The following is a 106609-nucleotide window of genomic DNA, read 5'->3' on the forward strand; positions in this document are numbered from 1 at the left end:
TTGTCAAAAAACAGACAAACCTTACCGGTCCGTCACATCGCTGAATGATCAAAGCTTAAAGCCTAAATCACCGCAAAATCTTCCCCACAAGGGCCTCAAGCTGTTCTGCCTAAGACCGCCAAGTCGCTACAAAGTCAAGAAACTTCAGAGCGAGTTCGTTGGTCGCCAGCAGCGCCGCCGCCCTCGTTGGTGTGCGGTTTATAGATCTCTGAACCGCAGTTCGTCAACAGCACCCGTCCGAAAAACTTCATAAAAGTGACAAGTACCTGTAATGTCTATGGAATTCCAAACGGATGCTATTCCAGCCCGTTTCTACAAACGAAAACGACGCCCGCAGCACAGGCTCGGGCGTCGTTCGATAGGCAGTTCGCTTGTTGTGCGAAGATACGGGCGCCCGCCTATTCGGCAGCTTCTGCGGGCTTCGGCACGTAGTTCAGGATCGGCCCGAGCCAGCGCTCGACCTCCAGCACCGACATGCCCTTGCGACGCGCGTAATCCTCCACCTGATCGCGCTCCACCTTGGCCACACCGAAGTAATAGGCCTCGGGATGGCCGATGTAGAGACCGGAGACGGACGAGCCCGGCCACATGGCAAAGCTCTCCGTCAGGCGGACGCCGATCTTAGCTTCGGCATCGAGCAGGTCGAACAGCGTGGTCTTTTCGGTGTGATCGGGCTGGGCCGGATAACCCGGCGCCGGACGGATGCCCGCATAGGGCTCCGCAATCAGCGCTTCCGGCTCGAACGCCTCCTCGGCTGCGTAACCCCAGAGCTCCTTGCGAACGACTTCGTGCATCCGCTCGGCAAAGGCTTCAGCAAAGCGGTCGGCCAGCGCTTTCACCATGATTGCGGCATAATCGTCGTTCGCGCGCTCGAACCGTTCGGCGATTGCGACCTCCTCGATCCCTGCGGTCACAACGAAACCGCCGACATAGTCGCCGATACCGCTCTCGGTCGGCGCCACGAAGTCGGCGAGCGCCATGTTCGCACGACCATCGCGCTTGGCCATCTGCTGGCGCAGCGTGTGCAGGGTCGCAAGCGGCGTCTCTCGGGCTTCGTCCGTGAACAGCTGGATGTCATCGCCCGTGGCGCCGGCCGGCCAGAAGCCGATCACGGCTTTGGGGACGAACCAGTCTTCCGCGATGATCTGGGCCAGCATGGCCTGTGCATCGGCGAAGAGCTGTCGCGCAGCCGCCCCCTGGCGTTCGTCATCGAGAATTTTCGGATAGACGCCCTTCATCTCCCAGGTCTGGAAGAACGGCGTCCAGTCGATATAGCGCGCGAGTTCGCCGAGGTTCCAGCCATCGAAGACCCGCGTTCCCAGGAACGACGGCTTCGTGGGGCGATAGACGGACCAGTCGGCGCGATGCCGGTTCGCCCGGGCACGCTCCAGCGGCAGACGCTGCTTCTCCCGCTCCGAGCGCGCATGCGCTTCCGCCACCTTGCGGTAATCGGCCCGGATCGTCTCGATATAGGGATCGCGCGCCTCCGGCGAGAGCAGGTTCGACACGACGCCGACGGCGCGGCTGGCATCGGTGACATAGACCGTCTGCCCCAGATCGTAGCGCGGGTGGATCTTCACCGCCGTATGGACCCGGCTGGTGGTGGCGCCGCCGATCAGCAGCGGCAGGCTCATCCCCTCACGCTGCATTTCTGCTGCAACATGCACCATTTCGTCGAGCGACGGCGTGATGAGGCCGGAGAGGCCGATGATATCGACCTTCTCGGCCTTGGCGACCTCCAGAATCTTTGCTGCGGGAACCATGACACCAAGATCGATGATCTCGTAATTGTTGCAGGCGAGAACCACGCCAACGATGTTCTTGCCGATATCGTGGACATCGCCCTTGACGGTCGCCATCAGGATCTTGCCGGCGGATTGGCGCGCCTCGCCGCCCTCCGCCAGCTTCTCCGCTTCCATGTAGGGCAGGAGCACGGCAACCGCCTGCTTCATGACGCGGGCGGATTTCACCACCTGCGGCAGGAACATCTTGCCGGCGCCGAACAGGTCGCCGACGACGTTCATGCCCGCCATCAGCGGCCCCTCGATGACGTGCAGGGGACGGGCAGCGACAAGCCGCGCCTCTTCCGTGTCATCAACGATGAATTCGGTGATACCGTTGACCAGCGCGTGTTCGAGCCGTTTGTCCACGGTCCACTCGCGCCAGCGCAGGTCGCGCTCCTTCGCCTCGCGGCCGGCAGCGCCCTTGAACCGTTCGGCAAGCGTCAGCAGCCGGTCGGTCGCGTCCGCCCGACGGTTGAGGACGACGTCCTCGCAGGCCTCGCGCAGTTCCGGCTCGATCGCGTCGTAGACGATCAGCTGCCCGGCATTGACGATGCCCATGTCCATGCCCGCCTGAATGGCGTGGTAGAGGAACACGGCATGCATGGCCTCGCGCACCGGCTCATTGCCGCGGAACGAGAAGGACAGGTTGGAAACGCCGCCCGAGATGTGGACATGCGGCAAGGTCGCCACGATCTCGCGCGTCGCCTCGATGAAATCGACGCCGTAATTGTTGTGCTCCTCGATGCCCGTGGCCACCGCGAAGATATTGGGGTCGAAGATGATGTCCTCAGGCGGGAAGCCGACCTCTTCGGTGAGGATGCGATAGGCGCGGGTACAGATATCGACCTTGCGCTGACGGCTGTCGGCCTGGCCCTGCTCGTCGAAGGCCATGACCACGACGGAGGCGCCATAGGCCCGACACAGCCGCGCCTGATGCAGAAAGCTCTCCTCGCCTTCCTTCAGCGAGATGGAATTGACGATGGACTTGCCCTGCACGCATTTCAAACCCGCCTCGATCACCTCCCACTTGGAGCTGTCGATCATCACGGGAACGCGGGCGATGTCAGGCTCGGCGGCGATCAGGTTCAGAAACTCGATCATCGCCTGCTTCGAATCGATCAGGCCTTCGTCCATGTTGATGTCGATGACCTGGGCGCCGTTCGCCACCTGGTCGCGCGCGACATCCAGCGCTGCGGCATAGTCGCCCGCCGTGATCAGCTTGCGGAATTTCGCCGAACCGGTGACGTTGGTGCGCTCGCCCACGTTGATGAAGGGAATGTCCTTCGTCAGCGTGAAGGGCTCCAGCCCGGAGAGCCGCATCTGCGGTGCGACGGCCGGGATCTGCCGGGGTGGGAAAGCGGCCATATCTTAGAGCCTCGCCTGTGCGTTTGTGTCGAGACCGGAGCGGGGCACGTGCCCGACGACGGCTTCGGCGATGGCCTTAATGTGCGCGGGTGTCGAGCCGCAGCATCCGCCGACGATGTTGACGAGACCGTCTCTGGCAAAGCCGGCGATCTGCGCGGCCATCTCGTCCGGGCTCTCGTCATAGGCGCCGAATTCGTTGGGCAGGCCGGCATTCGGATAGGCGCAGATGAGCGTATCGGCGACGCCGGACAGCTCGGCCAGATGCGGCCGCATGGCGTTGGCGCCCAGTGCGCAATTGAGGCCGATCGAGAACGGCCGGGCGTGGCGCAACGAGTACCAGAAGGCCGTCGGCGTCTGGCCCGAAAGCGTGCGGCCGGAGAGATCGGTGATCGTGCCGGAGATCATGACCGGCAGGGTAATGCCGCGCTCGGCGAACACTTCCAGCGTCGCGAACACGGCCGCCTTGGCGTTCAGCGTATCGAAGATCGTCTCGATCAGCACGATATCCGTGCCGCCGTCGATCAGCCCGCGCAGCTGCTGCCCGTAGGCGAGTCGCAAGTCGTCGAAGCTGACGGCGCGGTAACCGGGATTGTTGACATCCGGCGAGATCGACGCGGTGCGGTTGGTGGGTCCAAGCGCGCCGGCCACGAACCGGCGGCGACCGTCCTTGTCCTGCGCACGCAGGCCCGCGCGCCGGGCGAGGCGTGCACCGTCGCGGTTCAGGTCGTAGACGGCGTCTTCCATGCCGTAATCGGCCTGGGCGATGGTGGTCGAGGAGAAGGTGTTGGTCTCAAGAATATCCGCACCCGCCAGCGCATAGCGATAGTGGATGTCCTCGATCGCCGCCGGCTGGGTCAGGGTCAGCAGATCGTTATTGCCCTGCAGATGGCACTCGCAGCCCTGAAATCGCTCGCCGCGAAAGTGCTCTTCCGTCAGTCCGAGCGTCTGGATCTCCGTGCCCATCGCGCCATCCATGATGAGGATGCGCTCGGAGGCAGCCTGCCGGAGGGCACGTGCGACCTCGGAGCCGTCGGGCGCCGGGGTCGGTTCACCGAAAAGGGCCGTGATGGCGGACATGGGACAACCTTTCGCCTGCTGGACAGGCTTCGGAGTGACATAAAGATATATTTATGTCAATATATGTTACGTTTGGATGCGCGCAAGGCAGTCCTTCAGTTCGTAGATCGCGCAGAGGATGTGATAGAAGGTGCTGGCAGGCGCCGCCTCCTCGATGAAGACGCCGCTTTCCGGCAGCTTGTCGCGCCAAAGCCCCTTTACCGGGACATCCAGAAACAGGTTCAACGCTGCAATCGCCCGTTCGGCCGAGCCGAGATAGCGCACCTGTGCCTCGCCTTCGCTCAGCGCCGCCAGCCGGATCGCGGCCTTTAGCCACTCGGTCTGCGGCCAGAGCCGCGCTAGCGGGTCGCGCACCGAGAAATCGTCGTTGAGCTGCATGATGGCGACCTTGCGCGTCGCGCAGATGCCGTGCGCCTCGCCGATTTCGAACAGGCGCCGCGCCTTGACGATCGCGCCCGCATCGCCCCGGCGCTCGCCCCAGCGCAGCAGCAGCCAGGCCCATTCGAACTGGTGCCCCGGCTCCACCACACGGCCGAGATCGCCGGGCATCGGCGCCCAGTCATGGTCGAAGAACTCGCGAAGCGCGCCGGTCTGCGGATCGATGAAGCGGTCCATGCAGAGCGAGGCGATCTCGTCTGCCAGATTGGTCCAGCCGACCTGATCGAAACCCTCGACCTCTTCGCTGGCAAGGCAGGCCTCGAACAGGTGCATATGCGGATTGGAGCAGAGCGGCAGGCGCGGCGGGTTGTCCTCCTCGAAGCCGGCGACCGGGTGCTTGCACCAGTCTTCCAGCTTTGCCTTCAGTGTCGTGCTGCGCTCCGCCATCTCAGCCCGGCGCTCGGGGAAGGCGCGCGCCATATAGGCGAAGGCCAGCAGCGCGAAGGCCTGATTGTAGATGTCGAAGGACGGGTCGAGCAGCGTGCCGTCGGCATCGGCAAGCGCGCCGTAAAAACCGCTCGGCTGTAGAAACACCCGGTCGAAGAAAGCGAGACCGCCGGTGCTTGCCCCCTGCCAGTCGCCGGCCCAGCCGCGCAGGCCCGCCTCCGCAAAGCAATAGGTCTGGCGCGGCTGCACGCGGGAGCGCAAATTGTCGCGCGTCGGTTGGCCGGTCAGGTCGATCGTCTCGACGAAGCCGCCATCGGGATCGTTGAACCCCTTGTCCCGCCAGAGCGGCAGGGCCTGTTCGGTCAGCCAATGGTCGAGGGAGGCGGAGAGCGCGGAAACGGCCATGGATGGCACCTTTGCATAGAAATCAGAAAGAGAACTCAGACATCGAGACGGAGGCTGGTGAGGTCATGGCCGAGATGCAAAGCCAGCGCCTCGACCACCATCGCATGGTCCTGCCGCTGCGGCAGTCCGGAGACGGTGACCGCGCCGATGCAGCCGGCGCCTGTCACCGTGATGGGAAAGCTGCCGCCATGGGCCGCGAAATCCGCATCCGACAGGCCGAACTTGTCCTGCAGGCTGCGCCCGTCGCGGGCGAGCGAAAGCCCGGTCGCATAGCTGCTTCGGAAGAAGCGGGCGACGCAGTTGCGTTTGCGGCGCACCCAGTTCGCATTGTCGGGAGAGGTGCCTTCCAGCGCTGCGTAGAACAGCGGCATGGAAAACAGGCTGACATCGATGACGACGCCGAGCTTGCCGGCCGCCGCCATGTCGCGCAGCCGCAGGCCGAGCGCCCAGGCGACATCGGCGTCGAAGTGCGCGAAGGTCAGCGTCTTTTCCTGATGGGCGACGCGGGCGATATCGGTTTCGAGAGATGCGGTCATGCGTCTATTCCTTCCAGAGCCATGCGGCGCCGCGCACGCCCGAACTGTCACCATGGACGGCCTTGCGGATCGGCGTCTCGAACGAATCACCAAAGATATACTGCGCGACGAGGCCCGGCAGGTCGTCGTAGATCTCATCGACATTCGACATGCCGCCGCCGAGCACGAACACATCGGGATCGACGACATTGGTCAAAAGCGCGAGGCTGCGGGCCAGACGGTCGGCAAAGCGCTCGTAGACGCCGCGGGCGACCGCGTCGCCGCCGCGCATGTCGGAGATGATGTCGCGCGCCAGACGCTCGCGCCCGGTGGTCAGGCGGTAGTCGAGCTCGACGCCCGTGCCGCAGGCGTATTTTTCCAGGCAACCCGTCTTGCCGCACCAGCAGGTATGGCCGGGATATTCTTCCGGCCGCATCCAGGGCAGCGGATAATGGCCGACTTCGGCGGCAACCCCCTGAAAGCCGGCATGCACCTTGCGCCCGATCGCCAGACCGCCGCCATGGCCGGTACCGATGATGATGCCGAACACCGTCTCGGCCCCCGCCCCCGCCCCATCGACCGCCTCGGAGACGGCAAGGCAGTTGGCATCGTTGGCGATCCGCACGGGGCGACCGAGCAGCGCTTCGAGATCCTGGCCGAGCGGACGACCGTTGAGAATGACGGCATTGGAATTGCGCACGAGGCCCGTGCGCGGGTTGGGACTGCCGGGAATGCCGATGCCGACGCTGCCCGAGGCGCCCGACGCCGCTTCCGCCGAAAGAACCAGCGACCGCACAGCATCGAGGCAGGCATCATAGGACGCCGGCGTCGGCACGCGCTCGCGCGCCCGCAGCGCACCCGCCTCATCCAGCGCCACCACCTCCATCTTGGTGCCGCCCCAGTCGATCCCGATAAACATCAAGCCCCCCTTGTGCCGCCTGCAAAGAGGCGCAGGCGGGCCTGCATATCACCCCGGCAATCCCGTTTGAAGCCCCGCCGAACACACCGAAGCATGCCTCCCGAAACCACCAATCCCCACCACCCCCCTTGGCTTCCCCGACAACCTTTTGTAAGGATGCCGACGATGGTCCCGTAGCTCAGGTGGATAGAGCGACAGATTCCTAATCTGTAGGCCACTGGTTCGAGTCCAGTCGGGATCACCACAAATTCAACAGCTTAGGAATATGCCGTTCCTGACGTTCCTGTAGACGTTCCTCAGAAGTTGTTCTGCGCCTGTTCGACGGCGCCTGATTTGCCGAAAAGCTTGTTGATGTAGGTGCGCAGGCTACCGGCAATAAAGAACCATTCTCCGTGTGAATGATGGTTTTTGAATCGCCAGTGAAGCTGCTTCTCGACGATCTGATCACCTTCGACCGAGCCCAAAAGTAACAGCGGCTCGCCGGATCCAATTTGCAGCTTCCTCAAGCGTTGATCCGCTTTCCCGGCGGTAAACCCGATCTTCACCATTCGTCTCGACTGGATGAAATATATGCTGCCGCTGCGGTTTTCTGTTCTCCGGTTCCTGCGAGGGCTCATGGCGAGCTCGTGCATATCTGCCTGCAAGCGCTGGCACTGACTTCTGATGGATTCAAGATCATCAACGGAAGGTGCATTGCCACTCCACAGTCTCGCTGTCCTTGGCTTGAAGTTCTCATGAAGCTTCCGCCCACTGCAAACCCAATACGCGACACGAGTCCCATCTTTTCGAAATCGCCACTTAAGGCCCATGCTGCTTTCGTCGGTCATCACTTCTCCTTTCTATGCGCCACGCGCAATCGAGCCACGTTCGAGGTTTTTTCTAGCGTTTTGCGATTATAGCGCTGCGTTGTTGCGATATTATCGTGGTTCGCATGATGGCGAAGCATCTCGATATCGGCGCCCGCGTCGCCTCCCTCGGTGATGCCCCCTGCCCGGCTGTCCCGGTTCCAGACGTCTTTCGAGACTCCGCAAGCGTCTGCCAGCGTGCGCCACATCTTGATGAAATACCGCTGCTGGTATGGGAGGCCTGTCGTCTCGGACTTCACGACCGGGCCAAACCGCTGGCCGATCGGCACGAGATCCATGATGGCGCGGAGGAAGGGATACTGCATGGTGTCGTGCTCGGCCACCTTGCCGGTCTTGCTGGTGGTCTTCACGAGCACGCCCTTGTCGTCGATGTCGGACCATAGCAGGCCGTCGCGCCATCTCTGGCCGCGGTAGACGATGCCGCCGGTCCCGATCTCCTCAGCATCTTCCCAACGGCCGATAACATCGATCTGTCGCAGAGTGAGCTCGAACTGCAGCGCCTGGGCGAGCGCGATCGAGAGCCGGCCCTTTGAGATCGCCAGCTCGCAGATCGCTTTCGTCTGCTCGAACGAGATTGCCGCGGTGCGCCCACGCGGAACATGGAAACGCATTTCCTCCATGACCGTCTTAAGCCGGAAGCACTCGGCGATGTTCATGACCACGCCGAAGCCGATCACGATGCGCAGGAGCTGGATCGCCTTGTAGGCACGGCGATGGCGCTCGGTTTTCCCATCGGCGGCCGGCTCCTTAAACTTCGAATGCCAGCGGCGGATATCGATGCCGGTCACCTTTTCGAGCCTACGCGCGCCGACCGAAGTCTCGAGGAGGCGAAGGCTTTCGTCATACATGCTGCGGGTGTTGCTCTTCACCTCGAAGTACGAACTCTCGGCCGTCTGCTGGTAGAGCCGGATCAGCGAGCGCAGAGTGCCGTCATAGGTCGGCCGGGTGCCCTTCCCGCGCTTCGTAAGCCATTCCTTCAGCTCTGCCGTCAGCACGCGGCATCGCGCGGCGACCTCATCGTCGGTACCGTGAACACGCACGGTCTTGAGGGGGTAGCCTTCTGTGTTCTTCGCAACGGCCGAGGCAACCCAATAATGGGCGGTCGTGCCGTCATTTCGAGGCCTTGATTTCAGGCCTGGAGCTTTAGTCATGCGCATTTTCTCCCGTGGTTAGGATGGAAATCGTATTTCAATTCGGCATCTTTCCTTGCTTTTGCGGCGTCTTCCTTTCTCTCAAAGTGTCCGAGCGAAATTTTCCGTCCTCGGCCCGTAATGAAGGCGACCCATTTTCTGGTTTGTTTGCTGAAATAGACGCCGCAAATCCCTGAGGTGTTGCTCTTGGGCATTGCCTGATTTCGCATGTTCTCGCTGTGGCTCACGCTTCTCAATTCGGAGAAGCGGTTGTCGTCGCGACGGCCCTCTTTGTGGTCAATCCTGTCTGGCCACTGCCCAGTCTCGATTGCCCAAATGAGTCTGTGAACCTCGTACTTTCGCCCTTGGTAGGCGACATAGCGATAGCCCGTTGATTTGCTGATGCACCCAGCTTTCTTGCCTGCATACAGCGCGTTCCATCTACGGTAGTCACGAAAGCACTTAAACGCGGGCTCCGGTCGCTCCTTCCAGTAAAGCTCACCGTGTGATGAATCGTAGTGAAACAGGCTCTTGAGTAGATCGAGAGGCAGTTCCTTCATGACCATGTTTCCTGACCATCAAGGCCAATAGCGGCCGGTGCCGACGATGGGGTGAGTCCATATCGCCGATCAAGGAATGCTTCGCAGGCGGGCCAATACCTTCGGCCGCCGAAAAGCGGGTCCGGCTCGGGGAACCCTGATTTCGACAGGGCAGAAAGAGCGTCCTTCAGCAGGTCGGTCTTGACTCCGATGCGTTCGGCGAGCTCGGCCTCTGTGAGGAAAAGAGCGTTGGCTTTCATGTCCCCTCCACGCGAACGTCAACCTGGGCGCCCGCAACATTGGTCGTGGCAAAGCTCAACAGGTCGATGCTGAGAACCGTGAGCTTGGCGCGTTTGAAGACGTGGATAGAAAAACCTGACGCCGTCCGGCTGACAATGCGGAATTGCGTATCGGTGTCGGTACCGACGAGCGCCGGCTGAACGCTCGGGGCTGAGACGAACGGCGTGGGGAATGTCACAGTGTGCAGCCCGGCTGCTGTCGTGAGCCCGTTGTAAGCCTCGATGCGCTGCGGATAGTTCGCCGGCAACTGCGAACGCATGATCTGGCCAGCGAGATCCGCCAGCGCGTGGCCGTGCGTGGCTGTGGCGAAATCGGTGAAGGCACGCAAGGCGGCGCTGCCAAGCCCGAGGTTTGCCCGTGCCTGTGTCAACTGTGCTGCGGTCAGCGTTTGTGCTGCATCCACCCGCAAGCGCATGCTGAGGGCCAGCAGCATCGTCGAGCCGAAATGCGGGTCGTTCTCGATCGCGTCGGCGAATTCCTTCAGGGTGTCGAGGGTGGCGGGAGAGGTTGCAACCAGCGCCTTGAATGCCTGAACCATCTCGTCGGTCGTGACGCGGTTCTCGATCTCCTGGAGCAAGCTCGACAGCGTGCCCTCTGCGGCCACCATGCGCGCCCGCATGCCGTTCACGCCGCCCTCGCATGCATGAACCATGCGAAGTGCGTTTGCGAGCTGATCGGTCATCACCTGCGTTTCGTCGGCGGCCTGCGCCGCTGCGAGTTCCTGCTGCCGAGCCTCACGCCGCACGCGGCGTTTCAGCTCCTCGGCGGTCTCGTGGACTCCCGGCAGTGATTGGCGATAGTAGGCTGTGTCTTTGTGCTTCACTCCCCCACCTCCCTGATCTGGGGATCGGGGTCGATGAAGACGTGATTGATGGCATCTGCAATCTGCTGGTACTGCTCGTCGGTGATCTCGTGAGCGGCGTCGTTGGCGATACCGAAAACGATTTCCCAGAGTTCAGAGCCGTCAAGCTTCACGGCAGGCACGTGGCCAATGCCATTGCAGACTTGGCAAAGCAGCGACGGATAGCCGACCGGGCAGCTTTCGTCCTGGGCAATTCCCGTGCAGGGGCATGGCATTTGCTTCTCGCTCATGCTGCGATCCTCACGGTTGCGCTGCGCGTGAATTTTCCAAACGTCAGGTCACAGAAGCAGTCGGAGATATTGAGCCAGAGGCTGTACTTCGCTTTTGCGGCGGAGACGGCGACAACGGTCGATGTCTGGCCTTCGTAAGTGACGGCATAGACCCGATGCTTGTCGCCGATTTCCTTCAGATGCTGCCTGAGCGCTTTCCGGCCGGCCTCGGTGACAAAGAAGTATGTCATGCGGCTGGGCTCAATGCTGCTCTCGGTCCCCCAGTACGGAGAGGCTGCGAATGCCTTCCCGTGCTCGCTATCGGCGGCCGTCGCAAAGTAGTTGCGGTAGCTCTCGGCCATTGGATCGACAGGCCGGCCTAGGGCGTGGTCGATGTGATCCATCACCTTGTCTTTGAGGCATCGGTTGACTTGTCGGCTCATTCGGCAGAGCCCTCCGTGGCTGCGAGAGCGCGCGTGATCCGGTTCCAAGCGATAGCCTCGAAGTCGATCTCGCTGTCGCTCGGCGTTTTTCCTGCTGCGATCGTCATCTCGTTGAGGTGATGCCAGCGGGCGAATTCCTTGATCGTCGTGAGGAGTTCGCTGCCCACCACATCTGTCGAGGGTGCTGGGCTTCCCGCTTCATGGGGTGGGGTGGAGAGGGCGGAGAGGATGCGACGCTCGTAATCGGCTTGGGCGGCGGATTGTGCTTCGTCTTCGGTCGAGTGCAGTGAAACAAAGCCTCCAGCATGAAGCATATGCCACACTGCACCGTGCGGCTCGACCTCATAGAGGCCGAAAGGGGTTTCGGCTGCGAACCCACGGTTAAGGACCCACTCCAGCGCCTTCACCGTCCCGACGTTGACAGCCGGATCGGGGGCGTTCATCCGGTCACAGATTTCTTTCGCGATGTGCGTCTTCATCGTCGCGATCATATCTTGGCCGCGATAAACCCAAGCGTAGTTTGCCTCGCCTTCTGAGCCGTGCTGAATGCCATAGCGCCAAAGCTTCTCAGTCATGGCTTTTCTCCTGAAGGGCGACGATAACCGATTGAGCGACGACAGAGCAGAAGACCGACGTTTCCGGCCCTTGCAGGAGGTCGCTCTCAAAGCTCGGCATGGGGATATGCTCGTTGATGGCGTTGCGCATCGCGCACATTGCGTCGAATGTGTCACGACTATTCATCCGCCAAACCTCGGCATCCTTTGTCAATCTCTCCACCCGCGAGAGCAGAGCGGCGTTCTCGGCCTTGAGTGCTGAAAGCGCTCGTCGCTTCGTCAGAGGCGCATAGCCGAGCGCCTTCATGGCGGCGATAAGTGTGCGGACGGAGCCTCTTGCAGAGTTTCGATGTTTTGAGGTTTGCTTTGACCATTTCAGTGTAAAATCGTCCGACCTTTCGACATGAACACGATGCGCGATCCGGTCGATTTCGTCAGCTTCCGGCTCGGCTTTCACCTCAACCGCCTTGGCAATCGCAGCCTGCACTTCCTCCCTTGTGAAGTTCTCGGAGGAAACGGAAGGGGAGAGGATGTCGGGGGTGCTCATGGGTTGATCTCCTGAGTGGGGGTGGAGAGGGCAGGAGGGCTTGGGAGAGGCATCCAGTGAGTGGGCATCATGGTATCTTCGGAGAAACCTCCATCCCAAGACAACCAAGCCGGGGGCTCGTTTTCATCAACATCCGGGTCTGGTATCGATGTGTGCGTGGGTGGTATGAACCAAGATCCGGCACTGACGCGAAATGTCTTGCCCGGCGTTCCGTCGCCTTGCGGGCAAAACATAATGATTTCTGTACCGTCCTTTGGTGCGGTCTCGATAGGTTGCCACTCCACCCGCGACAGTAGGCCATCACGTTCGGCGGCGAGGGCTTCCAACGAGATTTCGAAATTGGTCAGCGGAGCGGCGTCGAGCATGTCTTGCCATGTGGTCTCTAGGAGGACGGACCATTCTTCGCCAGCCTTCACCATTTCTCGGGATGGCTTGATAGGTACAAGCATGTAGCCAGCCGGGAATGCCGCCGGCTCGGGCCGCACCTCCCCCTCTACCGCCGTCTCACTCCCTGTGCGGGTGTCGTGGGTGGTCATGCTGCACACCATCCCATTGCGAGGTGATCACGGCGCTCGTCGTATGCTCGGTCGGGGTCGGGCAGACGGGATTCGTTGAGCGCGGTGTGGAAGTGTTCGGCGGCGTGCTCGGACTTCTGGATCTCGTCGGCGATGATCGCGAAGATGCCGTCCTTGACTGCGTGCGGTAGGCCGAGATAGCCGTTCCCGCGCGGGATCAGCCGCACCCCGTCGTCGAACGTGATGCTCGCGACATAGAAGCCGTCGCATTCGTCATCGACGAGCTCGGCGATACCCCGCGCATCAAAGCACTCGGTGATCGGATAGATGCCGTCGAAATCGTAGTCGCAGGAGAACGGCTTGTTGCGCATGGTTATCCCTCGATCAGGCCGGTGACGTAGGTGTTGGTGGCGTCCGCGTCGGCGTGGCCTTTCAGCCGATCGTTGTGGGCGGAGAGGATCTGCTTGCCGATGTCGACGAGGTACTGCTCGGTGAGCTTGACCTTCTCGCGTGCGTGCGTGGCCATGAGACTTTCACGGTCGATCTCGCTCGCAAGCGCCTGATGGTACGCGAGCAGCACGGAATTGTTGGGCGCCGATGCTTGGGAGGTCTGTTCGGCGCCCGCATCAGCCGCGGGCTTTGTCTGCGCCGGCTGAGCTACTGGATTGGTGTTCTCGCCGCGTGCCCAAGCACGGAGACGGCGGCCGGTCTCCATAGAAACCTGCTTGCCGGGCTGGAAGAACTGAGCATACGGAGCATTCAGCTTGCCGTAGAATTCGCCGTTCTGCATCAGCGGCACGCCCTTGGCGTCCGGAGTGACCATGAACGAGATGGTCATATCGTAGAGCATATTTTGCTCGCAGATCGGCTGCCATCCGATGTTCTGGACGGTCATTTTCTTGCGGCCGTTGTGGTCCTCGATCTCGACCGGCTTCGTGACCTCGCGCGCCCGGAAGCAGAAAATGACGTGCGCCCTGACCTGCCGCAGGTTCTTCATCAGGTGCGTCTTGTGCTCGGACTTCGGAACAGCCCATGCCGGGAAATTGAACTTGTGCATCTCCCAATCGGCAAAGGACTCGTATGGCTTCTTCGCCAGCCGGACCATCTCGGCGGTGTGCATGTCGTGGAGCCCGCCGACGCCCTCCCACTCGTCGGAAGCGGAGTCGATAACAACGACGCGAGCGCCAACCTTGTCAACGGCCTCATTGATCGCCAGCCAGATCGCCTTGGGGCTGAACGGCGGCCGCATGTCCATGTACTTCACGCGGAACAGGAATTCCCTGAGGAGTTCGGACTGCGGCCGGGTGTCAAAGGGCGTGGGGAAGTAGTGCCGCGCGCGACCGCCCTCGGTGTCGATGAAAGCGATTGGCTCGTCGCCAGCAAGGCCCAGCGCCAACAGCAGCGCGCTGACGGTCTTGCCCGAGCCGGACGGCCCGGCAACGCCAATGATCAGGGACGTGTCATCTCGCACGCCATCGGTGAAGGTGTTCATCAGCACGGTCCTGCAATGGGGGTAGAGCGGTAGGGCTTGCTCTCGAAGAAGGGGAATGGATCCAGCCCGAGTCCCTGCAAACGCGGATCTTCGATCTCGCGGGCCGACCACGAGGTATCAATATATGCGGGCATTTCGGCGGTCTGGATCTCGGTCGGGTATCCCGGCCAACGGTTCTCGGCCATGCACTTCCGCCATAGCAGAAAGGCGTTCGAGACCATCTTCTCGCCGATGAGCCGGCCGCCATTGTCGACGCGGACGACGGACACCTCGTGCGGGGCTTCCTGCTCCTGCATGATGAAGAGGAAATCGAGCTTCATCTCGTGGCGGTCGATCTGGGGGAACAGGCGACGGATGCCACGGCGATAGAACGCGTCCTGAAAATGATAGGTGTTGTTGTAGAGCGTGCGGGATACTGCCTGGGGCGAGACCTGCATGCCGGTGGTCTTGTAGTCGAGAATGGTCAGGCGATCGAGCGCGACGTCGAGGCGGTCGATGCGCGCCCGGGCCCAATGATCGCCGCACGGGTCGATCCAGGCGGCTGTGACCTCGTTCAGCAGGTTCGACGACGTGCCGGCAGGGTCCGCCAGACCGCGCAATGCCGGGTGCTCGCTGTCGATGAATAGCGCGCGGGCCTTGGCGACCATGGCGAGCGCAGTCTTGTGGTCAGCGACAAGCAGCGGGATCGCACCATCTGCCTGTGCCGCCTTCCGCTCGCCCTGCGCCTTGCCACCCTTGTAATCCTTGGCGTCGATGACGCGGATCTCGGTCGGCTGGTTTAGGAGCAAGGCGTGTGCCGCACTGCCGATCTCGCGGATGTTGCTGTTCGCCTTCTCCTCGGGCTCCTGCGGGTTGAGACGCGGGTGAGCGGTGAAGGCGTGGCGCGGGCTCTCGTCGATGAGCTTGAGGGCGATCGAGCGGGAGAGGCTGGCAACGGGGGCCGGATCGGCGTGATAGGACGCCTCGGACATACGGTATAAGCCCGGCTCGACGATCGTCTCGGAGTGGATGAGGTCGATCATTTCCATCTCCGGACTCATTGGAAGCTCACGGCGCCATCGTCGGCAGCCAGTTCAAACGCCTTCTTCCACTCTTGGTATCGCTGGTAGAACCAAGCGTCCCCGTGCGTCTGAGCGTCCGCATCGAAAGTCCTGAAGTCCTCAGAGAGCTTCTTGCTGACAACAGGGCCTATCGTGCCGTCGCAGTCGGAGAATTTGATGAGCTCCCAGAACAAGCCGCCTTTCGCAGCCCACGCGCCGCGAGAGTGGTTATGGCGTTCGCTGTCGCCGGGCACAGAAGGGTAGCCAGCAAGCTTTGCGAGCTCTTCTCGAAAATCATTGTATCCGCCGTAGGAGCCGGCGCGAAACCCGAAGGATTCTTCGGCCTGATAGACGCCACGATCCTCAAGCCCTTCTTCCCGCCCGGGAAAGTCGCGGCTGACGTAAACGACAAGATCATAGGCCTCTGGGGCAACGACGGTCAGCGTCTTGTCGTAGACATCCCCGTCGAGATACTTCACATCGTCGATCTTGCTGAGCTTGCTGTAAGCGGTGACATCCAGACCCATCACGCGGCCTCCTGCGCTGCAAACGCCTCGATCCACTCGACGGCCGTCTCCACATCCGGCATGTAACCGGGCGCGGTCATGCCCTTGAATCCGGGTACGAAGCCGTTGGTGACGCGGAAGACGGTGCCGGTGCTACGGCCGATTGTGACGTCGAGAACCTCGTGGGCCGACGCGTCCATGTTGGCGGGGTGCTTGGCGAGGGCGATGGTCTTCATGCTGCACCGCCTTTTGCTTTTTCGATGACCGCTCGTGTTTCCTTGAGCATGTCGCCAACGCGGATCAGCAGCTCTTCTTTTGGGTCTCCCTCTGCAATCGCTCGACGAAGCATGACCAGATCGCCTTCGCGAACTTCCAATTCCGTCAGCAATTCAGGAGCGGCGGCGATCAGGCGAGCATTTGCTTCATAAAGCGTGATGCGATGCCGGGCGGCGGTGTGAGACATGCGGCAGACGTGAAACTCGCCATTCGCCATCGCCAGCGGCTTATCGCGCTCGGCATCTGAATGCTCGGGCTGGACAGAGACATAGGTCAGGCCGCTCTCGAAGCTGACAGATGAAACGACCTTCCATGGACCCGGTGTGTGCTTGACGTCAGCCATCACACCCTCCCTGCGATCTCATACGCCCGCTCCTGCCGGCTGAACCCGGTGTGAGCCGCGTAGAGCGCGACAACGCCGATGACCGTGATCAGCACGATCAGCAGCACGTCGTTTGCGCGGGTGGCGAGGGCTTTCAGTGTTCGGGGGTCGATATCTTTGCGGGGGTGCATGACCGTCTCCATGGTGATCCGTTTCGATATCCGCCGGTTGATGGGCGGATGCCGAAGCGGATCAGGCAACGAAGCGAAGCTGCCCAGCTTTGATCTGCCGAGCATAGCGCGCGTTTTGACGATCAGAGCTGTACGGGTAGCGCTTGCCGGTCTTTGGCAGCTTCTTGGTCTTGCTGATGCCCTGCGGCTTGTCTGCGATCAGCACGGGGGCTGCAGCGAGAGGTTCCGAGTGCGCCATCATCGACATTGCGATGAGGGATCCAATTCCGATTGTTCCGCGCATTCCCATTTCTCCATCTCGCTTGGTGCGGTTGATGGAGAAAATGTACCCATTACGTGTACGATCGTCAACCCCAAAATGTGTACAGTTTGGGTAATGGCGCAACGCTATGATCTTGCAGGCGAATGGAGGTTCGGCATGCAGGTGATCATGTTCCTGGCGGCGATGATGGTTTCAGATGCGGAGGTGCAGGAGGCACTTCGGGCGGCAGCCCTCTCGAACAAGATCGGAGAGGTGAAGGCATGCATTACCGAATATGCAGCGAAGATCGCGGTTCGCACGAACGAAAGCGCCTCGGCCACGGGGTCTTTAGCGGTTCGCTTCTGTGCATCGAAGATCGGGGAGGCTTACGAAGGCGCTCACGATCGTGGCCTGCTGATGGATGCCATGCAGAAGTATGGCGAGTTGCAGGCAACGAGATGTCGGATCGGCGAGCTGGACGCCGCTATATGCCCGAAATGATCAGCGCGGCGTGAGCGCTGTGACCTTGGCAGCCCAAACGAGGTCTTGATCCTCCATCGGGCTTTCCGTCTGCGACAACAGATGGAAGAGCCCCTGCTCTGAGCCTTTCATGAGCTTCTTCACGAGAACCTTGCCCTCGATCGTCTCGACGATACACAGATGCCCGATCAGGTCGGCCGTCACCGGATTGCGCACGTCGTCGTAGAACACCAGCCACTGATTGAAGAATGGCCCGATGGAGTCGCCTCGTATTTCTAGGCCGACCGTGTGTTCTGTCCCTCCCGGCGGGGTTGGCACTTCTTCGAACTCCTCGTCTCCGTCGACGTAGAAATGGGCCTCTGAGCCGGCGCCGACCCTTCCCACTATCCTTGAAGTTCGTTGATCAGCGATTACCGACGCCTCATCGACGCCGAAAGCTTTTGCTGCCTGGGCGATATAATCGGATGTCAGCCGGCGCTCGCCGCGCTCAAGCTTCACATACTGACTTCGGGAAACGCCCATCAAATCCGCGGCGTCTTGCAGCTTCAGATTTTTGAGTTTCCGAAGCGATCTCAAATTGTTGGCCATACTGGGTACATCGCCGATTCTGCGCGCGCGTGTCATTCCCCTTTCTGTGTACACTTGCAATTGACAAATGTACCCATAGTGGGGATACTCTGCAGCATCATGAAGCTACACGATTATCTCAACCGACCCGACACCCAAGACGAAGAGACCTTCGCCCGTGAATGCGCGGTGAGCGTTTCGTGCGTCCGGAAGTGGCGGTACGGGGACCGTTTTCCCCGTGCCCACCAGTTTGAAAAGATCAGGGCCGCAACTCGCGGCCGGGTCACTGCGAACGATTTTGCCGTTGCTGCCGAGGCCGTCTGATGTCTGCACAATCCTCCTTTTTCGCGTCGTCTGGATTCAGCAAGCACCGCACCAAGATTCGGTGTGTTGACGCCGTGTGCGACATGGCCCGCAGCCTCTGGCCCTCGAAAACCGCCATCAACCTTTCAAGCCGTGCCGAGATCTCGAAGCGCGCTGCCGAGCTGTGGCTCGAAGGCCGTACCGAGCCGGGCGCGGATGCCCTCGTGAACCTGCTGCGCTCTGACGCCGGGTTCCTGCTCCTTCAGCAGCTCATGCAGGGCTCTGGCACGCGCTGGTGGAAGGACTTTCAGCGCGGCGTGCACATCGCCGATCTGGAACAGAAGCAGGAGGTGCTTCGGCTTCAGCTTGAAGAGATCAAGGGAGGAATGAAGCCATGACATCGTTCGTTGCCGACTGCCTGTTGCGTGTTTCGACCGGGCTGTATCTCGCGTCCGTGCAGGTGAAGGATTGGGCCATAGCGCTGATCGTTCACCGCAATCGGAGGGCGCGCCGATGATCCCTTACTGGCTCCTTATCGCCGCCATGGCCTCGCTGGCTGTCGGCATCGTCGGCATGACGGTTGCCCTCATGACCATCGCCGTGCGCGAGGCCCGCAAGGATCATCTCAGCGGGCGGTTTCCATGGATCTGATCCCGATCCGGGTCTGCCCGGAGTGCGAGCGGCCTATCGGCGCCGGCCTTCACTGCTGGGACTGCGGATACGTCCCTCTCCTTACCGATCTCGATTGCCAACAGGAAATCGAAGAAGTGCCCGGCGCAACGCGCTTCGTGCGTCCGGCTGTTCCCAACCCCTCGAAGCGCTTCAGGAGCGATGAATATGGACAAAGAAACAATCGAGGATGTCGCCTCGGAAACACTGTCGGGCGACCTGCGCGACGTCATGCTGACCCACATCCGCAGCATGGAGACGCCTTGGTCGAAGCTGTCGGAGCGGGCGCAGGAAGACAAGATCTACGCCATCCAGAGCGCGTGCGAGCACATCGTGCGTCAGGCTGTGCAGACCATCGCGGCATCTGGTCACGACGTGATCGCCGTCGAGGTGAGCAAGTTCACCGTCAAGGACACGATCAAGATGGAAGTCGTGGCGAACGTCACGACGCCGAACATCGAGCAGCTTGCCGACAACCGTGGCCGGAACGCTCTGCTCATCTTCGTCTCTGCATCCGACTATCTCGGCGAGCGTGCCCAGGCATCGGCCGACAAGGACGAGCCTGAGCTGCCGATCGAAGACGAGGCGGCTTAATCATGATGGCTGGTCGCACCCAGCACGGCAGCAAGGCGGCCTCTGGTCGCCTTGCTCTTGGCCGTCTCAAGACAGGCGAGCGTAACAAGACCGAGGCAGCGTACGAGCTGATGCTCGAAGACATGCGGCATGCCGGTGATGTCCTCTGGTATCGGTTCGAGGGCGTGAAGCTGCGCCTTGCCGACAACACGTTTTACACCCCCGATTTTGCCGTGATGCTCTCTTCCGGGCAGCTCGAAATGCACGAGGTCAAAGGCTTCTGGCAGGACGACGCACGCGTGAAGATCAAGGTCGCGGCCGATCTCTACCCCTTCCGTTTCATCGCTGCCATGCCGCTTCGCAAGAAGGACGGCGGCGGCTGGAAAATCGAGGTTTTCGAATGAGTGAATGGACAGAAGAACGCATCGACAGCCTTCGCTTCATGTGGTCCGAAGGCTTGAGCGCGTCTGAGATCGCGACACGGCTCGGCGGCCTCACACGCAATGCGGTTATCGGCAAGGTTCATCGCCTCAAGCTGCACAACCGCGTCGGTGTGGCGAAAGAGATCCAGGCGAATACGCCGCAGGTCAAGGTTGCCGAGGTGCCCAAGGTCGCCATGGCTGCGTCCATCGCGAAGGTCGTGGTCAGGCCCGCGCCCCGTATTGCTTCGACCGCTGCTCCCCGCCTCGAGCTGCCGGAGATGATGGGGTCGGTTCTCAAGCCTGTTCCCCTGCTGAAAACGCTCGTCGACCTCAACAAGGACGACTGCCGCTGGCCGGTCAACGGTGAGCGCGCCGAAACACGCTTCTGCTGCCACGCCGTCTCTCAGGGCTCGTCCTACTGCGAATATCACCGGCTGGCAGCAAAGGGCTCTGGCACGGTGTCCGAGCGTCTGGCGGCGCGTGAGCTGCGGAGGGCTGCATGATGGCAGACATCGGCAACGTTGGTGACCAGATACACGGCCTTCCTTACGCGCAGGACGAGACAGATATCCACGACGACATGGCGGCGTTCGACAGTTTTCCGAGAGAAATCCGACAGGCACTTTCAAGCGCTCCTCTCGATATTTGTGCAGAGCCCGTCGCATGGCATTTCCAATCTGGAATGAGCCCTGCGCTGATTTTGCGTGAGATCGAGGCGCTCAATGCCGAGGTGCTCAAGGCTGCATACAGCGAAAAGGGGATCAACTGATGGGCAAGCGCTCCGACTTTCCCCGCCTCGATCGCGACGCCTACCAGACGATCGATCCGCGCGCCGGGCAGAAGCTGATCCCGCACCTGCGCGGCGTCAAGACCTTCGCTGAGCCATGCGCCGGTGAGGGCTATCTCGTTGGCCAGCTTCAGGCCGCCGGTCTCGTCTGCACCTATGAGGGCGATATCACGTCCGGCCTCGATGCTCTCTCTCACCCCTTCGAGCAAGACGCCGGGTTCGACGCCATTATCACCAACCCGCCCTGGCGCCGCGACGTCCTGCACCTGATGATCGAGCGCTTCATGCATATCGCGCCGACGTGGATCCTCCTTGATGCCGGCTGGGCATATACCAAGCAATCCGCGCCCTTCATCGACCAGTGCTCGCACATCGTCGCTGTGGGCCGCCTGCGCTGGATTCCCGACACGAAGATGTCCGGCAAGGATGACTGCGTGTGGTTGCGCTTCCACAGCCAGCACGTCGGCGGCCCGCGCTTCGTCGGGCGGGAGGTGGCGGCATGAAGTGTAATTTCGTCGTCGGCCAGAGGGTCGTGTGCATCAACAGCGATTGGCCCGAGAATGGGGTTATCGAAATTGCACGCAAGGTCGTCCCAACCCCATCACGCGTTCCAATGATAAACGAGGTGCTGACCATCCGAGAGATCCGGGGTGGGCTCATAAATAATGAGGTGGTTTTCCTCCACTTTGAGGAGTTTCCCCATGGATGGGACTCCAGGCATTTCGCGCCGCTCATCACCCGCAAGACCGACATCTCGATCTTCACCGACATGCTGACGCCCGCCGGCAAGGAGAAGGCCGATGCTTGAGCGCGTCACCGCCCATGCCGTTCTCCGCTATCTCGAACGTGTCCTTCACGAGCCGGTGCAGCAATGGCTCGCCGACCAGCCGCCGATGCGCGAGTGCCAGAAGCTTGCGCTCTGCTGCGAGCGCGCTGGCCTGCCGGCTGATGCCGTGCGCCTCTCCATGCTCACACAGCCGGTCATCAACGCGCTCAACACCAAGCGCTCCCAGAAGACCACGCTCGTGACCGAGAACGCCGTCTACGTCATCGACGGGCGCAAGATCATCACGGTGCTCGCGATCGGCATGCGTCCGAAGAAGAAGCAGAAGTTCAAGGCGCACAAGAGCCGCCAGTTGGCTGAGGTGTGACGTGAGCGAGCGCGGATTCATTGCCGTAGATCGTGGCATCTTCGACCATGGCCTCTTTGACGAGAAGCATGAGTTCTCGCGCCGTGAAGCATGGCTGTGGCTCCTCTGTGAGGCAGAGTGGAAGCCGCGGGAGAAGTATGTTGGATCGAAGAAAATCGGCCTGGATCGCGGGCAGTTGGCGCACTCAGTCCGCTTCATTGCAGAGGCCTGGGGATGGCACAAATCGAAGGTAGAGCGGTTTCTCGGCCGCCTGAAAACCGAGACAATGATCGAGACAGCTACCGAGACAGGCGCAACCATCATAACCATCTGTAATTACGACAGATATCAGTCTCGTGAAGAAGGCAAGCGAGACAGCAAGCGAGGTTCCTCCGAGACGACACCGAGACAGCCGCGAGACAAACCTAAAGAAGATAACAAACCAACAAATACCACTTCTAACGAAGTGGAGGTGGTAGTCGCGCGCGAGCAGATCCAGATCGTTGTCGATGCATATTCGGAGATGGCTGCAGCATCCGGACTTCCGAAGATTGCCACGGTCAACGACAAGCGCCGATCCGCCATCAAGGCCAGGATCGAGGAGCACGGTCTCAATGGCGTTCTCAAGGCGATCGAAGCCATAGGCCGCTCGGACTTCTGCCTCGGCAAGATCGGTTCGGGGTGGAAAGCCGATTTCGATTTTCTGCTGCAGCCGTCCAGCATGATCAAGCTCATCGAGAACAAATACGACAACCGCCCGCAGGCCCGTCCGCCGCCTGACGGCCTGGCTCGGGACGCCCAGGGCCGCGTGAGCATGGCCGATTACACCTCGAAGATTTTGCAGGAAATGGAGCAGCGAGAAAATGACGGATGCACGATTGAGACCAGCTACGAGCGTCGAGATGGCAACCGAGCTCAACAAGCTCTTCCGCTCGCTCGAACTGAAGACCGGCAGCCCTGAGGAGAAGATCGAGGGCTACCTGATCGCGATTGCTGGTGCATCGCACTATGCGTTGACCACCGCCATCACGAAGATCATCCGCGGCGAAATCGACAGCATAAGTAAGAAGTTCTGCCCGACAGCTCCTGAGCTCAGCTCGATCATCCGCGACGAGATGGCATTTGTGAAAAAGCAGATCGAGCTCGCGATCGGACGCATGGAGCTCGAGGACCAGCGCCCCATCTCGGTCAAGCCCATGCTGCTCATGGATCGCATCGCCCAAGCCACGCAGCGCATGGTCGACGAGGACCGGGCCCTGCTGTTCACCGTCACCTCGCACCCCGGCTTTCTCGCTCGCAAGGGTGAGCTGCCAACCGGCGGCATCTACTGCGCCATCCTCGGTGCGGCCTACGGTCCACAGGGCTCGGCATCTCGTCCTTTGCCGGCTCAAGAGGTTCCTGACCCGGTCGCCGCAGACCTCGATTGGTAAGGCATCAACTGACACGCATTGGCAGCATTTGGCATAGGGCAAGACGATGAGCAAACTGAACAATCTCGATTATCATCTCGATATGGCCGAGGTCTGCGACCGTTACGGCATCAGCCGGCGCACGCTCGAACGCTGGCTGGTAGACGAGAAGGTGGGCTTCCCCCAGCCCATGCGCATCAATGGGCGACGGTTCTTCAAGGCGACCGACCTGCACCGCTTCGACGCCACAAACGCCGGCCTCGACCCCGACGAGATCGACGAAGTTCATGGCCTCAAAGCGGTCTCCTCGATCATTACCGACTATGCCGGCCTCGTGAAGGCGCTCAAGGCTCGTCGGGCAGATCTCGGCATGAGCAATGCAGAGTTGGAACACCGTGCCGGCATGCAGGAAGGTTACGTCACCAAGCTGGAATGCTGGCCGCGCGAGAACAGCCGCGGAATGGGGCCGGAGATCATGCCATTGTGGTTCGGGGGGCTACGTCTCGGCCTCGTACTGCTCGACATGCCGCGCCGCCCGCGCCGCGGGGCTGATGCGGCAGCGCCTGTGAAGCCCACCAAGCCAAACGGTGATCTGAGCGCGGCCGTGCGCCTCTTGATCGAGACAGGCACCGATGAGCAGCAGGCAGATGTCGCAGTTTCAATCCGCGAAATCCTCGCCTCGAAGACGGTCAATACGTTCGAGGAGATTTCCAGCGTTCTGCACACGGCAGGAGGAGCAATGGCATGAGCAACGAAGGGATCAAGGTTGACGCCGTCACAGATGAAGGGTTGTTCTATCCCACGCCGGGCAGCGTGATCTATAAGATCATGGCTGAGACGCGATCATTCATCTATGAGCCTCAGAAGGATATCACGGCATATGAGCTCGCTCTGCTCATGCCCATGATTGTGAACTGCTCCATTCCATATGGTCAATATGCTGAGGAATATGACCGGCTGCCACCCGAAGCTAAGCGCCATTGGATCGTGACAGAGGCTGGCAAGTGATGCTGGCCACATGGACGAAGGTTCTGCCGTATTTCATCGTGGTCTGGTTCGCCAAGCGCTATTGCGAGCGCTTCGACATCGTGCCGGGCTTCACGTCGGTCATGCCACATCGCGGCATCATCATGCACTGGAAGACGGATACCCCCGGCCGGCCAGAGCAAGGAAATCAGCCTCAACCGCATAAGGGTTTGAGGGGTGCCGGCTGACCGCTTGGAAATCGCTCACAGCCGCGTCATCACCTTGTGCGCCAGATCCCAATATTCCTCGCATTTCTGCGTGGCCTGACGCGCCGTATCAACCCAGCCCGTGTTCGGTGTCGGCGGCCGGCCACCATGTGTCCGCGGGTATCCGCCGGCCCACTGCCATTTGCCCTTGGTCGGCCCGTTCGTCTCTTTCCGGATCCTGCCCACATACCCATCACCGTCGAACCCCTGCCAGTCCAGATCGGTAGGCGGATCGTTCTCGTCTATCTGGGTGCGCTTCCATGCGTATTTCGGTTGGTAGGCATCTGTCATGTCAGCGGGTGAACCCCGTTATAGGCGTGCCATCTCGCGGCCACCAGCAACAGTGCTTCGCTGGCATTCTTGGCATCAGCTATGTGGAAGCGGGGCGAACCCTTCACCTGCACCCGCGCACGATAGAAGGTCTTTCCATCCTCGGTCAGCTCTTCGATCTTGACCTTTGGCAGCACTATTCCCGTCATTTACGTCTCTCCTTCACTCTCAGCCTGCCCCACATGCGCAGCTCGATCGGTTCTGTGATCATCATCGACATCTCGTCCCAATCGAACTCAGCCATCAGACCGACCGTCATGCACAGCAGCCGGTAGCGCTTCATCGTCACCGCATCGACAGGCTTCTTCGTGATCCTGTTCATGCCGGCTTCCATGTCACCGATCGACGACACGGAATAGCCTATGGCCTCTGCCAGCTCTGGCCGTGACATCTTGGCGATATGCTCTCGCCAGTATCGAGCCCTGATATGCTCCGGTGCGTCACGAGGTGGCTGTTCAGGCATGATATCCTCAAAATAGGCCATACGATAATCGCATCATTCTAAGCCAGTTTCAATGTGAATATAGTATGGTGAGTAAGCACTGAAACATACGATAATCGCATCATTTTGGCGCCCTCCATTTCAGACGCGAAATCCCCGATCAGCCAACTTACTGATATCACAACACAATAAACCTGTGCTTTGCGTCCATTTCCGCCCACCTGTACCAAGCTTCGCGCGCGCATCCTTCTTCCCTTACAGGTCAGCGCATTCCGATGGATCAGCAAGGGCACCGAGACAAGCAGCGATGGCTATGCCTCTCAAGACCTCAGCCGCCTACAAGCTCCCCGCACAGAAAGCAGCAGCAGCTCTCCGGAAGGAGAACAAAGAGCCTCTTCTGACCGAGAAGCAGAAGGCCCTCGTCCATGCCATGGTCTTTGAGGGTAACTCTCGCAAGGAAGCAGCCGAAGCCGCTGATCTCACTGACAAAGCGGCCCGTGAAGCACTCATCAAACCGAACGTCCTTGCCTACCTCAATGAGTGTATGGAGGTGTTGCGAACCAGCGCTCGCCCTCGTGCGCTCCACCGCATGGTCGATCTGCTCGACGCCAAGACCGAACGCATTCAGTTCGAAAGCGCGAAATATCTCGATGGTATGGACCGCCCAAGCCATGCAGTCGGGGCCACGCAGATCAACGTCCAGGTCAACACCACCACCAACGTGACACCCGGTTACATGGTCAAGCTGGACCGATCAGGCGGCGCACAGATAGAGCATCTGGCGAAGGGTGAGGGTAAGGCGTTACCACATATGCAGGACGTTCCCGAGGATGATTGAGGAACGCCACCCCGTACCCCCTTCGTTCTCCTTCGGACGCCCGTCAGAGGGGGGTGGGGGCAAAATTGGGCTCGAGTCTTCCAGTTCCACCCTCAGACACAAGTCCTGCACCCAGAGAGTTCGGACCTGATTTTTTTTCACCACCCAGCAAAAGGAAAAGCCGCGATGACGAAACCAGAGAACGCCATTGAGTTTATGCCGGTGCAAATCACGGAGCCCAGCACGATCAGCTTCATGCAGATCGAGGCTCACACGCTGGACGGAGCATCGCTGACGCACGAATTTTTCGATGGGAAGGTCATTCCGGAGGTTGGATCACTTCTGGTTCTAAAGCTCGTTGCGAACGAGGGCGGCAAGATCACGATGCAGCTTCAGCCACTGCCCTGACCTCGACAGGGGATCAGGACTGAGATTTTTTTCACCCACCAGGAGATTGCAGCGATGAGCAAGTTTCGGAAAAAGCCGGTCGTGATTGAAGCGTTTCTTTGGACCGGCGGGCCAGATCAGACGGAAGACCCGGAATGGATCTGCGATGCGATCAGCCGTGGCGATGTCTTCTTTTCGGAGCCGCCGAATGTGACAATGCAGATCCGGACGCTTGAAGGCGTGATGACTGCCAGCATCGGCGATTATGTCATTCAGGGTGTGAAGGGGGAGATCTACCCCTGCAAACCCGACATCTTCGCCGCGACCTATGATGCTGTCGAGGACCCGGCATGACCATGTTCCGAAAGCTCCCCGTCGTCGTCGAGGCGTTCCAGTTTTCCGGGTCGGAGATCGATGGGCCGGCCTGGGCGGTCGAGGCGGTGGATTATGGCGTGATCCGGTTCGACGCCGGGTCGGCTGTGGTGAAGACGCTGAACGGCGACCTCACGGCAGGCCCGGGCGACTGGATTGTTCGGGGTGCTGAGGGCGAGATCTACCCTGTGAAGGGGGATATCTTCGCGGCGACGTACGAGGTGGCGTGATGGCTGACCTGAAGGTTGTTCAGTTCGACCCGGCTCAGGGGCGGAAAACTGAAGTGGTTGAGCGCTTGCAGGAATTGCTTGCGCAAGCTGAGGCCGGGGAAGTCGTGGATCTGTCGTTTGCGGCCGCGCTGGTTGATGGAGCCGTGATCACGGGGTTCACGCACACGGATGATGCGCATCGTCGGCTCTCGGGTGTGTCGAGGCTGCTTCACCGTCTGCATTTGATCATGGACGGCGACCCCAATGCTTGAGATCATCGAGCCGGAGCGGCCGACAGTTCTCCCGAAGATCGAGCTCGCCCCAGATGGTCGCAAGATCTACGCGCCTGACGGCAACGTGCTGTGTGATTTCATCGAGTGCCGCAAGCATGTGAGCATCGTCCGCGGCTCGATCGGCTCGGGCACGTCGACGGCCTGCATCATGAAGATGTGGCTGATCTCGTGCGAGCAGCGGCCGAACGACGATGGGCTGCGAAAGACGCGCTGGGCGGTCTGCCGCAATACGTTCCCGGACCTGAAGAACACGACGGTGAAGTCGTGGCTCGACTGGTTCCCGGAGGAGATGTACGGGCGGTTTTACTGGGACCGGCCCTATCGTCACATGATCCGGCTCGGCGACGTGGAGATGGAAATCATCTTCCTGGCTCTCGATACCGAGGACGATGTGCGCAAGCTGCGGTCGTTCGAGTTCACCGGCATCTGGTTCAACGAGCTCGAATTCATCGACAAGGCGATCGTCGACGAGGCGGAAAGCCGAACAGGGCGATATCCGGCGGTCAAGGACGGTGGGGCGACCTGGGACGGCGTGATCGCCGACATGAACGCGCCGCGCGAGGATCATTTCATCCCGCTGATGATGGGCGAGGTCCCGCTGCCGGACGACTGGACGGAAGAGGAGCGGCTTGCCTACAAGCGTCCGGACAATTGGGGCTATCATGTGCAGCCGCCGGCCATGCTCGAGATCAAGGACGCGGCCGGCACGCTGACGGGCTACCGGATGAACCCGCTGGCTGAGAACACGAAGTGGCTCAAGCCCGGCTATTACGCGGAAAAGATCAAGGGCAAGACGAAGCAGTGGATCGACAGCCGCGTGCTGAACAAGATCACGGTGTTCGTCGACGGCAAGCCGGTCTGGAACCAGTTCAACGCCGACAGCCATGTGTCGAAAACGGCGCTTGAGCCCATTCCGGGCTGGCCGGTCTATGTCGGGCTCGACTTTGGTCGGAATCCGGCTTGCGTGGTCGGGCAGCTCGTCAACAATCGGTGGCGGATCTTCGCCGAGGTCACGGCGCGCGGCGTCGGCGCGTCAATCTTCGCGCCTCTGGTGAAGCAGTTGCTTGATCGGCGGCTCGGCGACTGGCAGCCGACATCGCGGCATGCCGATTTCCAAGGCTTTCAGGTCGAGTTCTTCGGCGATCCGAAGGGTGAGGACGGCACGCAGTCGGACGAGACCACGGCCTATGACGTCTTCCGCTCGTTCGGCATGCCGGTGCGGCCGGCGCCGGTGAAGAACAACCACATCCAGACCCGTATTGAGGCTGTCGAATATGCCATGATCACGATGGTGAACGGCATGCCGCGGCTTCTGGTGTGCGGCGTGAACTGCCGGACGCTGAAAGTGGCGATGGCCGGCGGCTATCACTTCGCGCGCATCAAGGGCACGTCTCGGCATAAGGAAACGCCCGAGAAAGACCGCTATTCCGACATCGCCGACGCGACGCAATACATGGTGCTCGGCGCTGGCGAGGGCCGCGCGGTCGCTGGCGGCACGCACGCCGGCCGGAAATCGGCAGTTGACATCAAGGTTCAGAAGAAATCGAGGCGCCGCGGTGGGTTTTGACGGTTTCGGAGACGGTTTGAAGCTGACGGACTGCGAGCCGACCGACTGGTTCGTCGCGTTCCACCCGGATTCGCCGCATTGGTGGGTGCGCGCATTGGCCTGCGGTCGGTTCAAGCACGTCTCGGTCATGGGATTCGTGGAAAGAGCTCAGGCATGGGTGCTTTTCGACTTCCAGATGGACCGATCGCGGGTCCTGATCGTCGGAAACCATGAGGCCGACCCGGTGCTCGCGCATTTCAGCGCTGGGAACACGGTTTTGCGCATGGCAAGGCCGATCGGGCAGGAATTGAACCTGAATATGTCGGTCGGCCTGTGGTGCGTGCCGGCGGCGGCCCACATCCTGGGTCTCAAGTCCTGTGCTTTGCGGCCGGACGCCCTTTTTCGTCAATGTCTCGCCAACGGTGGCGAAATTATCGGCGAAAGCGGTGGTCATGAAACAGCAGCAGCCAAAGGAAGATCCGGAGCTCGCGCGCCAGAAGGCAGCCGCAGCTCAGGAGAAAATCAACACGATGCGGGACCGGCTGACGACGGAGACTGACCAGTCGCTGCGCATGTTCGGCGCCCGTAGCGCGCTCGCCGGTACCGGCCGCGTCTCGCCGCTCGTCGGCAAGTAAGGGGCGCCCGTGGCAATCTCGCGTCCGAAGTCGACCGCGCCAGCGGCGAACCCGTTCCCGCCTCAGAGCGTGACAGAGGACGCGACCCAGCGCCTGAAAGACGCCCGCGCCCAGAAGACCGAGGCCCGCGCCGATCTGCAGGAGGCCTATTTCTTCACCCGGCCGCGCCTGTCTTGGAACATCGAATCCACCGTCAAGGCGAGCAAGAGGCGAGATGCAGAGCAGGAAGATCTTGCGACCGGCATTGGCGCGGAAGTGTCCGAGGATTTTGCGACGGAGGTGGTTTCCGCGTTTTTCCCTCAAGGCACGGATTGGGTAGCGAATGGGCTCGATGAGTCCGAGCTCGGCGACATTGAGCCGCAAGACCTCGCTGACCTGCAGGCCGAGAGCAAGAAGCGCGACAAGATCATCTTTTCGGCGATCCGCGCATCGAACTTCGAATCCGAGCTGGGCTCGACGCTCGATCCGCATGCTGCCGTTGGCACGGTCGCGTGGTGGATCGAGAAACCGCACAACACCCGGCCGATCTCCTGCAGCTCGGTACCGCCGCGCGAGCTCGAATTCAATGTCGAGGCCGATGGCTCGGTCGGCGACAGGTTCCGCGTCCGGCATGTCCGCGGCACAAAGCTGCGTTCCGTCATCGGCGACATCACGCTGCCGGAGAAGATCGCCAAGAAGGTGCGGGACGAGAAATCGTGCACGATCGAGGTCGTGTGGTGCTACTGGCGCGACTGGTCCCAGCCAGAGGACGAAGTGTGGAAGCACGTTCTCCTCATCGATCGCATGGCTGTGAAGACGGAAGATCTCACCGGTGAAGGTTGCCTGCCGCTGATCATCGCCCGGTTCTCGCCAGACAACGAATATGCCTGGGGTTTTGGCCCCTCGATCAAGGCGCTGCAGGATTATCGCGTGCTAGACGTCATCACGGCCGCCACGCAGGATCGCGTCGACATCGCGATCAACCCGCCGATGGGCTATCCCGACGACGGCGTGATGGATTTCGAGAACGGGCTCGAGAGCGGCAAGGCCTATGCCATGCGGCCCGGCTCCGGCAAAGACGTCGTTCCCCTGTATTTCGAGGGGAATGCCGATCTTGGATTCTACACGGCGACAGACCTTGAGCGCCGGATCCGCCGCAAGCACTTTGCCGATTATCCCGAGCAGAAGGGCGACACGCCGCCCACGGCCACGCAGTGGGCCGACGAGATGGTCAAAGCGCAGCGCCGGATCGGCACGCCCGGCAAGAAGTTCTGGCGCGAGGGCCCCTATGCGATCTACCGCCGGTTCGAGTGGCTGCTCGAAAAAGACGGCAAGATCGACGACATCACGATCAACGGCCGCAAACTGACGCTGGTCCCCAATAATCCGGCCACCCAGGCCGCGGACAATCAGAAAGTTCAGGTCGCCGGCAACCTGCTGACCATGCTCAAGAGCTATTTCCCGGAAACGTCGCAGGCCGCGATCGATGAGCGCAAGACCGCGGAAAACTTTCAGACCCTCCTCAAAGACGAGGTGGTCGTTCTGCGCGGCGAAAAAGAGACCGCCGATCTCGTGCAGTCGGTGCTCGGCGCCGCGCAGCAGTCCGGCATGCTGCCGACGCAGGGGAAGTGAGGACGCGCATGAAACTCTCAGATCCCGACGTCAAGGCCGCGCTCAACTGGTTTTCGCGCCAGCGCGAGGGCGTCGCTTTTTTTGCCCTTCTGCAGTCCGTGGTCGAGGAGATCGGCCCCCCCGAGACCTGTGCTTTGCACGCTCACAACGCTCGCCGCACATTCGCGGCCGATCTGATTGCGATGACAGAGGCGGAAAAGAGCGATGGGCCAGAAGACGGAACGGATGAGCGACGGCATGGATTACCAGGGAGACAGCGAAAAAGCAGGCGGGCCGGCCCCGCTGGTCGGGCGTAGCCCGGGCGCTTTCGCGTTCTCTTCTCCGTTCGGCCCGCGTGCCACGCTTGCTCCGGAAGGCGGCCCGGTCTCCGGCGGCCCAACACCTTCCGCTCCTGCCTCGCCCGCTGCTCCGGCGGCTCCGGCGGCGCCCGCTGCTCCGGCCGGCAAGGAGCCGGCACCTCCCGCCGATCCCGCCGCGCCTCAGGCGCCGGCAGAACCCACGAAGGCCGAGCGCCCCGACTATATCCCCGAGTCCTTCTGGGACGCGGAAAAGGGCTTCAAGGCCGACGATCTCAATTCACTCGTTGCCTTCAAGGCCGAGCACGACGCCAATCTCGCGCAGGTGCCTGATAAGCCGGATGGCTACAAGGTCGCTCTGCCGAAGGACTTCAAGCTGCCCGATGGCGTCAAGCTGCCGGAAGGTCAGGAATCCATCATCGACGACGCCGATCCCCGCGTCGGCGCTCTTCGCGATTACGCCCATGCCAACAAGATGAGTCAGTCGCAGTTCGAGGGCATGATCGCCCTTGGCGCGCAGATGGACATCGCCGAGCAGGGCCGCCTGACCGAAGCGCTCGCCGCTCAGAAGGAAGCCCTCGGGTCAAAGGCCGTCGAGCGCGTCAATGCAGTCACGGCATGGCTCGGTGCCAAGCTCGGCGGCGACGCTGCCCAGGCGCTGGCGCCGATGATGTACACGGCCAAGCAGGTCGAAGCGTTCGAGGCGCTGATGCGCCTCAACAGAGGTACCGTTCAGGGCAATCCCGGTGCGGGTCGCGATGTCGAAAAAACAGAACTGTCGGATGAGGAGTACAACAAGATGTCTCCCTCCGCTCGCATCAACTACGCCCGTCAGCACTCGAAATAGTGACGGCCTGAAGGAGTCTTTCAATGCCCGACGTAATGACGCTTCCCGAATATGCCAAGGGTCTCGAGAAGACCTCGATCGAGCGTCCGCTGATCGAGACCTTTGCTGCAGAGTCGGACATCATCCAGGCTCTGCCCTTCAAGGGTTTCTCCGGCGCCGCTTACGAGGGCTATCGCGAGACCGACATCGGCAGTGCCGCATTCCGCGCGATCAATGAAGGCCCGAGCACGTCTCAGGGCAAGATCACGCCTTTCCAGGAAACCAGCTTTCCGATCGACGTGCTCCTGAAGGTCGACAAGGCCATCATCCTGCGCCACGGTGAAGGTCGCCGTGCGACGGAAGAAGCCATGCAGATGAAACGCCAGTCCCGGCTTTTCACCGACACCTTCATTTCCGGCGACAACTCGACCAATCCGAAGGAATTCAACGGCCTCAAGGCGCGTTGCACGGTCGGCAACGGTCGCCTGATCCGCAATTCGCTCGCCTCCGGCGGCGCCGCCCTTTCGCTTTCTGCGCTCGATGAGGCGATCGACAACACCCGCGACCCCACGCACATCATCATGAGCCGCGGCCAGCGCCGCAAGTTCATCGCGCTGATGCGCAACCAGACCCTGATGGGCAACGTCGAGATGTCGAAGGACGACGCAGGCCGTCCCGTCGTCAGCTACGCCGGCCTGCCGATCCTTTCGGGTTATCCGAAGGACCGCCACACCGCCGTGCTTCCCTACAACGAAGTCGCGGCCGGCGGCGGCGCTGCCGTCACCACATCCCTCTTCGTGGTCAGCTTCACCGAGATGGGCGTGAACGGCATCCAGCTCAAGGAAATGCAGGCTGTCGACCTCGGCCTCTCCAAGGAAGATGGCGTCTTCTACAAGACGAACGTCTCCTGGGATGTCGGCGTCGTGGTGGAAGGCGATTACTCGGCGACGCGGCTGGATTCCATCGCGGACCTTCCGGTCATCGCGTGACGTAACAGTGACCCGCTGAAAGGCGGGTCTTTCCACAACGGGAGTTTGGACCCATGGGTCAGAGAGTTTACAATATCGATATCGAACTGCTGTTGGCCGATGGCGCCGCCGCAGTCACCGCGGACGGCGTTACGCAGGTTGCCAGCGCGAACGCGTCCAAGCAGCTCGGCCCGGGTCGCTTCGAGGGCGTTCTCGTCGTCGACGTATCGGCAATCAAGACGTCGGTGGGCGATGAGCTGTATCACCTCGTTTTGCAGGGTGGCACGGACAACACGTTCGCCACCAAGGAGATCGTCGCGCAGCTGTCCCTCGGCGCTGGTGCGGCTCGTCCTGGCGGGGCGATCACCTCCACGACCGGCCGCTACGAGATCCCGTTCGTCACCGAACAGGACGATGTCTCGTATCCGTGGGAACGTCTCTACGTGGACGTCGCCGGCACCGCCCCGTCCATCACCCTCAAGGCATTCATCGCCGAGCGCTACTAAGCGCCCGGCGGTTGTCACAGGAGACCCGTTCAATGCCTGACAAAATGACGCTTCACTACAAGACCGGCGCGACCGCCGAAATGGATTCGGTCGATGCGCGCCGGGCTCTTGTCGAGCACCCCTCCGAATGGTCCGCGTCGCCGTTCCCGCCTGAATATGTCGAGGCTGCGAAGGCCAAGACGGACGCGGCTGGCGACCAGAACGATGCCCGCCGCTCGACCGAGCTTGCTGCCGCTCGCCGCGCCGCCGACGAGAAGGCCGCCAAGGATCTTGCCGAGCGCGAGATCGAAGCTGCTCGCATCGCCGAAGAGCAGGAAGAGAAGCGCAAGGCCGACGAAGCCGCTCTCGCAGATGGCCTCTCGACCGGTCCCGTCAACACGCCAATCACCAACGACGGTCTGAAGGTCGGTCACATCCCGAGCGAAGTCCCTGCCCTCGAAGCTCCGTCCGCACCGTTCCTCGCCCGCGACAAGGGCCATGGCTGGTGGGGCATCTTCGACGCCAAGGGTCTGCAGATCGGCGGCGCGATCCGCGAGCCGGAAGCAGCCTCGTTCAATGAGCTCTCGGACGAAGACAAGGCGGAATACGTCAAGGCGGAAACCGCCAAGGCCTGACGCCAGCCGCTTTCATCGCGGCCGGCTGGCGACAGAGACCGGGGAGGCACCGCTTCCCCGGTTTTTTCATGCCCTGTGCTTTGCCCGGCTTGCCCCCAAGAGCCATTCTCGCCGTCATGGACAAGCTCACCATCTTGAACAACGCCCTCCGCGCGACCGGCAACAACACGCTGAACGTGCTCAATGATGGCACCGACGAATATCTCGTTGCGAACGGGGCATTCGATCGCGCGGTGCGCTTCCTGACTGCGCGGCACACATGGCCGTTTGCCACCACGAGCGATTTGCTCGAGCGGATACCGGATGGCGAGAACAAGTCCCGGCGGTTCTCTCGCAATGCCTTCCGCCTCGCGCCGAACACGCTGCATGTGAAAGAGGTCTATTGGGGCACCACACCGCTGACCGAATACGAGATCATCGGCAACGTGCTGTCGTGCAACTACGGGTCCGACGTCTATGCCATGGCCGTGAAAGAGGCGCCGGAAGAGCGCTGGCACCCGCTGGCCGAGGAAATCCTGACCATCTACGTTGAGGCCGGCTGCCTGCGCGGGCTGAACGAGGATTTCAGCGAGGCGACGCGCCGGGAACAGCGAGCCGAGGGCTTGCTCGAAGAGGCGCGGCCGCTGAATGACCAACAGAACCCGGCCCGCAACATCTACAAGAGCAAGATCGCTGCCGCCCGCGGGAGACGCCGGGTATGAGCATCCAGGATCTGATCATTCGTCAGCGTGATTTCTCGGCCGGCGAGGTTGAGCCGGATGCCGTTCGACGGGATGACATCGAGATCATGAAATCGGCCGTTCGCCGCGCTCGCAATCTCGTGTCGACGCATACCGGTGCGCTGACCCGCCGCCCCGGCCGCCGTCTGCTGTTTCGCGACACCGGCATCGTGGCCGACTTCAAGCCGTTCAACGACGTCACATACAAGGTGGTGTTCACGGCCGGCGGCGTGCGCGTGCGTTCCGTGGGTGGCACTCTGCTCGCCTCATTGTCGGCACCTTGGGGGGCGGCCGATCTCGACAGCCTCGTGTTCGAGCCGATGGAGAACGAAATGTTCGTCGCCTGGGCCGGGCGCACCAAGGTCTTGAAAGTCACGAAGGGCACCCGGTCGTGGTCGATCGCCGATTACGTCTTTGACCAAGGACTGGACAGCACATATCGCGTTCCGTTCTATCGGTTCGAGGACACGATCGGCATCACGATGCGGCCCAGCGCGCTGACCGGCAACATCGATGTCGTGTTTTCGCAGGCATTCCTCACTGCAGGCCACGCCGGCACCGTCTTCCGGTATTCACAGCGGCAGATCCGCTGCACGACCGTGACGAACGGCACGACGATGCGCGCCCAGGTCTTGGAAGAGCTGCCGAAAACGTATCGCTTCACCGTCACGAGCTCCGCGGGTTTTGCGGTCGGGCAGATCGTGGAGACCGACCAGACCAACGTCAAGGGTGAGGTGGTGAGCGTTGACTTGCTGGCTCCCAACAGCATCGCCGTGGCCATGCTCGGATCGCTGACGGCACCCGTCGAGAACGAGAAGCTTGTCGGGCCGACTGCCGTGACGAAGATCGAGGAGATTGCGAGCTCAAGCGCGATTGGTGCCACCCTGCAATGGGAGGAGCAATTCGTCTCGAACGCTCGCGGCTGGCCGGCATCCGTTTCGAAGGATCGCCAGCGCCTGATCATGACGAACTTCGACCAGAAGAAGAATGCGATTTTCTGGCTGGCGGCCGGCAACAACCGCGATGGCCTGATCGGCGGCGATCCAGACAATGCCATGGTCGAATCCATCAGCGCGGAGTGCCAGGTCTTCCACGTCGTCGGCGGCTATGACGAATTCGCGGTGACCGATCGCGGCATCTTCTACATTCCGGTGTCCGTTGGAACGCCGCTGCAGCCGGGCAGTGTCGAGTTTCGCCCGGTCTTCACGAGCGAAATCTCGCGCATCCGTCCGGTTGAGGTCACCGAGGGACTGATCTTTCTCGATAAATCCACGACGGGTCTCTACGCCATCAGCGCGACAGGCCAGACCGCGCGCCCCTACATCGCGAACGAGATCAACCGGTTCCATCGGCATCTCTTCGGGGGCGTCAAATCGCTGGCCGTCACCTCGGCCACGAGTGAATTTCCGTCACGCCAGATCTTTGCCGTCAATTCCGATGGCTCGGTGGTGGCCGGGCAGTTCAATGCCGATCGCGAGTATGTCGGCTGGTTTCGATGGGAGGGCGACGGCGCAGTGCGCAGCGTGGCCGGAGCCTATGGCACCGTCGTTTTCATGTCCACATATAGCTTCAACGGCGCGGAACTCGGCATCGCTGAAGAGCTCGATTACAGCCTGCTGTGCGACAGCGCCACCACGATGACAGGCACCATCGCGCCCGATGTCTATTACGGCCGCGAGGTCGATGTGTTCGGCGGCGGGTTCTATCTGGGCAAGGCCGTTGTGGGTGCCGGCGGGGAGGTTTCCGGGTTCTCGGACTATCCCACGATCACCATCGGCATCGACTTCCAGCACTCTCTTATTCCGTTGTTCTCGAACTTCGATGGCGGGCAGGCAGCCGGGCAAGGTGAGCAGCGGCGCAAGATCGAGAAGATGATGATCACCGTCCGCGAGACCCAGGAGTTTCAGGTCGGGAACCGGATCTTCGGCAGTTACCGCGGCGGCGAGGACATGAGCAAACCGGTACCGATGCGCGATGACACCTATCGGTACCGCGAGACCGGCCGCTCCTATGATCCTGTCGTCGAGATCTCGTCGACCTTCCCCTGCGCCTTCAAGCTCATCGAGCTCACCACGAGGATCACAGTCTAATGGGTGTTGCAGCAGCAGCAATCAGCGGCATCGGCTCGCTCGTCAGCGTCTACGGCCAATATCAGGCCGGACAGCACGCGGCCGCTCAGTCGAAGCAGGCGGCCGAGGTCGGGAAGATCCAGGCCGATCAGGTGGACGCAAGCTATCGAGATGAGCTCAACAGCACGATCTCGAACATCCGCGCGATCCGGGCGTCTGCCGGCGTCGAGGCGTTCTCACCCACCGGCGTTGCGTACGAGGCCGAGCAGCAGAAGCGAAGCGACCGCGACCGCAAGATTGAGGTCGGCTCGAAGCGAATGCAGGCGACCCAAGATGAGGCCGACGCGCGGTTCCGCAAGTCGGCCGCGCGTACATCGCTGCTCGGCGGCGTCGCTTCTTCCCTTCCTCAGTTCTTCGGAGCCTGACCGTGGCGAAACTTCCCGAGATCCAGCAGCGCGGCGCCGTCACGCGCGGTCCGCAGTCTTCCGTGTCGGCGGCCGAAATTGCCAACCCCTATCAGCAGATCGCGAATGCGCTGTCGACGACAGGTCAGGCGCTGCAGCGCCAGGAAGTCGCCGAGGCCCAGAACGAGGGGCAGAACGCGGTCTATCGCGACGAGGCCGGCAATCTCAAGGTCGACACGCGCTCGAACTTCTCAGCGTCCGGCCGATCCTACAACGCTGCGGCCCAGCAGGGGTATGCTGCGCGGCTGGCCGGCGATATCCGTGCGCGCGGCGCCGCGCTGACAGCGGAATCCAAGGGGAATATTGAGTCCTTCAACTCGAGCTGGAAAGCATTCCGCGATCAGACCCTGACGGCGGTGCCGAAGGACTTCCGCGGCGCCGTCACAACCATGCTCGACACAGAGGGGCCGCGCTTTGCCTTGGGCGTCTCCGAGCAGAAGCGATCGACGGACATCAAGGAATTCGAGGGCAACGTCAAAGCCGAGATCCAGTTGCTCGACGACGACATGTCGGCGCTGGCGCGTGGCGGAGGTACCGGAACTGACGCCTACAAGCAGAAGCAGGCCCAGGCCCGCACGCTCTATGGCCAGCTCGCCGAAAACCCGGATTTCACCGTGGGCAAGCAGGAAGCCGACATCGCGGTAAAGCGCATGGAATCCCGGCATATGTCCGAGGCGATGCTCGGCACCGTCGATCGCGCGCTGCAGACCGGCGGCATCGGCGAAGCGCGCAAGATCGCCGAGCGCATGGCGACGGACACGAGCCTGTCGCTCTCGCCGGCCGAACGCCGGCAGTATGCCGGCCTTGCCGGAGAGCGGATCAATGGGTTCGTCGCCCAGACGAAGGCCAATCTCAAGCCGGTGCAGGACCAGTCAACGGTCATTCAGAAGCGGCTCAAGGAGGGCGTCGGGCTCGACAACGACGATATCGACACGACGGCGCGGCAGCTCGCCGCCGGCGGCGATATGTCGGGCGCCATGGAGCTCTATTCCGCTCGAGCGATGGCGCGCACGCTGCAGGGATTCAAGTCGTCGGACAATCGAGGGCAGACGAACCAAGCTGAGCGCCTGCTCTCCCAGGCCAACGGCGGCGGCGATATTCTTGCTGCGATCCGTCAGACGGAGAGCTCGGGAGACCCTAATGCCGTCTCGGCGCGCGGCGCGGCGGGCAGCATGCAGGTCATGCCCGAAACAGCGGATGAAATCGCGCAGGAACTCGGCGATGCGGGCTATCCTGCTGCCGGAACCCGCGAAGAGAAGCAGGCATACCTCAAGAGCGGGGGCGTCTCCGATCGCTATGGCGAACACTACTTCAACAAGATGATGACGAAATATGGCGGCGACCGTGAGGCTGCCCTCATCGCCTACAATGGCGGCGCGAAGCGTGCGGATGCGTGGATCGCAGCCGGACGTGACGACAGTGTCATTCCGAAGGAGTCCGCGGACTATTACAAGAAGGTGCTCGGCAGCACTGTTTCCGCGTCGCAGTTCTCGGCGGAGGACGTGACGGCAGCGAAGACGTTCCTTCAGACCCGTACCGACAAGGACGCCAGCCACATCGACGGCATGGATGGAGCTTTCTCCGTGAAGGTCGCCCGAATGCTTGAGGCTGCACCGGCTGGCATCCGGGAAAAGCTCGGCATCTATTCCGGCGCCCGTTCTGTCGCGCGTCAGACGGAGCTCTGGGAAGAAGCCGTGATCAAGTATGGCTCCGCTGCGGAAGCTCGGAAATGGGTGGCTCCTCCTGGAAACTCCCAGCACAATCACGGGAAGGCGGCCGATCTGTCCTATGGTGGGCAGTCGCTCAAGAACGCGCCGCCTGAGGTGGTGAGCTGGCTGCACCAGAATGCAGCGCAGTTCGGTCTAAAATTCCCTCTGGCCAACGAGAACTGGCACATCGAGGACGATACCACACGCGGCGGCAAGGGCTCGAACTCGGTCAATCCTGAGTTGGTCAAGGAATACCGCGCGGAGGTGACCTCCGATGCAAAGCAGCTCTTCACCGACATCAAGGCGGGATACGACAAGAACCTTACGCCGGCTGTGGCCGACATCAACCTGCTGTCCCGTCAGCTCGCCGTCGTCGACGATCAGGATCTCCGGCGCGAGGTCGCGGACTATTTCACCAGCCAGTCGGCTATTGCTCAGACCGCCGGCATGGCGCCCGCACAGGTCGAAAGCTTGGTCTCGTCGCTGCGCTCGGATGCTGCCGATGGCGCCACGGCTGCACAAGCCCAGATCATCAGCGGCATCGAGGCTCAGGAAAAGGCTCGCACCCAGGCGCTCAAGGATGACCCGATCGGATTCGCTGCACGTCAGGGCATGATCGCCGCGCCGCCGCCGCTCGATCTCAGCCAGCCTGATACATGGGCCGGCACCTTCACCGCGCTGCAGAACGGCGCTGATGTGCTCAAGGCGCGCGGTCAGGTCGGCACGATCTCTGCTCTTCGCCCGGAGATGCAAGCCCAGGTCTCGCGCGCACTCACCACCTCGACGCCGCAGGACTCCGTGCAGCTTCTCAGCTCGATGGCGACCAACCTCAGCCCCGATACCTATAACGCCACCATGGCCGCGCTCTACTCGTCCGGCCAGTCTCGGGCGGCGGCGGCGGCCGGCGCGCTGGTGCCGAACAATCCCGAGGCCGCCGAGGGCGTGCTGCGCGGGCAGCAGCTCCTCAAGGAAAACCCGCTGCTTGCCCCGAAGCGGAGCGACGACAATACGGTTGCCATCAACGATATCCTGCCACCGGCCGTGTTTGCGCCCACGCTGGAAGGTGCACGACAAGGCCTGCTCGAAGCGGCCACCGCGCGCTATGCTGACCTGTCGGCCCAAGCTGGCGATACGAGCGGCGAGCTGAACGCCGATCGCATGGAGCAGTCCGTCAAGGAGATCACCGGAGGCATACTCGAATTCAACGGCAGCCAGATCGTTGCGCCGCGCTATGGCATGTCGCAGGACGATTTCGACAAGACCGTCGAGGCGATCTCGGATCAGGACATCAGCGCGGCCATGACATCCGGAGGAACTGCCGTGCGTGCCGACGACTTCCGCGATCAAGGACGGCTGCGCGCGGTCGCCGATGGCCGATATCTGTTGGAGTTCGGCAGCGCTGAAAGCCCAAGCTACGCGCTTCGGCGCCCGTCGCCCGGCGGCTACGGGCAGCCATCCGTGTTCGTGCTCGACCTGAGGGTCCGCTGATGCCGATGATCGTTCAAGAGAAGGATATGGCCGGCGCGCTGCAGCTCGCTGCGCGTTCTCCGCTGCAAGGCATTGACCCCGGATTTCTCGGACGCTTCGAATCCGACTATGCGGCCATGCGCGATTTCTCCAACTCCGACGCCATGTCGCGGCACACCAGCGACGTGCAGGGCGAGTTCATCCAGCAGCTCTACGAGAAGGGCGACCTCGAAGCCCGGCAGTGGGTCGGCGGTGGCGGCGCAACGCTGATCCGCCAAGGCGACGAGAAGGCGCAACAGTGGTTCGAGCAGTGGAAGGGCCGGAACCCTGCGGCGGATCTGGCTTTCCCGACGCCGGAGACCATGGAGTCCGAGGCGATCCGGCGCATGGGCGGCGCTCGGCAGGAATCCAACAGCCTGCAGGCGCGGTCCAACAGCATGCGATCCGGCGTCGGCGGGTTCCTCGGCACGGCAGCCGGCGCCATGACCGACCCCATCAACATTGCGGCGACTGCGCTCGGCGCGGTGTCTGGCGGCTTAGCCGGTGGCATCCTGCGCACCGCGATGATCGAGGGCGGCGTCAACCTCGCATCCGAGACGGCCATTCAGGCGCTCACGCTCGGCGACAAGCAGAAGGCCGACCCGACGTTCGGCGCGTCCGATGCACTCTATGAGGTCGGCGCGGCTGGCGTCGGCGGCGCCGTGCTCGGTGGCGGTCTCAAGGGGCTGGCGGCGGCATGGAGCCGTGCGAAAACCGGGCAGTGGCCGTCGCATGTGCGCGACACCGGCGCGGTTCTGACGCGCGAGGCGACAATCCCCGCGTCTCGGTTCGAAAAGACGGTTGCCGGCGACAGCGCACACCGTGCGGCGGTGATGAAGGCGGCCGACGATATCCAGCGCGGACGTCCGGTCGAACTGCCGCCCGAAGCTTTCACGCAGGCCAACACCCGCCCGGGCCGCGTCTACGATGCGGACGGCAATAACATCGGCGTCCGCTATGAGGTGGTCGAGGCCGATGATCTGGTGACCTCGCATCTAGACGATCTCGGCGTGAACCCGGAATTCCCTCCGGAGCTGCAGCCGCGGGACCGCAGTCGAGCGCTTTCGCAGGATCAGATTGCCGGCATCGCCGCGAACCTTCAGCCGGAGCGTCTCGGCTTCTCGGCGCAGGCAGAGTCCGGCGCTCCGATCGTTGGCGCCGATGGTCTTGTCGAATCCGGCAACGGTCGCGTCATGGCTCTGCGCCGCGCCTATCAGCAGAACGACGTCCCGGCCTCGAACTATCGCAGCTTCCTGAAGGCACAGAACTTCGACGTCGACGCCATGCGCAACCCGGTGTTGATCGCCCGGCGCGTGACCGACCTTGACCCTGAGGCTCGCGTCGGCTTCGTCAACGCGGCAAACCGGTCCACGGCCATGCGTCTAGGCGCCTCCGAACAGGCTCTCGCGGACGCCCGGCTGCTCGACGCCGATCTTCTCGGCCGGCTGGATGGTGCTGACGTCAAGGCTTCCGGCAATCAGGCCTTCGCCCGCGGTTTCATGTCGAAGCTCCCGCGCGCTGAGCAGGGTTCGCTCATCGACAAGGATGGATTCCTGTCGCAGGAGGGCGAACGGCGGATCACGTCCGCGCTGATGGGTCGCGCCTATGGCGAGCCGGTGCTCCTCGGTCGAGCGCTCGAAGACACCGACAACAACATCAAGACGATTGCCGGCGCACTGGCCGACAGCTCGGCGCCGTGGTCGATGATGCGCGACGCCGTGGCGCGCGGCGAGATCCCGTCCGGCATGGACATCACCGATGATCTGCTGAACGCGGTCAAGATGGTCATGCGCGCGCGCGACGAGGGGCGTCCGGTCGGCGAGCTCGTGCATCAAGCGGAAATGTTCGGCGGCCCGGACGAGCTGGCGAAGATCGTGGCTCGGTCCCTGTTCAGCGACGCGGACATGAAGCGGCCGATCGGCCGGGCGAAGATGGCGGCTTTCCTGCGCGACTATGCGTCTGAGGCCATGAAGAACGACGCCGGCCCGCGGCTCTTCGGCGACGCCCTGGGCGCGTCCGACATCCTGAAGTCCTCGCTCGATCGCGTCGGCCGGCAGGATCTCATGCAGGTGGCAGAGGAACGCCTGTCATCGACAGCCATCGACAAGCTTGCAGAGGCGCCGGAAACGGTCGAGGCTTCGATCATGGACGGCCTGCGACTCGTTGCCGACAATGAGGAGCAGGTGGTTGCCGGCAAGGCCGAGCCTATCCGGATCGACATCGGCGACGGCCGGGGCGAGCGCACGCTCGACGAAATCTTGAACGAAGCCGATGAAGAGATCGCCGCCGCCGGTGAGATCGAGGCCTGCACCATCGGGAGCGCAGCGGAATGAGCATCGCCAACTGCCTGACGCGCCTTGTGCAGGCGCAACGCATCTCACAGAAGCAGGCCGACGACGCGCTCGCGCTGTACGAAGGCGCGCAGGGCCGGCTTTATCCTACCATGGGTCCGGTCTCGTCCGAGGCTGCCGGCGCGCTCGAAGCAGCCCGCATCATGAAAGAGACGGCCGAGCGCCGCAAGCTGATGGCGGCGAAGCAGGCGATCGCCTACACGACCGCGCTCAATCGCATGCAGCAGCACCCGAACGGGCTGACGGTCGGCCTGCAGAGCATGCTCGTGCGCGACAACCTCGAAGGCGGCGAGGCCATGGGCAACGCCATCCATATCGACGGCCACAGCGAGAACGTGACGAAGCGGCTGCTTGGCATGATGAACGGCGCGATGGAGCCCTATGCGTCGCGGTTCGCTGGTCTCAGCCAGGATACCGAATCCATCTGGAACATCGTGCGGGAGCTGTTCGGCAAAGACACCGGTGATCAGGCGGCCAAGGCTGCGGCGAAGGGGTGGACGGACACCACGGCCTATGCCGTCGAGCGGGTGAAGCGCGCCGGCAAGCCGCTGTCCGTGCTCGACGACTGGCGGCTGCCGCAGAGCTGGGACACAAGCCGCCTGCGCAAGTTCTCGCAGTCCGAGTTCACGAACGACCTGATGACCGAGTTCGAGGCGGGCAACCTGCGCGTGATGGATGCCGAGGGACAGGGCGATGCTCCGCGCGCGGCGGTGGGGGGCATCATCGCGAACGCCTACAACGACATCACTCTCGGCCGCGCGGGCGCCGGTGCGGCTGGCGGCTTCTCGAACCAGCTCCGTGTCTTCCGCTTCCAATCGCCGGACACCTATATCCGACTGATGAAGAAGTACGGGGTCGGCGACGGCGGGCTTTACAACACGATGATGGGGCATTTCGGCGGCATGGGCCGGGAGATCGCCAGTGTCGAGATCCTGGGGCCGAACTATCAGGATAATTTCAAGCGCCTGCTCGACGTCGCAGCCAAGGACGACACCCTGCGCAACAACACGGTCGGCAAGCGGTTCGCCCGATCGATCTCGCTCAACAGCCCGGCGGCGGTGCAGCGCACGTTCGACGCGGCTACCGGCAAGCTCGGCATGGCGCAGAACGAGCTCATCGCAGGCATCGGCGGCGGCATGCGCAACATCCAGACGGCGGCCCGGCTCGGCTCGGCCACCATCGCGGCTCTCCCCGGCGACAGCTTCACGGCCGCGCTCGCCGCCAACGTCAACGGCATACCGGCCACCGCCGTGCTCGGCCGGCTCGTGAAGGATCTCACGACGAACCGGGAGGGCTCGGAAGCCATAGCCCGGCAGATCAACCTCACGGCCGCATCTGTCATGGATCATGCTATCGGCTCGAAGCGGTTCGCCGACGAGGTGGTCGGACAGGGGCTCACCGGCAGGGTGGCCGACACCACGATGCGCATGACCGGCATCAACGTGTGGACCGAAGGTCTCAAGCGTGCATGGGGCATGGAGTTCAACGGCTTCATCGCCCGGCAGGCCGAAACCTCGTTCGACAAGCTCGACCCGGCATTCTCTGGATTCCTCAAGCGGTACGGTTTCACGCCGGAGCAATGGGACAAGCTGCGCGTTACACCGCCGATCGAGGCCGATGGCGCCAAGTTCTTCGACGTGAACGGTGTCGAGGACCAGGCGCTCGCCGACCGGCTGATGTCGGCCATCTTGGATGAACGCCGGTTTGCCATCCTCGAACCGGACGCCCGCGTTCGTGGCGCCATGACAGCGGGGCTGCAGCGCGGTACCTTCATGGGTGAGATCGTCCGCTCGGCGACGCAGTTCAAGAGCTTCCCCATGACCTTCATGATGACGCACATCATGCGCACCGCCGTGCAGGATGGTGCATGGGGCAAGACGGCCGCCGGCCTGAAGCTGGTCACGCTGATGACTGTCGCCGGGGCGGTGACATCGCAGATGCAGTCCATCGTCGCCGGGCGAGATCCGCAGGATATGGCGACGCAAGAGTTCTGGACTCAGGCGTTCATCCGCGGAGGTGGCGGCGGCATGCTAGGTGATCTCGTATACAGCTCGACGACACGCGGCGGGGATGGCTTGACGGAATATGCCATGGGCCCGGGGCCGGGCGCGATCTTCTCCGGCGTCGGCGACTTCATGCAGGCGGTATCCGGCAACAAGGAGATGACCGGCAAGATGCTGGCCCAGCACGTCAAGGCATGGACTCCCGGCTCGTCGCTCTGGTTCTCCAAGATTGCGACCGATCGCCTGCTGTTCGACAACGTGCAGGCCATGGTCGACCCGAACTATCGGCAGACGTTTTCGCGGTATGAGCGGCGGATGAAGAAGGAGTTCGGGCAATCGTTCTGGTGGGGCCCGGGCGACCCGCTGCCGACCCGCGCGCCTGACCTCGGGAACATCGCTGGCAAGTAGCCTGTGCTTTGCGAGCGGTGCTCCGCTTGGGCATCGTCACGCACATGTCCACGATTGAACCCGACAATCGCATCTCGACTTATGCGCCGACGTCACCGACGACGACGTTCTCGATCGGATTCGATCTCTACAATATTCAGGATGTGGCGGTCTATCACAACGGCGCTCGCAGGTACGACTTCGGCGTTCTCGCCGACTTCATCGCCGGCAAATCGACCAACGGCCGCGTCGTCTTTTCCTCCGGGATCACCGGCGCCGTGTCCGTCCTCGGCTATCGCCTTCCTCGGCGTCAATCGCGCTTTCAGGACGGCGCTCCCCTCCCGACTCGCGATCAGAACCTTGCCCTCGATGTGCTCACCGCGCAGATGCAAGAGATGCATCGTGACATTGAGCGGGCGCTGCTCAACAGCCTTGAAGGCTCGCAGCTCAGCATCGAGGAACTGATCGATACGGTGGAGATCGTTGCCACCCTTCGGTCAGCAGCGTTCCGTGATGCCAACACCTTTGCAACCTCCGCCCAGGGCGCGCGCGCTGATACCGCTTTGCAGCCCGGCGCCTCTCTCGCCCCGGTCAAGCCCCAGAGCTTCAGCCTCGCGGTTGGCGAAGACACCGTGACCATTGCCGGTGGCTATGGTGAGGGCGGGATTTTTGAGGTCATCCTGAATGGTTCGGTAATGGAAGAAGGCTCGGATTGGACCGCCACAGACGGCGTGCACGTGTCCCTCACCAGTCCCATCACTGCATTTGACGCGATGTCGACCACGAACACCGCGCGTCTTCTTGTGCGTGTCGCCCAGGTCTACGGCACGGCTTCAGACATTTTCGACGGAGGAACTGTGTGATGGTGACTCCGTCTCGGAAAACATCGTCTGCCGGATCGCTGCGTGATGAGCTCGCGACCGAGCGTGCCAAACTTTCAGGCATTGCCGCGCAGGCCACGAAGAACGCGACCGACGCGCAGCTCCGCGACCGGTCGACGCATACGGGTACCCAGCCGGCCGACACCATTACGGACGGCACGACGAATAAGGCCTATACCGCGACGGAACGGGCAAAGCTTGCCGGCATCGCAACCGGCGCGACCGCAAACGATACCGACGCGAACCTGAAGAACCGCGCCAATCACACCGGCACCCAGCCGGCTGATACCATCGTTGATGGGACCGTGAACAAGGTTTACACGGCAACCGAGAAGACCAAGCTCGGCGCGCTTCCCGACAATGCGACGCTGCAAACGTCGATCGGCAACCGGATCGCGGCCACTGAGAAGGGCGCCATCAATGGCGTTGCGACGCTTGGTGGGGACGGCAAGGTTCCGGCGATCCAGCTTCCGTCCTACGTTGACGACGTTCTGGAATATGCGAACTTCGCAGCATTCCCGGCAACCGGCGAGAGCGGCAAGATCTACGTCGCGCAGGACACGAACAAGACCTATCGCTGGTCGGGCTCGGCCTATCCGGAGATCAGCGCATCGCCGGGCTCGACGGATGCCGTCACGGAAGGCGCGTCGAACCTGTACTTCACGGCGCAGCGGGTTCGCGACACTTTGCTTGCCGGCGTTTCGTTCGCGACCAATGCAGTCATCGCAGCCAGCGACAGTTTTATCGTCATGGCCGGGAAGCTTCAGGCGCAGATCTCGAACCGGCTTCAGTTCGACGCTGTCCAGACGCTGACCACAGGGCAGAAGACGCAGGGTCAGACGAACCTCGGCGTTGACCCGACGACGCTTGATGCTCGCTATAACCGGCTGTCTCAGGTCATCGCGGATAGCCAGCTGCCTGCTCGCCTGAAAGCCGGGCTTGCAGGAATTGTCGCAGACTGCAACCTTTTCCGTGAGACAGGGTGGGCGTTTGCGACCAACACTGCGTTGAACCTGCCGAACGCAAACACGCATGCATGGCTGCGGTATCAAGGCGACGGTGGAAATGGATACCAGTGGGCGAAAGAAGTATTCACTGAGCGTAGTTACCGGCGTAGGTGGTTTGGTGACACATGGGGTGCTTGGGAGCGTGTGTACGAGGGCGAGACCGAGCTTGATGCCCGCTACAAGACAAACCTTGAAGTACAGGGTTTCGTTGGTGCACGGCAAGGCGCACCCGGCGTAAACGGATATGCAAGCCTCGTTGCTGGCGGACCTGACAATACTGGCTTTCTTGAGTTTAACCAGAAGAATGGCAGTCGCACAGGCTACATCGGGTACGCTAACGCAGCCTTCAAGCGCATGGGGTTCACCGCCGAAAATGGCTACGAGTGGGAGTTTACTGGCTCCGTCTACCATAACCAGCGGCCCTACTATAACGGTCAGCCTCTCGCCACACTTGCAGAAGCAACGGCGGGTGACGGGGGTATTGCAGGGGTCTCGTCGTGGGGTGGCCGCACAGGCACCGTGACGCCTCAGAGTGGGGACTATACGTCCGCCCAGATTAGCCACTCTGGCAGCACCCTTGCAGATGCTCTTGCGGCATTGAACGGGAACAAACAACAGGCTCTCTCGCAGCTTCAGAATATTGAGCTTGGTGTAGGGCTATCCGGTGACAGAGACTCTTTCATCGACTTCCACAGCTACGGTGCCCCAAACGCTGCGGACTTCGCGGCCCGTATCGACCGCGAGCCGGGGGTCAACGGGAATTTCACCTTCGCCCAGACCGGCACAGGCAGCATCTCGTTCCTTGGTGGCAACGGCATGTTCTACAACGGCGTGGCTATCGCGACCGTCAACTACGTCACCAGTGCCATCAATGCCGTTATCGCAGCCGCCCCCGGCGCGCTCGACACGCTCGACGAACTCGCCGCCGCTCTTGGCGATGATCCCAATTTCCGCACCACGATCCTGAACGCCATCGCGGCGAAGGAAGCGGCATTCGACACTCTTGACGGAGGGACCGTGTAATGGTCACCAAACCATCGCGATATCAGACGCGGCGCACCAACACTCCCGGCAAGGTGTTCTCGGCGAGCGAACTGCTTGATTACGAGCTCGGCTTGAACGTGCCCGATCGCAAGCTGTTCTCGAAGGATCTGAACGGGAACGTGTTTCAGGTCGCCGGCGCAGCGGGACGAAACCCCGGAGATTATGTCAAATACGAAGATCTTGGTGACGGGCTTCAGGCGCTCGGCATCAAGACCGGCGGTCGCCTCTGGGTGAAGCACGATACTGACACCACAGGCGACTTCACTACGTTCTGGGTGACGCGAAACCCGCCTGCCGGTGGCACTTATGCTCAGGTGAATAGCGCCATTCGCGCGCAGACGAAAGTTGACTTCAAAACGGATGCCTTCGAATGGGGCATCACCAGTACCCTTGAAGTGAATGCCGCAGGCGGCGGCGAGCATTGCGCCGGCTATTTCCGCGCTCAGAAAAACGCCGATGGCACAGCCTGGGCGATCTGCCTTGAAAACCGCGACTTCGTGCCCCAGCCCCAGAGCGGTACGGTGGCTGCTGAGATCGGTCTTTTCGTCAAAGGCAAGGACGATCTTGGCCGACGCATCGGCATCCACCTTTCCCTGAATTCGGCCGATAACGCCGATGGGGAAAACGTAGTCGGTTCCGCGCTCGTCATCGGCGGGCCATCTGCAAAGGTGCAGGTTACTCGGATGATCCGGCTTCAGGGCGCCGGGTTCGTCGGCATCGACTTCACCGAGATGGACACGAACTATTCCAATATCGGCATCAACATGAAGACGGAGCAGGTCATCCAGTGGAAGGATAGCTTGGACGGAACAACCCGCGGCGGACTTCGGTGGACCTCTGCGCTCGGTGGGAACTGGCAGTGGAGTGGCATCGCGACTACCCCGTCTGCTGGTGCCATCGTTGAATACGAAACTGTCATCATCAACGGCAACTTGCGCAAACGCGCGCTCTACGCGGTGTGAAAATGAACGAAGAATTTGAGAAGAAAGCTCAGGAAACCTTGCAACGAAAGATCGGCAAGCTGTTCATGGACCTGTCATTGGTTGAAACCCAGGCGGCATTTCTGAACAGCCAGTTGGAACTGGCAACCAGCGCTGAGCCGAAGCGATCCAAGGCGAAAACGCAGAGAACGCCTTAATCCTCAGTGCTGCTGAGGTGTCTCCTCATCCTGCAAGATCTCGATAATCCCTGGAAGCGCCGGGTCAAGAGCGAGTGAGCCAGTCGGGTCGGTCATGATCGCTGTTATGGCTGTCATGGGTTGCTGGCTCTGCTTGATCGGAAGGCCATCAGCTTTGATATAGCTATGCGGTAAGGCCCATGCGCGGTGACCGCTCTTGTTCTTCATTAGGATCGGCATTTGCTTTGTTCCGTTGCTGGTGGGCTTCGTAGCATGCTAAGCCCGACAGCTCAATGAACCGGCCTTGCACGCCAGAGCCTTGATCTCATGCAATCGCTGTGCTTGTGGTGTCGTTCTGCAAAAGGACGATCAAATGATTGCTGTGACCGATGACCGCATAATGGTGGCTGTAACATTCCATTATCGGCATGACCGCCTCGAACACCTCTACCAGACCATCCGCTCGATCGCGCATTATCCTGTGCAGGAGGTAACCTTTCACATTTACACGAACTCAGCGGACGCATCCCAGCATCAGGCAATCCATGAGCTACTATCAGAACTGACGGAGGTGTTCCCTGGCGCGGGTAACACCTCAAGAACTATCGAGATCCATACTGTCGAGGGGCTGGATAACCCGCAGCATCTGACGTGGGCGCACAAGCCACTCATCCGGGAATTTATCGGAAGCTGCTACACGCACTTTATCTACACCGAAGACGATCATGAAATTACATATGCGAATTTTCTGTATTTCAGGACGTATCGAAACATCCTCGCGCCCCACGGCCTTTACCCTGGGTTCCAGCGCATCGAGCTAAACAAATCCGATATGGTTTTGCACTCGACTGATCAGGTCGGCCCGAGCCGGGTAATACCTCGCGCAAAAATCGATATGGGAGAATTCATATTCATGACGATGGACAACCCCTACTACGGGTTCTTCATCCTTGATCAGCATCTAGCCGGCGAATACGTCACCAATCGCGCATTTGATATGGAAAGCAGCAAGGAGAGCTTTGGTTGGGAGGTCTGCGAGAGATCTGCAATGGCTCTTACGTTCGAAAACGTGCCGGATGGCTTCTGGGTTCGCCCGGTCGTGCCAGTGACTAAGGGCCATCGCATTGCATCGGTAGCCTGCGTGCGCCATCTCCCCAACAACTACGCGAATAATCCCTCAAGCCCTCTTGGCAGCATGAGGATGTCGGACGTCATCAAAGACTGAAGGCTTAAAAGGCCCAGGTGATCCGCTCGCGAACAACGCGGGCGGGCGTACCGGCAATGATGCAATTCGCAGGGAATTCTTTCGAGACGTAGGAACCCTTGCCAACGACACTGTCGTTTCCGACCTTGGCTCCGGGCCATAGCGTAGCGTCTGCAGAGACCCAAACGTGATCACCGACGATGATGTCGTCAGCAGGGTTCAGTCGCTCACCGGTATCCAGATCGAGGATCTTGTGAACGTGGCTGCTGCTGAAAGAGGTGTTGCCTGCTATGAGGCAATCCCGGCCAAGCTGGATGGTGGCGCTCTCGTGCATGTGCAGGTGGCTCGTTCCGTTGAAGGCGCAGCCGTCCCCGAGCGTGATCCTCCCCGGCACAAACAATCGGATGTGCTGGCCGCTTAGTAGGCAGCGCGAGCCGACCTCGACCGTGCCGCCGCCATTCACCTCAATGTAGATGTCGGAGCAAGTGAACGGCCGGCCAAACACCACCCGATTTCCCTTGCCATTGACAACGACGTTCCCGGGGAAGTCGCGCAGGACATCTTCAGCGATCAGTATCTCGTTCTCGCCTGGGAACTGCTCGATGATGTTCATTACGTCGGTCTCCGGTTTCAGCCCGACCTACCACCCACCATTGCGTAACTCAACAGGTTCCCTGTGCTTTGCGCCCTGACCTCCTGACGCCGATTATCCGACCATCGAAACGAGGCGATGGCGATGAACGAATTCGAACGGTCACTGGCGAAGGTGCTGGTTCATGAGGGCGGGTACGTGCATGACCCCCGCGACCCGGGCGGTGAGACGAACCAGGGCGTGACGAAAAAGGTCTATGACGACTATCGCCGCAACCTCGGCGCCAAGACCCAGAGCATCAAGCTCATGACCAACGGTGAGCGCGACTCCATCTATCGCATGCGGTACTGGTCGCTCATCAAGGGCGACAGCCTGCCGGCCGGCGTTGGCTATGTGGTGTTCGACGGGGCGGTGAACTCCGGCGTCAAGCAGTCCGGCATGTGGCTGCAGCGCGCTCTCGGCATGACAGGCGCGGCCGTGGATGGGGTAATCGGCCCCGGCACGCTCGCGGCGCTCCGCGGCATCAACGATCATGACGCCCTGATTGCACGCATCCTCGATCGCCGCATGACCTTCCTCAAGAACCTGAAGATCTGGAAGACTTATCGAAAGGGGTGGACGAGCCGCGTCAATGACGTGCGCGCCATTGGTCAGGCGTGGGCATCCGGTTCGGTCGGTCCTGAGATCACCTTCATCGACAAGGCCAACGTCAAAGCTCGCATCGAGGACGCCAAGACAGCGCCGACCAAGGGCATCGCGGACGCGGCAACAGGTGGCGGCGTCGGCTCCGGTGCCCTGGCGGCCACCCTGCAGCAGGTGCAGGACCAGCTCGCACCCTTCAGCGCCGGCAGCGCGCTTATCGGCCACGTCGTCGCCGGGTTGGTGATCGCCACCGGTGTGCTGACCATCGGCGGCGTCGCGTATCGCTGGTACGCCACCCGCAAGAAGGCCGAGCTGGCCGACGCGCTCGACAAGGTGCCGGTATGATCGCCCCGCTGGATTGGTTCAAGCTTGGCGTCGGCGCGATCGTCGGCGCCGCACTGGTATCCGGCCCGGCCTATCTCTACGGCAAATCGGCCGGCCGGCAGCAGGCCGCCGTCGTCGCGCTTGAAAACTCCGTCGTCATCCTGCGCAAGAGGAACGAAATCGATGCTGAAATCTCTCGCTCTGATGCTTCTGAGCTGTGCCGCTCTCTCTTCGTGCCAGACACAGAAGAGCACCGCGAATGCGTGCGACGGGTGGCAGAAGCTGACACCGACGCTGGAAACGGCAGTCAAGATCGTGGTGGACGATAGGCCGTTCGCCAATCAGGTCGCGGCGCACAACGCGCTCGGCATCCGTCAGAAATGCTGGAAGTGACGGCCGGCCGGATGCACTACTTGGGTTGAACGAACAACCCCTGATGAACGTTAAGGGTTGAGACTTCAATGAGCGATGCGGGAAACACGTCCATGACTTGGGACTGGGTCAAAGGGAATATCCCCACCATCATCGCGATCGGCGGCCTGTTCTGGTACACGGCCCAGGACAACGCCAAAATCAAGGCCCAGCTCGACGAGGGCGAGCGGTACCGCGCGACCCGCAGCACCCAGACCGACAAGAACTTTGCCGACGTCAACTCCGCCTTGAAGAACATGAGCGATCTGCCCTATCGAATGGGCGCGCAGGAGGGGAAGACCCAGGCGCTGAACGATCGCGTGGACCGTCTCGCCGACGCCATCCTCGGTTCGCAGGAGGCGATCAGGAAGGACATCGCCGGCCTCTCCACCAAGGTCGAGGTGCTGGGATCCAAGATCGACACGTTCTCCGAAAAGCCTCAGCCCGGCAGCCTCCGCCCGAAATAAGAACGCGTTCCCAGAGATATCCGGGAACGCACTTTTCGTGAGGAACGCCTGCATATAATCCCAACGCTTAGGCAGAGATTCCTAATCTGTAGGCCACTGGTTCGAGTCCAGTCGGGATCACCACAAATTCAACAGCTTAGGAATATGCCGTTCCTGACGTTCCTGTAGACGTTCCTCAGAAGTTGTTCTGCGCCTGTTCGACGGCGCCTGATTTGCCGAAAAGCTTGTTGATGTAGGTGCGCAGGCTACCGGCAATAAAGAACCATTCTCCGTGTGAATGATGGTTTTTGAATCGCCAGTGAAGCTGCTTCTCGACGATCTGATCACCTTCGACCGAGCCCAAAAGTAACAGCGGCTCGCCGGATCCAATTTGCAGCTTCCTCAAGCGTTGATCCGCTTTCCCGGCGGTAAACCCGATCTTCACCATTCGTCTCGACTGGATGAAATATATGCTGCCGCTGCGGTTTTCTGTTCTCCGGTTCCTGCGAGGGCTCATGGCGAGCTCGTGCATATCTGCCTGCAAGCGCTGGCACTGACTTCTGATGGATTCAAGATCATCAACGGAAGGTGCATTGCCACTCCACAGTCTCGCTGTCCTTGGCTTGAAGTTCTCATGAAGCTTCCGCCCACTGCAAACCCAATACGCGACACGAGTCCCATCTTTTCGAAATCGCCACTTAAGGCCCATGCTGCTTTCGTCGGTCATCACTTCTCCTTTCTATGCGCCACGCGCAATCGAGCCACGTTCGAGGTTTTTTCTAGCGTTTTGCGATTATAGCGCTGCGTTGTTGCGATATTATCGTGGTTCGCATGATGGCGAAGCATCTCGATATCGGCGCCCGCGTCGCCTCCCTCGGTGATGCCCCCTGCCCGGCTGTCCCGGTTCCAGACGTCTTTCGAGACTCCGCAAGCGTCTGCCAGCGTGCGCCACATCTTGATGAAATACCGCTGCTGGTATGGGAGGCCTGTCGTCTCGGACTTCACGACCGGGCCAAACCGCTGGCCGATCGGCACGAGATCCATGATGGCGCGGAGGAAGGGATACTGCATGGAGTCGTGCTCGGCCACCTTGCCGGTCTTGATGGTGGTCTTCACGAGCACGCCCTTGTCGTCGATGTCGGCCCATAGCAGGCCGTCGCGCCATCTCTGGCCGCGGTAGACGATGCCGCCGGTCCCGATCTCCTCAGCATCTTCCCAACGGCCGATAACATCGATCTGTCGCAGAGTGAGCTCGAACTGCAGCGCCTGGGCGAGCGCGATCGAGAGCCGGCCCTTTGAGATCGCCAGCTCGCAGATCGCTTTCGTCTGCTCGAACGAGATTGCCGCGGTGCGCCCACGCGGAACATGGAAACGCATTTCCTCCATGACCGTCTTAAGCCGGAAGCACTCGGCGATGTTCATGACCACGCCGAAGCCGATCACGATGCGCAGGAGCTGGATCGCCTTGTAGGCACGGCGATGGCGCTCGGTTTTCCCATCGGCGGCCGGCTCCTTAAACTTCGAATGCCAGCGGCGGATATCGATGCCGGTCACCTTTTCGAGCCTACGCGCGCCGACCGAAGTCTCGAGGAGGCGAAGGCTTTCGTCATACATGCTGCGGGTGTTGCTCTTCACCTCGAAGTACGAACTCTCGGCCGTCTGCTGGTAGAGCCGGATCAGCGAGCGCAGAGTGCCGTCATAGGTCGGCCGGGTGCCCTTCCCGCGCTTCGTAAGCCATTCCTTCAGCTCTGCCGTCAGCACGCGGCATCGCGCGGCGACCTCATCGTCGGTACCGTGAACACGCACGGTCTTGAGGGGGTAGCCTTCTGTGTTCTTCGCAACGGCCGAGGCAACCCAATAATGGGCGGTCGTGCCGTCATTTCGAGGCCTTGATTTCAGGCCTGGAGCTTTAGTCATGCGCATTTTCTCCCGTGGTTAGGATGGAAATCGTATTTCAATTCGGCATCTTTCCTTGCTTTTGCGGCGTCTTCCTTTCTCTCAAAGTGTCCGAGCGAAATTTTCCGTCCTCGGCCCGTAATGAAGGCGACCCATTTTCTGGTTTGTTTGCTGAAATAGACGCCGCAAATCCCTGAGGTGTTGCTCTTGGGCATTGCCTGATTTCGCATGTTCTCGCTGTGGCTCACGCTTCTCAATTCGGAGAAGCGGTTGTCGTCGCGACGGCCCTCTTTGTGGTCAATCCTGTCTGGCCACTGCCCAGTCTCGATTGCCCAAATGAGTCTGTGAACCTCGTACTTTCGCCCTTGGTAGGCGACATAGCGATAGCCCGTTGATTTGCTGATGCACCCAGCTTTCTTGCCTGCATACAGCGCGTTCCATCTACGGTAGTCACGAAAGCACTTAAACGCGGGCTCCGGTCGCTCCTTCCAGTAAAGCTCACCGTGTGATGAATCGTAGTGAAACAGGCTCTTGAGTAGATCGAGAGGCAGTTCCTTCATGACCATGTTTCCTGACCATCAAGGCCAATAGCGGCCGGTGCCGACGATGGGGTGAGTCCATATCGCCGATCAAGGAATGCTTCGCAGGCGGGCCAATACCTTCGGCCGCCGAAAAGCGGGTCCGGCTCGGGGAACCCTGATTTCGACAGGGCAGAAAGAGCGTCCTTCAGCAGGTCGGTCTTGACTCCGATGCGTTCGGCGAGCTCGGCCTCTGTGAGGAAAAGAGCGTTGGCTTTCATGTCCCCTCCACGCGAACGTCAACCTGGGCGCCCGCAACATTGGTCGTGGCAAAGCTCAACAGGTCGATGCTGAGAACCGTGAGCTTGGCGCGTTTGAAGACGTGGATAGAAAAACCTGACGCCGTCCGGCTGACAATGCGGAATTGCGTATCGGTGTCGGTACCGACGAGCGCCGGCTGAACGCTCGGGGCTGAGACGAACGGCGTGGGGAATGTCACAGTGTGCAGCCCGGCTGCTGTCGTGAGCCCGTTGTAAGCCTCGATGCGCTGCGGATAGTTCGCCGGCAACTGCGAACGCATGATCTGGCCAGCGAGATCCGCCAGCGCGTGGCCGTGCGTGGCTGTGGCGAAATCGGTGAAGGCACGCAAGGCGGCGCTGCCAAGCCCGAGGTTTGCCCGTGCCTGTGTCAACTGTGCTGCGGTCAGCGTTTGTGCTGCATCCACCCGCAAGCGCATGCTGAGGGCCAGCAGCATCGTCGAGCCGAAATGCGGGTCGTTCTCGATCGCGTCGGCGAATTCCTTCAGGGTGTCGAGGGTGGCGGGAGAGGTTGCAACCAGCGCCTTGAATGCCTGAACCATCTCGTCGGTCGTGACGCGGTTCTCGATCTCCTGGAGCAAGCTCGACAGCGTGCCCTCTGCGGCCACCATGCGCGCCCGCATGCCGTTCACGCCGCCCTCGCATGCATGAACCATGCGAAGTGCGTTTGCGAGCTGATCGGTCATCACCTGCGTTTCGTCGGCGGCCTGCGCCGCTGCGAGTTCCTGCTGCCGAGCCTCACGCCGCACGCGGCGTTTCAGCTCCTCGGCGGTCTCGTGGACTCCCGGCAGTGATTGGCGATAGTAGGCTGTGTCTTTGTGCTTCACTCCCCCACCTCCCTGATCTGGGGATCGGGGTCGATGAAGACGTGATTGATGGCATCTGCAATCTGCTGGTACTGCTCGTCGGTGATCTCGTGAGCGGCGTCGTTGGCGATACCGAAAACGATTTCCCAGAGTTCAGAGCCGTCAAGCTTCACGGCAGGCACGTGGCCAATGCCATTGCAGACTTGGCAAAGCAGCGACGGATAGCCGACCGGGCAGCTTTCGTCCTGGGCAATTCCCGTGCAGGGGCATGGCATTTGCTTCTCGCTCATGCTGCGATCCTCACGGTTGCGCTGCGCGTGAATTTTCCAAACGTCAGGTCACAGAAGCAGTCGGAGATATTGAGCCAGAGGCTGTACTTCGCTTTTGCGGCGGAGACGGCGACAACGGTCGATGTCTGGCCTTCGTAAGTGACGGCATAGACCCGATGCTTGTCGCCGATTTCCTTCAGATGCTGCCTGAGCGCTTTCCGGCCGGCCTCGGTGACAAAGAAGTATGTCATGCGGCTGGGCTCAATGCTGCTCTCGGTCCCCCAGTACGGAGAGGCTGCGAATGCCTTCCCGTGCTCGCTATCGGCGGCCGTCGCAAAGTAGTTGCGGTAGCTCTCGGCCATTGGATCGACAGGCCGGCCTAGGGCGTGGTCGATGTGATCCATCACCTTGTCTTTGAGGCATCGGTTGACTTGTCGGCTCATTCGGCAGAGCCCTCCGTGGCTGCGAGAGCGCGCGTGATCCGGTTCCAAGCGATAGCCTCGAAGTCGATCTCGCTGTCGCTCGGCGTTTTTCCTGCTGCGATCGTCATCTCGTTGAGGTGATGCCAGCGGGCGAATTCCTTGATCGTCGTGAGGAGTTCGCTGCCCACCACATCTGTCGAGGGTGCTGGGCTTCCCGCTTCATGGGGTGGGGTGGAGAGGGCGGAGAGGATGCGACGCTCGTAATCGGCTTGGGCGGCGGATTGTGCTTCGTCTTCGGTCGAGTGCAGTGAAACAAAGCCTCCAGCATGAAGCATATGCCACACTGCACCGTGCGGCTCGACCTCATAGAGGCCGAAAGGGGTTTCGGCTGCGAACCCACGGTTAAGGACCCACTCCAGCGCCTTCACCGTCCCGACGTTGACAGCCGGATCGGGGGCGTTCATCCGGTCACAGATTTCTTTCGCGATGTGCGTCTTCATCGTCGCGATCATATCTTGGCCGCGATAAACCCAAGCGTAGTTTGCCTCGCCTTCTGAGCCGTGCTGAATGCCATAGCGCCAAAGCTTCTCAGTCATGGCTTTTCTCCTGAAGGGCGACGATAACCGATTGAGCGACGACAGAGCAGAAGACCGACGTTTCCGGCCCTTGCAGGAGGTCGCTCTCAAAGCTCGGCATGGGGATATGCTCGTTGATGGCGTTGCGCATCGCGCACATTGCGTCGAATGTGTCACGACTATTCATCCGCCAAACCTCGGCATCCTTTGTCAATCTCTCCACCCGCGAGAGCAGAGCGGCGTTCTCGGCCTTGAGTGCTGAAAGCGCTCGTCGCTTCGTCAGAGGCGCATAGCCGAGCGCCTTCATGGCGGCGATAAGTGTGCGGACGGAGCCTCTTGCAGAGTTTCGATGTTTTGAGGTTTGCTTTGACCATTTCAGTGTAAAATCGTCCGACCTTTCGACATGAACACGATGCGCGATCCGGTCGATTTCGTCAGCTTCCGGCTCGGCTTTCACCTCAACCGCCTTGGCAATCGCAGCCTGCACTTCCTCCCTTGTGAAGTTCTCGGAGGAAACGGAAGGGGAGAGGATGTCGGGGGTGCTCATGGGTTGATCTCCTGAGTGGGGGTGGAGAGGGCAGGAGGGCTTGGGAGAGGCATCCAGTGAGTGGGCATCATGGTATCTTCGGAGAAACCTCCATCCCAAGACAACCAAGCCGGGGGCTCGTTTTCATCAACATCCGGGTCTGGTATCGATGTGTGCGTGGGTGGTATGAACCAAGATCCGGCACTGACGCGAAATGTCTTGCCCGGCGTTCCGTCGCCTTGCGGGCAAAACATAATGATTTCTGTACCGTCCTTTGGTGCGGTCTCGATAGGTTGCCACTCCACCCGCGACAGTAGGCCATCACGTTCGGCGGCGAGGGCTTCCAACGAGATTTCGAAATTGGTCAGCGGAGCGGCGTCGAGCATGTCTTGCCATGTGGTCTCTAGGAGGACGGACCATTCTTCGCCAGCCTTCACCATTTCTCGGGATGGCTTGATAGGTACAAGCATGTAGCCAGCCGGGAATGCCGCCGGCTCGGGCCGCACCTCCCCCTCTACCGCCGTCTCACTCCCTGTGCGGGTGTCGTGGGTGGTCATGCTGCACACCATCCCATTGCGAGGTGATCACGGCGCTCGTCGTATGCTCGGTCGGGGTCGGGCAGACGGGATTCGTTGAGCGCGGTGTGGAAGTGTTCGGCGGCGTGCTCGGACTTCTGGATCTCGTCGGCGATGATCGCGAAGATGCCGTCCTTGACTGCGTGCGGTAGGCCGAGATAGCCGTTCCCGCGCGGGATCAGCCGCACCCCGTCGTCGAACGTGATGCTCGCGACATAGAAGCCGTCGCATTCGTCATCGACGAGCTCGGCGATACCCCGCGCATCAAAGCACTCGGTGATCGGATAGATGCCGTCGAAATCGTAGTCGCAGGAGAACGGCTTGTTGCGCATGGTTATCCCTCGATCAGGCCGGTGACGTAGGTGTTGGTGGCGTCCGCGTCGGCGTGGCCTTTCAGCCGATCGTTGTGGGCGGAGAGGATCTGCTTGCCGATGTCGACGAGGTACTGCTCGGTGAGCTTGACCTTCTCGCGTGCGTGCGTGGCCATGAGACTTTCACGGTCGATCTCGCTCGCAAGCGCCTGATGGTACGCGAGCAGCACGGAATTGTTGGGCGCCGATGCTTGGGAGGTCTGTTCGGCGCCCGCATCAGCCGCGGGCTTTGTCTGCGCCGGCTGAGCTACTGGATTGGTGTTCTCGCCGCGTGCCCAAGCACGGAGACGGCGGCCGGTCTCCATAGAAACCTGCTTGCCGGGCTGGAAGAACTGAGCATACGGAGCATTCAGCTTGCCGTAGAATTCGCCGTTCTGCATCAGCGGCACGCCCTTGGCGTCCGGAGTGACCATGAACGAGATGGTCATATCGTAGAGCATATTTTGCTCGCAGATCGGCTGCCATCCGATGTTCTGGACGGTCATTTTCTTGCGGCCGTTGTGGTCCTCGATCTCGACCGGCTTCGTGACCTCGCGCGCCCGGAAGCAGAAAATGACGTGCGCCCTGACCTGCCGCAGGTTCTTCATCAGGTGCGTCTTGTGCTCGGACTTCGGAACAGCCCATGCCGGGAAATTGAACTTGTGCATCTCCCAATCGGCAAAGGACTCGTATGGCTTCTTCGCCAGCCGGACCATCTCGGCGGTGTGCATGTCGTGGAGCCCGCCGACGCCCTCCCACTCGTCGGAAGCGGAGTCGATAACAACGACGCGAGCGCCAACCTTGTCAACGGCCTCATTGATCGCCAGCCAGATCGCCTTGGGGCTGAACGGCGGCCGCATGTCCATGTACTTCACGCGGAACAGGAATTCCCTGAGGAGTTCGGACTGCGGCCGGGTGTCAAAGGGCGTGGGGAAGTAGTGCCGCGCGCGACCGCCCTCGGTGTCGATGAAAGCGATTGGCTCGTCGCCAGCAAGGCCCAGCGCCAACAGCAGCGCGCTGACGGTCTTGCCCGAGCCGGACGGCCCGGCAACGCCAATGATCAGGGACGTGTCATCTCGCACGCCATCGGTGAAGGTGTTCATCAGCACGGTCCTGCAATGGGGGTAGAGCGGTAGGGCTTGCTCTCGAAGAAGGGGAATGGATCCAGCCCGAGTCCCTGCAAACGCGGATCTTCGATCTCGCGGGCCGACCACGAGGTATCAATATATGCGGGCATTTCGGCGGTCTGGATCTCGGTCGGGTATCCCGGCCAACGGTTCTCGGCCATGCACTTCCGCCATAGCAGAAAGGCGTTCGAGACCATCTTCTCGCCGATGAGCCGGCCGCCATTGTCGACGCGGACGACGGACACCTCGTGCGGGGCTTCCTGCTCCTGCATGATGAAGAGGAAATCGAGCTTCATCTCGTGGCGGTCGATCTGGGGGAACAGGCGACGGATGCCACGGCGATAGAACGCGTCCTGAAAATGATAGGTGTTGTTGTAGAGCGTGCGGGATACTGCCTGGGGCGAGACCTGCATGCCGGTGGTCTTGTAGTCGAGAATGGTCAGGCGATCGAGCGCGACGTCGAGGCGGTCGATGCGCGCCCGGGCCCAATGATCGCCGCACGGGTCGATCCAGGCGGCTGTGACCTCGTTCAGCAGGTTCGACGACGTGCCGGCAGGGTCCGCCAGACCGCGCAATGCCGGGTGCTCGCTGTCGATGAATAGCGCGCGGGCCTTGGCGACCATGGCGAGCGCAGTCTTGTGGTCAGCGACAAGCAGCGGGATCGCACCATCTGCCTGTGCCGCCTTCCGCTCGCCCTGCGCCTTGCCACCCTTGTAATCCTTGGCGTCGATGACGCGGATCTCGGTCGGCTGGTTTAGGAGCAAGGCGTGTGCCGCACTGCCGATCTCGCGGATGTTGCTGTTCGCCTTCTCCTCGGGCTCCTGCGGGTTGAGACGCGGGTGAGCGGTGAAGGCGTGGCGCGGGCTCTCGTCGATGAGCTTGAGGGCGATCGAGCGGGAGAGGCTGGCAACGGGGGCCGGATCGGCGTGATAGGACGCCTCGGACATACGGTATAAGCCCGGCTCGACGATCGTCTCGGAGTGGATGAGGTCGATCATTTCCATCTCCGGACTCATTGGAAGCTCACGGCGCCATCGTCGGCAGCCAGTTCAAACGCCTTCTTCCACTCTTGGTATCGCTGGTAGAACCAAGCGTCCCCGTGCGTCTGAGCGTCCGCATCGAAAGTCCTGAAGTCCTCAGAGAGCTTCTTGCTGACAACAGGGCCTATCGTGCCGTCGCAGTCGGAGAATTTGATGAGCTCCCAGAACAAGCCGCCTTTCGCAGCCCACGCGCCGCGAGAGTGGTTATGGCGTTCGCTGTCGCCGGGCACAGAAGGGTAGCCAGCAAGCTTTGCGAGCTCTTCTCGAAAATCATTGTATCCGCCGTAGGAGCCGGCGCGAAACCCGAAGGATTCTTCGGCCTGATAGACGCCACGATCCTCAAGCCCTTCTTCCCGCCCGGGAAAGTCGCGGCTGACGTAAACGACAAGATCATAGGCCTCTGGGGCAACGACGGTCAGCGTCTTGTCGTAGACATCCCCGTCGAGATACTTCACATCGTCGATCTTGCTGAGCTTGCTGTAAGCGGTGACATCCAGACCCATCACGCGGCCTCCTGCGCTGCAAACGCCTCGATCCACTCGACGGCCGTCTCCACATCCGGCATGTAACCGGGCGCGGTCATGCCCTTGAATCCGGGTACGAAGCCGTTGGTGACGCGGAAGACGGTGCCGGTGCTACGGCCGATTGTGACGTCGAGAACCTCGTGGGCCGACGCGTCCATGTTGGCGGGGTGCTTGGCGAGGGCGATGGTCTTCATGCTGCACCGCCTTTTGCTTTTTCGATGACCGCTCGTGTTTCCTTGAGCATGTCGCCAACGCGGATCAGCAGCTCTTCTTTTGGGTCTCCCTCTGCAATCGCTCGACGAAGCATGACCAGATCGCCTTCGCGAACTTCCAATTCCGTCAGCAATTCAGGAGCGGCGGCGATCAGGCGAGCATTTGCTTCATAAAGCGTGATGCGATGCCGGGCGGCGGTGTGAGACATGCGGCAGACGTGAAACTCGCCATTCGCCATCGCCAGCGGCTTATCGCGCTCGGCATCTGAATGCTCGGGCTGGACAGAGACATAGGTCAGGCCGCTCTCGAAGCTGACAGATGAAACGACCTTCCATGGACCCGGTGTGTGCTTGACGTCAGCCATCACACCCTCCCTGCGATCTCATACGCCCGCTCCTGCCGGCTGAACCCGGTGTGAGCCGCGTAGAGCGCGACAACGCCGATGACCGTGATCAGCACGATCAGCAGCACGTCGTTTGCGCGGGTGGCGAGGGCTTTCAGTGTTCGGGGGTCGATATCTTTGCGGGGGTGCATGACCGTCTCCATGGTGATCCGTTTCGATATCCGCCGGTTGATGGGCGGATGCCGAAGCGGATCAGGCAACGAAGCGAAGCTGCCCAGCTTTGATCTGCCGAGCATAGCGCGCGTTTTGACGATCAGAGCTGTACGGGTAGCGCTTGCCGGTCTTTGGCAGCTTCTTGGTCTTGCTGATGCCCTGCGGCTTGTCTGCGATCAGCACGGGGGCTGCAGCGAGAGGTTCCGAGTGCGCCATCATCGACATTGCGATGAGGGATCCAATTCCGATTGTTCCGCGCATTCCCATTTCTCCATCTCGCTTGGTGCGGTTGATGGAGAAAATGTACCCATTACGTGTACGATCGTCAACCCCAAAATGTGTACAGTTTGGGTAATGGCGCAACGCTATGATCTTGCAGGCGAATGGAGGTTCGGCATGCAGGTGATCATGTTCCTGGCGGCGATGATGGTTTCAGATGCGGAGGTGCAGGAGGCACTTCGGGCGGCAGCCCTCTCGAACAAGATCGGAGAGGTGAAGGCATGCATTACCGAATATGCAGCGAAGATCGCGGTTCGCACGAACGAAAGCGCCTCGGCCACGGGGTCTTTAGCGGTTCGCTTCTGTGCATCGAAGATCGGGGAGGCTTACGAAGGCGCTCACGATCGTGGCCTGCTGATGGATGCCATGCAGAAGTATGGCGAGTTGCAGGCAACGAGATGTCGGATCGGCGAGCTGGACGCCGCTATATGCCCGAAATGATCAGCGCGGCGTGAGCGCTGTGACCTTGGCAGCCCAAACGAGGTCTTGATCCTCCATCGGGCTTTCCGTCTGCGACAACAGATGGAAGAGCCCCTGCTCTGAGCCTTTCATGAGCTTCTTCACGAGAACCTTGCCCTCGATCGTCTCGACGATACACAGATGCCCGATCAGGTCGGCCGTCACCGGATTGCGCACGTCGTCGTAGAACACCAGCCACTGATTGAAGAATGGCCCGATGGAGTCGCCTCGTATTTCTAGGCCGACCGTGTGTTCTGTCCCTCCCGGCGGGGTTGGCACTTCTTCGAACTCCTCGTCTCCGTCGACGTAGAAATGGGCCTCTGAGCCGGCGCCGACCCTTCCCACTATCCTTGAAGTTCGTTGATCAGCGATTACCGACGCCTCATCGACGCCGAAAGCTTTTGCTGCCTGGGCGATATAATCGGATGTCAGCCGGCGCTCGCCGCGCTCAAGCTTCACATACTGACTTCGGGAAACGCCCATCAAATCCGCGGCGTCTTGCAGCTTCAGATTTTTGAGTTTCCGAAGCGATCTCAAATTGTTGGCCATACTGGGTACATCGCCGATTCTGCGCGCGCGTGTCATTCCCCTTTCTGTGTACACTTGCAATTGACAAATGTACCCATAGTGGGGATACTCTGCAGCATCATGAAGCTACACGATTATCTCAACCGACCCGACACCCAAGACGAAGAGACCTTCGCCCGTGAATGCGCGGTGAGCGTTTCGTGCGTCCGGAAGTGGCGGTACGGGGACCGTTTTCCCCGTGCCCACCAGTTTGAAAAGATCAGGGCCGCAACTCGCGGCCGGGTCACTGCGAACGATTTTGCCGTTGCTGCCGAGGCCGTCTGATGTCTGCACAATCCTCCTTTTTCGCGTCGTCTGGATTCAGCAAGCACCGCACCAAGATTCGGTGTGTTGACGCCGTGTGCGACATGGCCCGCAGCCTCTGGCCCTCGAAAACCGCCATCAACCTTTCAAGCCGTGCCGAGATCTCGAAGCGCGCTGCCGAGCTGTGGCTCGAAGGCCGTACCGAGCCGGGCGCGGATGCCCTCGTGAACCTGCTGCGCTCTGACGCCGGGTTCCTGCTCCTTCAGCAGCTCATGCAGGGCTCTGGCACGCGCTGGTGGAAGGACTTTCAGCGCGGCGTGCACATCGCCGATCTGGAACAGAAGCAGGAGGTGCTTCGGCTTCAGCTTGAAGAGATCAAGGGAGGAATGAAGCCATGACATCGTTCGTTGCCGACTGCCTGTTGCGTGTTTCGACCGGGCTGTATCTCGCGTCCGTGCAGGTGAAGGATTGGGCCATAGCGCTGATCGTTCACCGCAATCGGAGGGCGCGCCGATGATCCCTTACTGGCTCCTTATCGCCGCCATGGCCTCGCTGGCTGTCGGCATCGTCGGCATGACGGTTGCCCTCATGACCATCGCCGTGCGCGAGGCCCGCAAGGATCATCTCAGCGGGCGGTTTCCATGGATCTGATCCCGATCCGGGTCTGCCCGGAGTGCGAGCGGCCTATCGGCGCCGGCCTTCACTGCTGGGACTGCGGATACGTCCCTCTCCTTACCGATCTCGATTGCCAACAGGAAATCGAAGAAGTGCCCGGCGCAACGCGCTTCGTGCGTCCGGCTGTTCCCAACCCCTCGAAGCGCTTCAGGAGCGATGAATATGGACAAAGAAACAATCGAGGATGTCGCCTCGGAAACACTGTCGGGCGACCTGCGCGACGTCATGCTGACCCACATCCGCAGCATGGAGACGCCTTGGTCGAAGCTGTCGGAGCGGGCGCAGGAAGACAAGATCTACGCCATCCAGAGCGCGTGCGAGCACATCGTGCGTCAGGCTGTGCAGACCATCGCGGCATCTGGTCACGACGTGATCGCCGTCGAGGTGAGCAAGTTCACCGTCAAGGACACGATCAAGATGGAAGTCGTGGCGAACGTCACGACGCCGAACATCGAGCAGCTTGCCGACAACCGTGGCCGGAACGCTCTGCTCATCTTCGTCTCTGCATCCGACTATCTCGGCGAGCGTGCCCAGGCATCGGCCGACAAGGACGAGCCTGAGCTGCCGATCGAAGACGAGGCGGCTTAATCATGATGGCTGGTCGCACCCAGCACGGCAGCAAGGCGGCCTCTGGTCGCCTTGCTCTTGGCCGTCTCAAGACAGGCGAGCGTAACAAGACCGAGGCAGCGTACGAGCTGATGCTCGAAGACATGCGGCATGCCGGTGATGTCCTCTGGTATCGGTTCGAGGGCGTGAAGCTGCGCCTTGCCGACAACACGTTTTACACCCCCGATTTTGCCGTGATGCTCTCTTCCGGGCAGCTCGAAATGCACGAGGTCAAAGGCTTCTGGCAGGACGACGCACGCGTGAAGATCAAGGTCGCGGCCGATCTCTACCCCTTCCGTTTCATCGCTGCCATGCCGCTTCGCAAGAAGGACGGCGGCGGCTGGAAAATCGAGGTTTTCGAATGAGTGAATGGACAGAAGAACGCATCGACAGCCTTCGCTTCATGTGGTCCGAAGGCTTGAGCGCGTCTGAGATCGCGACACGGCTCGGCGGCCTCACACGCAATGCGGTTATCGGCAAGGTTCATCGCCTCAAGCTGCACAACCGCGTCGGTGTGGCGAAAGAGATCCAGGCGAATACGCCGCAGGTCAAGGTTGCCGAGGTGCCCAAGGTCGCCATGGCTGCGTCCATCGCGAAGGTCGTGGTCAGGCCCGCGCCCCGTATTGCTTCGACCGCTGCTCCCCGCCTCGAGCTGCCGGAGATGATGGGGTCGGTTCTCAAGCCTGTTCCCCTGCTGAAAACGCTCGTCGACCTCAACAAGGACGACTGCCGCTGGCCGGTCAACGGTGAGCGCGCCGAAACACGCTTCTGCTGCCACGCCGTCTCTCAGGGCTCGTCCTACTGCGAATATCACCGGCTGGCAGCAAAGGGCTCTGGCACGGTGTCCGAGCGTCTGGCGGCGCGTGAGCTGCGGAGGGCTGCATGATGGCAGACATCGGCAACGTTGGTGACCAGATACACGGCCTTCCTTACGCGCAGGACGAGACAGATATCCACGACGACATGGCGGCGTTCGACAGTTTTCCGAGAGAAATCCGACAGGCACTTTCAAGCGCTCCTCTCGATATTTGTGCAGAGCCCGTCGCATGGCATTTCCAATCTGGAATGAGCCCTGCGCTGATTTTGCGTGAGATCGAGGCGCTCAATGCCGAGGTGCTCAAGGCTGCATACAGCGAAAAGGGGATCAACTGATGGGCAAGCGCTCCGACTTTCCCCGCCTCGATCGCGACGCCTACCAGACGATCGATCCGCGCGCCGGGCAGAAGCTGATCCCGCACCTGCGCGGCGTCAAGACCTTCGCTGAGCCATGCGCCGGTGAGGGCTATCTCGTTGGCCAGCTTCAGGCCGCCGGTCTCGTCTGCACCTATGAGGGCGATATCACGTCCGGCCTCGATGCTCTCTCTCACCCCTTCGAGCAAGACGCCGGGTTCGACGCCATTATCACCAACCCGCCCTGGCGCCGCGACGTCCTGCACCTGATGATCGAGCGCTTCATGCATATCGCGCCGACGTGGATCCTCCTTGATGCCGGCTGGGCATATACCAAGCAATCCGCGCCCTTCATCGACCAGTGCTCGCACATCGTCGCTGTGGGCCGCCTGCGCTGGATTCCCGACACGAAGATGTCCGGCAAGGATGACTGCGTGTGGTTGCGCTTCCACAGCCAGCACGTCGGCGGCCCGCGCTTCGTCGGGCGGGAGGTGGCGGCATGAAGTGTAATTTCGTCGTCGGCCAGAGGGTCGTGTGCATCAACAGCGATTGGCCCGAGAATGGGGTTATCGAAATTGCACGCAAGGTCGTCCCAACCCCATCACGCGTTCCAATGATAAACGAGGTGCTGACCATCCGAGAGATCCGGGGTGGGCTCATAAATAATGAGGTGGTTTTCCTCCACTTTGAGGAGTTTCCCCATGGATGGGACTCCAGGCATTTCGCGCCGCTCATCACCCGCAAGACCGACATCTCGATCTTCACCGACATGCTGACGCCCGCCGGCAAGGAGAAGGCCGATGCTTGAGCGCGTCACCGCCCATGCCGTTCTCCGCTATCTCGAACGTGTCCTTCACGAGCCGGTGCAGCAATGGCTCGCCGACCAGCCGCCGATGCGCGAGTGCCAGAAGCTTGCGCTCTGCTGCGAGCGCGCTGGCCTGCCGGCTGATGCCGTGCGCCTCTCCATGCTCACACAGCCGGTCATCAACGCGCTCAACACCAAGCGCTCCCAGAAGACCACGCTCGTGACCGAGAACGCCGTCTACGTCATCGACGGGCGCAAGATCATCACGGTGCTCGCGATCGGCATGCGTCCGAAGAAGAAGCAGAAGTTCAAGGCGCACAAGAGCCGCCAGTTGGCTGAGGTGTGACGTGAGCGAGCGCGGATTCATTGCCGTAGATCGTGGCATCTTCGACCATGGCCTCTTTGACGAGAAGCATGAGTTCTCGCGCCGTGAAGCATGGCTGTGGCTCCTCTGTGAGGCAGAGTGGAAGCCGCGGGAGAAGTATGTTGGATCGAAGAAAATCGGCCTGGATCGCGGGCAGTTGGCGCACTCAGTCCGCTTCATTGCAGAGGCCTGGGGATGGCACAAATCGAAGGTAGAGCGGTTTCTCGGCCGCCTGAAAACCGAGACAATGATCGAGACAGCTACCGAGACAGGCGCAACCATCATAACCATCTGTAATTACGACAGATATCAGTCTCGTGAAGAAGGCAAGCGAGACAGCAAGCGAGGTTCCTCCGAGACGACACCGAGACAGCCGCGAGACAAACCTAAAGAAGATAACAAACCAACAAATACCACTTCTAACGAAGTGGAGGTGGTAGTCGCGCGCGAGCAGATCCAGATCGTTGTCGATGCATATTCGGAGATGGCTGCAGCATCCGGACTTCCGAAGATTGCCACGGTCAACGACAAGCGCCGATCCGCCATCAAGGCCAGGATCGAGGAGCACGGTCTCAATGGCGTTCTCAAGGCGATCGAAGCCATAGGCCGCTCGGACTTCTGCCTCGGCAAGATCGGTTCGGGGTGGAAAGCCGATTTCGATTTTCTGCTGCAGCCGTCCAGCATGATCAAGCTCATCGAGAACAAATACGACAACCGCCCGCAGGCCCGTCCGCCGCCTGACGGCCTGGCTCGGGACGCCCAGGGCCGCGTGAGCATGGCCGATTACACCTCGAAGATTTTGCAGGAAATGGAGCAGCGAGAAAATGACGGATGCACGATTGAGACCAGCTACGAGCGTCGAGATGGCAACCGAGCTCAACAAGCTCTTCCGCTCGCTCGAACTGAAGACCGGCAGCCCTGAGGAGAAGATCGAGGGCTACCTGATCGCGATTGCTGGTGCATCGCACTATGCGTTGACCACCGCCATCACGAAGATCATCCGCGGCGAAATCGACAGCATAAGTAAGAAGTTCTGCCCGACAGCTCCTGAGCTCAGCTCGATCATCCGCGACGAGATGGCATTTGTGAAAAAGCAGATCGAGCTCGCGATCGGACGCATGGAGCTCGAGGACCAGCGCCCCATCTCGGTCAAGCCCATGCTGCTCATGGATCGCATCGCCCAAGCCACGCAGCGCATGGTCGACGAGGACCGGGCCCTGCTGTTCACCGTCACCTCGCACCCCGGCTTTCTCGCTCGCAAGGGTGAGCTGCCAACCGGCGGCATCTACTGCGCCATCCTCGGTGCGGCCTACGGTCCACAGGGCTCGGCATCTCGTCCTTTGCCGGCTCAAGAGGTTCCTGACCCGGTCGCCGCAGACCTCGATTGGTAAGGCATCAACTGACACGCATTGGCAGCATTTGGCATAGGGCAAGACGATGAGCAAACTGAACAATCTCGATTATCATCTCGATATGGCCGAGGTCTGCGACCGTTACGGCATCAGCCGGCGCACGCTCGAACGCTGGCTGGTAGACGAGAAGGTGGGCTTCCCCCAGCCCATGCGCATCAATGGGCGACGGTTCTTCAAGGCGACCGACCTGCACCGCTTCGACGCCACAAACGCCGGCCTCGACCCCGACGAGATCGACGAAGTTCATGGCCTCAAAGCGGTCTCCTCGATCATTACCGACTATGCCGGCCTCGTGAAGGCGCTCAAGGCTCGTCGGGCAGATCTCGGCATGAGCAATGCAGAGTTGGAACACCGTGCCGGCATGCAGGAAGGTTACGTCACCAAGCTGGAATGCTGGCCGCGCGAGAACAGCCGCGGAATGGGGCCGGAGATCATGCCATTGTGGTTCGGGGGGCTACGTCTCGGCCTCGTACTGCTCGACATGCCGCGCCGCCCGCGCCGCGGGGCTGATGCGGCAGCGCCTGTGAAGCCCACCAAGCCAAACGGTGATCTGAGCGCGGCCGTGCGCCTCTTGATCGAGACAGGCACCGATGAGCAGCAGGCAGATGTCGCAGTTTCAATCCGCGAAATCCTCGCCTCGAAGACGGTCAATACGTTCGAGGAGATTTCCAGCGTTCTGCACACGGCAGGAGGAGCAATGGCATGAGCAACGAAGGGATCAAGGTTGACGCCGTCACAGATGAAGGGTTGTTCTATCCCACGCCGGGCAGCGTGATCTATAAGATCATGGCTGAGACGCGATCATTCATCTATGAGCCTCAGAAGGATATCACGGCATATGAGCTCGCTCTGCTCATGCCCATGATTGTGAACTGCTCCATTCCATATGGTCAATATGCTGAGGAATATGACCGGCTGCCACCCGAAGCTAAGCGCCATTGGATCGTGACAGAGGCTGGCAAGTGATGCTGGCCACATGGACGAAGGTTCTGCCGTATTTCATCGTGGTCTGGTTCGCCAAGCGCTATTGCGAGCGCTTCGACATCGTGCCGGGCTTCACGTCGGTCATGCCACATCGCGGCATCATCATGCACTGGAAGACGGATACCCCCGGCCGGCCAGAGCAAGGAAATCAGCCTCAACCGCATAAGGGTTTGAGGGGTGCCGGCTGACCGCTTGGAAATCGCTCACAGCCGCGTCATCACCTTGTGCGCCAGATCCCAATATTCCTCGCATTTCTGCGTGGCCTGACGCGCCGTATCAACCCAGCCCGTGTTCGGTGTCGGCGGCCGGCCACCATGTGTCCGCGGGTATCCGCCGGCCCACTGCCATTTGCCCTTGGTCGGCCCGTTCGTCTCTTTCCGGATCCTGCCCACATACCCATCACCGTCGAACCCCTGCCAGTCCAGATCGGTAGGCGGATCGTTCTCGTCTATCTGGGTGCGCTTCCATGCGTATTTCGGTTGGTAGGCATCTGTCATGTCAGCGGGTGAACCCCGTTATAGGCGTGCCATCTCGCGGCCACCAGCAACAGTGCTTCGCTGGCATTCTTGGCATCAGCTATGTGGAAGCGGGGCGAACCCTTCACCTGCACCCGCGCACGATAGAAGGTCTTTCCATCCTCGGTCAGCTCTTCGATCTTGACCTTTGGCAGCACTATTCCCGTCATTTACGTCTCTCCTTCACTCTCAGCCTGCCCCACATGCGCAGCTCGATCGGTTCTGTGATCATCATCGACATCTCGTCCCAATCGAACTCAGCCATCAGACCGACCGTCATGCACAGCAGCCGGTAGCGCTTCATCGTCACCGCATCGACAGGCTTCTTCGTGATCCTGTTCATGCCGGCTTCCATGTCACCGATCGACGACACGGAATAGCCTATGGCCTCTGCCAGCTCTGGCCGTGACATCTTGGCGATATGCTCTCGCCAGTATCGAGCCCTGATATGCTCCGGTGCGTCACGAGGTGGCTGTTCAGGCATGATATCCTCAAAATAGGCCATACGATAATCGCATCATTCTAAGCCAGTTTCAATGTGAATATAGTATGGTGAGTAAGCACTGAAACATACGATAATCGCATCATTTTGGCGCCCTCCATTTCAGACGCGAAATCCCCGATCAGCCAACTTACTGATATCACAACACAATAAACCTGTGCTTTGCGTCCATTTCCGCCCACCTGTACCAAGCTTCGCGCGCGCATCCTTCTTCCCTTACAGGTCAGCGCATTCCGATGGATCAGCAAGGGCACCGAGACAAGCAGCGATGGCTATGCCTCTCAAGACCTCAGCCGCCTACAAGCTCCCCGCACAGAAAGCAGCAGCAGCTCTCCGGAAGGAGAACAAAGAGCCTCTTCTGACCGAGAAGCAGAAGGCCCTCGTCCATGCCATGGTCTTTGAGGGTAACTCTCGCAAGGAAGCAGCCGAAGCCGCTGATCTCACTGACAAAGCGGCCCGTGAAGCACTCATCAAACCGAACGTCCTTGCCTACCTCAATGAGTGTATGGAGGTGTTGCGAACCAGCGCTCGCCCTCGTGCGCTCCACCGCATGGTCGATCTGCTCGACGCCAAGACCGAACGCATTCAGTTCGAAAGCGCGAAATATCTCGATGGTATGGACCGCCCAAGCCATGCAGTCGGGGCCACGCAGATCAACGTCCAGGTCAACACCACCACCAACGTGACACCCGGTTACATGGTCAAGCTGGACCGATCAGGCGGCGCACAGATAGAGCATCTGGCGAAGGGTGAGGGTAAGGCGTTACCACATATGCAGGACGTTCCCGAGGATGATTGAGGAACGCCACCCCGTACCCCCTTCGTTCTCCTTCGGACGCCCGTCAGAGGGGGGTGGGGGCAAAATTGGGCTCGAGTCTTCCAGTTCCACCCTCAGACACAAGTCCTGCACCCAGAGAGTTCGGACCTGATTTTTTTTCACCACCCAGCAAAAGGAAAAGCCGCGATGACGAAACCAGAGAACGCCATTGAGTTTATGCCGGTGCAAATCACGGAGCCCAGCACGATCAGCTTCATGCAGATCGAGGCTCACACGCTGGACGGAGCATCGCTGACGCACGAATTTTTCGATGGGAAGGTCATTCCGGAGGTTGGATCACTTCTGGTTCTAAAGCTCGTTGCGAACGAGGGCGGCAAGATCACGATGCAGCTTCAGCCACTGCCCTGACCTCGACAGGGGATCAGGACTGAGATTTTTTTCACCCACCAGGAGATTGCAGCGATGAGCAAGTTTCGGAAAAAGCCGGTCGTGATTGAAGCGTTTCTTTGGACCGGCGGGCCAGATCAGACGGAAGACCCGGAATGGATCTGCGATGCGATCAGCCGTGGCGATGTCTTCTTTTCGGAGCCGCCGAATGTGACAATGCAGATCCGGACGCTTGAAGGCGTGATGACTGCCAGCATCGGCGATTATGTCATTCAGGGTGTGAAGGGGGAGATCTACCCCTGCAAACCCGACATCTTCGCCGCGACCTATGATGCTGTCGAGGACCCGGCATGACCATGTTCCGAAAGCTCCCCGTCGTCGTCGAGGCGTTCCAGTTTTCCGGGTCGGAGATCGATGGGCCGGCCTGGGCGGTCGAGGCGGTGGATTATGGCGTGATCCGGTTCGACGCCGGGTCGGCTGTGGTGAAGACGCTGAACGGCGACCTCACGGCAGGCCCGGGCGACTGGATTGTTCGGGGTGCTGAGGGCGAGATCTACCCTGTGAAGGGGGATATCTTCGCGGCGACGTACGAGGTGGCGTGATGGCTGACCTGAAGGTTGTTCAGTTCGACCCGGCTCAGGGGCGGAAAACTGAAGTGGTTGAGCGCTTGCAGGAATTGCTTGCGCAAGCTGAGGCCGGGGAAGTCGTGGATCTGTCGTTTGCGGCCGCGCTGGTTGATGGAGCCGTGATCACGGGGTTCACGCACACGGATGATGCGCATCGTCGGCTCTCGGGTGTGTCGAGGCTGCTTCACCGTCTGCATTTGATCATGGACGGCGACCCCAATGCTTGAGATCATCGAGCCGGAGCGGCCGACAGTTCTCCCGAAGATCGAGCTCGCCCCAGATGGTCGCAAGATCTACGCGCCTGACGGCAACGTGCTGTGTGATTTCATCGAGTGCCGCAAGCATGTGAGCATCGTCCGCGGCTCGATCGGCTCGGGCACGTCGACGGCCTGCATCATGAAGATGTGGCTGATCTCGTGCGAGCAGCGGCCGAACGACGATGGGCTGCGAAAGACGCGCTGGGCGGTCTGCCGCAATACGTTCCCGGACCTGAAGAACACGACGGTGAAGTCGTGGCTCGACTGGTTCCCGGAGGAGATGTACGGGCGGTTTTACTGGGACCGGCCCTATCGTCACATGATCCGGCTCGGCGACGTGGAGATGGAAATCATCTTCCTGGCTCTCGATACCGAGGACGATGTGCGCAAGCTGCGGTCGTTCGAGTTCACCGGCATCTGGTTCAACGAGCTCGAATTCATCGACAAGGCGATCGTCGACGAGGCGGAAAGCCGAACAGGGCGATATCCGGCGGTCAAGGACGGTGGGGCGACCTGGGACGGCGTGATCGCCGACATGAACGCGCCGCGCGAGGATCATTTCATCCCGCTGATGATGGGCGAGGTCCCGCTGCCGGACGACTGGACGGAAGAGGAGCGGCTTGCCTACAAGCGTCCGGACAATTGGGGCTATCATGTGCAGCCGCCGGCCATGCTCGAGATCAAGGACGCGGCCGGCACGCTGACGGGCTACCGGATGAACCCGCTGGCTGAGAACACGAAGTGGCTCAAGCCCGGCTATTACGCGGAAAAGATCAAGGGCAAGACGAAGCAGTGGATCGACAGCCGCGTGCTGAACAAGATCACGGTGTTCGTCGACGGCAAGCCGGTCTGGAACCAGTTCAACGCCGACAGCCATGTGTCGAAAACGGCGCTTGAGCCCATTCCGGGCTGGCCGGTCTATGTCGGGCTCGACTTTGGTCGGAATCCGGCTTGCGTGGTCGGGCAGCTCGTCAACAATCGGTGGCGGATCTTCGCCGAGGTCACGGCGCGCGGCGTCGGCGCGTCAATCTTCGCGCCTCTGGTGAAGCAGTTGCTTGATCGGCGGCTCGGCGACTGGCAGCCGACATCGCGGCATGCCGATTTCCAAGGCTTTCAGGTCGAGTTCTTCGGCGATCCGAAGGGTGAGGACGGCACGCAGTCGGACGAGACCACGGCCTATGACGTCTTCCGCTCGTTCGGCATGCCGGTGCGGCCGGCGCCGGTGAAGAACAACCACATCCAGACCCGTATTGAGGCTGTCGAATATGCCATGATCACGATGGTGAACGGCATGCCGCGGCTTCTGGTGTGCGGCGTGAACTGCCGGACGCTGAAAGTGGCGATGGCCGGCGGCTATCACTTCGCGCGCATCAAGGGCACGTCTCGGCATAAGGAAACGCCCGAGAAAGACCGCTATTCCGACATCGCCGACGCGACGCAATACATGGTGCTCGGCGCTGGCGAGGGCCGCGCGGTCGCTGGCGGCACGCACGCCGGCCGGAAATCGGCAGTTGACATCAAGGTTCAGAAGAAATCGAGGCGCCGCGGTGGGTTTTGACGGTTTCGGAGACGGTTTGAAGCTGACGGACTGCGAGCCGACCGACTGGTTCGTCGCGTTCCACCCGGATTCGCCGCATTGGTGGGTGCGCGCATTGGCCTGCGGTCGGTTCAAGCACGTCTCGGTCATGGGATTCGTGGAAAGAGCTCAGGCATGGGTGCTTTTCGACTTCCAGATGGACCGATCGCGGGTCCTGATCGTCGGAAACCATGAGGCCGACCCGGTGCTCGCGCATTTCAGCGCTGGGAACACGGTTTTGCGCATGGCAAGGCCGATCGGGCAGGAATTGAACCTGAATATGTCGGTCGGCCTGTGGTGCGTGCCGGCGGCGGCCCACATCCTGGGTCTCAAGTCCTGTGCTTTGCGGCCGGACGCCCTTTTTCGTCAATGTCTCGCCAACGGTGGCGAAATTATCGGCGAAAGCGGTGGTCATGAAACAGCAGCAGCCAAAGGAAGATCCGGAGCTCGCGCGCCAGAAGGCAGCCGCAGCTCAGGAGAAAATCAACACGATGCGGGACCGGCTGACGACGGAGACTGACCAGTCGCTGCGCATGTTCGGCGCCCGTAGCGCGCTCGCCGGTACCGGCCGCGTCTCGCCGCTCGTCGGCAAGTAAGGGGCGCCCGTGGCAATCTCGCGTCCGAAGTCGACCGCGCCAGCGGCGAACCCGTTCCCGCCTCAGAGCGTGACAGAGGACGCGACCCAGCGCCTGAAAGACGCCCGCGCCCAGAAGACCGAGGCCCGCGCCGATCTGCAGGAGGCCTATTTCTTCACCCGGCCGCGCCTGTCTTGGAACATCGAATCCACCGTCAAGGCGAGCAAGAGGCGAGATGCAGAGCAGGAAGATCTTGCGACCGGCATTGGCGCGGAAGTGTCCGAGGATTTTGCGACGGAGGTGGTTTCCGCGTTTTTCCCTCAAGGCACGGATTGGGTAGCGAATGGGCTCGATGAGTCCGAGCTCGGCGACATTGAGCCGCAAGACCTCGCTGACCTGCAGGCCGAGAGCAAGAAGCGCGACAAGATCATCTTTTCGGCGATCCGCGCATCGAACTTCGAATCCGAGCTGGGCTCGACGCTCGATCCGCATGCTGCCGTTGGCACGGTCGCGTGGTGGATCGAGAAACCGCACAACACCCGGCCGATCTCCTGCAGCTCGGTACCGCCGCGCGAGCTCGAATTCAATGTCGAGGCCGATGGCTCGGTCGGCGACAGGTTCCGCGTCCGGCATGTCCGCGGCACAAAGCTGCGTTCCGTCATCGGCGACATCACGCTGCCGGAGAAGATCGCCAAGAAGGTGCGGGACGAGAAATCGTGCACGATCGAGGTCGTGTGGTGCTACTGGCGCGACTGGTCCCAGCCAGAGGACGAAGTGTGGAAGCACGTTCTCCTCATCGATCGCATGGCTGTGAAGACGGAAGATCTCACCGGTGAAGGTTGCCTGCCGCTGATCATCGCCCGGTTCTCGCCAGACAACGAATATGCCTGGGGTTTTGGCCCCTCGATCAAGGCGCTGCAGGATTATCGCGTGCTAGACGTCATCACGGCCGCCACGCAGGATCGCGTCGACATCGCGATCAACCCGCCGATGGGCTATCCCGACGACGGCGTGATGGATTTCGAGAACGGGCTCGAGAGCGGCAAGGCCTATGCCATGCGGCCCGGCTCCGGCAAAGACGTCGTTCCCCTGTATTTCGAGGGGAATGCCGATCTTGGATTCTACACGGCGACAGACCTTGAGCGCCGGATCCGCCGCAAGCACTTTGCCGATTATCCCGAGCAGAAGGGCGACACGCCGCCCACGGCCACGCAGTGGGCCGACGAGATGGTCAAAGCGCAGCGCCGGATCGGCACGCCCGGCAAGAAGTTCTGGCGCGAGGGCCCCTATGCGATCTACCGCCGGTTCGAGTGGCTGCTCGAAAAAGACGGCAAGATCGACGACATCACGATCAACGGCCGCAAACTGACGCTGGTCCCCAATAATCCGGCCACCCAGGCCGCGGACAATCAGAAAGTTCAGGTCGCCGGCAACCTGCTGACCATGCTCAAGAGCTATTTCCCGGAAACGTCGCAGGCCGCGATCGATGAGCGCAAGACCGCGGAAAACTTTCAGACCCTCCTCAAAGACGAGGTGGTCGTTCTGCGCGGCGAAAAAGAGACCGCCGATCTCGTGCAGTCGGTGCTCGGCGCCGCGCAGCAGTCCGGCATGCTGCCGACGCAGGGGAAGTGAGGACGCGCATGAAACTCTCAGATCCCGACGTCAAGGCCGCGCTCAACTGGTTTTCGCGCCAGCGCGAGGGCGTCGCTTTTTTTGCCCTTCTGCAGTCCGTGGTCGAGGAGATCGGCCCCCCCGAGACCTGTGCTTTGCACGCTCACAACGCTCGCCGCACATTCGCGGCCGATCTGATTGCGATGACAGAGGCGGAAAAGAGCGATGGGCCAGAAGACGGAACGGATGAGCGACGGCATGGATTACCAGGGAGACAGCGAAAAAGCAGGCGGGCCGGCCCCGCTGGTCGGGCGTAGCCCGGGCGCTTTCGCGTTCTCTTCTCCGTTCGGCCCGCGTGCCACGCTTGCTCCGGAAGGCGGCCCGGTCTCCGGCGGCCCAACACCTTCCGCTCCTGCCTCGCCCGCTGCTCCGGCGGCTCCGGCGGCGCCCGCTGCTCCGGCCGGCAAGGAGCCGGCACCTCCCGCCGATCCCGCCGCGCCTCAGGCGCCGGCAGAACCCACGAAGGCCGAGCGCCCCGACTATATCCCCGAGTCCTTCTGGGACGCGGAAAAGGGCTTCAAGGCCGACGATCTCAATTCACTCGTTGCCTTCAAGGCCGAGCACGACGCCAATCTCGCGCAGGTGCCTGATAAGCCGGATGGCTACAAGGTCGCTCTGCCGAAGGACTTCAAGCTGCCCGATGGCGTCAAGCTGCCGGAAGGTCAGGAATCCATCATCGACGACGCCGATCCCCGCGTCGGCGCTCTTCGCGATTACGCCCATGCCAACAAGATGAGTCAGTCGCAGTTCGAGGGCATGATCGCCCTTGGCGCGCAGATGGACATCGCCGAGCAGGGCCGCCTGACCGAAGCGCTCGCCGCTCAGAAGGAAGCCCTCGGGTCAAAGGCCGTCGAGCGCGTCAATGCAGTCACGGCATGGCTCGGTGCCAAGCTCGGCGGCGACGCTGCCCAGGCGCTGGCGCCGATGATGTACACGGCCAAGCAGGTCGAAGCGTTCGAGGCGCTGATGCGCCTCAACAGAGGTACCGTTCAGGGCAATCCCGGTGCGGGTCGCGATGTCGAAAAAACAGAACTGTCGGATGAGGAGTACAACAAGATGTCTCCCTCCGCTCGCATCAACTACGCCCGTCAGCACTCGAAATAGTGACGGCCTGAAGGAGTCTTTCAATGCCCGACGTAATGACGCTTCCCGAATATGCCAAGGGTCTCGAGAAGACCTCGATCGAGCGTCCGCTGATCGAGACCTTTGCTGCAGAGTCGGACATCATCCAGGCTCTGCCCTTCAAGGGTTTCTCCGGCGCCGCTTACGAGGGCTATCGCGAGACCGACATCGGCAGTGCCGCATTCCGCGCGATCAATGAAGGCCCGAGCACGTCTCAGGGCAAGATCACGCCTTTCCAGGAAACCAGCTTTCCGATCGACGTGCTCCTGAAGGTCGACAAGGCCATCATCCTGCGCCACGGTGAAGGTCGCCGTGCGACGGAAGAAGCCATGCAGATGAAACGCCAGTCCCGGCTTTTCACCGACACCTTCATTTCCGGCGACAACTCGACCAATCCGAAGGAATTCAACGGCCTCAAGGCGCGTTGCACGGTCGGCAACGGTCGCCTGATCCGCAATTCGCTCGCCTCCGGCGGCGCCGCCCTTTCGCTTTCTGCGCTCGATGAGGCGATCGACAACACCCGCGACCCCACGCACATCATCATGAGCCGCGGCCAGCGCCGCAAGTTCATCGCGCTGATGCGCAACCAGACCCTGATGGGCAACGTCGAGATGTCGAAGGACGACGCAGGCCGTCCCGTCGTCAGCTACGCCGGCCTGCCGATCCTTTCGGGTTATCCGAAGGACCGCCACACCGCCGTGCTTCCCTACAACGAAGTCGCGGCCGGCGGCGGCGCTGCCGTCACCACATCCCTCTTCGTGGTCAGCTTCACCGAGATGGGCGTGAACGGCATCCAGCTCAAGGAAATGCAGGCTGTCGACCTCGGCCTCTCCAAGGAAGATGGCGTCTTCTACAAGACGAACGTCTCCTGGGATGTCGGCGTCGTGGTGGAAGGCGATTACTCGGCGACGCGGCTGGATTCCATCGCGGACCTTCCGGTCATCGCGTGACGTAACAGTGACCCGCTGAAAGGCGGGTCTTTCCACAACGGGAGTTTGGACCCATGGGTCAGAGAGTTTACAATATCGATATCGAACTGCTGTTGGCCGATGGCGCCGCCGCAGTCACCGCGGACGGCGTTACGCAGGTTGCCAGCGCGAACGCGTCCAAGCAGCTCGGCCCGGGTCGCTTCGAGGGCGTTCTCGTCGTCGACGTATCGGCAATCAAGACGTCGGTGGGCGATGAGCTGTATCACCTCGTTTTGCAGGGTGGCACGGACAACACGTTCGCCACCAAGGAGATCGTCGCGCAGCTGTCCCTCGGCGCTGGTGCGGCTCGTCCTGGCGGGGCGATCACCTCCACGACCGGCCGCTACGAGATCCCGTTCGTCACCGAACAGGACGATGTCTCGTATCCGTGGGAACGTCTCTACGTGGACGTCGCCGGCACCGCCCCGTCCATCACCCTCAAGGCATTCATCGCCGAGCGCTACTAAGCGCCCGGCGGTTGTCACAGGAGACCCGTTCAATGCCTGACAAAATGACGCTTCACTACAAGACCGGCGCGACCGCCGAAATGGATTCGGTCGATGCGCGCCGGGCTCTTGTCGAGCACCCCTCCGAATGGTCCGCGTCGCCGTTCCCGCCTGAATATGTCGAGGCTGCGAAGGCCAAGACGGACGCGGCTGGCGACCAGAACGATGCCCGCCGCTCGACCGAGCTTGCTGCCGCTCGCCGCGCCGCCGACGAGAAGGCCGCCAAGGATCTTGCCGAGCGCGAGATCGAAGCTGCTCGCATCGCCGAAGAGCAGGAAGAGAAGCGCAAGGCCGACGAAGCCGCTCTCGCAGATGGCCTCTCGACCGGTCCCGTCAACACGCCAATCACCAACGACGGTCTGAAGGTCGGTCACATCCCGAGCGAAGTCCCTGCCCTCGAAGCTCCGTCCGCACCGTTCCTCGCCCGCGACAAGGGCCATGGCTGGTGGGGCATCTTCGACGCCAAGGGTCTGCAGATCGGCGGCGCGATCCGCGAGCCGGAAGCAGCCTCGTTCAATGAGCTCTCGGACGAAGACAAGGCGGAATACGTCAAGGCGGAAACCGCCAAGGCCTGACGCCAGCCGCTTTCATCGCGGCCGGCTGGCGACAGAGACCGGGGAGGCACCGCTTCCCCGGTTTTTTCATGCCCTGTGCTTTGCCCGGCTTGCCCCCAAGAGCCATTCTCGCCGTCATGGACAAGCTCACCATCTTGAACAACGCCCTCCGCGCGACCGGCAACAACACGCTGAACGTGCTCAATGATGGCACCGACGAATATCTCGTTGCGAACGGGGCATTCGATCGCGCGGTGCGCTTCCTGACTGCGCGGCACACATGGCCGTTTGCCACCACGAGCGATTTGCTCGAGCGGATACCGGATGGCGAGAACAAGTCCCGGCGGTTCTCTCGCAATGCCTTCCGCCTCGCGCCGAACACGCTGCATGTGAAAGAGGTCTATTGGGGCACCACACCGCTGACCGAATACGAGATCATCGGCAACGTGCTGTCGTGCAACTACGGGTCCGACGTCTATGCCATGGCCGTGAAAGAGGCGCCGGAAGAGCGCTGGCACCCGCTGGCCGAGGAAATCCTGACCATCTACGTTGAGGCCGGCTGCCTGCGCGGGCTGAACGAGGATTTCAGCGAGGCGACGCGCCGGGAACAGCGAGCCGAGGGCTTGCTCGAAGAGGCGCGGCCGCTGAATGACCAACAGAACCCGGCCCGCAACATCTACAAGAGCAAGATCGCTGCCGCCCGCGGGAGACGCCGGGTATGAGCATCCAGGATCTGATCATTCGTCAGCGTGATTTCTCGGCCGGCGAGGTTGAGCCGGATGCCGTTCGACGGGATGACATCGAGATCATGAAATCGGCCGTTCGCCGCGCTCGCAATCTCGTGTCGACGCATACCGGTGCGCTGACCCGCCGCCCCGGCCGCCGTCTGCTGTTTCGCGACACCGGCATCGTGGCCGACTTCAAGCCGTTCAACGACGTCACATACAAGGTGGTGTTCACGGCCGGCGGCGTGCGCGTGCGTTCCGTGGGTGGCACTCTGCTCGCCTCATTGTCGGCACCTTGGGGGGCGGCCGATCTCGACAGCCTCGTGTTCGAGCCGATGGAGAACGAAATGTTCGTCGCCTGGGCCGGGCGCACCAAGGTCTTGAAAGTCACGAAGGGCACCCGGTCGTGGTCGATCGCCGATTACGTCTTTGACCAAGGACTGGACAGCACATATCGCGTTCCGTTCTATCGGTTCGAGGACACGATCGGCATCACGATGCGGCCCAGCGCGCTGACCGGCAACATCGATGTCGTGTTTTCGCAGGCATTCCTCACTGCAGGCCACGCCGGCACCGTCTTCCGGTATTCACAGCGGCAGATCCGCTGCACGACCGTGACGAACGGCACGACGATGCGCGCCCAGGTCTTGGAAGAGCTGCCGAAAACGTATCGCTTCACCGTCACGAGCTCCGCGGGTTTTGCGGTCGGGCAGATCGTGGAGACCGACCAGACCAACGTCAAGGGTGAGGTGGTGAGCGTTGACTTGCTGGCTCCCAACAGCATCGCCGTGGCCATGCTCGGATCGCTGACGGCACCCGTCGAGAACGAGAAGCTTGTCGGGCCGACTGCCGTGACGAAGATCGAGGAGATTGCGAGCTCAAGCGCGATTGGTGCCACCCTGCAATGGGAGGAGCAATTCGTCTCGAACGCTCGCGGCTGGCCGGCATCCGTTTCGAAGGATCGCCAGCGCCTGATCATGACGAACTTCGACCAGAAGAAGAATGCGATTTTCTGGCTGGCGGCCGGCAACAACCGCGATGGCCTGATCGGCGGCGATCCAGACAATGCCATGGTCGAATCCATCAGCGCGGAGTGCCAGGTCTTCCACGTCGTCGGCGGCTATGACGAATTCGCGGTGACCGATCGCGGCATCTTCTACATTCCGGTGTCCGTTGGAACGCCGCTGCAGCCGGGCAGTGTCGAGTTTCGCCCGGTCTTCACGAGCGAAATCTCGCGCATCCGTCCGGTTGAGGTCACCGAGGGACTGATCTTTCTCGATAAATCCACGACGGGTCTCTACGCCATCAGCGCGACAGGCCAGACCGCGCGCCCCTACATCGCGAACGAGATCAACCGGTTCCATCGGCATCTCTTCGGGGGCGTCAAATCGCTGGCCGTCACCTCGGCCACGAGTGAATTTCCGTCACGCCAGATCTTTGCCGTCAATTCCGATGGCTCGGTGGTGGCCGGGCAGTTCAATGCCGATCGCGAGTATGTCGGCTGGTTTCGATGGGAGGGCGACGGCGCAGTGCGCAGCGTGGCCGGAGCCTATGGCACCGTCGTTTTCATGTCCACATATAGCTTCAACGGCGCGGAACTCGGCATCGCTGAAGAGCTCGATTACAGCCTGCTGTGCGACAGCGCCACCACGATGACAGGCACCATCGCGCCCGATGTCTATTACGGCCGCGAGGTCGATGTGTTCGGCGGCGGGTTCTATCTGGGCAAGGCCGTTGTGGGTGCCGGCGGGGAGGTTTCCGGGTTCTCGGACTATCCCACGATCACCATCGGCATCGACTTCCAGCACTCTCTTATTCCGTTGTTCTCGAACTTCGATGGCGGGCAGGCAGCCGGGCAAGGTGAGCAGCGGCGCAAGATCGAGAAGATGATGATCACCGTCCGCGAGACCCAGGAGTTTCAGGTCGGGAACCGGATCTTCGGCAGTTACCGCGGCGGCGAGGACATGAGCAAACCGGTACCGATGCGCGATGACACCTATCGGTACCGCGAGACCGGCCGCTCCTATGATCCTGTCGTCGAGATCTCGTCGACCTTCCCCTGCGCCTTCAAGCTCATCGAGCTCACCACGAGGATCACAGTCTAATGGGTGTTGCAGCAGCAGCAATCAGCGGCATCGGCTCGCTCGTCAGCGTCTACGGCCAATATCAGGCCGGACAGCACGCGGCCGCTCAGTCGAAGCAGGCGGCCGAGGTCGGGAAGATCCAGGCCGATCAGGTGGACGCAAGCTATCGAGATGAGCTCAACAGCACGATCTCGAACATCCGCGCGATCCGGGCGTCTGCCGGCGTCGAGGCGTTCTCACCCACCGGCGTTGCGTACGAGGCCGAGCAGCAGAAGCGAAGCGACCGCGACCGCAAGATTGAGGTCGGCTCGAAGCGAATGCAGGCGACCCAAGATGAGGCCGACGCGCGGTTCCGCAAGTCGGCCGCGCGTACATCGCTGCTCGGCGGCGTCGCTTCTTCCCTTCCTCAGTTCTTCGGAGCCTGACCGTGGCGAAACTTCCCGAGATCCAGCAGCGCGGCGCCGTCACGCGCGGTCCGCAGTCTTCCGTGTCGGCGGCCGAAATTGCCAACCCCTATCAGCAGATCGCGAATGCGCTGTCGACGACAGGTCAGGCGCTGCAGCGCCAGGAAGTCGCCGAGGCCCAGAACGAGGGGCAGAACGCGGTCTATCGCGACGAGGCCGGCAATCTCAAGGTCGACACGCGCTCGAACTTCTCAGCGTCCGGCCGATCCTACAACGCTGCGGCCCAGCAGGGGTATGCTGCGCGGCTGGCCGGCGATATCCGTGCGCGCGGCGCCGCGCTGACAGCGGAATCCAAGGGGAATATTGAGTCCTTCAACTCGAGCTGGAAAGCATTCCGCGATCAGACCCTGACGGCGGTGCCGAAGGACTTCCGCGGCGCCGTCACAACCATGCTCGACACAGAGGGGCCGCGCTTTGCCTTGGGCGTCTCCGAGCAGAAGCGATCGACGGACATCAAGGAATTCGAGGGCAACGTCAAAGCCGAGATCCAGTTGCTCGACGACGACATGTCGGCGCTGGCGCGTGGCGGAGGTACCGGAACTGACGCCTACAAGCAGAAGCAGGCCCAGGCCCGCACGCTCTATGGCCAGCTCGCCGAAAACCCGGATTTCACCGTGGGCAAGCAGGAAGCCGACATCGCGGTAAAGCGCATGGAATCCCGGCATATGTCCGAGGCGATGCTCGGCACCGTCGATCGCGCGCTGCAGACCGGCGGCATCGGCGAAGCGCGCAAGATCGCCGAGCGCATGGCGACGGACACGAGCCTGTCGCTCTCGCCGGCCGAACGCCGGCAGTATGCCGGCCTTGCCGGAGAGCGGATCAATGGGTTCGTCGCCCAGACGAAGGCCAATCTCAAGCCGGTGCAGGACCAGTCAACGGTCATTCAGAAGCGGCTCAAGGAGGGCGTCGGGCTCGACAACGACGATATCGACACGACGGCGCGGCAGCTCGCCGCCGGCGGCGATATGTCGGGCGCCATGGAGCTCTATTCCGCTCGAGCGATGGCGCGCACGCTGCAGGGATTCAAGTCGTCGGACAATCGAGGGCAGACGAACCAAGCTGAGCGCCTGCTCTCCCAGGCCAACGGCGGCGGCGATATTCTTGCTGCGATCCGTCAGACGGAGAGCTCGGGAGACCCTAATGCCGTCTCGGCGCGCGGCGCGGCGGGCAGCATGCAGGTCATGCCCGAAACAGCGGATGAAATCGCGCAGGAACTCGGCGATGCGGGCTATCCTGCTGCCGGAACCCGCGAAGAGAAGCAGGCATACCTCAAGAGCGGGGGCGTCTCCGATCGCTATGGCGAACACTACTTCAACAAGATGATGACGAAATATGGCGGCGACCGTGAGGCTGCCCTCATCGCCTACAATGGCGGCGCGAAGCGTGCGGATGCGTGGATCGCAGCCGGACGTGACGACAGTGTCATTCCGAAGGAGTCCGCGGACTATTACAAGAAGGTGCTCGGCAGCACTGTTTCCGCGTCGCAGTTCTCGGCGGAGGACGTGACGGCAGCGAAGACGTTCCTTCAGACCCGTACCGACAAGGACGCCAGCCACATCGACGGCATGGATGGAGCTTTCTCCGTGAAGGTCGCCCGAATGCTTGAGGCTGCACCGGCTGGCATCCGGGAAAAGCTCGGCATCTATTCCGGCGCCCGTTCTGTCGCGCGTCAGACGGAGCTCTGGGAAGAAGCCGTGATCAAGTATGGCTCCGCTGCGGAAGCTCGGAAATGGGTGGCTCCTCCTGGAAACTCCCAGCACAATCACGGGAAGGCGGCCGATCTGTCCTATGGTGGGCAGTCGCTCAAGAACGCGCCGCCTGAGGTGGTGAGCTGGCTGCACCAGAATGCAGCGCAGTTCGGTCTAAAATTCCCTCTGGCCAACGAGAACTGGCACATCGAGGACGATACCACACGCGGCGGCAAGGGCTCGAACTCGGTCAATCCTGAGTTGGTCAAGGAATACCGCGCGGAGGTGACCTCCGATGCAAAGCAGCTCTTCACCGACATCAAGGCGGGATACGACAAGAACCTTACGCCGGCTGTGGCCGACATCAACCTGCTGTCCCGTCAGCTCGCCGTCGTCGACGATCAGGATCTCCGGCGCGAGGTCGCGGACTATTTCACCAGCCAGTCGGCTATTGCTCAGACCGCCGGCATGGCGCCCGCACAGGTCGAAAGCTTGGTCTCGTCGCTGCGCTCGGATGCTGCCGATGGCGCCACGGCTGCACAAGCCCAGATCATCAGCGGCATCGAGGCTCAGGAAAAGGCTCGCACCCAGGCGCTCAAGGATGACCCGATCGGATTCGCTGCACGTCAGGGCATGATCGCCGCGCCGCCGCCGCTCGATCTCAGCCAGCCTGATACATGGGCCGGCACCTTCACCGCGCTGCAGAACGGCGCTGATGTGCTCAAGGCGCGCGGTCAGGTCGGCACGATCTCTGCTCTTCGCCCGGAGATGCAAGCCCAGGTCTCGCGCGCACTCACCACCTCGACGCCGCAGGACTCCGTGCAGCTTCTCAGCTCGATGGCGACCAACCTCAGCCCCGATACCTATAACGCCACCATGGCCGCGCTCTACTCGTCCGGCCAGTCTCGGGCGGCGGCGGCGGCCGGCGCGCTGGTGCCGAACAATCCCGAGGCCGCCGAGGGCGTGCTGCGCGGGCAGCAGCTCCTCAAGGAAAACCCGCTGCTTGCCCCGAAGCGGAGCGACGACAATACGGTTGCCATCAACGATATCCTGCCACCGGCCGTGTTTGCGCCCACGCTGGAAGGTGCACGACAAGGCCTGCTCGAAGCGGCCACCGCGCGCTATGCTGACCTGTCGGCCCAAGCTGGCGATACGAGCGGCGAGCTGAACGCCGATCGCATGGAGCAGTCCGTCAAGGAGATCACCGGAGGCATACTCGAATTCAACGGCAGCCAGATCGTTGCGCCGCGCTATGGCATGTCGCAGGACGATTTCGACAAGACCGTCGAGGCGATCTCGGATCAGGACATCAGCGCGGCCATGACATCCGGAGGAACTGCCGTGCGTGCCGACGACTTCCGCGATCAAGGACGGCTGCGCGCGGTCGCCGATGGCCGATATCTGTTGGAGTTCGGCAGCGCTGAAAGCCCAAGCTACGCGCTTCGGCGCCCGTCGCCCGGCGGCTACGGGCAGCCATCCGTGTTCGTGCTCGACCTGAGGGTCCGCTGATGCCGATGATCGTTCAAGAGAAGGATATGGCCGGCGCGCTGCAGCTCGCTGCGCGTTCTCCGCTGCAAGGCATTGACCCCGGATTTCTCGGACGCTTCGAATCCGACTATGCGGCCATGCGCGATTTCTCCAACTCCGACGCCATGTCGCGGCACACCAGCGACGTGCAGGGCGAGTTCATCCAGCAGCTCTACGAGAAGGGCGACCTCGAAGCCCGGCAGTGGGTCGGCGGTGGCGGCGCAACGCTGATCCGCCAAGGCGACGAGAAGGCGCAACAGTGGTTCGAGCAGTGGAAGGGCCGGAACCCTGCGGCGGATCTGGCTTTCCCGACGCCGGAGACCATGGAGTCCGAGGCGATCCGGCGCATGGGCGGCGCTCGGCAGGAATCCAACAGCCTGCAGGCGCGGTCCAACAGCATGCGATCCGGCGTCGGCGGGTTCCTCGGCACGGCAGCCGGCGCCATGACCGACCCCATCAACATTGCGGCGACTGCGCTCGGCGCGGTGTCTGGCGGCTTAGCCGGTGGCATCCTGCGCACCGCGATGATCGAGGGCGGCGTCAACCTCGCATCCGAGACGGCCATTCAGGCGCTCACGCTCGGCGACAAGCAGAAGGCCGACCCGACGTTCGGCGCGTCCGATGCACTCTATGAGGTCGGCGCGGCTGGCGTCGGCGGCGCCGTGCTCGGTGGCGGTCTCAAGGGGCTGGCGGCGGCATGGAGCCGTGCGAAAACCGGGCAGTGGCCGTCGCATGTGCGCGACACCGGCGCGGTTCTGACGCGCGAGGCGACAATCCCCGCGTCTCGGTTCGAAAAGACGGTTGCCGGCGACAGCGCACACCGTGCGGCGGTGATGAAGGCGGCCGACGATATCCAGCGCGGACGTCCGGTCGAACTGCCGCCCGAAGCTTTCACGCAGGCCAACACCCGCCCGGGCCGCGTCTACGATGCGGACGGCAATAACATCGGCGTCCGCTATGAGGTGGTCGAGGCCGATGATCTGGTGACCTCGCATCTAGACGATCTCGGCGTGAACCCGGAATTCCCTCCGGAGCTGCAGCCGCGGGACCGCAGTCGAGCGCTTTCGCAGGATCAGATTGCCGGCATCGCCGCGAACCTTCAGCCGGAGCGTCTCGGCTTCTCGGCGCAGGCAGAGTCCGGCGCTCCGATCGTTGGCGCCGATGGTCTTGTCGAATCCGGCAACGGTCGCGTCATGGCTCTGCGCCGCGCCTATCAGCAGAACGACGTCCCGGCCTCGAACTATCGCAGCTTCCTGAAGGCACAGAACTTCGACGTCGACGCCATGCGCAACCCGGTGTTGATCGCCCGGCGCGTGACCGACCTTGACCCTGAGGCTCGCGTCGGCTTCGTCAACGCGGCAAACCGGTCCACGGCCATGCGTCTAGGCGCCTCCGAACAGGCTCTCGCGGACGCCCGGCTGCTCGACGCCGATCTTCTCGGCCGGCTGGATGGTGCTGACGTCAAGGCTTCCGGCAATCAGGCCTTCGCCCGCGGTTTCATGTCGAAGCTCCCGCGCGCTGAGCAGGGTTCGCTCATCGACAAGGATGGATTCCTGTCGCAGGAGGGCGAACGGCGGATCACGTCCGCGCTGATGGGTCGCGCCTATGGCGAGCCGGTGCTCCTCGGTCGAGCGCTCGAAGACACCGACAACAACATCAAGACGATTGCCGGCGCACTGGCCGACAGCTCGGCGCCGTGGTCGATGATGCGCGACGCCGTGGCGCGCGGCGAGATCCCGTCCGGCATGGACATCACCGATGATCTGCTGAACGCGGTCAAGATGGTCATGCGCGCGCGCGACGAGGGGCGTCCGGTCGGCGAGCTCGTGCATCAAGCGGAAATGTTCGGCGGCCCGGACGAGCTGGCGAAGATCGTGGCTCGGTCCCTGTTCAGCGACGCGGACATGAAGCGGCCGATCGGCCGGGCGAAGATGGCGGCTTTCCTGCGCGACTATGCGTCTGAGGCCATGAAGAACGACGCCGGCCCGCGGCTCTTCGGCGACGCCCTGGGCGCGTCCGACATCCTGAAGTCCTCGCTCGATCGCGTCGGCCGGCAGGATCTCATGCAGGTGGCAGAGGAACGCCTGTCATCGACAGCCATCGACAAGCTTGCAGAGGCGCCGGAAACGGTCGAGGCTTCGATCATGGACGGCCTGCGACTCGTTGCCGACAATGAGGAGCAGGTGGTTGCCGGCAAGGCCGAGCCTATCCGGATCGACATCGGCGACGGCCGGGGCGAGCGCACGCTCGACGAAATCTTGAACGAAGCCGATGAAGAGATCGCCGCCGCCGGTGAGATCGAGGCCTGCACCATCGGGAGCGCAGCGGAATGAGCATCGCCAACTGCCTGACGCGCCTTGTGCAGGCGCAACGCATCTCACAGAAGCAGGCCGACGACGCGCTCGCGCTGTACGAAGGCGCGCAGGGCCGGCTTTATCCTACCATGGGTCCGGTCTCGTCCGAGGCTGCCGGCGCGCTCGAAGCAGCCCGCATCATGAAAGAGACGGCCGAGCGCCGCAAGCTGATGGCGGCGAAGCAGGCGATCGCCTACACGACCGCGCTCAATCGCATGCAGCAGCACCCGAACGGGCTGACGGTCGGCCTGCAGAGCATGCTCGTGCGCGACAACCTCGAAGGCGGCGAGGCCATGGGCAACGCCATCCATATCGACGGCCACAGCGAGAACGTGACGAAGCGGCTGCTTGGCATGATGAACGGCGCGATGGAGCCCTATGCGTCGCGGTTCGCTGGTCTCAGCCAGGATACCGAATCCATCTGGAACATCGTGCGGGAGCTGTTCGGCAAAGACACCGGTGATCAGGCGGCCAAGGCTGCGGCGAAGGGGTGGACGGACACCACGGCCTATGCCGTCGAGCGGGTGAAGCGCGCCGGCAAGCCGCTGTCCGTGCTCGACGACTGGCGGCTGCCGCAGAGCTGGGACACAAGCCGCCTGCGCAAGTTCTCGCAGTCCGAGTTCACGAACGACCTGATGACCGAGTTCGAGGCGGGCAACCTGCGCGTGATGGATGCCGAGGGACAGGGCGATGCTCCGCGCGCGGCGGTGGGGGGCATCATCGCGAACGCCTACAACGACATCACTCTCGGCCGCGCGGGCGCCGGTGCGGCTGGCGGCTTCTCGAACCAGCTCCGTGTCTTCCGCTTCCAATCGCCGGACACCTATATCCGACTGATGAAGAAGTACGGGGTCGGCGACGGCGGGCTTTACAACACGATGATGGGGCATTTCGGCGGCATGGGCCGGGAGATCGCCAGTGTCGAGATCCTGGGGCCGAACTATCAGGATAATTTCAAGCGCCTGCTCGACGTCGCAGCCAAGGACGACACCCTGCGCAACAACACGGTCGGCAAGCGGTTCGCCCGATCGATCTCGCTCAACAGCCCGGCGGCGGTGCAGCGCACGTTCGACGCGGCTACCGGCAAGCTCGGCATGGCGCAGAACGAGCTCATCGCAGGCATCGGCGGCGGCATGCGCAACATCCAGACGGCGGCCCGGCTCGGCTCGGCCACCATCGCGGCTCTCCCCGGCGACAGCTTCACGGCCGCGCTCGCCGCCAACGTCAACGGCATACCGGCCACCGCCGTGCTCGGCCGGCTCGTGAAGGATCTCACGACGAACCGGGAGGGCTCGGAAGCCATAGCCCGGCAGATCAACCTCACGGCCGCATCTGTCATGGATCATGCTATCGGCTCGAAGCGGTTCGCCGACGAGGTGGTCGGACAGGGGCTCACCGGCAGGGTGGCCGACACCACGATGCGCATGACCGGCATCAACGTGTGGACCGAAGGTCTCAAGCGTGCATGGGGCATGGAGTTCAACGGCTTCATCGCCCGGCAGGCCGAAACCTCGTTCGACAAGCTCGACCCGGCATTCTCTGGATTCCTCAAGCGGTACGGTTTCACGCCGGAGCAATGGGACAAGCTGCGCGTTACACCGCCGATCGAGGCCGATGGCGCCAAGTTCTTCGACGTGAACGGTGTCGAGGACCAGGCGCTCGCCGACCGGCTGATGTCGGCCATCTTGGATGAACGCCGGTTTGCCATCCTCGAACCGGACGCCCGCGTTCGTGGCGCCATGACAGCGGGGCTGCAGCGCGGTACCTTCATGGGTGAGATCGTCCGCTCGGCGACGCAGTTCAAGAGCTTCCCCATGACCTTCATGATGACGCACATCATGCGCACCGCCGTGCAGGATGGTGCATGGGGCAAGACGGCCGCCGGCCTGAAGCTGGTCACGCTGATGACTGTCGCCGGGGCGGTGACATCGCAGATGCAGTCCATCGTCGCCGGGCGAGATCCGCAGGATATGGCGACGCAAGAGTTCTGGACTCAGGCGTTCATCCGCGGAGGTGGCGGCGGCATGCTAGGTGATCTCGTATACAGCTCGACGACACGCGGCGGGGATGGCTTGACGGAATATGCCATGGGCCCGGGGCCGGGCGCGATCTTCTCCGGCGTCGGCGACTTCATGCAGGCGGTATCCGGCAACAAGGAGATGACCGGCAAGATGCTGGCCCAGCACGTCAAGGCATGGACTCCCGGCTCGTCGCTCTGGTTCTCCAAGATTGCGACCGATCGCCTGCTGTTCGACAACGTGCAGGCCATGGTCGACCCGAACTATCGGCAGACGTTTTCGCGGTATGAGCGGCGGATGAAGAAGGAGTTCGGGCAATCGTTCTGGTGGGGCCCGGGCGACCCGCTGCCGACCCGCGCGCCTGACCTCGGGAACATCGCTGGCAAGTAGCCTGTGCTTTGCGAGCGGTGCTCCGCTTGGGCATCGTCACGCACATGTCCACGATTGAACCCGACAATCGCATCTCGACTTATGCGCCGACGTCACCGACGACGACGTTCTCGATCGGATTCGATCTCTACAATATTCAGGATGTGGCGGTCTATCACAACGGCGCTCGCAGGTACGACTTCGGCGTTCTCGCCGACTTCATCGCCGGCAAATCGACCAACGGCCGCGTCGTCTTTTCCTCCGGGATCACCGGCGCCGTGTCCGTCCTCGGCTATCGCCTTCCTCGGCGTCAATCGCGCTTTCAGGACGGCGCTCCCCTCCCGACTCGCGATCAGAACCTTGCCCTCGATGTGCTCACCGCGCAGATGCAAGAGATGCATCGTGACATTGAGCGGGCGCTGCTCAACAGCCTTGAAGGCTCGCAGCTCAGCATCGAGGAACTGATCGATACGGTGGAGATCGTTGCCACCCTTCGGTCAGCAGCGTTCCGTGATGCCAACACCTTTGCAACCTCCGCCCAGGGCGCGCGCGCTGATACCGCTTTGCAGCCCGGCGCCTCTCTCGCCCCGGTCAAGCCCCAGAGCTTCAGCCTCGCGGTTGGCGAAGACACCGTGACCATTGCCGGTGGCTATGGTGAGGGCGGGATTTTTGAGGTCATCCTGAATGGTTCGGTAATGGAAGAAGGCTCGGATTGGACCGCCACAGACGGCGTGCACGTGTCCCTCACCAGTCCCATCACTGCATTTGACGCGATGTCGACCACGAACACCGCGCGTCTTCTTGTGCGTGTCGCCCAGGTCTACGGCACGGCTTCAGACATTTTCGACGGAGGAACTGTGTGATGGTGACTCCGTCTCGGAAAACATCGTCTGCCGGATCGCTGCGTGATGAGCTCGCGACCGAGCGTGCCAAACTTTCAGGCATTGCCGCGCAGGCCACGAAGAACGCGACCGACGCGCAGCTCCGCGACCGGTCGACGCATACGGGTACCCAGCCGGCCGACACCATTACGGACGGCACGACGAATAAGGCCTATACCGCGACGGAACGGGCAAAGCTTGCCGGCATCGCAACCGGCGCGACCGCAAACGATACCGACGCGAACCTGAAGAACCGCGCCAATCACACCGGCACCCAGCCGGCTGATACCATCGTTGATGGGACCGTGAACAAGGTTTACACGGCAACCGAGAAGACCAAGCTCGGCGCGCTTCCCGACAATGCGACGCTGCAAACGTCGATCGGCAACCGGATCGCGGCCACTGAGAAGGGCGCCATCAATGGCGTTGCGACGCTTGGTGGGGACGGCAAGGTTCCGGCGATCCAGCTTCCGTCCTACGTTGACGACGTTCTGGAATATGCGAACTTCGCAGCATTCCCGGCAACCGGCGAGAGCGGCAAGATCTACGTCGCGCAGGACACGAACAAGACCTATCGCTGGTCGGGCTCGGCCTATCCGGAGATCAGCGCATCGCCGGGCTCGACGGATGCCGTCACGGAAGGCGCGTCGAACCTGTACTTCACGGCGCAGCGGGTTCGCGACACTTTGCTTGCCGGCGTTTCGTTCGCGACCAATGCAGTCATCGCAGCCAGCGACAGTTTTATCGTCATGGCCGGGAAGCTTCAGGCGCAGATCTCGAACCGGCTTCAGTTCGACGCTGTCCAGACGCTGACCACAGGGCAGAAGACGCAGGGTCAGACGAACCTCGGCGTTGACCCGACGACGCTTGATGCTCGCTATAACCGGCTGTCTCAGGTCATCGCGGATAGCCAGCTGCCTGCTCGCCTGAAAGCCGGGCTTGCAGGAATTGTCGCAGACTGCAACCTTTTCCGTGAGACAGGGTGGGCGTTTGCGACCAACACTGCGTTGAACCTGCCGAACGCAAACACGCATGCATGGCTGCGGTATCAAGGCGACGGTGGAAATGGATACCAGTGGGCGAAAGAAGTATTCACTGAGCGTAGTTACCGGCGTAGGTGGTTTGGTGACACATGGGGTGCTTGGGAGCGTGTGTACGAGGGCGAGACCGAGCTTGATGCCCGCTACAAGACAAACCTTGAAGTACAGGGTTTCGTTGGTGCACGGCAAGGCGCACCCGGCGTAAACGGATATGCAAGCCTCGTTGCTGGCGGACCTGACAATACTGGCTTTCTTGAGTTTAACCAGAAGAATGGCAGTCGCACAGGCTACATCGGGTACGCTAACGCAGCCTTCAAGCGCATGGGGTTCACCGCCGAAAATGGCTACGAGTGGGAGTTTACTGGCTCCGTCTACCATAACCAGCGGCCCTACTATAACGGTCAGCCTCTCGCCACACTTGCAGAAGCAACGGCGGGTGACGGGGGTATTGCAGGGGTCTCGTCGTGGGGTGGCCGCACAGGCACCGTGACGCCTCAGAGTGGGGACTATACGTCCGCCCAGATTAGCCACTCTGGCAGCACCCTTGCAGATGCTCTTGCGGCATTGAACGGGAACAAACAACAGGCTCTCTCGCAGCTTCAGAATATTGAGCTTGGTGTAGGGCTATCCGGTGACAGAGACTCTTTCATCGACTTCCACAGCTACGGTGCCCCAAACGCTGCGGACTTCGCGGCCCGTATCGACCGCGAGCCGGGGGTCAACGGGAATTTCACCTTCGCCCAGACCGGCACAGGCAGCATCTCGTTCCTTGGTGGCAACGGCATGTTCTACAACGGCGTGGCTATCGCGACCGTCAACTACGTCACCAGTGCCATCAATGCCGTTATCGCAGCCGCCCCCGGCGCGCTCGACACGCTCGACGAACTCGCCGCCGCTCTTGGCGATGATCCCAATTTCCGCACCACGATCCTGAACGCCATCGCGGCGAAGGAAGCGGCATTCGACACTCTTGACGGAGGGACCGTGTAATGGTCACCAAACCATCGCGATATCAGACGCGGCGCACCAACACTCCCGGCAAGGTGTTCTCGGCGAGCGAACTGCTTGATTACGAGCTCGGCTTGAACGTGCCCGATCGCAAGCTGTTCTCGAAGGATCTGAACGGGAACGTGTTTCAGGTCGCCGGCGCAGCGGGACGAAACCCCGGAGATTATGTCAAATACGAAGATCTTGGTGACGGGCTTCAGGCGCTCGGCATCAAGACCGGCGGTCGCCTCTGGGTGAAGCACGATACTGACACCACAGGCGACTTCACTACGTTCTGGGTGACGCGAAACCCGCCTGCCGGTGGCACTTATGCTCAGGTGAATAGCGCCATTCGCGCGCAGACGAAAGTTGACTTCAAAACGGATGCCTTCGAATGGGGCATCACCAGTACCCTTGAAGTGAATGCCGCAGGCGGCGGCGAGCATTGCGCCGGCTATTTCCGCGCTCAGAAAAACGCCGATGGCACAGCCTGGGCGATCTGCCTTGAAAACCGCGACTTCGTGCCCCAGCCCCAGAGCGGTACGGTGGCTGCTGAGATCGGTCTTTTCGTCAAAGGCAAGGACGATCTTGGCCGACGCATCGGCATCCACCTTTCCCTGAATTCGGCCGATAACGCCGATGGGGAAAACGTAGTCGGTTCCGCGCTCGTCATCGGCGGGCCATCTGCAAAGGTGCAGGTTACTCGGATGATCCGGCTTCAGGGCGCCGGGTTCGTCGGCATCGACTTCACCGAGATGGACACGAACTATTCCAATATCGGCATCAACATGAAGACGGAGCAGGTCATCCAGTGGAAGGATAGCTTGGACGGAACAACCCGCGGCGGACTTCGGTGGACCTCTGCGCTCGGTGGGAACTGGCAGTGGAGTGGCATCGCGACTACCCCGTCTGCTGGTGCCATCGTTGAATACGAAACTGTCATCATCAACGGCAACTTGCGCAAACGCGCGCTCTACGCGGTGTGAAAATGAACGAAGAATTTGAGAAGAAAGCTCAGGAAACCTTGCAACGAAAGATCGGCAAGCTGTTCATGGACCTGTCATTGGTTGAAACCCAGGCGGCATTTCTGAACAGCCAGTTGGAACTGGCAACCAGCGCTGAGCCGAAGCGATCCAAGGCGAAAACGCAGAGAACGCCTTAATCCTCAGTGCTGCTGAGGTGTCTCCTCATCCTGCAAGATCTCGATAATCCCTGGAAGCGCCGGGTCAAGAGCGAGTGAGCCAGTCGGGTCGGTCATGATCGCTGTTATGGCTGTCATGGGTTGCTGGCTCTGCTTGATCGGAAGGCCATCAGCTTTGATATAGCTATGCGGTAAGGCCCATGCGCGGTGACCGCTCTTGTTCTTCATTAGGATCGGCATTTGCTTTGTTCCGTTGCTGGTGGGCTTCGTAGCATGCTAAGCCCGACAGCTCAATGAACCGGCCTTGCACGCCAGAGCCTTGATCTCATGCAATCGCTGTGCTTGTGGTGTCGTTCTGCAAAAGGACGATCAAATGATTGCTGTGACCGATGACCGCATAATGGTGGCTGTAACATTCCATTATCGGCATGACCGCCTCGAACACCTCTACCAGACCATCCGCTCGATCGCGCATTATCCTGTGCAGGAGGTAACCTTTCACATTTACACGAACTCAGCGGACGCATCCCAGCATCAGGCAATCCATGAGCTACTATCAGAACTGACGGAGGTGTTCCCTGGCGCGGGTAACACCTCAAGAACTATCGAGATCCATACTGTCGAGGGGCTGGATAACCCGCAGCATCTGACGTGGGCGCACAAGCCACTCATCCGGGAATTTATCGGAAGCTGCTACACGCACTTTATCTACACCGAAGACGATCATGAAATTACATATGCGAATTTTCTGTATTTCAGGACGTATCGAAACATCCTCGCGCCCCACGGCCTTTACCCTGGGTTCCAGCGCATCGAGCTAAACAAATCCGATATGGTTTTGCACTCGACTGATCAGGTCGGCCCGAGCCGGGTAATACCTCGCGCAAAAATCGATATGGGAGAATTCATATTCATGACGATGGACAACCCCTACTACGGGTTCTTCATCCTTGATCAGCATCTAGCCGGCGAATACGTCACCAATCGCGCATTTGATATGGAAAGCAGCAAGGAGAGCTTTGGTTGGGAGGTCTGCGAGAGATCTGCAATGGCTCTTACGTTCGAAAACGTGCCGGATGGCTTCTGGGTTCGCCCGGTCGTGCCAGTGACTAAGGGCCATCGCATTGCATCGGTAGCCTGCGTGCGCCATCTCCCCAACAACTACGCGAATAATCCCTCAAGCCCTCTTGGCAGCATGAGGATGTCGGACGTCATCAAAGACTGAAGGCTTAAAAGGCCCAGGTGATCCGCTCGCGAACAACGCGGGCGGGCGTACCGGCAATGATGCAATTCGCAGGGAATTCTTTCGAGACGTAGGAACCCTTGCCAACGACACTGTCGTTTCCGACCTTGGCTCCGGGCCATAGCGTAGCGTCTGCAGAGACCCAAACGTGATCACCGACGATGATGTCGTCAGCAGGGTTCAGTCGCTCACCGGTATCCAGATCGAGGATCTTGTGAACGTGGCTGCTGCTGAAAGAGGTGTTGCCTGCTATGAGGCAATCCCGGCCAAGCTGGATGGTGGCGCTCTCGTGCATGTGCAGGTGGCTCGTTCCGTTGAAGGCGCAGCCGTCCCCGAGCGTGATCCTCCCCGGCACAAACAATCGGATGTGCTGGCCGCTTAGTAGGCAGCGCGAGCCGACCTCGACCGTGCCGCCGCCATTCACCTCAATGTAGATGTCGGAGCAAGTGAACGGCCGGCCAAACACCACCCGATTTCCCTTGCCATTGACAACGACGTTCCCGGGGAAGTCGCGCAGGACATCTTCAGCGATCAGTATCTCGTTCTCGCCTGGGAACTGCTCGATGATGTTCATTACGTCGGTCTCCGGTTTCAGCCCGACCTACCACCCACCATTGCGTAACTCAACAGGTTCCCTGTGCTTTGCGCCCTGACCTCCTGACGCCGATTATCCGACCATCGAAACGAGGCGATGGCGATGAACGAATTCGAACGGTCACTGGCGAAGGTGCTGGTTCATGAGGGCGGGTACGTGCATGACCCCCGCGACCCGGGCGGTGAGACGAACCAGGGCGTGACGAAAAAGGTCTATGACGACTATCGCCGCAACCTCGGCGCCAAGACCCAGAGCATCAAGCTCATGACCAACGGTGAGCGCGACTCCATCTATCGCATGCGGTACTGGTCGCTCATCAAGGGCGACAGCCTGCCGGCCGGCGTTGGCTATGTGGTGTTCGACGGGGCGGTGAACTCCGGCGTCAAGCAGTCCGGCATGTGGCTGCAGCGCGCTCTCGGCATGACAGGCGCGGCCGTGGATGGGGTAATCGGCCCCGGCACGCTCGCGGCGCTCCGCGGCATCAACGATCATGACGCCCTGATTGCACGCATCCTCGATCGCCGCATGACCTTCCTCAAGAACCTGAAGATCTGGAAGACTTATCGAAAGGGGTGGACGAGCCGCGTCAATGACGTGCGCGCCATTGGTCAGGCGTGGGCATCCGGTTCGGTCGGTCCTGAGATCACCTTCATCGACAAGGCCAACGTCAAAGCTCGCATCGAGGACGCCAAGACAGCGCCGACCAAGGGCATCGCGGACGCGGCAACAGGTGGCGGCGTCGGCTCCGGTGCCCTGGCGGCCACCCTGCAGCAGGTGCAGGACCAGCTCGCACCCTTCAGCGCCGGCAGCGCGCTTATCGGCCACGTCGTCGCCGGGTTGGTGATCGCCACCGGTGTGCTGACCATCGGCGGCGTCGCGTATCGCTGGTACGCCACCCGCAAGAAGGCCGAGCTGGCCGACGCGCTCGACAAGGTGCCGGTATGATCGCCCCGCTGGATTGGTTCAAGCTTGGCGTCGGCGCGATCGTCGGCGCCGCACTGGTATCCGGCCCGGCCTATCTCTACGGCAAATCGGCCGGCCGGCAGCAGGCCGCCGTCGTCGCGCTTGAAAACTCCGTCGTCATCCTGCGCAAGAGGAACGAAATCGATGCTGAAATCTCTCGCTCTGATGCTTCTGAGCTGTGCCGCTCTCTCTTCGTGCCAGACACAGAAGAGCACCGCGAATGCGTGCGACGGGTGGCAGAAGCTGACACCGACGCTGGAAACGGCAGTCAAGATCGTGGTGGACGATAGGCCGTTCGCCAATCAGGTCGCGGCGCACAACGCGCTCGGCATCCGTCAGAAATGCTGGAAGTGACGGCCGGCCGGATGCACTACTTGGGTTGAACGAACAACCCCTGATGAACGTTAAGGGTTGAGACTTCAATGAGCGATGCGGGAAACACGTCCATGACTTGGGACTGGGTCAAAGGGAATATCCCCACCATCATCGCGATCGGCGGCCTGTTCTGGTACACGGCCCAGGACAACGCCAAAATCAAGGCCCAGCTCGACGAGGGCGAGCGGTACCGCGCGACCCGCAGCACCCAGACCGACAAGAACTTTGCCGACGTCAACTCCGCCTTGAAGAACATGAGCGATCTGCCCTATCGAATGGGCGCGCAGGAGGGGAAGACCCAGGCGCTGAACGATCGCGTGGACCGTCTCGCCGACGCCATCCTCGGTTCGCAGGAGGCGATCAGGAAGGACATCGCCGGCCTCTCCACCAAGGTCGAGGTGCTGGGATCCAAGATCGACACGTTCTCCGAAAAGCCTCAGCCCGGCAGCCTCCGCCCGAAATAAGAACGCGTTCCCAGAGATATCCGGGAACGCACTTTTCGTGAGGAACGCCTGCATATAATCCCAACGCTTAGGCAGAGATTCCTAATCTGTAGGCCACTGGTTCGAGTCCAGTCGGGATCACCAGCAGCTGTCATAAAGGCGCCGCACTCCCAGCCATTCTGGTCTCTCTACCCCCGCTCAACAGTGGCTTCGCTAATGAGGAATGATATGCATATCGGTGAAATAACTGCGGCGAATGTGAATGAAGCTCGGATAGTTGCTTTTATCACCTTCGCTTTTCGCAGAAATCGCCTCCAGTATCTATTTGAAGTCTTAAAAGCTTTGGGCGAATATAAGGTAGCGGAGCTTGAAGCTGTCGTCATAACAGACTCGGAATCACCAGATGACCACGCCGAGATCTACAGACTTTGCAGGCATGTATTCGGACGTGGAAAAACCCTGAGGGTTTTAAGAGAAGAAACGAAAGATAATCCATTCGAACTAACGTGGAGCCACAAGCCACACCTAAAAGAAGCATACTTGGACAATAAGCGCGGATTTACCCATTTCATCTATCTAGAAGATGATATGCGTCTTACTTTTTCAAATTTCTGCTATTTTGTGCATTATGAGAACGATCTTTCAGAGCACGGCCTGATCCCGAGCTTCATGCGGTACGAATATAACCATACCGTAAACGATATCTGCCTCAGTGATCATCAAGGCCCGGTCGATCTATCAAACAGACCGTTTGTGACCGTTGATAACTTGAAGTTTATATGCACAGATTATCCATATATCGCGTTTTTCATCATGACGCGCCGTCATATGGGCGAATATATCGAGAGCAATTCGTTCGACATGGAAAGAAGCACTCAGACGCACCCATGGTGGATAGCGGAGCGTGCTGCCATGGGACTTACTTGGGAAAATGTCCCATCAGGATTTACGTCGAGATATGCGATAGCTATTCAGGATGGAAAGCCTCTTCCTGAATGTTATGTGCATCACACTCCAAATAATTACACAAACGATTACGGAGAACAAAGGAAGAGTTTAGCCAAGCTCTCGCCTGATCAGGCTTTGCTTAATCGAGGCTAATGATTCTCAGCTTCCTGAAGGAAACTCTCGATGTCCGAAGAGAGAATTTTCGGGATGAAATGATTAACCTTCTCATCCGGCCAGTCCCACCAGCGGAGCTTGAGGAGACGCTCTGATATATGATCAGGGAAGCGTTGACGCTTGACAGCGGCAGGGTTTCCTACCGCGATACTATATGGAGGTATGTCTTTCGTCACGACTGCATGAGCCCCGATAACCGCTCCATCACCAATCTTCACGCCGTCGCCGATAAAGACGCCGTGGCCTATCCAGACATCGCTTCCTATTTCTACGCCTCCTCGACTGATATGATCACTCACGTCCTCGGGTACGTTAGGCCATAGATTTCTATAGACGACAAAAGGGAAAATACTTGTAAAATCTGGGCGATGGTAAGCTAGCGCGATGGTTACCGCATGCCCAATTGCTGTATAGCTGCCAATTTTAAGTTTCTGGTGACCAGTACTGTAGATAAGCGGCTTGCCATAGGTGTGCCTTCCTATGGACCATCCAAGATTATCGACTTCGTGGCGGAATTGTTCTCGCGTCGAGTGAGGATCATTAACACTGACAGGCTCATAGGCTTGATCGAGGCATAAAATTAACCCGTCATTAGGCGCGATAAGATGTCCTCCCTCGAGTTTGATGACACCGGGCTGCTCTGAACGATTTTCAAATACAACGCTGACGACACCAGACTGCGTGTGAAACTTCAGGCCGTCGTCTCCAAATGACCATGTCGCCTCATTCACATGAGAGTAACCTCGAAATGAGCCATCTTCATTTAGCATGAAGAAGTGCGCAGATTGCGGGTTACCCTTGTGGTAAAACTTAAGGACGGTCGAAAGAATCTCTTCACGACTCGGATAATGAGGGTCCATTTAAACAATCGCCTGAGTTCGAACGCAGATATTCTACCAATTTGACTTTGAGCTAATTTTCCGAAGCACTCCCAGGCCATGGCAGCCCGCATGTCTCCCATGGATCAACGCGAGTGCCTCGGTCTACTCTAAGCCCAAGCTCTGGGATTGGTAGATTGTAAATGTAATCCTGCGGGGTTCTGACGTAATTTTGACAAAATCTCTCAAAGGCAGATAAATTGGAGAATGTCGAGCGGCTGAGGCCGACATATAATTTGGCCATCTTGCTGATCTCGAAATCGATCAGCGATGCATCAAGAGGCGACATCGTTTCATAAGTGCCTGCTGGCATAAAATCGGTTTTCCAGAAGAGTTCGATCCCGGTTTGCGAAAGAACCGCCTCATTGATCGCGCTCTTCGGCTCTGGCGCGTACCTTTCGTCGCAAAACACGTAGACTTTCCCCACGTCCGGGAGAGACCGTTTGATCTTGGAGCAAATCTCAACGGGGTGTAGGTAGTTTTGTTCAGGGCGAACAAGAACTGGATCAAGGTTATATCTGCAATATGAGGCCCAATCGCCTTCGATGCGGAACTGGACCATTGTCGTGATATCATTCTTGTAAATGATTTCACTGCAGAGCGATTGGAACAGTGCTGAACTTTTGACCCTTGGTACCAGAGATCTACAGAAATCCGAGATGATATCCGTCGCAGCAGTCTCTTCCTTCTCAGCGATCGAGCCAAGATGAGCCGCACCGAGGTGAAAATGGTTCCACCCGCCTCGCTCGATGCGATCCGCATATTCGACCGCGGGGATCGGCACGATACCGACACCCCAGCGATTGAGAAACTCAACGAATATCTCTGTCCAGAACACGTCGCCAAATGCGTGGAACGTCGATTTGGATTCATCCTGATCCCGGCTGTAAATCCTCGGCAGATAGATGAACCGATCCGCCGGATCCGGCATCCTGGACGCATTGATGACGAGGCCGAGAAGAGCAAGCTTCTGGTTGCTGATGCCGCCGTCATTGTAGTCGAAGCCTAGACCGACCCTTGTCACGACAGGAGTGGACGCGGGCAGATCTGTCACACCTTGGATCTCTGTCCCAAGAGGTCGTTCAGGTTTCCAAAATCGACCAAAAATGCCTCGTCCCATGACGTTCCTCCGTTGACGTTCTCGCCACGCACTTCCTCGTAGGATTGCCCCTTCAAGGTCGCAATGAAGTAGAAGAAGGTATCCGGCATCGTCGCAGGTGCGAGATTGATGATGCGCGCCGTGGAAGGGGCGAACATGATATTGGTCATGCCGGCACCCATGACGCCCATGACGCAGGATGCATTTTTGAACTTGCGGACCTGCTCCGTGAGATTCAGCTTTCCGGGATGCAGGATTTCAAAGCCGTGTTCCGTGACGAGACGGTGAATGTCCGCCTCATTGCCGATATTGCGCGGCGCGCCGGCACGGCTGACGAAGATCTTGCGAGGCGCCTCGCCGTCCACCGCATCCCGGATCCTGTCGATCGCCTCGAAAACGAGCGGCGACATGTAGGAGCCGTGCAACGTCATCCCGCTGACGACGATCAACTCCTTGAAAAAGCTCACGCTGTTGGCCTTCAGCGGAAAGCGCGGCGTCGATTTGATCGTATCGACGATGCCGAGAGAGTCGGAGATAACCGTGTTCATTCCAGTGCCGACATCCGGAATGGCGACGCCCGACACATGGGTCAGCTTTCTTGCCAATTCGAGCTTTGGCAAAATTTCCACCATCCAGTGCCCGTAATTCGCCTCTCCCCGCTTTCTCAGAAGCAGACAGGACGTATCGATCACGGGAATATCGGTGGCCGACGCGATGTCGCGAAGGGCCCTCTCCTGCTCCTCGGGCGCATGCTGCGTGATCGTCTGGCTGATCACCTTGCCATCGCTGTTGAACACGAGCCCTTCGGCCGTCACGTGGACATCGAAGACCTTATCGACCGAAATCGTCCGCGCGCCATGATGGTTCGAGTACCAGCCAGGCCGCATGGCGTCGTGGATCGACTTCGGGATGAGATCGAGACCGGAGACGACCGGAGGCGGCGCAAGAAATGCAGGAGATTCAATCACGCCCAAATGCACGTGATGCATGCTGCGTATATCGACGGCTTCAACCATTACGAATGACACTGCTCCGATGGCACGCTTGATGGGACACTGTTTCGAACGCGCTTGCCAGAGGGCATATGCATTTTTCAGACCAAGTGACGACTAATATTACCTTACATGTGCTTTGCTGCCTCTAACATGATCCGTGCAGCCTTTCGACTGATTTTTCCGGTCTCCGAATCTTCTGGAGCCGCAATGTACGGTTAAGCCTTGTTCCGGATTTTTTCCGCTTGTACGACGTTGACGCTTGAACATTGAGGTCGACGTAAGCCGAATGACGAAGTCAGAACACCACCACATCACCATCCTCGGTTCCACCGGTTCCATCGGCTGCAGCACGCTCGACGTGGTGGCGCAGCTTGGGGGGCGGGAGCGGTTCGTGGTGGAGGCTTTGACGGGGAACGGGAACATCGGGCTTCTCTGCGAGCAGGCGAAGGCCGTCGGCGCGCGGCTGGCGGTGACGGCGGATGAGGGGCGGTATCTGGAGCTGAAATCGGCGCTGGCCGGCACCGGCATCGCGGTGGCCGCGGGGCCGAGCGGGCTGCAGGAAGCGGCCGCGCGCGCGGCGGAATGGGTCATGGCAGCGATTGTCGGCACGGCCGGCCTCGCCCCCACGCTGACCGCCGCCCGGCGCGGCGCCGATATTGCGCTCGCCAACAAGGAATGCCTGGTGTCCGCAGGCGCGCTCTTCGTGCGCGCGGTGGCCGAGGGCGGCGGGCGGCTCATCCCGGTCGACAGCGAGCATTCCGCGATCTTCCAGGCGCTGGAGGACGACCAGCGCCACGCGCTGGAGCGCATCATCCTGACGGCGTCCGGCGGGCCGTTCCGCACATGGTCGCGCGAGGCGATGGCCGGCGTCACCGCCGAGATCGCCCGGGCGCATCCCAACTGGTCGATGGGCCTGAAGATCTCCATTGGCAGCGCCTCCATGTTCAACAAGGCGCTGGAGATGATCGAGGCCAAGCACCTCTTCGACGTGGCGCCCGAGCAGATCGAGGTGATCGTCCACCCGCAGTCGATCGTCCATTCCATGGTCGGTTATACCGACGGCTCCGTGCTCGCGCAGCTCGGCGCGCCGGATATGCGCACGGCGATCGGCTACGCTTTGACCTATCCTGCGCGCCCGGCGCTCAATGTCGAACGGCTGGATTTCGCAAAGCTCGCACGGCTCGATTTCGAAGCGCCCGACGAGGTCCGCTTCCCCGCGCTGCGGCTCGCACGCACTGCCTTGACGCGCGGCGGTCTGCAGGGTGCCGCCATGAACGCCGCTGAGGAAACCGCCTTCGAGGCGTTCATCGGCGGGCGCATCGGCTTTCTCGACATGGCCGATATCGCCGAGACGGTGATGGAGCGGATGATCGACTGGCCGGCAGCCGGTGATATGGACGACGTCTTTGCCGGCGATGCCGCGGCCCGCCGCTTCGCTACCGAAGCGATCGGCGCACGCGCGGCGGCCTGACTCAGCGAAGGATCAGCGCCGTTGCATAGAGCCCAAGGCCGAAGGCGACGTGGGCTGCAAGGTTCAGCGCCCGCACCCGGTTCGGGTTGGGCAGCCGCGAGGCGGCAACGCCGAGGCCGAGCCCCGGCTGCAGCAGGAACCAGCCTGCCGCGACGGTGACGATGCCCCAGACCAGCGCCGGGATCAGCGTCGGCGCGGCAAACCAGTCGAGACCGACAAAAAACGCAAGCATGATCCCGTAGACGATGCCGACGGCATAATGGCCGATCCAGCCGAGCGCGTTCTCATTGGCAAAGGGCGCGGCATCGCTGATGGATTCATGGAACAGCTGACCCCGGCCGGCATGGTAGAACCACCGCCCGACAGGCGCCCAGTTGGCTTTCGGCTGGCCGAAGGCGACAGCGAGCAGAATGGCCCAGAGATCCATGGCGAGCGTCGCGCCCACCCCGATCACCAGCCCGCGCCAGATCAGTTCCATCATCATCAGGCTTGTCCCCTCGCCGTTCCCCTCGATCTCCCGTGTTCTAGATCAGAATGCGAGGGCTGCGAAGCGGAATATGCGGCGCCGCGTCAGGCGACGGCGCGGGCCAGCGCGCAGCGCGACCACAACTGGTGCAGCGCGCCCACCAGATGGTCGATATCGCCATCCGAATGCAGCGGCGTCGGGGTGATGCGCAGGCGCTCGGTCTTCTTCGGCACGGTCGGGTAGTTGATTGGCTGGACGTAGATGCCGCAATTGTCGAGCAGCAGATCCGAGATCCACTTGCACTTCGCCGCATCGCCCACGATCACCGGCACGATGTGGCTCGGATTGGGCAAGTGCGGAATACCGTTGCGGTCGAGAAGCGACCGCAGGCGGCGCACGCGCTCCTGATGGGCAAAGCGCTCGACCTGGCTTTCCTTCAGGTGACGAATCGAGGCCAGCGCGCCTGCGGCCAGCGCCGGCGGCAGCGCGGTGGTGAAGATGAAACCCGAGGCAAACGAGCGGATATAGTCGCAGAGGGCGGCAGACGCCGCGATATAGCCGCCCATCACGCCAAACGCCTTGCCGAGCGTTCCCTCGATCACCGTCAGCCGGTGCATCAGGCCTTCGCGCTCGGCAATGCCGCCGCCGCGCGGGCCGTACATGCCGACGGCATGCACCTCGTCGAGATAGGTCATCGCGCCGTAGCGCTCTGCCACGTCGCAGATCTCCTTGATCGGCGCGATATCGCCGTCCATCGAATAGACCGATTCGAACGCGACGAGCTTGGGCGCCGCCGGATCGGCCGCTGCCAGCTTCGCCTCGAGATCGGCCACCGAATTGTGCTTGAAGATCACCCGCTCGCATTTGGCGTGGCGGATGCCCTCGATCATGGAGGCGTGGTTCCCGGCATCGGAAAAGACGATGATGCCGGGAATGCGCGAACAGAGCGTTCCCAGAGCTGCCCAGTTGGACACGTAGCCTGAGGTAAACAGCAGCGCGGATTCCTTGCCGTGGAGATCGGCAAGCTCCTGCTCCAGAAGAACATGATAGTGTGTCGTGCCCGAGATGTTCCGGGTGCCTCCCGCACCCGCGCCACAGTGGTCGATCGCCTGCTTCATCGCG

140 protein-coding genes, 1 tRNA gene and 1 pseudogene (1 of these 142 cut by a window edge) are annotated in these 106609 nt (G+C 61.2%); 87 read left to right on the top strand and 55 right to left on the bottom strand.

Going from position 1 to position 106609, the window contains the following annotated elements; translation table 11 throughout:
• Positions 1 to 398: 398 nt before the first annotated feature.
• The 4 genes and pseudogenes from metH to G8E10_RS08985 all read right to left on the bottom strand — a co-directional run bounded on the left by metH (position 399) and on the right by G8E10_RS08985 (position 6890).
• Positions 399 to 4226: pseudogene (gene metH / locus G8E10_RS08970) on the bottom strand (methionine synthase).
• Between the two features lie 66 nt (positions 4227 to 4292).
• Positions 4293 to 5456 carry an AGE family epimerase/isomerase gene (locus G8E10_RS08975; protein WP_110800964.1) on the bottom strand — a complete coding sequence of 388 codons (1164 nt, stop codon included), beginning with the start codon at positions 5454 to 5456 and terminating at the stop codon, positions 4293 to 4295.
• Between the two features lie 35 nt (positions 5457 to 5491).
• Complete coding sequence (locus G8E10_RS08980) at positions 5492 to 5992, bottom strand: heme-degrading domain-containing protein (protein WP_132448651.1); 501 nt, start codon at positions 5990 to 5992, stop codon at positions 5492 to 5494.
• Positions 5993 to 5996: 4 nt separating this feature from the next.
• A complete protein-coding gene (locus tag G8E10_RS08985; RefSeq protein ID WP_110729947.1) occupies positions 5997 to 6890 on the bottom strand; it encodes an ROK family protein in 894 nt (297 codons plus the stop codon).
• Positions 6891 to 7057: 167 nt separating this feature from the next.
• Here G8E10_RS08985 and G8E10_RS08990 point away from each other — a divergent pair.
• A tRNA-Arg gene (locus tag G8E10_RS08990) sits at positions 7058 to 7134 on the top strand.
• Positions 7135 to 7186: 52 nt separating this feature from the next.
• Here G8E10_RS08990 and G8E10_RS08995 read toward each other — a convergent pair.
• From G8E10_RS08995 to G8E10_RS09080, 18 genes are all read right to left on the bottom strand, one after another.
• Complete coding sequence (locus G8E10_RS08995; RefSeq protein ID WP_167128187.1) at positions 7187 to 7717, bottom strand: GIY-YIG nuclease family protein; 531 nt, start codon at positions 7715 to 7717, stop codon at positions 7187 to 7189.
• Positions 7717 to 8907: a site-specific integrase gene (locus tag G8E10_RS09000; protein ID WP_281517484.1), complete on the bottom strand. Its 1191-nt coding sequence runs from the start codon at positions 8905 to 8907 to the stop codon at positions 7717 to 7719. Before G8E10_RS09000 ends, G8E10_RS08995 begins: the two co-directional genes overlap by 1 nt.
• Entirely contained in the window at positions 8904 to 9446 is a 543-nt protein-coding gene (locus G8E10_RS09005) for an HNH endonuclease signature motif containing protein (protein WP_167128193.1), read from the bottom strand. Before G8E10_RS09005 ends, G8E10_RS09000 begins: the two co-directional genes overlap by 4 nt.
• Positions 9443 to 9685, bottom strand: coding sequence for a winged helix-turn-helix domain-containing protein (locus G8E10_RS09010; RefSeq protein ID WP_167128196.1), 243 nt, complete (start codon positions 9683 to 9685; stop codon positions 9443 to 9445). The genes G8E10_RS09005 and G8E10_RS09010 overlap by 4 nt, the downstream gene beginning before the upstream one ends.
• Positions 9682 to 10548: a hypothetical protein gene (locus tag G8E10_RS09015; protein ID WP_167128199.1), complete on the bottom strand. Its 867-nt coding sequence runs from the start codon at positions 10546 to 10548 to the stop codon at positions 9682 to 9684. Before G8E10_RS09015 ends, G8E10_RS09010 begins: the two co-directional genes overlap by 4 nt.
• Positions 10545 to 10817 (bottom strand): hypothetical protein, encoded by a 273-nt coding sequence (locus G8E10_RS09020; protein ID WP_167128202.1) that lies wholly within the window; start codon positions 10815 to 10817, stop codon positions 10545 to 10547. The genes G8E10_RS09015 and G8E10_RS09020 overlap by 4 nt, the downstream gene beginning before the upstream one ends.
• The gene (locus G8E10_RS09025; protein WP_281517485.1) at positions 10814 to 11200 is read right to left on the bottom strand and encodes a hypothetical protein; all 387 of its coding nucleotides are present in this window, start codon (positions 11198 to 11200) and stop codon (positions 10814 to 10816) included. Before G8E10_RS09025 ends, G8E10_RS09020 begins: the two co-directional genes overlap by 4 nt.
• A 35-nt stretch (positions 11201 to 11235) precedes the next feature.
• Positions 11236 to 11814 carry a hypothetical protein gene (locus G8E10_RS09030; protein ID WP_167128208.1) on the bottom strand — a complete coding sequence of 193 codons (579 nt, stop codon included), beginning with the start codon at positions 11812 to 11814 and terminating at the stop codon, positions 11236 to 11238.
• Positions 11807 to 12250, bottom strand: coding sequence for a hypothetical protein (locus tag G8E10_RS09035; RefSeq protein ID WP_167128212.1), 444 nt, complete (start codon positions 12248 to 12250; stop codon positions 11807 to 11809). The genes G8E10_RS09030 and G8E10_RS09035 overlap by 8 nt, the downstream gene beginning before the upstream one ends.
• 86 nt (positions 12251 to 12336) lie before the next feature.
• Positions 12337 to 12876 carry a hypothetical protein gene (locus tag G8E10_RS09040; RefSeq protein ID WP_167128215.1) on the bottom strand — a complete coding sequence of 180 codons (540 nt, stop codon included), beginning with the start codon at positions 12874 to 12876 and terminating at the stop codon, positions 12337 to 12339.
• Entirely contained in the window at positions 12873 to 13226 is a 354-nt protein-coding gene (locus tag G8E10_RS09045; RefSeq protein ID WP_167128218.1) for a hypothetical protein, read from the bottom strand. The genes G8E10_RS09040 and G8E10_RS09045 overlap by 4 nt, the downstream gene beginning before the upstream one ends.
• 2 nt (positions 13227 to 13228) lie before the next feature.
• The gene (locus G8E10_RS09050) at positions 13229 to 14347 is read right to left on the bottom strand and encodes an AAA family ATPase (protein WP_167128221.1); all 1119 of its coding nucleotides are present in this window, start codon (positions 14345 to 14347) and stop codon (positions 13229 to 13231) included.
• A complete protein-coding gene (locus tag G8E10_RS09055) occupies positions 14347 to 15369 on the bottom strand; it encodes a PD-(D/E)XK nuclease family protein (RefSeq protein ID WP_167128224.1) in 1023 nt (340 codons plus the stop codon). Before G8E10_RS09055 ends, G8E10_RS09050 begins: the two co-directional genes overlap by 1 nt.
• 14 nt (positions 15370 to 15383) lie before the next feature.
• Complete coding sequence (locus tag G8E10_RS09060; RefSeq protein ID WP_167128227.1) at positions 15384 to 15914, bottom strand: hypothetical protein; 531 nt, start codon at positions 15912 to 15914, stop codon at positions 15384 to 15386.
• Positions 15914 to 16129, bottom strand: coding sequence for a hypothetical protein (locus tag G8E10_RS09065; RefSeq protein ID WP_167128230.1), 216 nt, complete (start codon positions 16127 to 16129; stop codon positions 15914 to 15916). Before G8E10_RS09065 ends, G8E10_RS09060 begins: the two co-directional genes overlap by 1 nt.
• Positions 16126 to 16512: a hypothetical protein gene (locus tag G8E10_RS09070; RefSeq protein ID WP_167128234.1), complete on the bottom strand. Its 387-nt coding sequence runs from the start codon at positions 16510 to 16512 to the stop codon at positions 16126 to 16128. Before G8E10_RS09070 ends, G8E10_RS09065 begins: the two co-directional genes overlap by 4 nt.
• On the bottom strand, positions 16512 to 16682 hold the full coding sequence (locus G8E10_RS09075) for a hypothetical protein (protein ID WP_167128237.1): 171 nt from the start codon (positions 16680 to 16682) through the stop codon (positions 16512 to 16514). The genes G8E10_RS09070 and G8E10_RS09075 overlap by 1 nt, the downstream gene beginning before the upstream one ends.
• Positions 16683 to 16743: 61 nt before the next feature.
• The gene (locus G8E10_RS09080) at positions 16744 to 16965 is read right to left on the bottom strand and encodes a hypothetical protein (protein WP_167128240.1); all 222 of its coding nucleotides are present in this window, start codon (positions 16963 to 16965) and stop codon (positions 16744 to 16746) included.
• 135 nt (positions 16966 to 17100) lie between these two features.
• On the opposite strand from G8E10_RS09080, the gene G8E10_RS09085 reads away from it, so the two are divergent.
• Positions 17101 to 17424 (top strand): hypothetical protein, encoded by a 324-nt coding sequence (locus G8E10_RS09085; protein WP_167128243.1) that lies wholly within the window; start codon positions 17101 to 17103, stop codon positions 17422 to 17424.
• Here G8E10_RS09085 and G8E10_RS09090 read toward each other — a convergent pair whose 3' ends face one another.
• Entirely contained in the window at positions 17425 to 18027 is a 603-nt protein-coding gene (locus G8E10_RS09090; RefSeq protein WP_281517486.1) for a helix-turn-helix domain-containing protein, read from the bottom strand.
• Positions 18028 to 18293: 266 nt separating this feature from the next.
• Here G8E10_RS09090 and G8E10_RS09095 point away from each other — a divergent pair, with 266 nt between their 5' ends.
• The 15 genes from G8E10_RS09095 to G8E10_RS09160 all read left to right on the top strand — a co-directional run bounded on the left by G8E10_RS09095 (position 18294) and on the right by G8E10_RS09160 (position 24477).
• A complete protein-coding gene (locus tag G8E10_RS09095; protein WP_281517487.1) occupies positions 18294 to 18671 on the top strand; it encodes a hypothetical protein in 378 nt (125 codons plus the stop codon).
• Positions 18668 to 18790, top strand: a complete 123-nt coding sequence (locus G8E10_RS25870) for a hypothetical protein (RefSeq protein ID WP_281517488.1) — start codon at positions 18668 to 18670, stop codon at positions 18788 to 18790. Before G8E10_RS09095 ends, G8E10_RS25870 begins: the two co-directional genes overlap by 4 nt.
• Positions 18787 to 18924, top strand: a complete 138-nt coding sequence (locus G8E10_RS09100) for a hypothetical protein (protein ID WP_167128246.1) — start codon at positions 18787 to 18789, stop codon at positions 18922 to 18924. The genes G8E10_RS25870 and G8E10_RS09100 overlap by 4 nt, the downstream gene beginning before the upstream one ends.
• 186 nt (positions 18925 to 19110) lie before the next feature.
• Positions 19111 to 19536, top strand: a complete 426-nt coding sequence (locus tag G8E10_RS09105; RefSeq protein WP_167128249.1) for a hypothetical protein — start codon at positions 19111 to 19113, stop codon at positions 19534 to 19536.
• Between the two features lie 2 nt (positions 19537 to 19538).
• A complete protein-coding gene (locus G8E10_RS09110; RefSeq protein ID WP_281517489.1) occupies positions 19539 to 19919 on the top strand; it encodes a PDDEXK family nuclease in 381 nt (126 codons plus the stop codon).
• On the top strand, positions 19916 to 20440 hold the full coding sequence (locus G8E10_RS09115; RefSeq protein WP_167128252.1) for a GcrA family cell cycle regulator: 525 nt from the start codon (positions 19916 to 19918) through the stop codon (positions 20438 to 20440). The genes G8E10_RS09110 and G8E10_RS09115 overlap by 4 nt, the downstream gene beginning before the upstream one ends.
• Complete coding sequence (locus tag G8E10_RS09120) at positions 20437 to 20706, top strand: hypothetical protein (protein ID WP_167128255.1); 270 nt, start codon at positions 20437 to 20439, stop codon at positions 20704 to 20706. Before G8E10_RS09115 ends, G8E10_RS09120 begins: the two co-directional genes overlap by 4 nt.
• On the top strand, positions 20706 to 21227 hold the full coding sequence (locus G8E10_RS09125) for a hypothetical protein (protein ID WP_167128258.1): 522 nt from the start codon (positions 20706 to 20708) through the stop codon (positions 21225 to 21227). The genes G8E10_RS09120 and G8E10_RS09125 overlap by 1 nt, the downstream gene beginning before the upstream one ends.
• On the top strand, positions 21224 to 21532 hold the full coding sequence (locus tag G8E10_RS09130; RefSeq protein ID WP_167128262.1) for a hypothetical protein: 309 nt from the start codon (positions 21224 to 21226) through the stop codon (positions 21530 to 21532). The genes G8E10_RS09125 and G8E10_RS09130 overlap by 4 nt, the downstream gene beginning before the upstream one ends.
• Entirely contained in the window at positions 21525 to 21875 is a 351-nt protein-coding gene (locus tag G8E10_RS09135) for a hypothetical protein (protein WP_167128265.1), read from the top strand. The genes G8E10_RS09130 and G8E10_RS09135 overlap by 8 nt, the downstream gene beginning before the upstream one ends.
• A gap of 1 nt (position 21876) precedes the next feature.
• Positions 21877 to 22815 (top strand): hypothetical protein, encoded by a 939-nt coding sequence (locus G8E10_RS09140; protein WP_167128269.1) that lies wholly within the window; start codon positions 21877 to 21879, stop codon positions 22813 to 22815.
• A complete protein-coding gene (locus G8E10_RS09145) occupies positions 22757 to 23284 on the top strand; it encodes a hypothetical protein (protein WP_167128272.1) in 528 nt (175 codons plus the stop codon). Before G8E10_RS09140 ends, G8E10_RS09145 begins: the two co-directional genes overlap by 59 nt.
• Positions 23285 to 23330: 46 nt before the next feature.
• Entirely contained in the window at positions 23331 to 24011 is a 681-nt protein-coding gene (locus tag G8E10_RS25875) for a helix-turn-helix domain-containing protein (RefSeq protein ID WP_281517490.1), read from the top strand.
• On the top strand, positions 24008 to 24271 hold the full coding sequence (locus tag G8E10_RS09155; protein WP_167128275.1) for a hypothetical protein: 264 nt from the start codon (positions 24008 to 24010) through the stop codon (positions 24269 to 24271). Before G8E10_RS25875 ends, G8E10_RS09155 begins: the two co-directional genes overlap by 4 nt.
• Positions 24271 to 24477, top strand: coding sequence for a hypothetical protein (locus G8E10_RS09160; protein ID WP_167128278.1), 207 nt, complete (start codon positions 24271 to 24273; stop codon positions 24475 to 24477). The genes G8E10_RS09155 and G8E10_RS09160 overlap by 1 nt, the downstream gene beginning before the upstream one ends.
• Positions 24478 to 24492: 15 nt before the next feature.
• On the opposite strand, the gene G8E10_RS09165 is transcribed toward G8E10_RS09160, so the two are convergent.
• The 3 genes from G8E10_RS09165 to G8E10_RS09175 are packed head-to-tail and all read right to left on the bottom strand — an operon-like array spanning position 24493 to position 25288.
• The gene (locus G8E10_RS09165) at positions 24493 to 24786 is read right to left on the bottom strand and encodes a hypothetical protein (RefSeq protein ID WP_167128281.1); all 294 of its coding nucleotides are present in this window, start codon (positions 24784 to 24786) and stop codon (positions 24493 to 24495) included.
• On the bottom strand, positions 24783 to 24974 hold the full coding sequence (locus G8E10_RS09170) for a hypothetical protein (protein WP_167128283.1): 192 nt from the start codon (positions 24972 to 24974) through the stop codon (positions 24783 to 24785). Before G8E10_RS09170 ends, G8E10_RS09165 begins: the two co-directional genes overlap by 4 nt.
• Positions 24971 to 25288, bottom strand: coding sequence for a helix-turn-helix domain-containing protein (locus G8E10_RS09175; protein WP_167128285.1), 318 nt, complete (start codon positions 25286 to 25288; stop codon positions 24971 to 24973). Before G8E10_RS09175 ends, G8E10_RS09170 begins: the two co-directional genes overlap by 4 nt.
• 286 nt (positions 25289 to 25574) lie before the next feature.
• Between G8E10_RS09175 and G8E10_RS09180 the strand changes: the two genes are divergently transcribed.
• The 23 genes from G8E10_RS09180 (at position 25575) to G8E10_RS09305 (ending at position 50829) form a co-directional block, all read left to right on the top strand.
• A complete protein-coding gene (locus G8E10_RS09180; RefSeq protein WP_167128287.1) occupies positions 25575 to 26105 on the top strand; it encodes a hypothetical protein in 531 nt (176 codons plus the stop codon).
• Positions 26106 to 26270: 165 nt separating this feature from the next.
• On the top strand, positions 26271 to 26492 hold the full coding sequence (locus tag G8E10_RS09185) for a hypothetical protein (RefSeq protein WP_167128289.1): 222 nt from the start codon (positions 26271 to 26273) through the stop codon (positions 26490 to 26492).
• Positions 26493 to 26546: 54 nt separating this feature from the next.
• Positions 26547 to 26825 (top strand): hypothetical protein, encoded by a 279-nt coding sequence (locus G8E10_RS09190; protein WP_167128291.1) that lies wholly within the window; start codon positions 26547 to 26549, stop codon positions 26823 to 26825.
• Positions 26822 to 27073 (top strand): hypothetical protein, encoded by a 252-nt coding sequence (locus tag G8E10_RS09195; RefSeq protein WP_167128293.1) that lies wholly within the window; start codon positions 26822 to 26824, stop codon positions 27071 to 27073. The genes G8E10_RS09190 and G8E10_RS09195 overlap by 4 nt, the downstream gene beginning before the upstream one ends.
• Positions 27073 to 27324, top strand: a complete 252-nt coding sequence (locus G8E10_RS09200) for a hypothetical protein (protein ID WP_167128295.1) — start codon at positions 27073 to 27075, stop codon at positions 27322 to 27324. The genes G8E10_RS09195 and G8E10_RS09200 overlap by 1 nt, the downstream gene beginning before the upstream one ends.
• Positions 27317 to 28912, top strand: coding sequence for a hypothetical protein (locus G8E10_RS09205; RefSeq protein WP_167128297.1), 1596 nt, complete (start codon positions 27317 to 27319; stop codon positions 28910 to 28912). The genes G8E10_RS09200 and G8E10_RS09205 overlap by 8 nt, the downstream gene beginning before the upstream one ends.
• 16 nt (positions 28913 to 28928) lie before the next feature.
• Positions 28929 to 29450 (top strand): hypothetical protein, encoded by a 522-nt coding sequence (locus tag G8E10_RS09210; RefSeq protein ID WP_281517491.1) that lies wholly within the window; start codon positions 28929 to 28931, stop codon positions 29448 to 29450.
• A gap of 85 nt (positions 29451 to 29535) precedes the next feature.
• Complete coding sequence (locus tag G8E10_RS09220; protein WP_343289712.1) at positions 29536 to 31137, top strand: portal protein; 1602 nt, start codon at positions 29536 to 29538, stop codon at positions 31135 to 31137.
• A 204-nt stretch (positions 31138 to 31341) separates the two neighbouring features.
• Positions 31342 to 32280, top strand: a complete 939-nt coding sequence (locus G8E10_RS09225; RefSeq protein WP_281517492.1) for a hypothetical protein — start codon at positions 31342 to 31344, stop codon at positions 32278 to 32280.
• A 23-nt stretch (positions 32281 to 32303) separates the two neighbouring features.
• Positions 32304 to 33248, top strand: coding sequence for a major capsid protein (locus G8E10_RS09230; RefSeq protein WP_167128302.1), 945 nt, complete (start codon positions 32304 to 32306; stop codon positions 33246 to 33248).
• 53 nt (positions 33249 to 33301) lie between these two features.
• Positions 33302 to 33733 (top strand): hypothetical protein, encoded by a 432-nt coding sequence (locus G8E10_RS09235; RefSeq protein ID WP_167128304.1) that lies wholly within the window; start codon positions 33302 to 33304, stop codon positions 33731 to 33733.
• 32 nt (positions 33734 to 33765) lie between these two features.
• A complete protein-coding gene (locus G8E10_RS09240) occupies positions 33766 to 34347 on the top strand; it encodes a hypothetical protein (RefSeq protein WP_167128306.1) in 582 nt (193 codons plus the stop codon).
• Between the two features lie 116 nt (positions 34348 to 34463).
• Positions 34464 to 35048, top strand: coding sequence for a hypothetical protein (locus G8E10_RS09245; protein ID WP_167128308.1), 585 nt, complete (start codon positions 34464 to 34466; stop codon positions 35046 to 35048).
• The gene (locus G8E10_RS09250) at positions 35045 to 37156 is read left to right on the top strand and encodes a phage tail protein (protein WP_167128310.1); all 2112 of its coding nucleotides are present in this window, start codon (positions 35045 to 35047) and stop codon (positions 37154 to 37156) included. The genes G8E10_RS09245 and G8E10_RS09250 overlap by 4 nt, the downstream gene beginning before the upstream one ends.
• The gene (locus G8E10_RS09255) at positions 37156 to 37560 is read left to right on the top strand and encodes a hypothetical protein (protein WP_110735326.1); all 405 of its coding nucleotides are present in this window, start codon (positions 37156 to 37158) and stop codon (positions 37558 to 37560) included. Before G8E10_RS09250 ends, G8E10_RS09255 begins: the two co-directional genes overlap by 1 nt.
• Before the next feature lie 2 nt (positions 37561 to 37562).
• A complete protein-coding gene (locus G8E10_RS25880) occupies positions 37563 to 40796 on the top strand; it encodes a transglycosylase SLT domain-containing protein (RefSeq protein ID WP_343289713.1) in 3234 nt (1077 codons plus the stop codon).
• Positions 40796 to 43147, top strand: a complete 2352-nt coding sequence (locus tag G8E10_RS09275) for a hypothetical protein (RefSeq protein ID WP_167128312.1) — start codon at positions 40796 to 40798, stop codon at positions 43145 to 43147. The genes G8E10_RS25880 and G8E10_RS09275 overlap by 1 nt, the downstream gene beginning before the upstream one ends.
• Positions 43144 to 45576 carry a hypothetical protein gene (locus G8E10_RS09280; protein ID WP_167128314.1) on the top strand — a complete coding sequence of 811 codons (2433 nt, stop codon included), beginning with the start codon at positions 43144 to 43146 and terminating at the stop codon, positions 45574 to 45576. The genes G8E10_RS09275 and G8E10_RS09280 overlap by 4 nt, the downstream gene beginning before the upstream one ends.
• 26 nt (positions 45577 to 45602) lie before the next feature.
• Positions 45603 to 46418 (top strand): hypothetical protein, encoded by an 816-nt coding sequence (locus G8E10_RS09285; RefSeq protein ID WP_167128316.1) that lies wholly within the window; start codon positions 45603 to 45605, stop codon positions 46416 to 46418.
• Positions 46418 to 48466, top strand: coding sequence for a hypothetical protein (locus G8E10_RS25885; RefSeq protein WP_281517493.1), 2049 nt, complete (start codon positions 46418 to 46420; stop codon positions 48464 to 48466). Before G8E10_RS09285 ends, G8E10_RS25885 begins: the two co-directional genes overlap by 1 nt.
• Positions 48466 to 49449 (top strand): hypothetical protein, encoded by a 984-nt coding sequence (locus G8E10_RS09295; RefSeq protein WP_167128318.1) that lies wholly within the window; start codon positions 48466 to 48468, stop codon positions 49447 to 49449. The genes G8E10_RS25885 and G8E10_RS09295 overlap by 1 nt, the downstream gene beginning before the upstream one ends.
• A 2-nt stretch (positions 49450 to 49451) precedes the next feature.
• The gene (locus G8E10_RS09300) at positions 49452 to 49625 is read left to right on the top strand and encodes a hypothetical protein (RefSeq protein ID WP_167128321.1); all 174 of its coding nucleotides are present in this window, start codon (positions 49452 to 49454) and stop codon (positions 49623 to 49625) included.
• 352 nt (positions 49626 to 49977) lie between these two features.
• Positions 49978 to 50829, top strand: a complete 852-nt coding sequence (locus G8E10_RS09305; RefSeq protein WP_167128324.1) for a hypothetical protein — start codon at positions 49978 to 49980, stop codon at positions 50827 to 50829.
• A gap of 4 nt (positions 50830 to 50833) precedes the next feature.
• On the opposite strand, the gene G8E10_RS09310 is transcribed toward G8E10_RS09305, so the two are convergent.
• Positions 50834 to 51421: an acyltransferase gene (locus G8E10_RS09310; RefSeq protein ID WP_167128327.1), complete on the bottom strand. Its 588-nt coding sequence runs from the start codon at positions 51419 to 51421 to the stop codon at positions 50834 to 50836.
• 123 nt (positions 51422 to 51544) lie between these two features.
• On the opposite strand from G8E10_RS09310, the gene G8E10_RS09315 reads away from it, so the two are divergent.
• From G8E10_RS09315 to G8E10_RS09325, 3 genes are all read left to right on the top strand, one after another.
• On the top strand, positions 51545 to 52387 hold the full coding sequence (locus G8E10_RS09315; RefSeq protein ID WP_281517494.1) for a glycoside hydrolase family 108 protein: 843 nt from the start codon (positions 51545 to 51547) through the stop codon (positions 52385 to 52387).
• Complete coding sequence (locus G8E10_RS09320; protein WP_281517495.1) at positions 52384 to 52695, top strand: hypothetical protein; 312 nt, start codon at positions 52384 to 52386, stop codon at positions 52693 to 52695. Before G8E10_RS09315 ends, G8E10_RS09320 begins: the two co-directional genes overlap by 4 nt.
• A gap of 156 nt (positions 52696 to 52851) precedes the next feature.
• A complete protein-coding gene (locus G8E10_RS09325; protein WP_167128334.1) occupies positions 52852 to 53244 on the top strand; it encodes a hypothetical protein in 393 nt (130 codons plus the stop codon).
• A 175-nt stretch (positions 53245 to 53419) separates the two neighbouring features.
• On the opposite strand, the gene G8E10_RS09330 is transcribed toward G8E10_RS09325, so the two are convergent.
• The 18 genes from G8E10_RS09330 to G8E10_RS09415 all read right to left on the bottom strand — a co-directional run bounded on the left by G8E10_RS09330 (position 53420) and on the right by G8E10_RS09415 (position 63198).
• The gene (locus tag G8E10_RS09330) at positions 53420 to 53950 is read right to left on the bottom strand and encodes a GIY-YIG nuclease family protein (RefSeq protein ID WP_167128187.1); all 531 of its coding nucleotides are present in this window, start codon (positions 53948 to 53950) and stop codon (positions 53420 to 53422) included.
• On the bottom strand, positions 53950 to 55140 hold the full coding sequence (locus tag G8E10_RS09335; protein ID WP_281517496.1) for a site-specific integrase: 1191 nt from the start codon (positions 55138 to 55140) through the stop codon (positions 53950 to 53952). Before G8E10_RS09335 ends, G8E10_RS09330 begins: the two co-directional genes overlap by 1 nt.
• Positions 55137 to 55679 carry an HNH endonuclease signature motif containing protein gene (locus tag G8E10_RS09340; protein WP_167128193.1) on the bottom strand — a complete coding sequence of 181 codons (543 nt, stop codon included), beginning with the start codon at positions 55677 to 55679 and terminating at the stop codon, positions 55137 to 55139. Before G8E10_RS09340 ends, G8E10_RS09335 begins: the two co-directional genes overlap by 4 nt.
• On the bottom strand, positions 55676 to 55918 hold the full coding sequence (locus tag G8E10_RS09345) for a winged helix-turn-helix domain-containing protein (protein WP_167128196.1): 243 nt from the start codon (positions 55916 to 55918) through the stop codon (positions 55676 to 55678). The genes G8E10_RS09340 and G8E10_RS09345 overlap by 4 nt, the downstream gene beginning before the upstream one ends.
• Entirely contained in the window at positions 55915 to 56781 is an 867-nt protein-coding gene (locus G8E10_RS09350; protein WP_167128199.1) for a hypothetical protein, read from the bottom strand. The genes G8E10_RS09345 and G8E10_RS09350 overlap by 4 nt, the downstream gene beginning before the upstream one ends.
• Positions 56778 to 57050 (bottom strand): hypothetical protein, encoded by a 273-nt coding sequence (locus tag G8E10_RS09355; protein ID WP_167128202.1) that lies wholly within the window; start codon positions 57048 to 57050, stop codon positions 56778 to 56780. The genes G8E10_RS09350 and G8E10_RS09355 overlap by 4 nt, the downstream gene beginning before the upstream one ends.
• Positions 57047 to 57433, bottom strand: coding sequence for a hypothetical protein (locus G8E10_RS09360; RefSeq protein WP_281517485.1), 387 nt, complete (start codon positions 57431 to 57433; stop codon positions 57047 to 57049). The genes G8E10_RS09355 and G8E10_RS09360 overlap by 4 nt, the downstream gene beginning before the upstream one ends.
• A gap of 35 nt (positions 57434 to 57468) precedes the next feature.
• Positions 57469 to 58047, bottom strand: coding sequence for a hypothetical protein (locus G8E10_RS09365; RefSeq protein ID WP_167128208.1), 579 nt, complete (start codon positions 58045 to 58047; stop codon positions 57469 to 57471).
• Entirely contained in the window at positions 58040 to 58483 is a 444-nt protein-coding gene (locus G8E10_RS09370) for a hypothetical protein (protein ID WP_167128212.1), read from the bottom strand. The genes G8E10_RS09365 and G8E10_RS09370 overlap by 8 nt, the downstream gene beginning before the upstream one ends.
• Positions 58484 to 58569: 86 nt before the next feature.
• Positions 58570 to 59109 (bottom strand): hypothetical protein, encoded by a 540-nt coding sequence (locus G8E10_RS09375; protein ID WP_167128215.1) that lies wholly within the window; start codon positions 59107 to 59109, stop codon positions 58570 to 58572.
• Positions 59106 to 59459: a hypothetical protein gene (locus G8E10_RS09380; RefSeq protein WP_167128218.1), complete on the bottom strand. Its 354-nt coding sequence runs from the start codon at positions 59457 to 59459 to the stop codon at positions 59106 to 59108. Before G8E10_RS09380 ends, G8E10_RS09375 begins: the two co-directional genes overlap by 4 nt.
• Before the next feature lie 2 nt (positions 59460 to 59461).
• Positions 59462 to 60580 (bottom strand): AAA family ATPase, encoded by a 1119-nt coding sequence (locus G8E10_RS09385; protein WP_167128221.1) that lies wholly within the window; start codon positions 60578 to 60580, stop codon positions 59462 to 59464.
• Positions 60580 to 61602: a PD-(D/E)XK nuclease family protein gene (locus G8E10_RS09390; RefSeq protein WP_167128224.1), complete on the bottom strand. Its 1023-nt coding sequence runs from the start codon at positions 61600 to 61602 to the stop codon at positions 60580 to 60582. Before G8E10_RS09390 ends, G8E10_RS09385 begins: the two co-directional genes overlap by 1 nt.
• Before the next feature lie 14 nt (positions 61603 to 61616).
• On the bottom strand, positions 61617 to 62147 hold the full coding sequence (locus G8E10_RS09395) for a hypothetical protein (RefSeq protein ID WP_167128227.1): 531 nt from the start codon (positions 62145 to 62147) through the stop codon (positions 61617 to 61619).
• Positions 62147 to 62362: a hypothetical protein gene (locus G8E10_RS09400; RefSeq protein WP_167128230.1), complete on the bottom strand. Its 216-nt coding sequence runs from the start codon at positions 62360 to 62362 to the stop codon at positions 62147 to 62149. The genes G8E10_RS09395 and G8E10_RS09400 overlap by 1 nt, the downstream gene beginning before the upstream one ends.
• Positions 62359 to 62745 (bottom strand): hypothetical protein, encoded by a 387-nt coding sequence (locus G8E10_RS09405; protein WP_167128234.1) that lies wholly within the window; start codon positions 62743 to 62745, stop codon positions 62359 to 62361. The genes G8E10_RS09400 and G8E10_RS09405 overlap by 4 nt, the downstream gene beginning before the upstream one ends.
• The gene (locus G8E10_RS09410) at positions 62745 to 62915 is read right to left on the bottom strand and encodes a hypothetical protein (protein ID WP_167128237.1); all 171 of its coding nucleotides are present in this window, start codon (positions 62913 to 62915) and stop codon (positions 62745 to 62747) included. The genes G8E10_RS09405 and G8E10_RS09410 overlap by 1 nt, the downstream gene beginning before the upstream one ends.
• 61 nt (positions 62916 to 62976) lie before the next feature.
• The gene (locus G8E10_RS09415; protein WP_167128240.1) at positions 62977 to 63198 is read right to left on the bottom strand and encodes a hypothetical protein; all 222 of its coding nucleotides are present in this window, start codon (positions 63196 to 63198) and stop codon (positions 62977 to 62979) included.
• 135 nt (positions 63199 to 63333) lie between these two features.
• Here G8E10_RS09415 and G8E10_RS09420 point away from each other — a divergent pair, with 135 nt between their 5' ends.
• Complete coding sequence (locus G8E10_RS09420; RefSeq protein WP_167128243.1) at positions 63334 to 63657, top strand: hypothetical protein; 324 nt, start codon at positions 63334 to 63336, stop codon at positions 63655 to 63657.
• Here G8E10_RS09420 and G8E10_RS09425 read toward each other — a convergent pair whose 3' ends face one another.
• Positions 63658 to 64260, bottom strand: a complete 603-nt coding sequence (locus G8E10_RS09425) for a helix-turn-helix domain-containing protein (protein ID WP_281517486.1) — start codon at positions 64258 to 64260, stop codon at positions 63658 to 63660.
• 266 nt (positions 64261 to 64526) lie between these two features.
• On the opposite strand from G8E10_RS09425, the gene G8E10_RS09430 reads away from it, so the two are divergent.
• The 15 genes from G8E10_RS09430 (at position 64527) to G8E10_RS09495 (ending at position 70710) form a co-directional block, all read left to right on the top strand.
• Positions 64527 to 64904 (top strand): hypothetical protein, encoded by a 378-nt coding sequence (locus G8E10_RS09430; RefSeq protein ID WP_281517487.1) that lies wholly within the window; start codon positions 64527 to 64529, stop codon positions 64902 to 64904.
• Positions 64901 to 65023: a hypothetical protein gene (locus G8E10_RS25890; RefSeq protein ID WP_281517488.1), complete on the top strand. Its 123-nt coding sequence runs from the start codon at positions 64901 to 64903 to the stop codon at positions 65021 to 65023. Before G8E10_RS09430 ends, G8E10_RS25890 begins: the two co-directional genes overlap by 4 nt.
• Positions 65020 to 65157 carry a hypothetical protein gene (locus G8E10_RS09435; protein ID WP_167128246.1) on the top strand — a complete coding sequence of 46 codons (138 nt, stop codon included), beginning with the start codon at positions 65020 to 65022 and terminating at the stop codon, positions 65155 to 65157. The genes G8E10_RS25890 and G8E10_RS09435 overlap by 4 nt, the downstream gene beginning before the upstream one ends.
• Before the next feature lie 186 nt (positions 65158 to 65343).
• Positions 65344 to 65769, top strand: coding sequence for a hypothetical protein (locus G8E10_RS09440; RefSeq protein WP_167128249.1), 426 nt, complete (start codon positions 65344 to 65346; stop codon positions 65767 to 65769).
• 2 nt (positions 65770 to 65771) lie between these two features.
• Complete coding sequence (locus G8E10_RS09445; protein ID WP_281517489.1) at positions 65772 to 66152, top strand: PDDEXK family nuclease; 381 nt, start codon at positions 65772 to 65774, stop codon at positions 66150 to 66152.
• Positions 66149 to 66673 (top strand): GcrA family cell cycle regulator, encoded by a 525-nt coding sequence (locus G8E10_RS09450; RefSeq protein ID WP_167128252.1) that lies wholly within the window; start codon positions 66149 to 66151, stop codon positions 66671 to 66673. Before G8E10_RS09445 ends, G8E10_RS09450 begins: the two co-directional genes overlap by 4 nt.
• Positions 66670 to 66939, top strand: a complete 270-nt coding sequence (locus tag G8E10_RS09455; RefSeq protein WP_167128255.1) for a hypothetical protein — start codon at positions 66670 to 66672, stop codon at positions 66937 to 66939. Before G8E10_RS09450 ends, G8E10_RS09455 begins: the two co-directional genes overlap by 4 nt.
• Positions 66939 to 67460: a hypothetical protein gene (locus G8E10_RS09460; protein WP_167128258.1), complete on the top strand. Its 522-nt coding sequence runs from the start codon at positions 66939 to 66941 to the stop codon at positions 67458 to 67460. Before G8E10_RS09455 ends, G8E10_RS09460 begins: the two co-directional genes overlap by 1 nt.
• Positions 67457 to 67765 (top strand): hypothetical protein, encoded by a 309-nt coding sequence (locus G8E10_RS09465; protein WP_167128262.1) that lies wholly within the window; start codon positions 67457 to 67459, stop codon positions 67763 to 67765. Before G8E10_RS09460 ends, G8E10_RS09465 begins: the two co-directional genes overlap by 4 nt.
• Entirely contained in the window at positions 67758 to 68108 is a 351-nt protein-coding gene (locus G8E10_RS09470; protein WP_167128265.1) for a hypothetical protein, read from the top strand. Before G8E10_RS09465 ends, G8E10_RS09470 begins: the two co-directional genes overlap by 8 nt.
• A 1-nt stretch (position 68109) precedes the next feature.
• Entirely contained in the window at positions 68110 to 69048 is a 939-nt protein-coding gene (locus G8E10_RS09475; protein ID WP_167128269.1) for a hypothetical protein, read from the top strand.
• On the top strand, positions 68990 to 69517 hold the full coding sequence (locus tag G8E10_RS09480; protein WP_167128272.1) for a hypothetical protein: 528 nt from the start codon (positions 68990 to 68992) through the stop codon (positions 69515 to 69517). Before G8E10_RS09475 ends, G8E10_RS09480 begins: the two co-directional genes overlap by 59 nt.
• 46 nt (positions 69518 to 69563) lie before the next feature.
• Positions 69564 to 70244 (top strand): helix-turn-helix domain-containing protein, encoded by a 681-nt coding sequence (locus tag G8E10_RS25895; RefSeq protein ID WP_281517490.1) that lies wholly within the window; start codon positions 69564 to 69566, stop codon positions 70242 to 70244.
• Positions 70241 to 70504 (top strand): hypothetical protein, encoded by a 264-nt coding sequence (locus G8E10_RS09490; protein ID WP_167128275.1) that lies wholly within the window; start codon positions 70241 to 70243, stop codon positions 70502 to 70504. The genes G8E10_RS25895 and G8E10_RS09490 overlap by 4 nt, the downstream gene beginning before the upstream one ends.
• Positions 70504 to 70710 carry a hypothetical protein gene (locus G8E10_RS09495; protein WP_167128278.1) on the top strand — a complete coding sequence of 69 codons (207 nt, stop codon included), beginning with the start codon at positions 70504 to 70506 and terminating at the stop codon, positions 70708 to 70710. The genes G8E10_RS09490 and G8E10_RS09495 overlap by 1 nt, the downstream gene beginning before the upstream one ends.
• Before the next feature lie 15 nt (positions 70711 to 70725).
• On the opposite strand, the gene G8E10_RS09500 is transcribed toward G8E10_RS09495, so the two are convergent.
• The 3 genes from G8E10_RS09500 to G8E10_RS09510 are packed head-to-tail and all read right to left on the bottom strand — an operon-like array spanning position 70726 to position 71521.
• Positions 70726 to 71019 carry a hypothetical protein gene (locus tag G8E10_RS09500; protein ID WP_167128281.1) on the bottom strand — a complete coding sequence of 98 codons (294 nt, stop codon included), beginning with the start codon at positions 71017 to 71019 and terminating at the stop codon, positions 70726 to 70728.
• Positions 71016 to 71207, bottom strand: coding sequence for a hypothetical protein (locus G8E10_RS09505; protein WP_167128283.1), 192 nt, complete (start codon positions 71205 to 71207; stop codon positions 71016 to 71018). The genes G8E10_RS09500 and G8E10_RS09505 overlap by 4 nt, the downstream gene beginning before the upstream one ends.
• Positions 71204 to 71521, bottom strand: coding sequence for a helix-turn-helix domain-containing protein (locus G8E10_RS09510; RefSeq protein WP_167128285.1), 318 nt, complete (start codon positions 71519 to 71521; stop codon positions 71204 to 71206). The genes G8E10_RS09505 and G8E10_RS09510 overlap by 4 nt, the downstream gene beginning before the upstream one ends.
• 286 nt (positions 71522 to 71807) lie before the next feature.
• Between G8E10_RS09510 and G8E10_RS09515 the strand changes: the two genes are divergently transcribed.
• The 23 genes from G8E10_RS09515 to G8E10_RS09640 all read left to right on the top strand — a co-directional run bounded on the left by G8E10_RS09515 (position 71808) and on the right by G8E10_RS09640 (position 97062).
• Positions 71808 to 72338, top strand: a complete 531-nt coding sequence (locus tag G8E10_RS09515; RefSeq protein ID WP_167128287.1) for a hypothetical protein — start codon at positions 71808 to 71810, stop codon at positions 72336 to 72338.
• A 165-nt stretch (positions 72339 to 72503) separates the two neighbouring features.
• Positions 72504 to 72725, top strand: coding sequence for a hypothetical protein (locus G8E10_RS09520; protein ID WP_167128289.1), 222 nt, complete (start codon positions 72504 to 72506; stop codon positions 72723 to 72725).
• Between the two features lie 54 nt (positions 72726 to 72779).
• Positions 72780 to 73058 carry a hypothetical protein gene (locus G8E10_RS09525; protein ID WP_167128291.1) on the top strand — a complete coding sequence of 93 codons (279 nt, stop codon included), beginning with the start codon at positions 72780 to 72782 and terminating at the stop codon, positions 73056 to 73058.
• Entirely contained in the window at positions 73055 to 73306 is a 252-nt protein-coding gene (locus G8E10_RS09530; RefSeq protein ID WP_167128293.1) for a hypothetical protein, read from the top strand. The genes G8E10_RS09525 and G8E10_RS09530 overlap by 4 nt, the downstream gene beginning before the upstream one ends.
• On the top strand, positions 73306 to 73557 hold the full coding sequence (locus G8E10_RS09535) for a hypothetical protein (protein ID WP_167128295.1): 252 nt from the start codon (positions 73306 to 73308) through the stop codon (positions 73555 to 73557). The genes G8E10_RS09530 and G8E10_RS09535 overlap by 1 nt, the downstream gene beginning before the upstream one ends.
• Positions 73550 to 75145: a hypothetical protein gene (locus G8E10_RS09540; protein ID WP_167128297.1), complete on the top strand. Its 1596-nt coding sequence runs from the start codon at positions 73550 to 73552 to the stop codon at positions 75143 to 75145. The genes G8E10_RS09535 and G8E10_RS09540 overlap by 8 nt, the downstream gene beginning before the upstream one ends.
• Before the next feature lie 16 nt (positions 75146 to 75161).
• Positions 75162 to 75683: a hypothetical protein gene (locus G8E10_RS09545; RefSeq protein ID WP_281517491.1), complete on the top strand. Its 522-nt coding sequence runs from the start codon at positions 75162 to 75164 to the stop codon at positions 75681 to 75683.
• An 85-nt stretch (positions 75684 to 75768) separates the two neighbouring features.
• Positions 75769 to 77370 (top strand): portal protein, encoded by a 1602-nt coding sequence (locus G8E10_RS09555; protein ID WP_343289712.1) that lies wholly within the window; start codon positions 75769 to 75771, stop codon positions 77368 to 77370.
• 204 nt (positions 77371 to 77574) lie between these two features.
• A complete protein-coding gene (locus G8E10_RS09560; RefSeq protein ID WP_281517492.1) occupies positions 77575 to 78513 on the top strand; it encodes a hypothetical protein in 939 nt (312 codons plus the stop codon).
• Between the two features lie 23 nt (positions 78514 to 78536).
• Entirely contained in the window at positions 78537 to 79481 is a 945-nt protein-coding gene (locus G8E10_RS09565; protein ID WP_167128302.1) for a major capsid protein, read from the top strand.
• A gap of 53 nt (positions 79482 to 79534) precedes the next feature.
• The gene (locus G8E10_RS09570; protein ID WP_167128304.1) at positions 79535 to 79966 is read left to right on the top strand and encodes a hypothetical protein; all 432 of its coding nucleotides are present in this window, start codon (positions 79535 to 79537) and stop codon (positions 79964 to 79966) included.
• Positions 79967 to 79998: 32 nt separating this feature from the next.
• Entirely contained in the window at positions 79999 to 80580 is a 582-nt protein-coding gene (locus G8E10_RS09575; protein ID WP_167128306.1) for a hypothetical protein, read from the top strand.
• 116 nt (positions 80581 to 80696) lie between these two features.
• Positions 80697 to 81281, top strand: coding sequence for a hypothetical protein (locus tag G8E10_RS09580; RefSeq protein ID WP_167128308.1), 585 nt, complete (start codon positions 80697 to 80699; stop codon positions 81279 to 81281).
• On the top strand, positions 81278 to 83389 hold the full coding sequence (locus G8E10_RS09585; RefSeq protein ID WP_167128310.1) for a phage tail protein: 2112 nt from the start codon (positions 81278 to 81280) through the stop codon (positions 83387 to 83389). The genes G8E10_RS09580 and G8E10_RS09585 overlap by 4 nt, the downstream gene beginning before the upstream one ends.
• Positions 83389 to 83793, top strand: coding sequence for a hypothetical protein (locus G8E10_RS09590; protein ID WP_110735326.1), 405 nt, complete (start codon positions 83389 to 83391; stop codon positions 83791 to 83793). Before G8E10_RS09585 ends, G8E10_RS09590 begins: the two co-directional genes overlap by 1 nt.
• A gap of 2 nt (positions 83794 to 83795) precedes the next feature.
• Positions 83796 to 87029: a transglycosylase SLT domain-containing protein gene (locus G8E10_RS25900; RefSeq protein ID WP_343289713.1), complete on the top strand. Its 3234-nt coding sequence runs from the start codon at positions 83796 to 83798 to the stop codon at positions 87027 to 87029.
• On the top strand, positions 87029 to 89380 hold the full coding sequence (locus G8E10_RS09610; RefSeq protein ID WP_167128312.1) for a hypothetical protein: 2352 nt from the start codon (positions 87029 to 87031) through the stop codon (positions 89378 to 89380). Before G8E10_RS25900 ends, G8E10_RS09610 begins: the two co-directional genes overlap by 1 nt.
• Positions 89377 to 91809 (top strand): hypothetical protein, encoded by a 2433-nt coding sequence (locus G8E10_RS09615; protein WP_167128314.1) that lies wholly within the window; start codon positions 89377 to 89379, stop codon positions 91807 to 91809. The genes G8E10_RS09610 and G8E10_RS09615 overlap by 4 nt, the downstream gene beginning before the upstream one ends.
• 26 nt (positions 91810 to 91835) lie before the next feature.
• Positions 91836 to 92651 carry a hypothetical protein gene (locus G8E10_RS09620; protein ID WP_167128316.1) on the top strand — a complete coding sequence of 272 codons (816 nt, stop codon included), beginning with the start codon at positions 91836 to 91838 and terminating at the stop codon, positions 92649 to 92651.
• Positions 92651 to 94699 (top strand): hypothetical protein, encoded by a 2049-nt coding sequence (locus tag G8E10_RS25905; protein ID WP_281517493.1) that lies wholly within the window; start codon positions 92651 to 92653, stop codon positions 94697 to 94699. Before G8E10_RS09620 ends, G8E10_RS25905 begins: the two co-directional genes overlap by 1 nt.
• Positions 94699 to 95682 carry a hypothetical protein gene (locus tag G8E10_RS09630; RefSeq protein ID WP_167128318.1) on the top strand — a complete coding sequence of 328 codons (984 nt, stop codon included), beginning with the start codon at positions 94699 to 94701 and terminating at the stop codon, positions 95680 to 95682. Before G8E10_RS25905 ends, G8E10_RS09630 begins: the two co-directional genes overlap by 1 nt.
• A gap of 2 nt (positions 95683 to 95684) precedes the next feature.
• The gene (locus G8E10_RS09635) at positions 95685 to 95858 is read left to right on the top strand and encodes a hypothetical protein (protein WP_167128321.1); all 174 of its coding nucleotides are present in this window, start codon (positions 95685 to 95687) and stop codon (positions 95856 to 95858) included.
• A gap of 352 nt (positions 95859 to 96210) precedes the next feature.
• Positions 96211 to 97062, top strand: a complete 852-nt coding sequence (locus G8E10_RS09640; RefSeq protein WP_167128324.1) for a hypothetical protein — start codon at positions 96211 to 96213, stop codon at positions 97060 to 97062.
• Positions 97063 to 97066: 4 nt separating this feature from the next.
• On the opposite strand, the gene G8E10_RS09645 is transcribed toward G8E10_RS09640, so the two are convergent.
• Positions 97067 to 97654, bottom strand: a complete 588-nt coding sequence (locus G8E10_RS09645) for an acyltransferase (RefSeq protein WP_167128327.1) — start codon at positions 97652 to 97654, stop codon at positions 97067 to 97069.
• Positions 97655 to 97777: 123 nt separating this feature from the next.
• On the opposite strand from G8E10_RS09645, the gene G8E10_RS09650 reads away from it, so the two are divergent.
• The 4 genes from G8E10_RS09650 to G8E10_RS09665 all read left to right on the top strand — a co-directional run bounded on the left by G8E10_RS09650 (position 97778) and on the right by G8E10_RS09665 (position 100557).
• Positions 97778 to 98620 (top strand): glycoside hydrolase family 108 protein, encoded by an 843-nt coding sequence (locus tag G8E10_RS09650; protein ID WP_281517494.1) that lies wholly within the window; start codon positions 97778 to 97780, stop codon positions 98618 to 98620.
• Complete coding sequence (locus G8E10_RS09655) at positions 98617 to 98928, top strand: hypothetical protein (RefSeq protein WP_281517495.1); 312 nt, start codon at positions 98617 to 98619, stop codon at positions 98926 to 98928. Before G8E10_RS09650 ends, G8E10_RS09655 begins: the two co-directional genes overlap by 4 nt.
• Positions 98929 to 99084: 156 nt before the next feature.
• The gene (locus G8E10_RS09660; protein ID WP_167128334.1) at positions 99085 to 99477 is read left to right on the top strand and encodes a hypothetical protein; all 393 of its coding nucleotides are present in this window, start codon (positions 99085 to 99087) and stop codon (positions 99475 to 99477) included.
• Positions 99478 to 99684: 207 nt separating this feature from the next.
• On the top strand, positions 99685 to 100557 hold the full coding sequence (locus tag G8E10_RS09665; protein ID WP_167128341.1) for a hypothetical protein: 873 nt from the start codon (positions 99685 to 99687) through the stop codon (positions 100555 to 100557).
• Here G8E10_RS09665 and G8E10_RS09670 read toward each other — a convergent pair.
• Genes G8E10_RS09670 through G8E10_RS09680 form a run of 3 tightly spaced genes read right to left on the bottom strand, consistent with a single transcriptional unit; the run spans position 100554 to position 103523 of the window.
• Positions 100554 to 101438 (bottom strand): CatB-related O-acetyltransferase, encoded by an 885-nt coding sequence (locus G8E10_RS09670; protein ID WP_281517497.1) that lies wholly within the window; start codon positions 101436 to 101438, stop codon positions 100554 to 100556. The two genes, G8E10_RS09665 and G8E10_RS09670, sit on opposite strands and share 4 nt — an antisense overlap.
• A gap of 52 nt (positions 101439 to 101490) precedes the next feature.
• Complete coding sequence (locus tag G8E10_RS09675; RefSeq protein WP_167128343.1) at positions 101491 to 102510, bottom strand: O-fucosyltransferase family protein; 1020 nt, start codon at positions 102508 to 102510, stop codon at positions 101491 to 101493.
• Positions 102507 to 103523 (bottom strand): glycosyltransferase 61 family protein, encoded by a 1017-nt coding sequence (locus tag G8E10_RS09680; RefSeq protein WP_167128346.1) that lies wholly within the window; start codon positions 103521 to 103523, stop codon positions 102507 to 102509. Before G8E10_RS09680 ends, G8E10_RS09675 begins: the two co-directional genes overlap by 4 nt.
• Before the next feature lie 313 nt (positions 103524 to 103836).
• Between G8E10_RS09680 and dxr the strand changes: the two genes are divergently transcribed.
• Positions 103837 to 105021, top strand: a complete 1185-nt coding sequence (gene dxr / locus G8E10_RS09685; RefSeq protein WP_167128349.1) for a 1-deoxy-D-xylulose-5-phosphate reductoisomerase — start codon at positions 103837 to 103839, stop codon at positions 105019 to 105021.
• Position 105022: 1 nt separating this feature from the next.
• Here dxr and G8E10_RS09690 read toward each other — a convergent pair whose 3' ends face one another.
• Both G8E10_RS09690 and hemA read right to left on the bottom strand, forming a co-directional pair.
• Positions 105023 to 105502 (bottom strand): DUF2938 domain-containing protein, encoded by a 480-nt coding sequence (locus G8E10_RS09690; protein ID WP_167128821.1) that lies wholly within the window; start codon positions 105500 to 105502, stop codon positions 105023 to 105025.
• An 89-nt stretch (positions 105503 to 105591) separates the two neighbouring features.
• A protein-coding gene (gene hemA / locus G8E10_RS09695) for a 5-aminolevulinate synthase (protein WP_132448658.1) crosses the window boundary here: on the bottom strand, positions 105592 to 106609 show its 3' portion. The gene runs 197 nt beyond the window's last position; the window shows 1018 of its 1215 coding nt (coding positions 198-1215); the start codon falls outside the window, past its right edge; its stop codon occupies positions 105592 to 105594.

Source organism: Ferranicluibacter rubi (genome assembly GCF_011603255.1).
Classification (GTDB): Bacteria; Pseudomonadota; Alphaproteobacteria; order Rhizobiales; family Rhizobiaceae; genus Ferranicluibacter; species Ferranicluibacter rubi.

Excerpts from the sequence above, each read along its gene's own strand:
- G8E10_RS09180 (WP_167128287.1), top strand. The coding sequence starts at position 25,575 with ATGGCTATGCCTCTCAAGACCTCAGCCGCCTACAAGCTCCCCGCACAG.
- G8E10_RS09590 (WP_110735326.1), top strand. The coding sequence starts at position 83,389 with ATGGGTGTTGCAGCAGCAGCAATCAGCGGCATCGGCTCGCTCGTCAGC.
- G8E10_RS09240 (WP_167128306.1), top strand. The coding sequence starts at position 33,766 with ATGCCTGACAAAATGACGCTTCACTACAAGACCGGCGCGACCGCCGAA.
- G8E10_RS09610 (WP_167128312.1), top strand. The coding sequence starts at position 87,029 with ATGCCGATGATCGTTCAAGAGAAGGATATGGCCGGCGCGCTGCAGCTC.
- G8E10_RS09655 (WP_281517495.1), top strand. The coding sequence starts at position 98,617 with ATGATCGCCCCGCTGGATTGGTTCAAGCTTGGCGTCGGCGCGATCGTC.
- G8E10_RS25870 (WP_281517488.1), top strand. The coding sequence starts at position 18,668 with ATGACATCGTTCGTTGCCGACTGCCTGTTGCGTGTTTCGACCGGGCTG.
- G8E10_RS09615 (WP_167128314.1), top strand. The coding sequence starts at position 89,377 with ATGAGCATCGCCAACTGCCTGACGCGCCTTGTGCAGGCGCAACGCATC.
- G8E10_RS09075 (WP_167128237.1), bottom strand. The coding sequence starts at position 16,682 with ATGCACCCCCGCAAAGATATCGACCCCCGAACACTGAAAGCCCTCGCC.
- G8E10_RS09450 (WP_167128252.1), top strand. The coding sequence starts at position 66,149 with ATGAGTGAATGGACAGAAGAACGCATCGACAGCCTTCGCTTCATGTGG.
- G8E10_RS09065 (WP_167128230.1), bottom strand. The coding sequence starts at position 16,129 with ATGAAGACCATCGCCCTCGCCAAGCACCCCGCCAACATGGACGCGTCG.
- G8E10_RS09125 (WP_167128258.1), top strand. The coding sequence starts at position 20,706 with ATGGGCAAGCGCTCCGACTTTCCCCGCCTCGATCGCGACGCCTACCAG.
- G8E10_RS09245 (WP_167128308.1), top strand. The coding sequence starts at position 34,464 with ATGGACAAGCTCACCATCTTGAACAACGCCCTCCGCGCGACCGGCAAC.
- G8E10_RS09000 (WP_281517484.1), bottom strand. The coding sequence starts at position 8,907 with ATGACTAAAGCTCCAGGCCTGAAATCAAGGCCTCGAAATGACGGCACG.
- G8E10_RS09325 (WP_167128334.1), top strand. The coding sequence starts at position 52,852 with ATGACTTGGGACTGGGTCAAAGGGAATATCCCCACCATCATCGCGATC.
- G8E10_RS09470 (WP_167128265.1), top strand. The coding sequence starts at position 67,758 with ATGCTTGAGCGCGTCACCGCCCATGCCGTTCTCCGCTATCTCGAACGT.
- G8E10_RS09195 (WP_167128293.1), top strand. The coding sequence starts at position 26,822 with ATGACCATGTTCCGAAAGCTCCCCGTCGTCGTCGAGGCGTTCCAGTTT.
- G8E10_RS09085 (WP_167128243.1), top strand. The coding sequence starts at position 17,101 with ATGCAGGTGATCATGTTCCTGGCGGCGATGATGGTTTCAGATGCGGAG.
- G8E10_RS09410 (WP_167128237.1), bottom strand. The coding sequence starts at position 62,915 with ATGCACCCCCGCAAAGATATCGACCCCCGAACACTGAAAGCCCTCGCC.
- G8E10_RS09560 (WP_281517492.1), top strand. The coding sequence starts at position 77,575 with ATGGGCCAGAAGACGGAACGGATGAGCGACGGCATGGATTACCAGGGA.
- G8E10_RS09515 (WP_167128287.1), top strand. The coding sequence starts at position 71,808 with ATGGCTATGCCTCTCAAGACCTCAGCCGCCTACAAGCTCCCCGCACAG.
- G8E10_RS09380 (WP_167128218.1), bottom strand. The coding sequence starts at position 59,459 with ATGCGCAACAAGCCGTTCTCCTGCGACTACGATTTCGACGGCATCTAT.
- G8E10_RS09445 (WP_281517489.1), top strand. The coding sequence starts at position 65,772 with ATGATGGCTGGTCGCACCCAGCACGGCAGCAAGGCGGCCTCTGGTCGC.
- G8E10_RS09110 (WP_281517489.1), top strand. The coding sequence starts at position 19,539 with ATGATGGCTGGTCGCACCCAGCACGGCAGCAAGGCGGCCTCTGGTCGC.
- G8E10_RS09080 (WP_167128240.1), bottom strand. The coding sequence starts at position 16,965 with ATGCGCGGAACAATCGGAATTGGATCCCTCATCGCAATGTCGATGATG.
- G8E10_RS09400 (WP_167128230.1), bottom strand. The coding sequence starts at position 62,362 with ATGAAGACCATCGCCCTCGCCAAGCACCCCGCCAACATGGACGCGTCG.
- G8E10_RS09250 (WP_167128310.1), top strand. The coding sequence starts at position 35,045 with ATGAGCATCCAGGATCTGATCATTCGTCAGCGTGATTTCTCGGCCGGC.
- G8E10_RS09645 (WP_167128327.1), bottom strand. The coding sequence starts at position 97,654 with ATGAACATCATCGAGCAGTTCCCAGGCGAGAACGAGATACTGATCGCT.
- G8E10_RS09130 (WP_167128262.1), top strand. The coding sequence starts at position 21,224 with ATGAAGTGTAATTTCGTCGTCGGCCAGAGGGTCGTGTGCATCAACAGC.
- G8E10_RS09280 (WP_167128314.1), top strand. The coding sequence starts at position 43,144 with ATGAGCATCGCCAACTGCCTGACGCGCCTTGTGCAGGCGCAACGCATC.
- G8E10_RS09405 (WP_167128234.1), bottom strand. The coding sequence starts at position 62,745 with ATGGCTGACGTCAAGCACACACCGGGTCCATGGAAGGTCGTTTCATCT.
- G8E10_RS09230 (WP_167128302.1), top strand. The coding sequence starts at position 32,304 with ATGCCCGACGTAATGACGCTTCCCGAATATGCCAAGGGTCTCGAGAAG.
- G8E10_RS09665 (WP_167128341.1), top strand. The coding sequence starts at position 99,685 with ATGCATATCGGTGAAATAACTGCGGCGAATGTGAATGAAGCTCGGATA.
- G8E10_RS09395 (WP_167128227.1), bottom strand. The coding sequence starts at position 62,147 with ATGGGTCTGGATGTCACCGCTTACAGCAAGCTCAGCAAGATCGACGAT.
- G8E10_RS09635 (WP_167128321.1), top strand. The coding sequence starts at position 95,685 with ATGAACGAAGAATTTGAGAAGAAAGCTCAGGAAACCTTGCAACGAAAG.
- G8E10_RS25885 (WP_281517493.1), top strand. The coding sequence starts at position 46,418 with ATGGTGACTCCGTCTCGGAAAACATCGTCTGCCGGATCGCTGCGTGAT.
- G8E10_RS09315 (WP_281517494.1), top strand. The coding sequence starts at position 51,545 with ATGAACGAATTCGAACGGTCACTGGCGAAGGTGCTGGTTCATGAGGGC.
- G8E10_RS09030 (WP_167128208.1), bottom strand. The coding sequence starts at position 11,814 with ATGACTGAGAAGCTTTGGCGCTATGGCATTCAGCACGGCTCAGAAGGC.
- G8E10_RS09120 (WP_167128255.1), top strand. The coding sequence starts at position 20,437 with ATGATGGCAGACATCGGCAACGTTGGTGACCAGATACACGGCCTTCCT.
- G8E10_RS09310 (WP_167128327.1), bottom strand. The coding sequence starts at position 51,421 with ATGAACATCATCGAGCAGTTCCCAGGCGAGAACGAGATACTGATCGCT.
- G8E10_RS09420 (WP_167128243.1), top strand. The coding sequence starts at position 63,334 with ATGCAGGTGATCATGTTCCTGGCGGCGATGATGGTTTCAGATGCGGAG.
- G8E10_RS09115 (WP_167128252.1), top strand. The coding sequence starts at position 19,916 with ATGAGTGAATGGACAGAAGAACGCATCGACAGCCTTCGCTTCATGTGG.
- G8E10_RS09575 (WP_167128306.1), top strand. The coding sequence starts at position 79,999 with ATGCCTGACAAAATGACGCTTCACTACAAGACCGGCGCGACCGCCGAA.
- G8E10_RS09585 (WP_167128310.1), top strand. The coding sequence starts at position 81,278 with ATGAGCATCCAGGATCTGATCATTCGTCAGCGTGATTTCTCGGCCGGC.
- G8E10_RS09040 (WP_167128215.1), bottom strand. The coding sequence starts at position 12,876 with ATGACCACCCACGACACCCGCACAGGGAGTGAGACGGCGGTAGAGGGG.
- G8E10_RS09455 (WP_167128255.1), top strand. The coding sequence starts at position 66,670 with ATGATGGCAGACATCGGCAACGTTGGTGACCAGATACACGGCCTTCCT.
- G8E10_RS09170 (WP_167128283.1), bottom strand. The coding sequence starts at position 24,974 with ATGACGGGAATAGTGCTGCCAAAGGTCAAGATCGAAGAGCTGACCGAG.
- G8E10_RS09205 (WP_167128297.1), top strand. The coding sequence starts at position 27,317 with ATGCTTGAGATCATCGAGCCGGAGCGGCCGACAGTTCTCCCGAAGATC.
- G8E10_RS09225 (WP_281517492.1), top strand. The coding sequence starts at position 31,342 with ATGGGCCAGAAGACGGAACGGATGAGCGACGGCATGGATTACCAGGGA.
- G8E10_RS09090 (WP_281517486.1), bottom strand. The coding sequence starts at position 18,027 with ATGACACGCGCGCGCAGAATCGGCGATGTACCCAGTATGGCCAACAAT.
- G8E10_RS09495 (WP_167128278.1), top strand. The coding sequence starts at position 70,504 with ATGCTGGCCACATGGACGAAGGTTCTGCCGTATTTCATCGTGGTCTGG.
- G8E10_RS09480 (WP_167128272.1), top strand. The coding sequence starts at position 68,990 with ATGGCAACCGAGCTCAACAAGCTCTTCCGCTCGCTCGAACTGAAGACC.
- G8E10_RS09295 (WP_167128318.1), top strand. The coding sequence starts at position 48,466 with ATGGTCACCAAACCATCGCGATATCAGACGCGGCGCACCAACACTCCC.
- G8E10_RS09465 (WP_167128262.1), top strand. The coding sequence starts at position 67,457 with ATGAAGTGTAATTTCGTCGTCGGCCAGAGGGTCGTGTGCATCAACAGC.
- G8E10_RS09640 (WP_167128324.1), top strand. The coding sequence starts at position 96,211 with ATGATTGCTGTGACCGATGACCGCATAATGGTGGCTGTAACATTCCAT.
- G8E10_RS09540 (WP_167128297.1), top strand. The coding sequence starts at position 73,550 with ATGCTTGAGATCATCGAGCCGGAGCGGCCGACAGTTCTCCCGAAGATC.
- G8E10_RS09060 (WP_167128227.1), bottom strand. The coding sequence starts at position 15,914 with ATGGGTCTGGATGTCACCGCTTACAGCAAGCTCAGCAAGATCGACGAT.
- G8E10_RS09320 (WP_281517495.1), top strand. The coding sequence starts at position 52,384 with ATGATCGCCCCGCTGGATTGGTTCAAGCTTGGCGTCGGCGCGATCGTC.
- G8E10_RS09500 (WP_167128281.1), bottom strand. The coding sequence starts at position 71,019 with ATGACAGATGCCTACCAACCGAAATACGCATGGAAGCGCACCCAGATA.
- G8E10_RS08985 (WP_110729947.1), bottom strand. The coding sequence starts at position 6,890 with ATGTTTATCGGGATCGACTGGGGCGGCACCAAGATGGAGGTGGTGGCG.
- G8E10_RS09160 (WP_167128278.1), top strand. The coding sequence starts at position 24,271 with ATGCTGGCCACATGGACGAAGGTTCTGCCGTATTTCATCGTGGTCTGG.
- G8E10_RS09340 (WP_167128193.1), bottom strand. The coding sequence starts at position 55,679 with ATGAAGGAACTGCCTCTCGATCTACTCAAGAGCCTGTTTCACTACGAT.
- G8E10_RS09100 (WP_167128246.1), top strand. The coding sequence starts at position 18,787 with ATGATCCCTTACTGGCTCCTTATCGCCGCCATGGCCTCGCTGGCTGTC.
- G8E10_RS09045 (WP_167128218.1), bottom strand. The coding sequence starts at position 13,226 with ATGCGCAACAAGCCGTTCTCCTGCGACTACGATTTCGACGGCATCTAT.
- G8E10_RS09190 (WP_167128291.1), top strand. The coding sequence starts at position 26,547 with ATGAGCAAGTTTCGGAAAAAGCCGGTCGTGATTGAAGCGTTTCTTTGG.
- G8E10_RS09165 (WP_167128281.1), bottom strand. The coding sequence starts at position 24,786 with ATGACAGATGCCTACCAACCGAAATACGCATGGAAGCGCACCCAGATA.
- G8E10_RS09435 (WP_167128246.1), top strand. The coding sequence starts at position 65,020 with ATGATCCCTTACTGGCTCCTTATCGCCGCCATGGCCTCGCTGGCTGTC.
- G8E10_RS09505 (WP_167128283.1), bottom strand. The coding sequence starts at position 71,207 with ATGACGGGAATAGTGCTGCCAAAGGTCAAGATCGAAGAGCTGACCGAG.
- G8E10_RS09390 (WP_167128224.1), bottom strand. The coding sequence starts at position 61,602 with ATGATCGACCTCATCCACTCCGAGACGATCGTCGAGCCGGGCTTATAC.
- G8E10_RS09690 (WP_167128821.1), bottom strand. The coding sequence starts at position 105,502 with ATGATGGAACTGATCTGGCGCGGGCTGGTGATCGGGGTGGGCGCGACG.
- G8E10_RS08975 (WP_110800964.1), bottom strand. The coding sequence starts at position 5,456 with ATGGCCGTTTCCGCGCTCTCCGCCTCCCTCGACCATTGGCTGACCGAA.
- G8E10_RS09360 (WP_281517485.1), bottom strand. The coding sequence starts at position 57,433 with ATGGATCACATCGACCACGCCCTAGGCCGGCCTGTCGATCCAATGGCC.
- G8E10_RS09355 (WP_167128202.1), bottom strand. The coding sequence starts at position 57,050 with ATGAGCGAGAAGCAAATGCCATGCCCCTGCACGGGAATTGCCCAGGAC.
- G8E10_RS09415 (WP_167128240.1), bottom strand. The coding sequence starts at position 63,198 with ATGCGCGGAACAATCGGAATTGGATCCCTCATCGCAATGTCGATGATG.
- G8E10_RS09200 (WP_167128295.1), top strand. The coding sequence starts at position 27,073 with ATGGCTGACCTGAAGGTTGTTCAGTTCGACCCGGCTCAGGGGCGGAAA.
- G8E10_RS09565 (WP_167128302.1), top strand. The coding sequence starts at position 78,537 with ATGCCCGACGTAATGACGCTTCCCGAATATGCCAAGGGTCTCGAGAAG.
- G8E10_RS09335 (WP_281517496.1), bottom strand. The coding sequence starts at position 55,140 with ATGACTAAAGCTCCAGGCCTGAAATCAAGGCCTCGAAATGACGGCACG.
- G8E10_RS09070 (WP_167128234.1), bottom strand. The coding sequence starts at position 16,512 with ATGGCTGACGTCAAGCACACACCGGGTCCATGGAAGGTCGTTTCATCT.
- G8E10_RS09155 (WP_167128275.1), top strand. The coding sequence starts at position 24,008 with ATGAGCAACGAAGGGATCAAGGTTGACGCCGTCACAGATGAAGGGTTG.
- G8E10_RS09145 (WP_167128272.1), top strand. The coding sequence starts at position 22,757 with ATGGCAACCGAGCTCAACAAGCTCTTCCGCTCGCTCGAACTGAAGACC.
- G8E10_RS09525 (WP_167128291.1), top strand. The coding sequence starts at position 72,780 with ATGAGCAAGTTTCGGAAAAAGCCGGTCGTGATTGAAGCGTTTCTTTGG.
- G8E10_RS25890 (WP_281517488.1), top strand. The coding sequence starts at position 64,901 with ATGACATCGTTCGTTGCCGACTGCCTGTTGCGTGTTTCGACCGGGCTG.
- G8E10_RS09055 (WP_167128224.1), bottom strand. The coding sequence starts at position 15,369 with ATGATCGACCTCATCCACTCCGAGACGATCGTCGAGCCGGGCTTATAC.
- G8E10_RS09630 (WP_167128318.1), top strand. The coding sequence starts at position 94,699 with ATGGTCACCAAACCATCGCGATATCAGACGCGGCGCACCAACACTCCC.
- G8E10_RS25875 (WP_281517490.1), top strand. The coding sequence starts at position 23,331 with ATGAGCAAACTGAACAATCTCGATTATCATCTCGATATGGCCGAGGTC.
- G8E10_RS09305 (WP_167128324.1), top strand. The coding sequence starts at position 49,978 with ATGATTGCTGTGACCGATGACCGCATAATGGTGGCTGTAACATTCCAT.
- G8E10_RS09650 (WP_281517494.1), top strand. The coding sequence starts at position 97,778 with ATGAACGAATTCGAACGGTCACTGGCGAAGGTGCTGGTTCATGAGGGC.
- G8E10_RS09570 (WP_167128304.1), top strand. The coding sequence starts at position 79,535 with ATGGGTCAGAGAGTTTACAATATCGATATCGAACTGCTGTTGGCCGAT.
- G8E10_RS09365 (WP_167128208.1), bottom strand. The coding sequence starts at position 58,047 with ATGACTGAGAAGCTTTGGCGCTATGGCATTCAGCACGGCTCAGAAGGC.
- G8E10_RS09440 (WP_167128249.1), top strand. The coding sequence starts at position 65,344 with ATGGACAAAGAAACAATCGAGGATGTCGCCTCGGAAACACTGTCGGGC.
- G8E10_RS09050 (WP_167128221.1), bottom strand. The coding sequence starts at position 14,347 with ATGAACACCTTCACCGATGGCGTGCGAGATGACACGTCCCTGATCATT.
- G8E10_RS08995 (WP_167128187.1), bottom strand. The coding sequence starts at position 7,717 with ATGACCGACGAAAGCAGCATGGGCCTTAAGTGGCGATTTCGAAAAGAT.
- G8E10_RS09660 (WP_167128334.1), top strand. The coding sequence starts at position 99,085 with ATGACTTGGGACTGGGTCAAAGGGAATATCCCCACCATCATCGCGATC.
- G8E10_RS09135 (WP_167128265.1), top strand. The coding sequence starts at position 21,525 with ATGCTTGAGCGCGTCACCGCCCATGCCGTTCTCCGCTATCTCGAACGT.
- G8E10_RS09275 (WP_167128312.1), top strand. The coding sequence starts at position 40,796 with ATGCCGATGATCGTTCAAGAGAAGGATATGGCCGGCGCGCTGCAGCTC.
- dxr (WP_167128349.1), top strand. The coding sequence starts at position 103,837 with ATGACGAAGTCAGAACACCACCACATCACCATCCTCGGTTCCACCGGT.
- G8E10_RS25895 (WP_281517490.1), top strand. The coding sequence starts at position 69,564 with ATGAGCAAACTGAACAATCTCGATTATCATCTCGATATGGCCGAGGTC.
- G8E10_RS08980 (WP_132448651.1), bottom strand. The coding sequence starts at position 5,992 with ATGACCGCATCTCTCGAAACCGATATCGCCCGCGTCGCCCATCAGGAA.
- G8E10_RS09345 (WP_167128196.1), bottom strand. The coding sequence starts at position 55,918 with ATGAAAGCCAACGCTCTTTTCCTCACAGAGGCCGAGCTCGCCGAACGC.
- G8E10_RS09425 (WP_281517486.1), bottom strand. The coding sequence starts at position 64,260 with ATGACACGCGCGCGCAGAATCGGCGATGTACCCAGTATGGCCAACAAT.
- G8E10_RS09095 (WP_281517487.1), top strand. The coding sequence starts at position 18,294 with ATGTCTGCACAATCCTCCTTTTTCGCGTCGTCTGGATTCAGCAAGCAC.
- G8E10_RS09235 (WP_167128304.1), top strand. The coding sequence starts at position 33,302 with ATGGGTCAGAGAGTTTACAATATCGATATCGAACTGCTGTTGGCCGAT.
- G8E10_RS09510 (WP_167128285.1), bottom strand. The coding sequence starts at position 71,521 with ATGCCTGAACAGCCACCTCGTGACGCACCGGAGCATATCAGGGCTCGA.
- G8E10_RS09185 (WP_167128289.1), top strand. The coding sequence starts at position 26,271 with ATGACGAAACCAGAGAACGCCATTGAGTTTATGCCGGTGCAAATCACG.
- G8E10_RS09175 (WP_167128285.1), bottom strand. The coding sequence starts at position 25,288 with ATGCCTGAACAGCCACCTCGTGACGCACCGGAGCATATCAGGGCTCGA.
- G8E10_RS09460 (WP_167128258.1), top strand. The coding sequence starts at position 66,939 with ATGGGCAAGCGCTCCGACTTTCCCCGCCTCGATCGCGACGCCTACCAG.
- G8E10_RS09005 (WP_167128193.1), bottom strand. The coding sequence starts at position 9,446 with ATGAAGGAACTGCCTCTCGATCTACTCAAGAGCCTGTTTCACTACGAT.
- G8E10_RS09430 (WP_281517487.1), top strand. The coding sequence starts at position 64,527 with ATGTCTGCACAATCCTCCTTTTTCGCGTCGTCTGGATTCAGCAAGCAC.
- G8E10_RS09385 (WP_167128221.1), bottom strand. The coding sequence starts at position 60,580 with ATGAACACCTTCACCGATGGCGTGCGAGATGACACGTCCCTGATCATT.
- G8E10_RS09580 (WP_167128308.1), top strand. The coding sequence starts at position 80,697 with ATGGACAAGCTCACCATCTTGAACAACGCCCTCCGCGCGACCGGCAAC.
- G8E10_RS09535 (WP_167128295.1), top strand. The coding sequence starts at position 73,306 with ATGGCTGACCTGAAGGTTGTTCAGTTCGACCCGGCTCAGGGGCGGAAA.
- G8E10_RS09490 (WP_167128275.1), top strand. The coding sequence starts at position 70,241 with ATGAGCAACGAAGGGATCAAGGTTGACGCCGTCACAGATGAAGGGTTG.
- G8E10_RS09520 (WP_167128289.1), top strand. The coding sequence starts at position 72,504 with ATGACGAAACCAGAGAACGCCATTGAGTTTATGCCGGTGCAAATCACG.
- G8E10_RS25905 (WP_281517493.1), top strand. The coding sequence starts at position 92,651 with ATGGTGACTCCGTCTCGGAAAACATCGTCTGCCGGATCGCTGCGTGAT.
- G8E10_RS09025 (WP_281517485.1), bottom strand. The coding sequence starts at position 11,200 with ATGGATCACATCGACCACGCCCTAGGCCGGCCTGTCGATCCAATGGCC.
- G8E10_RS09300 (WP_167128321.1), top strand. The coding sequence starts at position 49,452 with ATGAACGAAGAATTTGAGAAGAAAGCTCAGGAAACCTTGCAACGAAAG.
- G8E10_RS09530 (WP_167128293.1), top strand. The coding sequence starts at position 73,055 with ATGACCATGTTCCGAAAGCTCCCCGTCGTCGTCGAGGCGTTCCAGTTT.
- G8E10_RS09330 (WP_167128187.1), bottom strand. The coding sequence starts at position 53,950 with ATGACCGACGAAAGCAGCATGGGCCTTAAGTGGCGATTTCGAAAAGAT.
- G8E10_RS09020 (WP_167128202.1), bottom strand. The coding sequence starts at position 10,817 with ATGAGCGAGAAGCAAATGCCATGCCCCTGCACGGGAATTGCCCAGGAC.
- G8E10_RS09375 (WP_167128215.1), bottom strand. The coding sequence starts at position 59,109 with ATGACCACCCACGACACCCGCACAGGGAGTGAGACGGCGGTAGAGGGG.
- G8E10_RS09255 (WP_110735326.1), top strand. The coding sequence starts at position 37,156 with ATGGGTGTTGCAGCAGCAGCAATCAGCGGCATCGGCTCGCTCGTCAGC.
- G8E10_RS09105 (WP_167128249.1), top strand. The coding sequence starts at position 19,111 with ATGGACAAAGAAACAATCGAGGATGTCGCCTCGGAAACACTGTCGGGC.
- G8E10_RS09670 (WP_281517497.1), bottom strand. The coding sequence starts at position 101,438 with ATGGACCCTCATTATCCGAGTCGTGAAGAGATTCTTTCGACCGTCCTT.
- G8E10_RS09010 (WP_167128196.1), bottom strand. The coding sequence starts at position 9,685 with ATGAAAGCCAACGCTCTTTTCCTCACAGAGGCCGAGCTCGCCGAACGC.